Source organism: Sulfurovum xiamenensis (assembly GCF_030347995.1).
GTDB classification, from domain to species: domain Bacteria; phylum Campylobacterota; class Campylobacteria; order Campylobacterales; family Sulfurovaceae; genus Sulfurovum; species Sulfurovum xiamenensis.
Window position 1 is genome coordinate 1 of the sequence record NZ_JAQIBC010000006.1, and the last position, 101,251, is coordinate 101,251.

Annotated in this window: 103 protein-coding genes, 1 other RNA gene and 1 riboswitch; of the genes, 36 read left to right on the plus strand and 68 right to left on the minus strand. The window is 40.1% G+C overall.

Annotated elements, in window-relative coordinates; translation table 11 throughout:
• Window positions 1-243 precede the first annotated feature (243 nt).
• A complete protein-coding gene (locus PF327_RS08430; protein ID WP_289402139.1) occupies window positions 244-2,874 on the plus strand; it encodes a hybrid sensor histidine kinase/response regulator in 2,631 nt (876 codons plus the stop codon).
• Window positions 2,875-2,913: 39 nt separating this feature from the next.
• Here the strand turns inward: PF327_RS08430 and PF327_RS08435 are convergent, their stop codons facing one another.
• The 7 genes from PF327_RS08435 to PF327_RS08465 form a co-directional block, all read right to left on the minus strand.
• The gene (locus tag PF327_RS08435; RefSeq protein WP_289402140.1) at window positions 2,914-3,600 is read right to left on the minus strand and encodes an ABC transporter ATP-binding protein; all 687 of its coding nucleotides are present in this window, start codon (window positions 3,598-3,600) and stop codon (window positions 2,914-2,916) included.
• Window positions 3,600-4,283: a molybdate ABC transporter permease subunit gene (modB, locus tag PF327_RS08440; RefSeq protein WP_008241904.1), complete on the minus strand. Its 684-nt coding sequence runs from the start codon at window positions 4,281-4,283 to the stop codon at window positions 3,600-3,602. Before modB ends, PF327_RS08435 begins: the two co-directional genes overlap by 1 nt.
• On the minus strand, window positions 4,284-5,030 hold the full coding sequence (gene modA, locus PF327_RS08445; RefSeq protein ID WP_289402142.1) for a molybdate ABC transporter substrate-binding protein: 747 nt from the start codon (window positions 5,028-5,030) through the stop codon (window positions 4,284-4,286). It lies immediately after the preceding gene.
• 5 nt (window positions 5,031-5,035) lie between these two features.
• Window positions 5,036-5,815 carry a TOBE domain-containing protein gene (locus tag PF327_RS08450; protein WP_289402144.1) on the minus strand — a complete coding sequence of 260 codons (780 nt, stop codon included), beginning with the start codon at window positions 5,813-5,815 and terminating at the stop codon, window positions 5,036-5,038.
• Between the two features lie 387 nt (window positions 5,816-6,202).
• Entirely contained in the window at window positions 6,203-6,700 is a 498-nt protein-coding gene (locus tag PF327_RS08455) for a redoxin domain-containing protein (RefSeq protein WP_289402145.1), read from the minus strand.
• On the minus strand, window positions 6,697-7,542 hold the full coding sequence (locus PF327_RS08460; RefSeq protein WP_289402146.1) for a fructosamine kinase family protein: 846 nt from the start codon (window positions 7,540-7,542) through the stop codon (window positions 6,697-6,699). The genes PF327_RS08455 and PF327_RS08460 overlap by 4 nt, the downstream gene beginning before the upstream one ends.
• Window positions 7,543-7,761, minus strand: a complete 219-nt coding sequence (locus PF327_RS08465) for a hypothetical protein (RefSeq protein ID WP_223897096.1) — start codon at window positions 7,759-7,761, stop codon at window positions 7,543-7,545.
• A gap of 101 nt (window positions 7,762-7,862) precedes the next feature.
• Between PF327_RS08465 and PF327_RS08470 the strand changes: the two genes are divergently transcribed.
• Window positions 7,863-8,252 (plus strand): cytidine deaminase family protein, encoded by a 390-nt coding sequence (locus PF327_RS08470; RefSeq protein WP_289402147.1) that lies wholly within the window; start codon window positions 7,863-7,865, stop codon window positions 8,250-8,252.
• Window positions 8,253-8,294: 42 nt separating this feature from the next.
• Window positions 8,295-8,648, plus strand: coding sequence for a thioredoxin family protein (locus PF327_RS08475; RefSeq protein ID WP_289402148.1), 354 nt, complete (start codon window positions 8,295-8,297; stop codon window positions 8,646-8,648).
• A 1-nt stretch (window position 8,649) separates the two neighbouring features.
• Here the strand turns inward: PF327_RS08475 and PF327_RS08480 are convergent, their stop codons facing one another.
• A complete protein-coding gene (locus tag PF327_RS08480) occupies window positions 8,650-9,615 on the minus strand; it encodes an AAA family ATPase (RefSeq protein ID WP_289402150.1) in 966 nt (321 codons plus the stop codon).
• 43 nt (window positions 9,616-9,658) lie between these two features.
• On the minus strand, window positions 9,659-11,551 hold the full coding sequence (locus PF327_RS08485; protein WP_353049171.1) for a TRAP transporter large permease subunit: 1,893 nt from the start codon (window positions 11,549-11,551) through the stop codon (window positions 9,659-9,661).
• Between the two features lie 130 nt (window positions 11,552-11,681).
• On the opposite strand from PF327_RS08485, the gene PF327_RS08495 reads away from it, so the two are divergent.
• On the plus strand, window positions 11,682-12,626 hold the full coding sequence (locus PF327_RS08495; protein ID WP_289402151.1) for a CHAD domain-containing protein: 945 nt from the start codon (window positions 11,682-11,684) through the stop codon (window positions 12,624-12,626).
• A 1-nt stretch (window position 12,627) separates the two neighbouring features.
• Here the strand turns inward: PF327_RS08495 and PF327_RS08500 are convergent, their stop codons facing one another.
• Window positions 12,628-13,434: a hypothetical protein gene (locus tag PF327_RS08500; protein ID WP_289402152.1), complete on the minus strand. Its 807-nt coding sequence runs from the start codon at window positions 13,432-13,434 to the stop codon at window positions 12,628-12,630.
• A gap of 63 nt (window positions 13,435-13,497) precedes the next feature.
• Between PF327_RS08500 and PF327_RS08505 the strand changes: the two genes are divergently transcribed.
• Window positions 13,498-13,929, plus strand: a complete 432-nt coding sequence (locus PF327_RS08505; protein WP_008241876.1) for an META domain-containing protein — start codon at window positions 13,498-13,500, stop codon at window positions 13,927-13,929.
• Window positions 13,930-13,933: 4 nt separating this feature from the next.
• Here PF327_RS08505 and PF327_RS08510 read toward each other — a convergent pair whose 3' ends face one another.
• The 7 genes from PF327_RS08510 to PF327_RS08540 form a co-directional block, all read right to left on the minus strand.
• Window positions 13,934-15,388, minus strand: a complete 1,455-nt coding sequence (locus PF327_RS08510; protein ID WP_289402153.1) for a Mur ligase family protein — start codon at window positions 15,386-15,388, stop codon at window positions 13,934-13,936.
• Window positions 15,385-16,116, minus strand: coding sequence for an EstV family lipase (estV, locus tag PF327_RS08515; protein ID WP_289402154.1), 732 nt, complete (start codon window positions 16,114-16,116; stop codon window positions 15,385-15,387). Before estV ends, PF327_RS08510 begins: the two co-directional genes overlap by 4 nt.
• Window positions 16,117-16,201: 85 nt before the next feature.
• A complete protein-coding gene (locus PF327_RS08520; RefSeq protein WP_289402155.1) occupies window positions 16,202-17,179 on the minus strand; it encodes a PA2778 family cysteine peptidase in 978 nt (325 codons plus the stop codon).
• Window positions 17,154-17,543, minus strand: a complete 390-nt coding sequence (locus tag PF327_RS08525) for a PA2779 family protein (protein WP_289402156.1) — start codon at window positions 17,541-17,543, stop codon at window positions 17,154-17,156. Before PF327_RS08525 ends, PF327_RS08520 begins: the two co-directional genes overlap by 26 nt.
• Before the next feature lie 272 nt (window positions 17,544-17,815).
• Window positions 17,816-18,265 (minus strand): hypothetical protein, encoded by a 450-nt coding sequence (locus PF327_RS08530; protein ID WP_008241867.1) that lies wholly within the window; start codon window positions 18,263-18,265, stop codon window positions 17,816-17,818.
• A 381-nt stretch (window positions 18,266-18,646) separates the two neighbouring features.
• Complete coding sequence (locus PF327_RS08535; protein WP_289402157.1) at window positions 18,647-19,906, minus strand: L,D-transpeptidase family protein; 1,260 nt, start codon at window positions 19,904-19,906, stop codon at window positions 18,647-18,649.
• 120 nt (window positions 19,907-20,026) lie between these two features.
• Window positions 20,027-21,172 carry a BaiN/RdsA family NAD(P)/FAD-dependent oxidoreductase gene (locus tag PF327_RS08540; protein ID WP_289402158.1) on the minus strand — a complete coding sequence of 382 codons (1,146 nt, stop codon included), beginning with the start codon at window positions 21,170-21,172 and terminating at the stop codon, window positions 20,027-20,029.
• 96 nt (window positions 21,173-21,268) lie between these two features.
• Here PF327_RS08540 and PF327_RS08545 point away from each other — a divergent pair, with 96 nt between their 5' ends.
• The 3 genes from PF327_RS08545 to PF327_RS08555 all read left to right on the plus strand — a co-directional run bounded on the left by PF327_RS08545 (window position 21,269) and on the right by PF327_RS08555 (window position 22,887).
• Window positions 21,269-21,622, plus strand: coding sequence for a hypothetical protein (locus PF327_RS08545; protein WP_289402159.1), 354 nt, complete (start codon window positions 21,269-21,271; stop codon window positions 21,620-21,622).
• Window positions 21,623-21,830: 208 nt separating this feature from the next.
• On the plus strand, window positions 21,831-22,001 hold the full coding sequence (locus tag PF327_RS08550) for a hypothetical protein (RefSeq protein ID WP_289402160.1): 171 nt from the start codon (window positions 21,831-21,833) through the stop codon (window positions 21,999-22,001).
• Between the two features lie 58 nt (window positions 22,002-22,059).
• Entirely contained in the window at window positions 22,060-22,887 is an 828-nt protein-coding gene (locus PF327_RS08555) for a damage-control phosphatase ARMT1 family protein (protein WP_289402161.1), read from the plus strand.
• An 8-nt stretch (window positions 22,888-22,895) separates the two neighbouring features.
• Here the strand turns inward: PF327_RS08555 and ruvA are convergent, their stop codons facing one another.
• Window positions 22,896-23,453 carry a Holliday junction branch migration protein RuvA gene (gene ruvA / locus PF327_RS08560; RefSeq protein WP_289402162.1) on the minus strand — a complete coding sequence of 186 codons (558 nt, stop codon included), beginning with the start codon at window positions 23,451-23,453 and terminating at the stop codon, window positions 22,896-22,898.
• A 244-nt stretch (window positions 23,454-23,697) separates the two neighbouring features.
• On the opposite strand from ruvA, the gene murJ reads away from it, so the two are divergent.
• On the plus strand, window positions 23,698-25,110 hold the full coding sequence (gene murJ, locus PF327_RS08565; protein WP_289402163.1) for a murein biosynthesis integral membrane protein MurJ: 1,413 nt from the start codon (window positions 23,698-23,700) through the stop codon (window positions 25,108-25,110).
• Window positions 25,111-25,219: 109 nt separating this feature from the next.
• On the opposite strand, the gene PF327_RS08570 is transcribed toward murJ, so the two are convergent.
• Both PF327_RS08570 and PF327_RS08575 read right to left on the minus strand, forming a co-directional pair.
• Window positions 25,220-26,713: a 4Fe-4S binding protein gene (locus PF327_RS08570; protein WP_289402164.1), complete on the minus strand. Its 1,494-nt coding sequence runs from the start codon at window positions 26,711-26,713 to the stop codon at window positions 25,220-25,222.
• 14 nt (window positions 26,714-26,727) lie between these two features.
• Window positions 26,728-28,920 (minus strand): TonB-dependent receptor, encoded by a 2,193-nt coding sequence (locus tag PF327_RS08575; RefSeq protein WP_008241837.1) that lies wholly within the window; start codon window positions 28,918-28,920, stop codon window positions 26,728-26,730.
• A 211-nt stretch (window positions 28,921-29,131) separates the two neighbouring features.
• Between PF327_RS08575 and cysS the strand changes: the two genes are divergently transcribed.
• The 9 genes from cysS to PF327_RS08620 all read left to right on the plus strand — a co-directional run bounded on the left by cysS (window position 29,132) and on the right by PF327_RS08620 (window position 38,698).
• Window positions 29,132-30,541 (plus strand): cysteine--tRNA ligase, encoded by a 1,410-nt coding sequence (gene cysS, locus PF327_RS08580; RefSeq protein ID WP_289402165.1) that lies wholly within the window; start codon window positions 29,132-29,134, stop codon window positions 30,539-30,541.
• Window positions 30,541-32,244 carry an ABC transporter ATP-binding protein gene (locus tag PF327_RS08585; RefSeq protein WP_289402166.1) on the plus strand — a complete coding sequence of 568 codons (1,704 nt, stop codon included), beginning with the start codon at window positions 30,541-30,543 and terminating at the stop codon, window positions 32,242-32,244. The genes cysS and PF327_RS08585 overlap by 1 nt, the downstream gene beginning before the upstream one ends.
• 1 nt (window position 32,245) lies before the next feature.
• Window positions 32,246-32,749 carry a phosphoheptose isomerase family protein gene (locus tag PF327_RS08590; protein ID WP_289402167.1) on the plus strand — a complete coding sequence of 168 codons (504 nt, stop codon included), beginning with the start codon at window positions 32,246-32,248 and terminating at the stop codon, window positions 32,747-32,749.
• A 42-nt stretch (window positions 32,750-32,791) separates the two neighbouring features.
• The gene (locus PF327_RS08595; protein ID WP_289402168.1) at window positions 32,792-33,856 is read left to right on the plus strand and encodes a quinone-dependent dihydroorotate dehydrogenase; all 1,065 of its coding nucleotides are present in this window, start codon (window positions 32,792-32,794) and stop codon (window positions 33,854-33,856) included.
• Between the two features lie 68 nt (window positions 33,857-33,924).
• Window positions 33,925-35,181 (plus strand): M16 family metallopeptidase, encoded by a 1,257-nt coding sequence (locus tag PF327_RS08600; protein ID WP_289402169.1) that lies wholly within the window; start codon window positions 33,925-33,927, stop codon window positions 35,179-35,181.
• A 10-nt stretch (window positions 35,182-35,191) separates the two neighbouring features.
• Window positions 35,192-36,085, plus strand: a complete 894-nt coding sequence (gene dapA / locus PF327_RS08605; RefSeq protein ID WP_289402170.1) for a 4-hydroxy-tetrahydrodipicolinate synthase — start codon at window positions 35,192-35,194, stop codon at window positions 36,083-36,085.
• A 1-nt stretch (window position 36,086) separates the two neighbouring features.
• Window positions 36,087-36,866, plus strand: a complete 780-nt coding sequence (locus PF327_RS08610; RefSeq protein ID WP_289402171.1) for an enoyl-ACP reductase — start codon at window positions 36,087-36,089, stop codon at window positions 36,864-36,866.
• 21 nt (window positions 36,867-36,887) lie between these two features.
• Window positions 36,888-37,448: a CDP-diacylglycerol--glycerol-3-phosphate 3-phosphatidyltransferase gene (gene pgsA, locus PF327_RS08615; RefSeq protein WP_289402172.1), complete on the plus strand. Its 561-nt coding sequence runs from the start codon at window positions 36,888-36,890 to the stop codon at window positions 37,446-37,448.
• An 89-nt stretch (window positions 37,449-37,537) separates the two neighbouring features.
• Window positions 37,538-38,698, plus strand: coding sequence for an OprD family porin (locus PF327_RS08620; RefSeq protein WP_289402173.1), 1,161 nt, complete (start codon window positions 37,538-37,540; stop codon window positions 38,696-38,698).
• A 109-nt stretch (window positions 38,699-38,807) separates the two neighbouring features.
• Here PF327_RS08620 and PF327_RS08625 read toward each other — a convergent pair whose 3' ends face one another.
• A complete protein-coding gene (locus tag PF327_RS08625) occupies window positions 38,808-39,863 on the minus strand; it encodes a plant Invertase/pectin methylesterase inhibitor family protein (protein WP_289402175.1) in 1,056 nt (351 codons plus the stop codon).
• 111 nt (window positions 39,864-39,974) lie between these two features.
• Between PF327_RS08625 and rseP the strand changes: the two genes are divergently transcribed.
• On the plus strand, window positions 39,975-41,027 hold the full coding sequence (gene rseP / locus PF327_RS08630; protein WP_289402176.1) for an RIP metalloprotease RseP: 1,053 nt from the start codon (window positions 39,975-39,977) through the stop codon (window positions 41,025-41,027).
• Window positions 41,028-41,091: 64 nt separating this feature from the next.
• Window positions 41,092-41,775: a YggS family pyridoxal phosphate-dependent enzyme gene (locus PF327_RS08635; protein WP_289402177.1), complete on the plus strand. Its 684-nt coding sequence runs from the start codon at window positions 41,092-41,094 to the stop codon at window positions 41,773-41,775.
• Between the two features lie 37 nt (window positions 41,776-41,812).
• On the opposite strand, the gene PF327_RS08640 is transcribed toward PF327_RS08635, so the two are convergent.
• From PF327_RS08640 to rsmH, 12 genes are all read right to left on the minus strand, one after another.
• A complete protein-coding gene (locus PF327_RS08640; RefSeq protein ID WP_289402178.1) occupies window positions 41,813-42,232 on the minus strand; it encodes a Fur family transcriptional regulator in 420 nt (139 codons plus the stop codon).
• A gap of 85 nt (window positions 42,233-42,317) precedes the next feature.
• A complete protein-coding gene (locus PF327_RS08645) occupies window positions 42,318-42,914 on the minus strand; it encodes a peroxiredoxin (RefSeq protein WP_008241803.1) in 597 nt (198 codons plus the stop codon).
• Window positions 42,915-42,982: 68 nt separating this feature from the next.
• Window positions 42,983-44,803, minus strand: coding sequence for a menaquinone biosynthesis decarboxylase (locus PF327_RS08650; RefSeq protein ID WP_289402179.1), 1,821 nt, complete (start codon window positions 44,801-44,803; stop codon window positions 42,983-42,985).
• Between the two features lie 50 nt (window positions 44,804-44,853).
• Window positions 44,854-45,807, minus strand: coding sequence for a hydroxymethylbilane synthase (gene hemC / locus PF327_RS08655; protein WP_289402180.1), 954 nt, complete (start codon window positions 45,805-45,807; stop codon window positions 44,854-44,856).
• 55 nt (window positions 45,808-45,862) lie between these two features.
• On the minus strand, window positions 45,863-46,696 hold the full coding sequence (locus PF327_RS08660; protein WP_289402181.1) for a DsbA family protein: 834 nt from the start codon (window positions 46,694-46,696) through the stop codon (window positions 45,863-45,865).
• A complete protein-coding gene (locus tag PF327_RS08665; protein ID WP_289402182.1) occupies window positions 46,641-47,063 on the minus strand; it encodes an FxsA family protein in 423 nt (140 codons plus the stop codon). Before PF327_RS08665 ends, PF327_RS08660 begins: the two co-directional genes overlap by 56 nt.
• A 1-nt stretch (window position 47,064) precedes the next feature.
• Window positions 47,065-48,585, minus strand: a complete 1,521-nt coding sequence (gene proS / locus PF327_RS08670; protein ID WP_289402185.1) for a proline--tRNA ligase — start codon at window positions 48,583-48,585, stop codon at window positions 47,065-47,067.
• Window positions 48,582-49,889 (minus strand): glutamyl-tRNA reductase, encoded by a 1,308-nt coding sequence (hemA, locus tag PF327_RS08675; protein WP_289402186.1) that lies wholly within the window; start codon window positions 49,887-49,889, stop codon window positions 48,582-48,584. Before hemA ends, proS begins: the two co-directional genes overlap by 4 nt.
• Entirely contained in the window at window positions 49,889-50,785 is an 897-nt protein-coding gene (locus PF327_RS08680) for a polyprenyl synthetase family protein (RefSeq protein WP_289402187.1), read from the minus strand. The genes hemA and PF327_RS08680 overlap by 1 nt, the downstream gene beginning before the upstream one ends.
• 111 nt (window positions 50,786-50,896) lie before the next feature.
• Window positions 50,897-54,007 (minus strand): efflux RND transporter permease subunit, encoded by a 3,111-nt coding sequence (locus PF327_RS08685; protein ID WP_289402188.1) that lies wholly within the window; start codon window positions 54,005-54,007, stop codon window positions 50,897-50,899.
• Window positions 54,008-54,025: 18 nt separating this feature from the next.
• The gene (locus PF327_RS08690) at window positions 54,026-54,295 is read right to left on the minus strand and encodes a hypothetical protein (RefSeq protein ID WP_008241785.1); all 270 of its coding nucleotides are present in this window, start codon (window positions 54,293-54,295) and stop codon (window positions 54,026-54,028) included.
• Window positions 54,285-55,220 carry a 16S rRNA (cytosine(1402)-N(4))-methyltransferase RsmH gene (gene rsmH / locus PF327_RS08695; protein WP_289402190.1) on the minus strand — a complete coding sequence of 312 codons (936 nt, stop codon included), beginning with the start codon at window positions 55,218-55,220 and terminating at the stop codon, window positions 54,285-54,287. Before rsmH ends, PF327_RS08690 begins: the two co-directional genes overlap by 11 nt.
• Window positions 55,221-55,354: 134 nt before the next feature.
• Here rsmH and PF327_RS08700 point away from each other — a divergent pair, with 134 nt between their 5' ends.
• Window positions 55,355-55,930 (plus strand): class II aldolase and adducin N-terminal domain-containing protein, encoded by a 576-nt coding sequence (locus tag PF327_RS08700; protein WP_008241781.1) that lies wholly within the window; start codon window positions 55,355-55,357, stop codon window positions 55,928-55,930.
• A gap of 153 nt (window positions 55,931-56,083) precedes the next feature.
• On the plus strand, window positions 56,084-57,298 hold the full coding sequence (locus PF327_RS08705; RefSeq protein WP_289402191.1) for a tetratricopeptide repeat protein: 1,215 nt from the start codon (window positions 56,084-56,086) through the stop codon (window positions 57,296-57,298).
• A gap of 2 nt (window positions 57,299-57,300) precedes the next feature.
• Here the strand turns inward: PF327_RS08705 and PF327_RS08710 are convergent, their stop codons facing one another.
• On the minus strand, window positions 57,301-58,608 hold the full coding sequence (locus tag PF327_RS08710; RefSeq protein WP_289402192.1) for an adenosylmethionine--8-amino-7-oxononanoate transaminase: 1,308 nt from the start codon (window positions 58,606-58,608) through the stop codon (window positions 57,301-57,303).
• A gap of 85 nt (window positions 58,609-58,693) precedes the next feature.
• Here PF327_RS08710 and PF327_RS08715 point away from each other — a divergent pair, with 85 nt between their 5' ends.
• The 5 genes from PF327_RS08715 to PF327_RS08735 all read left to right on the plus strand — a co-directional run bounded on the left by PF327_RS08715 (window position 58,694) and on the right by PF327_RS08735 (window position 64,629).
• Window positions 58,694-60,169 carry a peptidylprolyl isomerase gene (locus PF327_RS08715; RefSeq protein ID WP_289402193.1) on the plus strand — a complete coding sequence of 492 codons (1,476 nt, stop codon included), beginning with the start codon at window positions 58,694-58,696 and terminating at the stop codon, window positions 60,167-60,169.
• On the plus strand, window positions 60,166-61,554 hold the full coding sequence (gene ftsA, locus PF327_RS08720; RefSeq protein ID WP_008241773.1) for a cell division protein FtsA: 1,389 nt from the start codon (window positions 60,166-60,168) through the stop codon (window positions 61,552-61,554). The genes PF327_RS08715 and ftsA overlap by 4 nt, the downstream gene beginning before the upstream one ends.
• Before the next feature lie 22 nt (window positions 61,555-61,576).
• On the plus strand, window positions 61,577-62,722 hold the full coding sequence (gene ftsZ / locus PF327_RS08725) for a cell division protein FtsZ (protein ID WP_289402194.1): 1,146 nt from the start codon (window positions 61,577-61,579) through the stop codon (window positions 62,720-62,722).
• Between the two features lie 134 nt (window positions 62,723-62,856).
• Window positions 62,857-63,447 carry a UPF0323 family lipoprotein gene (locus tag PF327_RS08730; RefSeq protein WP_008241768.1) on the plus strand — a complete coding sequence of 197 codons (591 nt, stop codon included), beginning with the start codon at window positions 62,857-62,859 and terminating at the stop codon, window positions 63,445-63,447.
• 3 nt (window positions 63,448-63,450) lie between these two features.
• Window positions 63,451-64,629, plus strand: coding sequence for a glutathionylspermidine synthase family protein (locus tag PF327_RS08735; RefSeq protein ID WP_289402195.1), 1,179 nt, complete (start codon window positions 63,451-63,453; stop codon window positions 64,627-64,629).
• Between the two features lie 96 nt (window positions 64,630-64,725).
• On the opposite strand, the gene PF327_RS08740 is transcribed toward PF327_RS08735, so the two are convergent.
• Genes PF327_RS08740 through PF327_RS08750 form a run of 3 tightly spaced genes read right to left on the minus strand, consistent with a single transcriptional unit; the run spans window position 64,726 to window position 66,297 of the window.
• Window positions 64,726-65,172 carry a DsrE family protein gene (locus tag PF327_RS08740; protein WP_289402196.1) on the minus strand — a complete coding sequence of 149 codons (447 nt, stop codon included), beginning with the start codon at window positions 65,170-65,172 and terminating at the stop codon, window positions 64,726-64,728.
• A 16-nt stretch (window positions 65,173-65,188) separates the two neighbouring features.
• Complete coding sequence (locus PF327_RS08745) at window positions 65,189-65,791, minus strand: YeeE/YedE thiosulfate transporter family protein (protein ID WP_289402197.1); 603 nt, start codon at window positions 65,789-65,791, stop codon at window positions 65,189-65,191.
• Window positions 65,791-66,297 carry a YeeE/YedE thiosulfate transporter family protein gene (locus PF327_RS08750; RefSeq protein ID WP_289402198.1) on the minus strand — a complete coding sequence of 169 codons (507 nt, stop codon included), beginning with the start codon at window positions 66,295-66,297 and terminating at the stop codon, window positions 65,791-65,793. The genes PF327_RS08745 and PF327_RS08750 overlap by 1 nt, the downstream gene beginning before the upstream one ends.
• 150 nt (window positions 66,298-66,447) lie before the next feature.
• Here PF327_RS08750 and PF327_RS08755 point away from each other — a divergent pair, with 150 nt between their 5' ends.
• On the plus strand, window positions 66,448-66,777 hold the full coding sequence (locus PF327_RS08755) for a hypothetical protein (RefSeq protein ID WP_289402199.1): 330 nt from the start codon (window positions 66,448-66,450) through the stop codon (window positions 66,775-66,777).
• Between the two features lie 24 nt (window positions 66,778-66,801).
• Entirely contained in the window at window positions 66,802-66,969 is a 168-nt protein-coding gene (locus tag PF327_RS08760) for a hypothetical protein (RefSeq protein WP_155993613.1), read from the plus strand.
• Between the two features lie 29 nt (window positions 66,970-66,998).
• On the opposite strand, the gene PF327_RS08765 is transcribed toward PF327_RS08760, so the two are convergent.
• Genes PF327_RS08765 through PF327_RS08785 form a run of 5 tightly spaced genes read right to left on the minus strand, consistent with a single transcriptional unit; the run spans window position 66,999 to window position 70,916 of the window.
• Window positions 66,999-67,850: a symmetrical bis(5'-nucleosyl)-tetraphosphatase gene (locus PF327_RS08765; protein WP_289402200.1), complete on the minus strand. Its 852-nt coding sequence runs from the start codon at window positions 67,848-67,850 to the stop codon at window positions 66,999-67,001.
• Entirely contained in the window at window positions 67,850-68,338 is a 489-nt protein-coding gene (locus PF327_RS08770; RefSeq protein ID WP_289402201.1) for a DNA-deoxyinosine glycosylase, read from the minus strand. Before PF327_RS08770 ends, PF327_RS08765 begins: the two co-directional genes overlap by 1 nt.
• A 4-nt stretch (window positions 68,339-68,342) precedes the next feature.
• Complete coding sequence (locus PF327_RS08775; RefSeq protein ID WP_289402202.1) at window positions 68,343-68,822, minus strand: DUF4149 domain-containing protein; 480 nt, start codon at window positions 68,820-68,822, stop codon at window positions 68,343-68,345.
• Window positions 68,819-69,655 carry a peptide chain release factor N(5)-glutamine methyltransferase gene (prmC, locus tag PF327_RS08780; protein ID WP_289402203.1) on the minus strand — a complete coding sequence of 279 codons (837 nt, stop codon included), beginning with the start codon at window positions 69,653-69,655 and terminating at the stop codon, window positions 68,819-68,821. Before prmC ends, PF327_RS08775 begins: the two co-directional genes overlap by 4 nt.
• Window positions 69,645-70,916, minus strand: coding sequence for a M48 family metallopeptidase (locus tag PF327_RS08785; protein WP_289402204.1), 1,272 nt, complete (start codon window positions 70,914-70,916; stop codon window positions 69,645-69,647). The genes prmC and PF327_RS08785 overlap by 11 nt, the downstream gene beginning before the upstream one ends.
• Window positions 70,917-71,012: 96 nt before the next feature.
• Here PF327_RS08785 and abc-f point away from each other — a divergent pair, with 96 nt between their 5' ends.
• Window positions 71,013-72,947, plus strand: a complete 1,935-nt coding sequence (gene abc-f, locus PF327_RS08790; RefSeq protein ID WP_008241741.1) for a ribosomal protection-like ABC-F family protein — start codon at window positions 71,013-71,015, stop codon at window positions 72,945-72,947.
• Here abc-f and PF327_RS08795 read toward each other — a convergent pair whose 3' ends face one another.
• The 5 genes from PF327_RS08795 to PF327_RS08815 form a co-directional block, all read right to left on the minus strand.
• Window positions 72,948-74,054, minus strand: a complete 1,107-nt coding sequence (locus PF327_RS08795; protein WP_289402205.1) for a 3D domain-containing protein — start codon at window positions 74,052-74,054, stop codon at window positions 72,948-72,950.
• A 14-nt stretch (window positions 74,055-74,068) separates the two neighbouring features.
• On the minus strand, window positions 74,069-75,535 hold the full coding sequence (thrC, locus tag PF327_RS08800) for a threonine synthase (protein WP_289402206.1): 1,467 nt from the start codon (window positions 75,533-75,535) through the stop codon (window positions 74,069-74,071).
• 248 nt (window positions 75,536-75,783) lie between these two features.
• Window positions 75,784-75,858, minus strand: a riboswitch (cyclic di-GMP riboswitch).
• A 124-nt stretch (window positions 75,859-75,982) separates the two neighbouring features.
• Complete coding sequence (gene argB, locus PF327_RS08805) at window positions 75,983-76,834, minus strand: acetylglutamate kinase (RefSeq protein ID WP_008241738.1); 852 nt, start codon at window positions 76,832-76,834, stop codon at window positions 75,983-75,985.
• Window positions 76,831-77,742, minus strand: coding sequence for a tetraacyldisaccharide 4'-kinase (locus PF327_RS08810; protein ID WP_289402207.1), 912 nt, complete (start codon window positions 77,740-77,742; stop codon window positions 76,831-76,833). The genes argB and PF327_RS08810 overlap by 4 nt, the downstream gene beginning before the upstream one ends.
• Complete coding sequence (locus PF327_RS08815; RefSeq protein ID WP_037999752.1) at window positions 77,739-78,566, minus strand: ferritin-like domain-containing protein; 828 nt, start codon at window positions 78,564-78,566, stop codon at window positions 77,739-77,741. The genes PF327_RS08810 and PF327_RS08815 overlap by 4 nt, the downstream gene beginning before the upstream one ends.
• Before the next feature lie 14 nt (window positions 78,567-78,580).
• Here PF327_RS08815 and PF327_RS08820 point away from each other — a divergent pair, with 14 nt between their 5' ends.
• Window positions 78,581-79,186: an MBL fold metallo-hydrolase gene (locus PF327_RS08820; RefSeq protein ID WP_289402208.1), complete on the plus strand. Its 606-nt coding sequence runs from the start codon at window positions 78,581-78,583 to the stop codon at window positions 79,184-79,186.
• Between the two features lie 24 nt (window positions 79,187-79,210).
• Here the strand turns inward: PF327_RS08820 and PF327_RS08825 are convergent, their stop codons facing one another.
• From PF327_RS08825 to PF327_RS08855, 7 genes are all read right to left on the minus strand, one after another.
• Window positions 79,211-79,471 carry a hypothetical protein gene (locus PF327_RS08825; protein WP_008241734.1) on the minus strand — a complete coding sequence of 87 codons (261 nt, stop codon included), beginning with the start codon at window positions 79,469-79,471 and terminating at the stop codon, window positions 79,211-79,213.
• Window positions 79,472-79,523: 52 nt separating this feature from the next.
• Complete coding sequence (locus PF327_RS08830; RefSeq protein ID WP_289402209.1) at window positions 79,524-79,907, minus strand: thioesterase, FlK family; 384 nt, start codon at window positions 79,905-79,907, stop codon at window positions 79,524-79,526.
• 287 nt (window positions 79,908-80,194) lie between these two features.
• The gene (locus tag PF327_RS08835; protein WP_008241732.1) at window positions 80,195-80,854 is read right to left on the minus strand and encodes a winged helix-turn-helix domain-containing protein; all 660 of its coding nucleotides are present in this window, start codon (window positions 80,852-80,854) and stop codon (window positions 80,195-80,197) included.
• Between the two features lie 134 nt (window positions 80,855-80,988).
• The gene (gene cmoB / locus PF327_RS08840; RefSeq protein WP_008241731.1) at window positions 80,989-81,894 is read right to left on the minus strand and encodes a tRNA 5-methoxyuridine(34)/uridine 5-oxyacetic acid(34) synthase CmoB; all 906 of its coding nucleotides are present in this window, start codon (window positions 81,892-81,894) and stop codon (window positions 80,989-80,991) included.
• Entirely contained in the window at window positions 81,895-82,425 is a 531-nt protein-coding gene (locus PF327_RS08845) for a peptidylprolyl isomerase (protein ID WP_008241730.1), read from the minus strand.
• Between the two features lie 59 nt (window positions 82,426-82,484).
• Window positions 82,485-84,011, minus strand: a complete 1,527-nt coding sequence (rny, locus tag PF327_RS08850) for a ribonuclease Y (RefSeq protein ID WP_289402210.1) — start codon at window positions 84,009-84,011, stop codon at window positions 82,485-82,487.
• 94 nt (window positions 84,012-84,105) lie between these two features.
• Window positions 84,106-84,669 carry a 5-formyltetrahydrofolate cyclo-ligase gene (locus PF327_RS08855; RefSeq protein ID WP_289402211.1) on the minus strand — a complete coding sequence of 188 codons (564 nt, stop codon included), beginning with the start codon at window positions 84,667-84,669 and terminating at the stop codon, window positions 84,106-84,108.
• A gap of 59 nt (window positions 84,670-84,728) precedes the next feature.
• Between PF327_RS08855 and PF327_RS08860 the strand changes: the two genes are divergently transcribed.
• Window positions 84,729-85,400 (plus strand): TlpA disulfide reductase family protein, encoded by a 672-nt coding sequence (locus tag PF327_RS08860; RefSeq protein WP_289402212.1) that lies wholly within the window; start codon window positions 84,729-84,731, stop codon window positions 85,398-85,400.
• A 3-nt stretch (window positions 85,401-85,403) separates the two neighbouring features.
• Complete coding sequence (gene ftsY / locus PF327_RS08865) at window positions 85,404-86,270, plus strand: signal recognition particle-docking protein FtsY (protein WP_289402213.1); 867 nt, start codon at window positions 85,404-85,406, stop codon at window positions 86,268-86,270.
• Here ftsY and PF327_RS08870 read toward each other — a convergent pair.
• Window positions 86,263-86,967 (minus strand): lysophospholipid acyltransferase family protein, encoded by a 705-nt coding sequence (locus PF327_RS08870; protein ID WP_008241725.1) that lies wholly within the window; start codon window positions 86,965-86,967, stop codon window positions 86,263-86,265. The genes ftsY and PF327_RS08870 overlap by 8 nt on opposite strands.
• 185 nt (window positions 86,968-87,152) lie before the next feature.
• On the opposite strand from PF327_RS08870, the gene radA reads away from it, so the two are divergent.
• The 3 genes from radA to PF327_RS08885 all read left to right on the plus strand — a co-directional run bounded on the left by radA (window position 87,153) and on the right by PF327_RS08885 (window position 89,343).
• Window positions 87,153-88,505 carry a DNA repair protein RadA gene (gene radA / locus PF327_RS08875; protein ID WP_289402214.1) on the plus strand — a complete coding sequence of 451 codons (1,353 nt, stop codon included), beginning with the start codon at window positions 87,153-87,155 and terminating at the stop codon, window positions 88,503-88,505.
• A 16-nt stretch (window positions 88,506-88,521) separates the two neighbouring features.
• Entirely contained in the window at window positions 88,522-88,872 is a 351-nt protein-coding gene (gene acpS, locus PF327_RS08880) for a holo-ACP synthase (RefSeq protein ID WP_008241722.1), read from the plus strand.
• Between the two features lie 96 nt (window positions 88,873-88,968).
• Window positions 88,969-89,343 carry a hypothetical protein gene (locus PF327_RS08885; RefSeq protein WP_008241720.1) on the plus strand — a complete coding sequence of 125 codons (375 nt, stop codon included), beginning with the start codon at window positions 88,969-88,971 and terminating at the stop codon, window positions 89,341-89,343.
• Between the two features lie 8 nt (window positions 89,344-89,351).
• On the opposite strand, the gene PF327_RS08890 is transcribed toward PF327_RS08885, so the two are convergent.
• The 13 genes from PF327_RS08890 to PF327_RS08950 all read right to left on the minus strand — a co-directional run.
• Entirely contained in the window at window positions 89,352-90,338 is a 987-nt protein-coding gene (locus PF327_RS08890) for an SAM-dependent methyltransferase (protein WP_289402215.1), read from the minus strand.
• On the minus strand, window positions 90,328-91,524 hold the full coding sequence (locus tag PF327_RS08895) for a TolC family protein (protein WP_289402216.1): 1,197 nt from the start codon (window positions 91,522-91,524) through the stop codon (window positions 90,328-90,330). The genes PF327_RS08890 and PF327_RS08895 overlap by 11 nt, the downstream gene beginning before the upstream one ends.
• Complete coding sequence (locus PF327_RS08900) at window positions 91,499-92,692, minus strand: aspartate aminotransferase family protein (protein ID WP_289402217.1); 1,194 nt, start codon at window positions 92,690-92,692, stop codon at window positions 91,499-91,501. The genes PF327_RS08895 and PF327_RS08900 overlap by 26 nt, the downstream gene beginning before the upstream one ends.
• Window positions 92,693-92,739: 47 nt before the next feature.
• Window positions 92,740-93,447, minus strand: a complete 708-nt coding sequence (locus tag PF327_RS08905; RefSeq protein WP_289402218.1) for an efflux RND transporter periplasmic adaptor subunit — start codon at window positions 93,445-93,447, stop codon at window positions 92,740-92,742.
• 152 nt (window positions 93,448-93,599) lie between these two features.
• Window positions 93,600-93,943, minus strand: an RNA gene (gene rnpB / locus PF327_RS08910) — RNase P RNA component class A.
• 103 nt (window positions 93,944-94,046) lie between these two features.
• The gene (locus PF327_RS08915; RefSeq protein WP_008241715.1) at window positions 94,047-94,325 is read right to left on the minus strand and encodes a heavy-metal-associated domain-containing protein; all 279 of its coding nucleotides are present in this window, start codon (window positions 94,323-94,325) and stop codon (window positions 94,047-94,049) included.
• 151 nt (window positions 94,326-94,476) lie between these two features.
• Entirely contained in the window at window positions 94,477-95,346 is an 870-nt protein-coding gene (gene sucD, locus PF327_RS08920; protein ID WP_008241714.1) for a succinate--CoA ligase subunit alpha, read from the minus strand.
• 3 nt (window positions 95,347-95,349) lie between these two features.
• The gene (gene sucC / locus PF327_RS08925; RefSeq protein ID WP_008241713.1) at window positions 95,350-96,522 is read right to left on the minus strand and encodes an ADP-forming succinate--CoA ligase subunit beta; all 1,173 of its coding nucleotides are present in this window, start codon (window positions 96,520-96,522) and stop codon (window positions 95,350-95,352) included.
• A 189-nt stretch (window positions 96,523-96,711) separates the two neighbouring features.
• Entirely contained in the window at window positions 96,712-98,109 is a 1,398-nt protein-coding gene (gene fumC, locus PF327_RS08930) for a class II fumarate hydratase (RefSeq protein WP_289402219.1), read from the minus strand.
• Between the two features lie 205 nt (window positions 98,110-98,314).
• Window positions 98,315-98,872: a Fe-S-containing hydro-lyase gene (locus tag PF327_RS08935; RefSeq protein ID WP_289402220.1), complete on the minus strand. Its 558-nt coding sequence runs from the start codon at window positions 98,870-98,872 to the stop codon at window positions 98,315-98,317.
• A 9-nt stretch (window positions 98,873-98,881) separates the two neighbouring features.
• Complete coding sequence (locus tag PF327_RS08940; protein ID WP_008241710.1) at window positions 98,882-99,733, minus strand: fumarate hydratase; 852 nt, start codon at window positions 99,731-99,733, stop codon at window positions 98,882-98,884.
• A gap of 13 nt (window positions 99,734-99,746) precedes the next feature.
• On the minus strand, window positions 99,747-100,700 hold the full coding sequence (mdh, locus tag PF327_RS08945; RefSeq protein WP_008241709.1) for a malate dehydrogenase: 954 nt from the start codon (window positions 100,698-100,700) through the stop codon (window positions 99,747-99,749).
• Between the two features lie 265 nt (window positions 100,701-100,965).
• The coding region (locus PF327_RS08950) for an NADP-dependent isocitrate dehydrogenase (RefSeq protein WP_289402221.1) at window positions 100,966-101,251 on the minus strand (286 nt) is incomplete at its 5' end.

Below are 101,251 nucleotides of genomic sequence, written 5' to 3' on the forward strand. Positions count from 1 at the left end.
AAGCAAGGACAGAAAGTCATGGGTCTTGATGAAAAAGATCGCCAGACTGCACAATAGAATATACCTTTGGACTATTCTACGTAATTCTATACTACACTTTAACGCTTCAATTCTTTTAAAAAATAAAGGGGCTTCCTATGGATTATCGTGTCAAAAACACCATAAAAGATCTATTTCAGTTCTCTTTATTGATACGCATACCACTAACGCTTTATCGTAGCAGAAGCTGCTAAAAGGATTTACATGAAGATATTAAAAAACAAACTGATACTTACTCTGTTCATGCTAGTCATTATAGGGATATCAGCAGTGACATCGTATTATACTTATCTCTCTTATCAAAGATATGTAGCTGCACAAAACAATGCACAGGTTTCTTTATTTATGAAGCATTTTGAGTCTGTCATGAAAAATATTATAGATGAAAGAGTACAAAGTGCTACGTACTTGGTCACACATAATAAAGATGACTTGAGAAAACTCAAAGAGTCAAGAGTTAAGACCGATCAGAATCTCTTGGAATTAGATGCATTTAACAAACAGAATGAGCATTTTACACGTTATCGTACCTATAGTAAACAAGCTACTGAGGCGTTAGAGCTTATTCGTAGAGATGTAGATGATCTGCATGATAACTCTAGCGAAATGTACCATGACAAGGTCTTTATCCCATTATTCACAATCCTGCAAGACGTTACAACGGCTGAACAATCTGAGATAAAGAAAAGCTATCTGATGATGTATCAAAACTATACACTACTTAAAGAGAATACGGTTCAAGAAAATATACTGATCTCCTCTATCTTACTTGGATCCAGAACTATAAGCTACGAAAAGAGAGAACTATGGGAACAGTTTATAGACAAAGATACCTTACCCCAGTTTTATACACTGGCAGACAATGACATAGCATTAAAACTCAGTGAACTGTTTTCGGTTGAAAAGTATAAGAGTATCATGTCTGATGAGCGTGACATGATCTCCTATGAATCGAGATCAGGGAAATACTCTGTCTCTCCTCTTGGTTGGTCAAACCAGATAGATATAAAGATGGATTATTTTAAGAAAGTACAATCCCTACTGCGTGACCAGATCCAAACGATCAATAAAGAAACAATTACACAACAAGGAGAAGTTCTGGCATGGTATGGAGGAGCGACATTACTCCTAGTGCTTGTACTGCTTAAACTTTTCAGTTTATTTTCCAAGATCGAAGATAATACACAGATCTCTGAGGAGACATTAAGAGATATCAAACTGGTATTGAATGAAAACCAACAAAGTGAACTTCAAAGATTGATTCGTAATGGTAAATTTGATCATATCTATCGGTTTTTGCTCAAGACAATTAAAGACGGGAACCAGACCAAAGACCTCTTTCTTGCTAGTATGTCCCATGAGATACGTACCCCTCTCAACGGTATCCTTGGATTTACACAACTGCTCAAAGAGACGGATGTGTCAGAGGAACAAGCTGAGTTTATTTCAGTCATAGAGAAGAGTTCTGAAAACCTTTTGACCATCGTCAATGATATCCTTGACCTTTCCAAGATCAAAGCACAGAAGATAGAACTGGAAGCCATAGAGTTTGATCCTGTAGATGCCTTTGAATCTGCTGTCGAATCTTATGCGGCAAAAGCGGCAGAAAATCATATTGACTTTAATATCTTTTTAGACCCGACACTACCTACGCTACTGATAGGCGATCCTACGAAGATCTCCCAGGTCATCGTGAATCTCGTTAGTAATGCCATCAAATTTACTTCCACGAATGGTGAAGTGAGTGTATCTATCAAGAAGCTTTTTGAAGATGAGAATAAAGTAAACGTCAATTTTGAAGTGTCTGATACAGGTATCGGTCTTACCAAAGAGCAGCAGGGAAAAATATTTGAAGCATTTTCACAGGCAGATGTCAGTACAAGTAGAAAGTACGGAGGGACCGGTCTGGGACTCTCGATATCTGGTAAATTCATAGACCATATGGGAGGAAAATTGAGCATTAGAAGTGTCAAAGATGAAGGCTCTACCTTCTATTTCACCCTGGCACTTCAAAAACCTAAAAGTGCGACAAAAAGAGAAGTGAATGATATGAGTGCCTACACGGTTGGTATTCTGAATTCGCATATCGATACAGAGTATTATATTAACGAAAACCTTGAGACCTATATCGCTTACACCGGAGCCACTATCAAGCGTTATACCGATGATTCACTCTTGGCGTTAAAAGGCACCTCTCAACTCCCTGATATCCTTTTTGTTGATCATAAATTCCGTCAGAGGGATGATGAACTTAAGCCGTTCCTGGACCTTGATACAAAGATCGTTGTGCTGTCAACAGGAGACCAGAAAAAAAATCTAAAGCGATACACATCGCAGATAGATAAGATACTCTATAAGCCTGTGAACTTTACAAAAACACTGCGCATGCTGAATGAGAAAGAGGATAGTTCTGAGACAAAAGAGAATCTTACCTTTAAAAATGTACATGTACTGGTTGCAGAAGATAATAAAATCAACCAAAAGCTGATACTCAATGTACTCGGTCGACTCGGTATAGAGGTCACTATCGCTAATAATGGACAAGAGGCACTTGAACAGCGTATGAAACATGAGTATGATATGATATTCATGGATATCGAAATGCCTGTTATGGGTGGTATGGAAGCAACGGGTCAGATCATCAGCTATGAAAGGAAGAACCATAAATCACATATACCGATCGTTGCATTGACCGCAAACGCACTTGCAGGAGATAGAGAAAAGTATATGAGTGCAGGTATGGACAGCTATCTTTCAAAACCTATAGACCTGGGAGCATTGAATCATCTCTTTGAAACCTATTTTGAGGATAGGATCATCCAGCAAGATGCGTAGTATCTAAAAGTATACGCCCGCAAGTCTACTCTGAATACCTTATACTAAAAGTGTATACGTTACAGTAGACGTTTTGCATAGTATCTCTTCCGGAGTGCCATCAGCTATGATCTTTCCATGGTCAAGAACCAGTATACGATCTGCAAGATGGTAAGAAGCATCGGTATCATGGCTTACCATGATCGTTGTGATACCAAATGTCTTATGTAGCTTCAGTATCTCATCTTGTAATTTAATCCGCATCTTCGGATCAAGGGCAGACAAAGGCTCATCCATCAATAGAAGCTTGGGCTGTTTCATCAACGCACGACAGAGACTGACCCTTTGTTTCTGACCACCACTGATACCTTTTACATTACGGTGTGATAATCTACTCAGTTCTGTCATCTCAAGAAGTCTTTGAGCCAGCGCTTTATCATCATTCACAAAAAGCAAGTTTTCTTCTACATTCATATGATCAAACAGTGCATAGTCCTGAAATATAAACCCTATCTCTCTTTGTTGTGGAGGAAGCTTTTTTTGATCACCTAACCAAACCACATCTTCCACATTGATATCACCTTCTGCATTTTCCAGACCTGCTAAGACTCTAAGAAGCGTTGTTTTACCAGAACCGCTTTCACCCATCAATGCAATGAACTCACCTTTTTGTATCTCTAGAGTGACATCAAGATTCATCTCACCATGAGCACCATGCAGTCTTTTATGTATATCTATCTCTATCATTAAAGTACACCTATTTTACGCTGACTCTGGTTAAAGATATACACTGACAAAAGTACTATAAAACTTATCAAAACCATGAAGGCACTGTATATATGTGCTGTACCATACTCCATCACTTCAACCATCTCATAAATAGCCACTGAAGCAACTTTCGTCTCACCGGGGATGCTTCCCCCAACCATGAGCACTACACCAAACTCACCCACTGTATGTGCAAAAGTAATGATCAGTGCCGTGATAAGTGAAGGTTTGATATTTGGTAATGCAACCCTGAGAACAGTCTGTAACTTACTCTTTCCTGCAAGGTAAGATGCCTCTAGCATATGCTTGTTCAAAGACTCAAACCCACTTTGTAAAGGCTGCACCATAAAAGGAAGTGAGTAAAAACAACTTGCCACAACCAAACCGGTAAAAGAGAAAACCAATTTCACACCAAAAAGGTCTTCAAAAAAAGCTCCCACCGTAGAGTTCGGAGAGAGTACGACTAAAATATAAAACCCCAACACAGAAGGAGGAAGCACGATCGGTAATGCCGTAATGGCTTCTAAAAAAGGTTTTGTCTTTGCAGTGCTTTGAGAGAGGTACCATGCCAAAGGCAGAGAAAGTATAAACAGTATCACTGTGGTCACACCTGCAAGTTTAAATGAAAGGATAAAAGGTGTCAAATCCAGGTTTTCTAACATTTATTCTACCTTATACCCAAAGTTTTGCAATATCTCTTTGCCTTTTGCACTTAAGACAAAATCATAAAAAGCCTTTACTTCAGGATTACTTTCAGCTCTTTTCAAAATGACCATTCCCTGGTCAATAGGAGTGTAAAGGGTCTCATCCACATCACTCCAGTTTACCCCCTCTTTAAAATGTGCCATGCGTGGGCTGAAAAGTGAAGATTTTGCTATAAACCCGATATCTGCTGCAGTAGTTGCATAGGTAACGGTCTGTGAAATGGATTCCCCATAGACAAACTTCTTTTTAACTGCATCATAGAGATGAGCATTTTTCAGAGCTTCTACAGCTGCGACACCATAAGGTGCCGTTTTAGGATTTGCTATGGCTATTTTCTTGATCTTATCATGTGTTAAAAGCATCATACCTTGATCAAACTCCTGCGGATTTACCGACAAGTAAGCCAATGCACCCTGTGCATATACAATCGTTTTTGTAACAGCTATACCCTCTTTATAAAGTACTTCTGGGTATTTCATATTTGCCGACATAAATAGTTCATAAGGTGCACCATTTTTTATCTGGGCCGTAAGTTTTCCAGAGCTCCCGAGGATCACTTCTATGTTTGTCTTTGGATATAACACATTAAAAGCTTTTTTGAGTGATTCTATGGCATAACTAACATTGGCAGCAACAGCGATCTTGATTTCACCTGCTCTTAACAGAGCGAAACTTAGCATCATAACTAATATAATTTTCTTCATAAACATTATTTCCCTATCATAATATCATTGGCTTTGATCATAACGATCACAGAACTTCCTTCGATAATTTCCATCTTTTCTACAACAGATGTAGGCATGACAGATACAATGGTGTCATGATTCCCTATATCCACCACTGTTTTAGTATTCTCTACATCTCTATCTATCTTTCTGACGATACCTTCAAGACTATTCTCGTTACTTTTGTCCTCTGCCTTCTTAGATAAGATCACCGTACTGGATTTAAAGATCGCTATCACCGTTTGATGTTCCTCGATATGCAAATCTTCGACTGCTTCTTTGGTGATCACAGAAAGCAGTTCTTTCCCGCTTTTTAGTTTTAAAAGTATTTTTGCATTGACATTTTGAGAATCTACGGAAACGACCTCTGCTTGTATCTGATTACGTGCAGAAATTTGCATAGCTAATCTTCCAATGGTCTTAAATGCACCACTCTGGATATCTGTCAGTTCTGATAGCTTTTCCAAAAAACGTCTGTGCTCTTCTTTGAGAACTCCATAGTTTTTTAAGAGTTGTTGACCATACGCTGTGATCGTCGTACCGCCACCATCTCTGCCTCCTGTCTCTCTGTATACGATCGGTTCAGGTGAAAGTGCATTCATGCTATCTACTGCTTCCCAGGCACTTTTGTAACTCATAGGTACAGCTTTTGCCGCTTTAGAAATGGATCCATGTTCTTCAATGGCATGAAGCAGTTCTATACGTTTCTCAAGCAAAAAAGGTTTACCTAACATTTCTAATGTAAGTTTTGATGAAAGTTCCATCTCTTTCCTTATATACTCATATATACAACGAGGATTATAGCGTTATATACTTAAATATATAAAGAGGACCAACTCTATATATTAAGAATGTATCCTTGATAATGGATGTAGATATTCGGTGTCACATAGTGAAGGAGAGAGGCACCCACTCCGATGCTTTTAAAGATCGAAGTGAGTGGATACTTTAGTATATCTTTTCGTTTGATTTGTCTTTGCTATCTCCATAGAGTCCACCTGCGACAGCACCTATAGCAGCAGCTGTCGCAACGGATCTTCCGGAACCACCGACCAATGCAGTTACACCTGCAGCACCTATCAGCGCACCTTTTTGCGCTTCAGGACCTGGCTGTGCACATCCAGTTATGAATCTTTATACGTTAACATTTATTATTGTATCCATTCCATCCGTGCTAATAATCCTGCAGTTGTCATATACCCTACTTCTGTAAACCTCAACTTACCTTTAGCATCATAAATGAATGTCGTAGGAAATACTTCTATTTTAAACGCCTTTGACCAAACACCCTCTGTATCATTGAGCACTTTGAAACTCAATCCATTCTCTTGCATATAGGCTTGTACATTTGCATTACTCCCTGAATTGATAGCAATCGTTAATACTTCATACTCTTTTGATACGACTTCTATATTGGAGGCTTCAAGTTTACAAACAGGACAGGAGATAGCCCAAAAGTGGATAAGTAACGGTTTCCCATTTTCAGTACTAAAAGTACTGCCGTCTATAAGCCTTTCTTTTATCTGTGGCAACTGGTTTGATCCCAGATCAGGAGCACGAATATAACTGATGAGTTGACTCACTATAACCAATAGTACCAAGGCTATAGTGATCTCTTTGATGGTAGATCTTATCTTCTCTTTATTCATATCTTTAACCTTTTGAGTGTACGTTCAAGCACTCCTATATAGCTTCCACCGTATAGTGCAACATGTACCAAAAGCGGGTATAGCTGATAGATCAGTACTTTGCTTTCATAAAAATCGTCACTTAAAGGGTGTATCTCCTGATAGGTATTGAAGAACAACTCTCCAAACGTACCAAAGAGCCGTATGAAAGCCAGTTCCATCTCTTTGTCCCCATAGTAGATGGCAGGATCAATGAGACAAGCCCCCTCTCTCTCAAAAAGCACATTCCCGCTCCAGACATCACCATGCAGCAGCGAAGGGTAAATAGTACGCATATCTATCCGCTTGTAGAGATCTCGACACAGTACCTCTAATCGATCAACCATCTCTTTTGGTATTTTCCCTTTATCATAGCAGTGACGTGCCATCGGCATAATACGCATCTGTCCCAGGAAAAGTGTCCAATTGTATTGGGTTTGCTCATTCTTTTGGAAGAAAGGACCGATGGTCGTATCGTAATAATAGCCATACATACGGCTTTCATTGGTTTTTGAGTGCAATCTGCCTAAAAGCTTAGCCGCTTCTATCTCTTGTGTAGTTCTGTCTTGATCCATGGTTTGAATATGTTCAAGTACCAAAAAAGACCCTTTAGAGAGGATCACATTTGGCACACGTATCTTAGCTTCATACAGATCCTTAAGCATATGTGCTTCGATGGCCAGTTTTTCTTTCTCTTCAGAAGTCTTTACCACGTATCTTTGATCTTCGACTCTAGCCATGTAGATATCACCTATCTGACCTTGTTGAAGCAACAATAAACGCTTGACATCCTGGCCTAATGCTTCACTGAGTTCTTCTTGCACCTAAATGTCCAGATCATCCCAAAATTCATCAAAGTCCAGGTTCGTCATCGCATTCTCATCGAAAAGATTTTTCTCCATGAGCTTCTGCTGCTGAGATTCGAAGTACTCTTCCAGTGCCTCTTCGAGCATTGTGTTGATGTCTTTTCCCAGTATCTCTGAAAAACTTTTGAGGTTTTCCACCGTGGTGTGTTTGAGTTCTATTTTTATATCTTTTTCCATAGTTGTATTTTACTGTAAGAACTCTGTTTTCTTCTTTTTACAAGGAGTACGAATATTTTGCTATACTGACAAGAGTAGAACTATAGATACAAAGGGATAGTGTGAGCGCAAAAAAATTGATAGAAGAAGCACACAAAATACTTGGAGAATATACGCTAAGCAGTGACCATTATTCTGCAGGATCTGTTGCTGCTGCACTTTTAACAAGTCAGGGAAATGTCTACACGGGGATCAATATCGATATCGCCTGTGGTATTGGATTTTGTGCAGAACATTCTGCCATTGCAGAGATGTTGAAAAACAGAGAGACACAGATAGAAATGATCGTTGCGGTCAGTGCTGACTCCATCAGACCGCCATGCGGACGATGCAGAGAACTCTTATATCAGGTCGATGCGAAGAACATCCATACCAAAGTTTATCTCTCTGAAGAGCACTATATGAGCCTGGATGAACTCTTGCCTCACCGTTGGAAACCAAGAGCAGGATAAGATAGTGGTTATGGTACCAAGAAAGCATAAGTAGAACAACATATGGAACTTACAGATACAAATTATGAAAAGATCATAAAGAACAATAAAATACCGGTCTTGATAGACTTCTACTCACCGACCTGCGGGCCTTGTCAAATGCTCACTCAACTCATAGATGAGAGACTGGAAAAGTATGGAGAAGAGAATGGGGTGAAGGTGGTGAAGTGTAATGTATCAAACAATCCCAAACTCGCATCTGCATTCAAAATACGTTCTGTACCCTTTACCATTGTAGTACTCAAAGATGAAAAACTCAAATACCCCGAAATAGGACTCAAGCACGAAACATACTATTTTGAACTCATAGACAAACTCTCAGGCAAAGGATCATTCTTCAGTAGGCTCTTTACCTAAACTATTTTGGAAGCGGTACTTGTTCCAAAATAATATCGATGATCCCCTCTGCGGTTCTTTTATTCTGGAGGGCATGTTCACTGATGACCAAGCGGTGATGAAATACATCGTGAATGACGGATTGTACATCTTGCACTGTCATTTCATCTCTGCCATGCATCCATGCATTGGCCTGTGCACATTGTGTCAGTGCCAGGGTTGCACGCGGGCTTACCCCGACATCGATCATCACATCAAGCTGTTTACTATATCTGAGCGGATAGCGTGTCGCAAATACAAGATCTACCATATAATGCCCAAGGGCATTACTGAACTTCACTTTTGCCACCTCACGGCGCGCAGCAAAGATCATCTCCTGAGAGATCTTTGCCTGAGGTGCAGGTTCACTGAACCTCTCCTCTTGTATCATTTTGATCATTTCAAACTCTGCATCCATCTTCGCATAATCGATCTTCACATGCATGAAAAAACGGTCTTTCTGTGCCTCTGACAAAGGGAAAGTCCCCTCTTGTTCCAAAGGGTTCTGTGTAGCCATCACGATAAAGAGTTCAGGAAGTTTATAGGTTTTACCTGCCACAGTCACCTGACGTTCTTCCATCGCTTCAAGCATGGCCGATTGTATTTTGGCCGGGGCACGGTTGATCTCATCTGCCAGGATAATATTTCCGAAGATCGGGCCCGGGTGAAAATGGAATGTCTGTTTACCCTTCTCTTCCTGTAACAATTGAGACCCTATGACATCTGAAGGCAGAAGATCAGGCGTGAACTGTATACGTGAAAATTTACCTTCTATCGCATCTGCCATCGCACGTACAGCTCTGGTCTTAGCCAGTCCTGGCAACCCTTCTACAAGTATATTACCATCAGCAAGCAAGCCCATGATTAACCTCGAAACGATATGCTCCTGTCCTAAAACAGCTGCATTCATTCTATCTTCTAATATTGTAATGGCTTCTCTTGCCGTCATATTTATCCTTCTCTCTCATTCTTCATCATCTCATACCCCTTCTCTACTTTCCAAATAGATAGATCAGATCGGGATAAAAGATGATAATCAACAGTGCTAAAAGCTGTAATCCTATAAATGGTATGACACCCTTGTATATAGCTCCTGTACTTACTTTATCACCTGCAGCACCCTTGAGGTAAAAAAGTGCAAAACCAAATGGAGGCGTCAAAAATGATGCCTGCAGGTTCATCGCTATAAGTATGGCAAACCATACAGGATCTATACCCAAAGATGCCACGATAGGCACCAAAATAGGCACAACCACAAAAGCGATCTCAATGAAATCGATAAAGAAGCCCAGTAGAAAAATAACCAGCATGGCTATAAGAATGAACATCCATTGGTCATCCATGTCTCCCAATCCCCCTTCAGATGAAAAGAATGCCATCGCCATATCTCCGCCACCCAGCTCGTTGAATACCAATGAAAAGGCTGTTGCCCCGATGAGTATCATAAAGATCATTGCCGTGAGCTTGACTGTCTCTATCGCTGCATAACGCAGCGTTTCATAAGAGAAGTTTCTTTTACCCCACGCCAATATTATCGCACCCAAAACACCTATGGCCGCTGATTCTGAAGGTGATGCAATACCCGCAAAAATGGAACCTAGCACTACACCTATAAGCAATAAAGGAGGAATGATCTCTTTCAATGCTTCTTGAAACACTTCACCATATGCTTCCTCTGAGACAATAGCAGGTGCAATCTCTTTATTCAAGTATGAGATAAAAAGAATGTAGATGATATATAGACCGATCAGTAAAACCCCTGGTACTACAGCCGCACGGAACAGGTCGCCCACAGAGAGATGCATTTGATCGCCCAAAATGATGAGAATGATAGAAGGAGGAATAAGCTGTCCCAGTGTACCACTCGCAGCAATAGAACCAGAAGCCAATGCTGGTGAATAATGATGTTGCAGCATCAAAGGAAGCGCGATCAAACTCATCATCACCACGGATGCACCGACGATGCCAGTACTTGCAGCAAGTATAGCTCCCACCAACACTACAGAGATCGCCAGACCGCCCCTGATCGACCCAAAGAGTTTACCCATAGAGAGCAGCAGACCCTCTGCCATCTTGGATTTTTCCAGTATCAACCCCATAAAGATGAAGAGGGGAACAGCCATCAGTGTAGCATTACTCATGATACCATAGGTTCGGTAAGGCAGCATCTCAAGTACGCTCAAGCCTACTTCATTGGAGATAGTGGCAAAAAGTAGTGCCACTCCGGCAAATACAAAAGCGACTTGAAAACCAGCCATCAACAGAAACAGTGTCAAAGCGAACATCAGAAGTATAGGATCGAACCAATAGGCCATATCATAGTGGTCTGCCGTATAGACAAGTCCGCCAAGAGCCATGACGATGCCTAAAACACGTAGCAATGTTTTTTTACTCTCCAGTCTGCCAAAAGCTTTCAGCACTTCGCTCAGTGCCTGTAGCATAAGCAATACGAAGGAGAGGACCAATACTCCTTTGATCAGGTAACGATGCGTCAATCCGCCCGGATCACTTGATATCTCATGTTGCAGATAACTCTGCATCAGCATATCGATGGCATCAGACAAAAAAACCAGAGAAAAAGGAATCACCAAAAGCAGCATCGAGAGTATCTGTACAATACCCCTGCCCTCTTTGCTGTAACGTTCAAAAAAGATATCTACCCTTACATGTTTGTCATGTTTGAGCGCATACGTCAATCCCAGTAGGAATATCACATCAAATAGATGCCATTCCACTTCCTGAAGTGCGATCGAACCTTCTGAAAAAAGGTAACGCATCACTGCATCGTACGCTACCAACAAAGAGAGCAGTACCACTAGAAATGCCGCTATAGATCCTGCATATTTAGAGATACGATCCAGATAGAAGGAAGATTGTAGGTACATTAAGGTGTCCCTTTGTCATATTTTTTTTAAATTTTATCTTTTTTGTGATGAGGGGTTGCTTGAGTGAATTATCCATCATAGGAGAAGATTACATGCTATAATAAGAAATGTTCAAATATCAGGAAAGCAAATGAGAGAGAAAGAAAAAAAGCATCTGCTTGATGATTCTATCTTTAAAGCACTTGAGACAAAAAGTATGGAAGAACTTGATGCCTATTTTATTCCCAATCTATCACCCATTGATGCACTTCGTGTCATTCTATATAAATTTCTTCTCTCTATACTCTTTTATAAAGAACGTATCATTGCATATGATGAGGAAGAGGACCTGCATCAACTCAGGGTCAATATCAGAAAATCCAGGGCTTTTTTAAAAGAATTCAGCTTTCTCTTTCCCGAAGACCAATTTACATACTTCTATCAACACCTGAGCGATCTTGCCACACAGACGAACCGGAAACGTGACCTGGATGTCATCAAAGAACGTTTAAAAGAGGTAGATACAGATCATGATGTGATTCAAAAAGACATTCAAGCACAACAAGAACACGAACAACATTTGATAGAAGAGATGTTAAAAGGAAAGATATTTGAAGATTTTATACATACGTACCAACTTGTTCTGCAAAGTGAAACTCTTCATACGCCTGAAAATGTAATGGGGACCATAGAGGAAACAGCCAGAGAAGTAATAAAAGATCTACACCGGAAGATCATACAAAGGATCAATGCTTTAGAAAAGCACTTTAGTGATAAAAAACTCCATAAGATCAGGATATCACTGAAAAAACTCCGTTATCTCCTTGAAGAGTTCCAACATATCTTTGGGGAAAAAAAGATCGAAAAGATGATCGAAAAAGGTAAAAAACTGCAAACAATACTTGGAGATTTCAATGATATGGTGAATCAGAACACACTGCTACACGATTATTTTAACACGAAGAAAAAAAGTATATCGCAGTGCCGGGAACTAGAAAAGAGACTTCTAGGTAAAACATCCAAGAAGCAAAAGAAATTACTGCATAAAGCTCAAAAAAAGCTGCATAAGTTTAAAAAACATGCTATCGAACTCTAAGCTATTTCCAGTAAGTATCCAGTCTAACATTCCACCCTTTTCTCCAACGCTCTTCGCCACGTTCAGGGGGAGAATTTTTGATACGTCTGCTTAACATCGATTTGGCAGATTCGGCAAATGCTTTCAATCTGTTCGGTTCTTCAGGATCCATATGTTCAAGCACCTGGAGAAGTCCCCATCCCTGACCTTTGTAACGTTCACTTTTGAGTGTCCCTTCACCTTTAAAGTTTGTATAGTCCAAAAGGACATACAGACCTCTTTCGTTGACTGAGCCATCTTTGTTGTGCATCACTTCATAAAACCGTTCTTTGATATATTCCTGCTTTTCAGGGTTCTCAATCGCTTCTAGCATTTGAGGCAAGGCTTCACTTAAACGATGCGCCATAAACGCTGACTGTTCTGGCATGGTGGTTTTAAGAAATGTAAACAACTCTACATACTTTTTACTCTGTGTCCTCTTTGCCTCGTAAAATGCTTCTTTGGTATCCCACGGCAGGGGTGTTTTGGAGTTAAGCCACTCTGGCATCACGACACCCCTCTCTTCCATAAAGGCTAGTACCATCGGGAACACCTCTCTGAAACGTTCTGTATGCCCTTTAGAAAACCAGATAAAGTGTCCTATCCCTACAGAGGCAAAAGCTTCACCCTCATTCCAATGTACCAGATACTTGTCAAGCCCTGCACCTTCATTTTGCCATACTTTCTGTGCAATGTAATTGGCTTGTTTCTCTGTGAGCTTGAGATCTGCGGCAAAAAGTGTCGAGGACAATAGCGATAATGATAAAATAAAATATAAAATTCTTCTCATACATACTCCGTTAATCATTTCAATGTAAAATTCCATTATACTATATAATATGGGGAGTTATCAATGCTTACTAGTAAAACACTTATTACTACACTATTGGTATCATTATGTACCAGTTATCTCACAGCTCAAACGAAGAGTGTTGATCTTGATGAGATAGATGGAAACTGGCACTTACGCACGATGGATGGTAAAGAAGTACGAAAGGCAAGAGCCATTTTGGATTTTGATGCAAAGCACATGAGATTGAGCGGATTTGATGGATGTAACCCTATCTCAGGTGAATTAAAAAAAAGTGCTGACACACGTATCTTTTCAAAACTTTCTACAACACCCAGTGAATGCAGACAGTCTATACACCGCTACGTGCGTAAACGATTACATAAAACCGTGAAAGAAGGTTTTACGGTTACCAAAGCCAAGCAAAATGGTGTTGAGGGCATCCTCATAAAGAGTGCAAGCCATGAGCTATTTTTAAAATGGATGAGCTCCTAAGCGCTTAGACGAAGCTCGGTGCATCATTCGCAAAGAGTATCAGGTCTCCTGGACGTGTTTGTTCTACAAGCATCGCTTCCATCTCGCTTTTACTAACAAGTTTTACTAATTTGTCAGGATCTACATACTCTTTAAATATCGCATAGTTCAAATCTCCTGTCACCACGACGACATCAAACACTTCATTGGCTCTTTGTGCCACTTGAACATTCAGATCATCATCCACTTCAACAAGTCCTGGAGTGATCACTACTTTACGTCCTTCGTAGGTAGTTGCCAGATCAAAAGAGGCTATCATACCATCGATATTTCCGTTGAAACTGTCATCAAGGATCACTTTTCCGCCGGCATCGATACGCTGTAGTCTATGATCAACCGCTTTGAGTGTAGAAAGGCCTTCTTGTATCTGCTCATCACTGAGGCCCAGTTCTTTGGCTACAAGTACTGCTGCTGCTAAATTCATCGCGTTAAATGCCCCAAGGATACTTGCAGAGTACTTTACCCCATTCAGTGTAAAACTTGTACTGTCCAGTGTTGCCTGGACATCTTCTACGATATACTCAGGAGCAGCTTCTTTGGTTCGTATGTCCAAATTCTCTTTCGTACCGAAAGTATGTACATTTGACTCGGGTTTGACTCTGGCACTTTCATGTACCCACGCCTCTTTGAGCCTCTCTGTTTTGAGTATCTCCATCTTTGTGTTACGGATGTTTTCCATCGTTTTAAAGTACTCTATATGCGCAGGGCCTATCTTACCCACTACCACATAATGAGGGTTTACAAAAGTACTGATCTCGCCTATATCACCTTCACCTCTTGCACCCATCTCAACCACATAGACTTCTGTGTCGTTAGGAAGGTCATCATTGATATCTTTCATGATACCGCCAAGTGTATTTACAGAACGCGGTGTGGCATAGGTTTTGTACTTGGCTTTGAGTAAATGCTCTATATAGTTTTTGATGCTTGTCTTCCCGTAACTGGCAGTAATACCTACCACAATGAGATCTTCCATCGCTTCTATCTTCTTTTGTGCTTTTACTTTAAATCCGTTAAAAAGCATCTTTTCGATGAGCATGGAAACAAAATAGGCTAAAAAGAGTGGTAAAACTACGGCAAAATGTTTAAATACTACAGCGATGAAAAGTGCAAAAAGAATCAGCGTCGCGTAAAAACGCTTCACTCTTCCAGTAAATACCAAAGGTTTATCCAATCCTCTATACCACTGGAACAGTAGTGCCAGATAGGCAATAACCACAACAAAACCATAATTTACCATACCATCCACAAAAGCATAGAGTGCGAACGGTACAAGGAAATAGACAAAGTGCCACCAGGTTTTCGTATGGTGGAACAGTACACGGTTCAGCTTATAGCTGTACCACTGCAGGTTGGTAATAAAATAGTAGCCTATCGCTACAATAAAAAGTGCATAAAAAATAGAGTTCAGTAGTATCATGTTGTGATCTCCTTACAGTGTTCAGTGATCGCTTTAGCGATAAAATCTTTGTGTGTCAAGAAAAAATAATGGTCTCCATCCAGCGGATAAAACACACTGTTCTTTATGAGTCCTGCGATCTTCTCACCTGAATAAAGCGGTGTTGCCGTATCTTCTTTCCCCCAAAAACAGAGCGCTTTGCTTTGACTCTTTGCAAACTCTGCTTCAAAATCTTCATCCACGACATTTTTAAAGGTCTCATACATCTCATGGCTCATACCCTGTGCATCAGGGGCCACAAAAAGTTCACGTATCTTCTTCATACCCAAAGGCTTGAGAAGTTTAAAGGTAGCGATCTTTACTTTTACAGACCAAGGCTTCACCGTCACAATACCTGCTGAGGAGAGAAGGACCAAACATGGGGTCTTCAAGAGTGTAGCAACTTTCCCGCCAAAAGAGTGCCCCATGGCTATGGTAGCTCTGACGCCTAACGCATCTAAAAAAAGTTGTACGATATGTGCATAGTCAGCGGTAGTCAATATCATTTCATTGCTACTCTTGCCAAAACCCGGCATGTCCAAGTAGATATGTTTGTAGTCAGGTAATGTAGTAGCAAAGGCCTGTTTCATGATCTCTTTATTGCTTCCCCATCCGTGAAGTACAAGAAGTACCTTATCCTGTGCAGGGTTCACTAATTCATAGGCGAGTTTAAAAGTCTGTTCCTTGTAGCGTATCTCTTTAGATGCCATGTTTCACCGTTCTTAAAAAATTGATTTATTCTAACATAAAGCTACTATTCATTGGCTTCAGATAGAGTATAGTATCACTTTTAATTTACGGAACACACCCTTCAGTGATCTCTTTTCGTGTGGATTTTAGAATAGCTTGCATCTGAGCATCATCCGTCTCAGCCTTTCTGATCATGCTCATAGCCTCTTCAGGTCTGCCCATTGTGCATAAAAGGTCGGCCAAATTGTTCAGTGCCATAGTGTGTGTCGGTTCAAGAGACAAGAGCTTACGGTAGCCTTGTTCCGCTTTAGTGAACTGATGTGTATGATAATAGGCATTGGCCAGTGCAAAATAGGTATCAATATTTTTTGGCCAACGCAGCAACGCGGACCTGTAAGCGATGATGGCCTCATCCCTCATACCTGTTTTTTCAAGATCATAAGCAGCACGCAAGAACTCTTTTGGCGAAGCTGATACCGGCAGTTTTCCAGGCGGCAGAAGTACAACGCCCCAGTTACCGCCCCGTTTCCAGAGTTCCGTAAATGTAGAGATGGGCATTGCTTCATTCGGACTATCCGAATAATGCATCAAAACGGTTTTATTCTTTTTATCATATCCAGTTACAGGTGCATAATGCCAGAGCGGATACCATGAGTAACCACGGTTCACCAATACAATAACAGGATGTTCTTGCTCCAGTTCTCTAAGAAGTGCATCAAACGTCGGTTCCAAAGGATAGACGAGAAGACCATTGGCCCGTGCGGTGGATACAAGTTCTACCTGAAGTGTACCGCCTTTTTCGGGAATGAATGTCCGTTTATCCAGTTCATTCCGAGATAAACGGGGAACATAAGATGTTGTGGTCTGCCAATAAGAGGAGACCATCTCAATGGCTGTAGCACCGCAAAGATCAGAACGCGGAGACACAAAAGGAACTTTTATAGTTGAAGAAGTATGGTACTTACCCAAAGGTGAAGGCTCTTTGGGTGTACAACCGCTGAGTAATATCCAGGCGGAGCATACAAACAGTAAGGAGAGATAGCTGTTTGATCTCACATTAACGGACAGAACGGGTAAAGTCAAATACTTTTGTAAACCCTAGAATATCCGTGATCACCAAAAGCACAAAAACAAAAACCACTGCACCGATCAATGAACCCACTGCACTGCTTCCAGCCGGCATTGTGTCGATCTTATGAGCGATCTGTGATGCCTCTTCATCCGTCATTGATGCAACTCTCTTTTGGATCATTTTCGGATCAACATCCATCTGTTCCAATATTTTGGCTACATCGTTACGTGCAGTAAACTGCATGACCTTCTCTTTTGGAGACAGTGTTACCGGGTGCTCAAAAAGTGCTTCTGTGGAAGCCATCTGTGCCCATGATGTTTGAGTCAGCAGTAAGATGCTTAAGATAACAGACAAGAAAAGTTTTGAAATACGCATAATAATCCTCTTTAGTATGAATTTTGATATTTTGTAGATTCTAATTTTATTCATGTTAAATGCACCTTAATATTTTCATACTGAAAAGGATAGATAAGTGTCAGTTCTTTATAGTGTATCTCTTTGAAATACCATGTTTCATTATACATTTTGAATTGAATGATTTTAATCTAAAGCGGGGGGGAGTATCTTTAGAAGTCTTATTATTAAACCTGTACTTATTAAAGAGATAGACTATAGATACCTATAGTCTGTACTCTGTAGCGCACTTTCTACTGTGCACCGTTCTCAACAGAATCAATCTCTTCAATAAACTGCTCGATATAGAAAGTAACAAGATTTGATATATCTTCTGGTGTCTTATTTAAATAGTGCTGTTTAAGAGGTAGTTTTTGTTTCATTACATGTGTCCCACCAGCCGCATATTTCATCTCTATATAAGGATCTCCAGAAACATCACACGTCTCTGATGTTGTTGCTACTTCAGGTATACAATATTCAAGCTCAATGTCTGGATTGGCCATTGCATTATGCACGAGTTCTATAACTTTTTCCAGTTTCTTGTTATTTTCTTGTTTTTCTATTTCAGTTTTTTCTGGATTATTCACAAGTGACAGAAGGTTTTCTAGTTTCTCTTTCACTTCTTTTATCAGTACAGTTTCATCCGGATCATTCAGAAGTGCTACAATGTCTTCCAGTTTATCTTTATATACTTTTTCCATTACTACTTCTCCTAGAATTATATAGCTCACCATTGTCAATGATCAGCATACAGTATTACTATGATCAAGATACGAATCTAGAGTCATATCTCATCACACCTCTAGCCCATTTCTAGATTGTATCACAAAAACTTAAATTATTAAAATAAAAAATACAAATAAAGTATGATAAATTTTAATCCATCAAAATGTTCTTCATTCCGTTCATCTATGATCTATGTTTTCTTCTATTTTTATATGGGATGGAAGTTTTGTATTGTCAAGCAGTCGTACTTCCTCTGTCAAAATATGTTACGTTGAAAGAGGTAAAGTATAAAAAAGAGAAAAGAGATGAAATGGGATATCAGCTAAAATCAGCCATATCTTCTCATCATCTTATTTTTAGAAGTTAAGTCTTTGTGTCTTGTCAAAACCATAAATATCGTTAAATACCAACAGCTCTCCACATTCATCCACATATGTCGTCAAATAAGCTGTATGTACAGGTAATTTCTTACTAAGTCCCATATGGTGCGTTTCCAAAGAGTCATACCACTCTTTTACCTCTTCATTACTCTTGTTGGTATAATTTTTTGAGATATGTTCCAACATCGCTATAGGTTTCTCGAGTCTTACACATCCATGACTGTAGGTACGTACTTTACGCTTAAAGAGGCTTTTTGCCTGTGTATCATGCATATAGACAGAATGCTTGTTCGGAAAGATGAACTTGACACGTCCCAAACCGTTTTTCTTTGAAGGGACTTCTATAAACTTATAGGTCATCTCTTTTTTATCTTCTTCCTCGATCAGATAGGCTTCCCAATCTACAGAATCCTGACTTATTTCCGGTGTATTCAGATCATAAGATTTACGTATGACCATATTGTGGTTTACCAAATAGTTTGGATCTTTTAAAAGTTTTGGGATCACTTCGTTTCTGGCGATACTGTCTGGGACACCCCACTGAGGATTAAGCGTTACATAAGAGAGATCTGCAGAAAAGACAGGTGTTTGCATTTTTCTTTGACCTACTACAACCGCCATTGACACAGCTGTACCGTTGGCATCGATCACACGAACTGTATATTCAGGGATATTGACCAAAGCATAATTGTCTCCAAGACCTGGCTTCATCAGTTTCAATCTTTCTATATTGAGACGAATTTTACGAAGTGTCTTTTTTGAAGTGTTTTTGTCACCCCCTAAAAGCTTATATCTTTTTTGAAGATCAAAAAATTGCGCATACTCAGGTACATAAGGTTTTAATATCTCTTCTATGCTCTGTCCAGCTTTAAGCTTTCTCATGATGTCCGATGCTTTGACTTCCTGCAAATATGTTTCATAGTAGGTTGCGATCTCCTGCTCTACCCTTTTCTCCTGAGATGCATTGAAACTTTCCAAGTCTATACAACCATTGGCAAGATTCTTAGCATACGATACAAGTAACTTTGACATGAGTTTGGAGTTTTCACTCTCTTTCACTTTCTCATAGAGTGCTTGCTGATTACATATGGAAGCATATTTATCGGTTTCCAATATCGTTAAAAACTCTTCTTTTTGAGAAGGCTTCCACCCCTCTGCATCAGGTGTTTCCACACCACATCCACTCAATACAAGCGCTGATACTCCCGAAAGTATCAACATCAACATTTTTTTCATTCTAAATCCCCTAACATTTAAATTCAAAAAATAATATGCAATAATCGTGTTAAATTTGTGTTAATCCTATTATCACTCTAAAACTTCTCTTATGGATTCCTTGCTTCACAACATTGTCGTTTACGAAAATGTTCTTGATAAATGTTTGGCACAACTATAAGCACTTGAAAATGCCCACTGAAAATTGTACCCTCCAAGTCTGCCTGTTACATCCAGGACTTCACCTATGAAGTAAAGCCCCTCCTCTTTTTTACTCATCATGGTACTACTGTCTACTTCAGATGTCTCCACACCGCCCTTCGTAACCTCCGCTTTTGCATAACCAAAAGTTCCTGCAGGCGCAAAACTGTAATGACTCAACGTCTGAAGTGTTTCCTGTTCTTCTTTTGTACATTGATGGAAAGGTTTGTCTTCGAGCTGGAATTGTAGCAAAAAGGCCTTGGTAACACGCTTTGGCATAGGCAAAAGTGAAGAGATCTGTTTTTTACTTCCCTGTACATATTTCCAGGAAAAGTGAGGTAAAAAATCGATCTCGATCTTCCCTTTCTCCCAGTACAAAGAGGCATCCAGAACAGCAGGACCGCTCACCCCCTTGTGTGCAAAAAGTAAAGCACCTTCACACACATGATCTCCTACGAGTATCTTCACATCTGTCGAAACGCCTGACAGTTCTTTAAAAAAGAACTGCTCTTTTTGTACAGTAAATCCTACCAAAGCAGGTGCTGTTTTTACAACAGTATGTCCGAATGATTCTGCTATCTTGTACCCTATACTGCTCGCACCGATCTTAGGGTAACTCAATCCGCCCGAAGCGACGACTACAGCTTTGGCGGTATGTGTTCTTTTGTTTGTCTTGACATAGAAGATCTCATCACGCTTTGTGACTTCCAAAACCTGTTCAGAGGTACAGAGTGTCTGTTTTTTACTCTCTTTTAGAAAAATGTCCAGCAACTCTTTCGCTGAGTCTTTACAAAAGTACTGTGTCTCTTTTCTCAGTACAGGGTTTAGATTTTGTCTCTCAAGCCATCGTAAAAGTGCTTTTTCATTAAATTTTTTTAAGGGTTCTTGTACAAAGTTTGTATCACCAAGAAAATACTCTGTTCCCATACGACTATTGGTAATATTACATTTACCTCCCCCGGAAACGAGTATCTTTGCACCAGGCTTTGGGTTAGACTCTATGATAGTAGCCGTATTTTTAGGCAGTAGAGATGCAAGCATCAGTGCACTTGCGCCTCCCCCTATAATGATAATATGATGATCCATGGAGCGTATTATATCCTATTCGTACCATATATATACTCACGACTACACAGACAGTACACAGACAGATATTACAATACGCATAAAAAAGGTCTTTTTATGAAAAAAATCATTGTTCTACCACTTCTCATTGCTTCTATTGCATCTCTCTCTTTTGCTGCAGAAAAGTATGATACAAAGGCATTCCGAACTGTACAAAAACTCTGTACCTCCTGTCATGGTACACCATTTTATATGGCAAAACAGATAGATGAAGATGATTGGGATTTCTATTTTGAGACACCTGGTAAACTTGAAAAAATACATAAAGAGAAACCAGAAGCACTCGCCAATCTAAAAAATTCACTTTTCCAGAAGCGTAAAAAACGTCTTTTGAAATTCTTTATCGACAACTCCAAATTTTCCGGTGCTGTCAATGGCTGTGATGCAAACTTCTGTGGTACGGTTCACTAACTGATATTCATTCATATTTTTGTACTTCAGTATCAAAATATGGATGGGGCATCTTCGGACAGCATTTAACACTTTAATAAGCAATCCTTTACCCTATGCTAAAGCGCTCTACTGTTTTATATCATCCATATACCAAAACATATTTGTGATAAAAAGAAGATACTTAAAGCTTGAAATCTTATAATTAATAACACAACAAAGGCTACATATGAAAACAATTGAAGAACTAGAAAAAGAGCTAGAAGCTGCTCATAGAACCATCAATGAATTAACTGAAAAAGATGAAGAAAAATGTAAAGTTAGAATTATACATATTGTAGCTTGGCTATTAGGTGGATTTCTAAGTTACCTTGCATTCATTTATATTCTTTCCAACTAGATGATCTATAGTAAGCATTTTTATACATATTTCTAACACTGCTTAAAGGTGATGTGACATGAATATCAAACCTGATTGCCTATCCTGTTTGTTTGATCAAGCTCTCAGAGTGACCAAACTTTTGAAGCTTGATGATGCCACCAGTAAAGAAGTGTTCGACAAAACTGCACAGGTTTTAATCGAGCATACTATGTCAAGTACCCCTCCACAGATCGCAAAGGATATATATCAGGCTATCTCTGATGTCACAGGAGAAAAAGATCCTGTAGCCCTTGCAAAAGAACAGGCTACAAAAGAAGCATTAAAAATAGATACCTCTCGCATACACACGATTCCCGATGTACTTAAAATGGCTGTCATAGGGAATGTGATTGATTTTGGATCACAGAAACAGTTTGATCTGAACCAAATGATCCTATATCATTTACATAGAACATTTGCTATCGATCATACTTTAGAATTCATGGAAGAGTTACAGCATGCCAAAGAGATGGTGCTCATCGGCGATAATGTCGGAGAACATATTTTTGATAAGCTACTGATAGAGAGTATTAAAAAGATTTATGACATTACTGTACATTACTTTGTTAGAGGCACTCCCATCATCAATGATGTCACGATTAAAGAGGGACAACTGCTCAAAGATTGTGCCCACATTGTCGATACAGGTGTAAAAACACCAGGTTTTGATCTTGAAGAAGCCAACAGTGCTTCAAAAGAGATCTTTGATCGTGCAGATATAGTATTGGCAAAAGGTATGGGTAACTTTGAAAGTCTCTATCATGTGGCCAACCGTCCCATCTATTATCTTTTTGTCGTCAAATGTTCTGTCGTCGCAGAAGAAATAGGTCACAATATCAAAGATTTGATCTTTAAAAAATCATAAAGATATGTTTATAATCTCTGTAACTTTTTCAATCCCTCTTTGACCAGGGTACTTGTATCCCCTGTAGCTCCTAAAAGTGCTTTTTGAATCGCATCTTTTTTAAATCCTAGACTCTCAAGGGCCATCGTTGCTTCACCCATGGCACCTGAGTTGGCACTCTCTTCATTTCCATCAACAATGAAATCAGCCAGCTCGACCAAGATGCGGCTTGCAGCCTTAGGTCCTATACCGGGCACCCGTTTGAGCATACTGACATCTTTAGAGGCTACGACTTTGGCAAAGGTTTCAGGGGTGAAGGTAGAACAGATCGCAAGTCCTACTTTGGGTCCTACACCGTTTATTTTCAGTACGGTGTCAAACATTTTCTTTTCATTCGTATCCATAAAGCCAAAAAGAAGATTGGCATCCTCTCGTATGACCTGTGTGACAAAAAGTTTGACTTTCTTCTCTTGTATACTGTTTGAAGTGTTGATAGAAACCAACACTTCATAGATCAATCCGTTTACATTTAGGTGTACAAAAGTGGGATCTTTTCGTTCTATGGTACCTTCTATGCCTACTATCATATCTGCCCTTTTTGATTTAATTGTCAAAGTATATCAAGAGTTTTATTGCAGGGGAGAAAAAATGTCAAATTGACATGTTTTTATTGACCTATATCTCAAGAGCTTATGTAAGCAGCCAGCTTCGCATACTTAGTGTTCCATGTCTTCATAAACATAAGGTTTCACTGCAAATGTATTTTGATACATATTTTTATTCAAATCTACATTACGCTAAAATACCTGCAACTTAATATTAAAGAGACTTATGCAACTTAAATCCATCTTCACCAACAGCTTCGGTATCCTGGTTTCACGTATCACTGGACTAGGACGTGATGTTCTGATGGCTTCAGCTCTCGGTGCTTCCATGTGGAGTGATATGTTTTTTGTCGCCTTTAAACTTCCCAACCTTTTTCGCCGTATCTTTGCTGAAGGGGCATTCACACAAGCGTTTATGCCCTCTTTTGTAGCGAGCAGGCACAAAGGGGTCTTTGCCACTGCTATATTTTTACGCTTTCTACTCTTTTTAATGGCCTTTTCTCTACTCATTACGTTCTTTCCCGAACCTATCACTAAACTCTTGGCATTGGGATGGGAGAAAGAACTGATAGCAAAAACCGCACCTTTGACCGCCATCAATTTTTGGTATTTAGACCTCATCTTCATCGTTACATTTTTAGCCACTATGCTCCAATACAAAGACCATTTTGCCACCACAGCCATGTCAACAGCCCTGCTCAATATCTCGATGATTTCAGCACTCTACATCTATATGAAAGAAGATCCAAAAACAGTTGCGTATGCACTCAGTTTTGCCGTACTCATCGGCGGAGGACTTCAGATACTGGCGCACCTTGTCACACTCCATAAGCTTAGCTTGCATAAAATCCTTATAGGTGGGTGGAAATACAGAAAAAACAAAGATGTTGATGATGAGAAAAAGCATTTTCAATCTCTCTTTTTACCTGGTATTCTAGGGAACTCCACACCCCAGATCTCTGCTTTCATAGATACACTTTTGGCAACATTCCTCATGACTGGCTCTGTCTCCTACCTCTTTTATGCCAACCGTGTCTTCCAGCTTCCGCTTGCCATCATTGCCATCGCCACAGCAACGGTACTTTTTCCTTCTGTCTCTAAAGCACTTAAAAATAACAATGAAACAGAAGCATATAAAAACCTCAACCAGGCCTTTTGGTTACTTGCATTTTTATTGGGTGGAGCGATGGTCGGTGGTATACTGCTTGCAGAACCCATAGTATGGCTGCTTTTTGAGAGAGGGAAATTTACCAATGTACAAACACTCGAAACGGTCAATGTACTTCAAATGTACATGGTAGGTCTGCTTCCTTTCGGACTGGCAAAACTTTTTTCTCTCTTTCTATATGCATCACATAGACACCGTAAGGCAGCCAAAATTGCTGTCTACTCTCTGATCACTTCTGTAACATTTTCACTGATCCTCATGTATCCTCTTGGAGCTTCAGGACTAGCATTGGCCGGAAGTATAGGAGGATGGGTACTTTTTATATTTACAGTCAGAGAGGTTGGGACAGAGAGGTTTTGGAAGATCGTTAGATCAAAAAGGTCTCTTTATTGGCTTTTAGCTGTGCTACTATTCTCTATCCTATTATATGAAGTCAATCTTTTACTACTTGATATGATACGAGAATTATAATACTCTTTTTGCATACTTTGACAGGATGATTTGCTCTGAATGAGTAGAATAATAAAAGTTTTTGTGAACACCTTAGGTATGATGTCCAACGGACATCATACTAATGGCATTACTTCATAGATGCGCCACATTTACCAGATTGACACTTCATTACAGGTGTTTTTGATTTTGCAGGTGTTGTTGCACCATGATTCCCATGACTTCCATGATGACTACTTTTTGCCGCACCATATGTTTTAAACACATAAGCACTATATAGATTTGTTGACAGATAGAGCGTGATAAGAGAAGAAGCAAACACAAACGCTATGATCTTCTTCATCTTTGTTGCTTTAAAAGACTTCATTCTTTTTGCAAGGATCAGATAACCCCATAGTACAGCGATATAAGGAATCACATCAAAGATATGTAACCAGGCATCTCTTCTTGAAGCCAGGTTTTCAACCGGACCGGCTTCCAAACCAAATCCATAAATGAAACCATTGGCTATCTCTGCATAATTATGTGTAAAAAAACTATGTATCAAGTGTGCCAATCCGCCAATAATGAACAGTGGAGCAAATGCATAACCTAAAGTATAGAACGTCTTTTCAAAAGATGCTTTCAAAACCTTGGATGCAACAAACATACCGATATATACGACACTGATTGACAATATGGTCGCATAGATAAATGCAAATAGACCGATGGCATCCAATGTACCAAAATCTATATACTGTTGAGAAAATACTGCAGTTTTTGACCAGATAAATTCATCTGCAATAGCTGAACGATTAAGTCCATGGTGAAAACTCATCGTAAGTGAAATAGCAGCGGTAATAAGTATCAATGACCATACTTCTGCCTTGTTGAATTTAAATTTTTCAAACAATGTTCTTGAAGGTTTAATGAACCTGAATGCCACAGCATCACAGGCACTACTACAATCCATACAAAGTGTACAGTCATCCATAGAATTTTTATTGTCAAATGAGAATGGGTTTAAGTTGTAAGGACAAGCCACTGCACAATCCAAAGTTTTACAGCTGCTGCAATCCTCTTTATACGTACCCAACTCCGTAAATGATACTTTTGCATAGGCTTTTGTCAAAGTACCGATGGGACAGATATATTTACAATAGCTCATATCTTTATAGAGATAATACATCACAAAAGCAACCAATGTAATACCAGTGAAAAGCCAAGCTGTAGCAAGTGGTACTTTCCAAAATCCAGGTGCGAGATAATAGACACCCCACCATCCAAAAAAGAGAATGAAAATACCAATAAATCTATTTTTCAAAAAATTTGGCATATCTTTTTTAAGACCGAACTTCGTGATATATTTCCCTAAGAATCCATGAGGACAGATACCACAAAAAATTCTACCAAAGGTGGTAAGCGTCACCACTATAAAAAGGGACCAGAAGAGTCCCCAAAAGAGATGCCTAGTAAAGATGTTTTCCTTACCAGGATCAGCAAAACCCATATAGACACCATAGATAAAGAGTGCAAGAACTGCTAGCTTCAACACCATCAAGAATGCTTGATTTTTAAACAAGAATCCTAATACGGGCATGCCGTATATATCATTTCTATCTCTATTTTCTTTGAACTCTACCATCTATCTCTTCTCCTTTAAAACTTCATACTTAAACCAGCATTAATAACCCTTCCTGGGTTTACTGTAATTGATAGATCTTCATGATCAAATACACCATCTTCGTTTCTGTCACTACTTGATCTTGCTGAATTGTAATACTGTTTATCGAACACATTATCTACTCTTACAAACATATTCAGATCATACTTGTTTATGGTGGCTTTATAGTCAACACCTAAATTTAGGGTCGCATGTCCCTCAATCTCAAGTGCGTTTAAATCATCGGCATAGTAATGGGATCTTGCATTCACTTCTGCCGTAAGTTTTAAGTCATCTGTCGCTTGATAGTTGGTTATTACATTCAATTGATGTTTAGAAGTTCTTGGAATAGTGTTTCCAGTGACGTCATAATAATAAACAGGTGCTGGAGCATTCCATGTATCTGCTCCAAGTGTCATACCATAATTATCGTAATCAGTATAGGTAGCATCTAAATAGGTATAGGCCAAATTAAAATAGAGATCTTTTCTGAGATTACCGTTTACTGCAAGTTCTAAACCTCTATGTCTTGCACCACCGATATTATCCCACATATCATCAGTATCTGTATCTCCATAATTACCTGAGGTTTTCATAATAAAATCTTTTCTATCAAGTTGGAAAATGGAAATATCATAGTTTATGCCGTTTCGACTAGTTCTATAACCTATCTCATAATTAAATGATTGTTCTGGATCCAAATCAGGGTTGTTGATCGTACTACCCCATGCACTTACGTCTCCTGCATAGAGTTGTTCTACAGTTGGGGCTCTGAATCCTGTAGAAAAATTGGTATAGATGGTAGAATCTTTATCTAGTTGATAATTTGCTCCGATTCTGTATGACCAAACTTTAAAATCTTCTTTAAAATTATTATCTTTATAATCATGATAATCCAATTTGATCCAATCATACCTAAGATTCGTAGTCACACTGAAATTCTCACTGACAGCTCGCTTATACTCACCATATATTGCATAAACATTTTCATCTGTACTGTCATCACTTTTAAAGTCACCAGGTTGAAAATATCCTTGATCAACACCACCAAATGGTCCATATGTTACAAGTGCCTGAGCCGCTCTGTATGTTGATTTATTTTTATATTCATTTGCTCTTAGATCCAAGCCTAAAAGTGTTGCATATGATTCAGTTGATGTTCTATATTCACTTTTGATACCTCTTTGTATCTGTGAATAATCATTGTTATAAACATAGTCATTATCATCATAATAGTCTTGTGCTGTATTGTTGTCATCTTTCGTTTGAGGAGATGATATATACTTAGTATCGTCTGTATAGATATACCCATTTAGCATAAAATTTGAATTATCCTCAAAATCTTTAGAATAGGTTGCAAAGAACTTTGAAAGCTGCACATCATATTGTCTTGTATAGTCTCTACTTTCCTGAACTCCAGTATATATGGATTTTGGGTTTGTCCTTGCTTCTGTTTCACCTCCGACAGTACCATGAGAATCTTTTTGTCTATCAGATAGTTCTGCACCGAATGTGATATCTGATGTATCATCCAAATAATATTCAAACTTACCGTTAAGATACCTACTCTTATAATCAGAATCCTCATGATATCCATCAGCTTTTCTTTCACTGGCTTGAATATGAAAACTTAAATCATCGTTTGAATATCCAGTTCTTGCCAATAACTTTTGAAACCCAAAACTTCCTTTTTCAACAGATGCAAAATTATTATTATATTTTGCACCTCTTTTTGTTGTAATAATCACGGCACCAGATAATGCATCATCACCGAACAAATATGAAGCCCCACCTTTGAGCACCTTAATACTTTCTATATTGTCAAGGTCAATATTTACTCTCCCAGTTCTTTCAAATACAGGTACACCATCAATGACAACTGCAACTCCGGGTTTTTCCCCCATATACATTTGGTTTTCTACACCTCTTAAATGAATCTTTAAAGAGTCTCCTGTAGTAACCTCAGTAGTGATACCGGGAATAGATTGTAGAACTTGTTGAATATTTACAGCATGTTCTGCATCCACTTCTTCCCCACTTATTTCTGAAATATTTGAAACTTCTGTTTTCTTTGACTCAAATCTGTCAGCTATCGTTGATGATTCAACAGTGATCATTTCTAGATCTTCTGCTGCATGTATACTTGAAGCAATCGCTAAAGCTACTATCATCGAATATTTTATTTTCATGTCTTCCCTTTTAAATTGAATAATAAAACTCTATGATGGTTGTGTTAATTTTGTGTTAATCATTTTCTTCAAACTAAAATCTTGTATAAATTCATTCTTTTTTTCGTCTATGTGTTTCATAAAGCTTCAGACAAAACCTGTACGTAATCTCTTCTAATCAACTTTTAGCTATAATCACAGCACTACATCTATTAAAGGTCCAGCAATTACTATGCACATCTATGACAGCGTACAAAAAACAAAACTTCCTTTTGAACCCATCCGTAAAGGGGAAGCAAGCATTTATGTTTGCGGGCCTACTGTCTATGATGATGCACATTTGGGCCATGCACGCAGCAGCCTCTCTTTTGACCTCCTTTCCCGTACGCTCAAAGCCCTTGGATACAAAGTCACACTGGGGAAGAACTTTACCGACATTGATGACAAGATCATCAAAAAAGTGGAAGAAACGGGTAAAAGCATGGAAGCGCTCACCTCATTTTACATCGACCGCTACCTTGAAGAGATGGCAGCACTTGGTATACAGCGTCCCGATATCGAGCCAAAGGCCACAGAATCCCTGCATGCGATAGAAGCCATGATACAGACACTGATCGATAAAGATATCGCCTATGTCATCTCCACAGGTGATGTCTACTTTGATACAAGTAAGGATCCACATTATGGAGAGATATCACACCAGGTAGGTGAAGATGAGGACAACCAGAGCCGCGTGGCGCACACTTCGGAAAAAAGAAATCCCAAGGACTTCGCACTCTGGAAAGCGTGTAAAGGAAATGAAGATATCTGTTTTGACACACCTTTCTCTTCAGGACGTCCGGGATGGCACATAGAGTGTTCTGCGATGATAGAAAAGCACTTTTCGCATGACCATGGCACACAGGATTACAGTATAGACATCCATGCAGGCGGTGCCGACCTGCTCTTCCCTCACCATGAAAACGAAGCAGCACAGAGCCGCTGTGCCACAGGACATGAACTGGCAAAGTACTGGATGCATAACGGTTTTGTTCAAATAAACGGTGAAAAGATGAGTAAATCTCTGGGAAACAGCTTCTTTCTCAAAGATGCTCTCAAGGTCTATGATGGAGAGATCCTTCGTTACTACCTCAACTCGGTACACTACAGGAATGATTTTAATTTTAACGAAGAAGATCTACTGACCGCTAAAAAAAGACTCGACAAGCTCTACAGACTGAAAAAACGTGTTAGTCCGGGGAAAGCTTCTGCAGTCAATAAAACTTTCAAAAAAGCACTGCTTGATGCGATGAGCGATGACCTCAACATCTCCATAGCCCTTGCGGTCATAGATGAAATGGTAGCTGCAACGAATGATGCCCTGGATAACAACCCAAAAGACAAAGCCCTTAAAAAAGAAACTCTAGCAAATATCGAATTCATTGATACACTGCTTGGTTTCGGAGGAAAAGAGCCTTTCTCTTATTTCCAAATTGGCGTGGATGCAGCCCTTAAAACACAGATAGAAACACTACTCTCTGAGCGCAGTGAAGCAAAAAAAGAGAAAAATTTTGAACGCTCAGATGCCATTCGAGATGAACTGACAGCACTTGGTATATCTATCATGGATACTCCTGATGGCACACTTTGGGAAAAAGCGTAATGAAAGACCTTCTCAGACAGTATCTCCCCTATCTTACAGGTTACAAAAGACAATTTTTCTTTGCCATCCTGGGGATGATCGCTGTTGCGGTCGGTACGGCGGGAACAGCACAACTCATCAAGCCCGTACTGGATGATGTCTTCATCAATAAAGACAAAGAGATGCTTTTTCTGATGCCTTTTTTCCTCGTAGGTGTCTTTGCACTCAAAGGATTAGGAAGATATATACAAACCTACTATACCTCTTACATCGGCCAGGATGTTGTACGAAAACTGCGTGACCAGCTTGTTTCCCATCTCACCTACCTGGATATGGAGTTTTTCAGAAAGACACATTCCGGAGAGATACTCTCACGTGTAACCAATGATATCGCACGTATTCAAATGGTGGTTGCCAATATCATTCCTGATCTAATTAGAGAAACCTTGACCATTCTTGCATTAACAGGGTATGTCATTTATCAAAACCCCAAACTTGCCTTTTATTTTTTGGTGATCATGCCACTGGCAGTATTCCCCCTCTCTAGACTTGCTAAAAAAATGCGTAAATACTCCAAACTCTCTCAAGAGAGTACCGCTGATATGACAACAAGACTGAATGAAATCTTCTCCAACATTGAAGTGATCAAGTCCAACTCAAGTCAAATCTATGAAGAGCAACGTTTCAAAAAAGACAATCAAAGTGTCTTTAGATTTCTTATGAAACAAGTGAAGACCAATGCCTTGACATCGCCACTAATGGAAACACTGGGATCCGTGGCTATAGGTATTGTCATTTATATTGGAGGGAAAGAGGTGATAGATGGGCATATGACCGTAGGTTCCTTTTTTGCTTTTGCGACCGCCCTCTTCATGCTTTATGATCCTGTAAAACGCCTATCCTCTCTTTACAACAAAGCACAAGATGCCATCACTGCCAATAGACGTATGCAGGAACTGCTTGATACCAAACCTGAGATCATATCGGGTGAGAACGAACTTTTAGAGTCTATTGACACGATCACATTAGAAAATGTTTCACTCCAATACGATGATATTCCGGCATTAAAACATATCACACTTAAAGCCCAAAAAGGTGAATCCATTGCATTGGTAGGTGACAGTGGAGCCGGTAAAAGTTCATTGGTCAATCTACTAGTACGTTTCTATGACCCTACTTCAGGAAAGATCTTTATCAACGGTAAAGAGAACAAGGATTTTACACTCACTTCGTTACATAAAAAGATAGCCTACGTGACACAACGTATCTACATCTTTAACGACTCTATCGCAGCCAATGTGGCTTACGGTGAAGCAATAGATGAAGCACGTGTGATCAAAGCATTGAAGAAAGCACATGCTATGGAGTTCATCGATCTGTTGGATGACGGGATACACACACTTTTATCTGAAAGTGGTGACAACCTCTCCGGAGGGCAAAGACAGCGTATCGCTCTGGCTCGTGCACTCTATAAGAACCCGGATATTCTCATACTGGATGAAGCGACCTCTGCACTAGATAACAAAAGTGAAGCCCTGATACAACAAGCATTGCATGAGCTCAAACCAGAAATGATCACTTTCACTGTCGCACACAGATTAAGCACCATAGAAGATGCCGATACCATCCTGGTCTTCCAAAAAGGAGAGATCATCTGCAGGGGTTCACATCAAACCTTGTTACAAGAGTGTCCAACCTATCAAAAATTATCAGGGAGTTTATAATATGTTACGATTCACCCTCCTCTTTACTTTTTTATGTACGTTGCTTTTTGCACAGCAGGAGAGTGAACAATTTCCTTTCATAGGGGCAACCCTGGCCACACACTCCATAGATATGAAATCTCTAGACCAGACATCCAGCCAGCATGAAACGCTTCTGGGATTTCGCTATGGTAAGCAATCCCTGGATTGGCGTACCGTATTTACACTCTCTGGTAATAATGATCTTCAAACCTTTGCAATAGAAATAGATAAAATACTCCTTGATGAACTCTTTGGCACACCAAAAGTAAGACCTTATTTGGGTGCCACTGTCGGATATCTTCACTATGAGAAGGACACTTCTTCGGACGATGACGGGATTTACTATGGAGGCAATTTCGGATTCCTGATCTATGCCACGGCAACGATGGATGTAGATCTTTCCTATCATTACTATAAAGTATCAGCTCTCGATCCACTCGATACTATGCAGGGTGTAAGCCTCTCTTTACATTACTTTTTTTGATTATTTTGCTATAATAAGCACACTATAACTATGGAGTCTTCTTTGTCACTTTTTTCTTACCAAAATCTCAAAAAAATCCTTTTTAAACTTGATCCTGAGACAGCACACACTGTTGCCGGACTTGGACTTAGAGCTATTGCTCACTGTCCTGTACTACTGCGTTATGTGAAAAACAAGAACTTTGTTACACATCCTATCCTCCAACAGGATATCTTTGGACGTACCTTTCAAAATCCTGTAGGACTGGGGGCAGGATTTGACAAAAACGGTCAGTACATTACCGCCATGCCGACCATGGGGTTTGGATTTACAGAGATAGGTACCGTGACACCTAAACCGCAAGATGGTAATGCAAAACCGAGACTCTTTAGACTTCTTGAAGACAACTCCATACAAAATGCTATGGGATTTAACAACAAAGGCAGCCACTATATGTTGCAACGTCTTAAAGAACTCTACTTCTTTGACTACCCTATGGGCATCAACATTGGGAAAAACAAACTGACTCCCGAAGATGAAGCACTCAATGACTATGAAACACTCTTTAAAGCATTTAAAAATTATGGTGACTACATTGTGATCAACATTTCATCTCCAAACACACCGGGTCTGAGAGACCTGCAAAATGAGGCATTTATCAAGGCTATCTTTAAAATGGCAAAAGAGATCACCACGCAGCCTGTGCTGCTTAAAATCGCACCGGATATGGAACCCGAAGATGCCATTGCTCTTTGTAAAACAGCTGTAGAAGCAGGTGCTGCAGGTATCATTGCTACCAATACAACGATCGATTACTCTTTGACACCGCATGCCAAAGACTTCGGCGGTATCTCAGGGGCACTGCTGACAGAAAAATCATACCAGCTCTTCAAAGCCATAGGTAAAGAGCTGTATGGTAAGACCCTACTTATCTCTGTAGGGGGTATAGACTCTGCAGAAGAAGCCTACAGACGTATCAAAGCCGGTGCCTCTTTGGTACAGGTTTACAGTATGCTTGTCTACAGGGGTCCGGCACTGATCAAAGAGATCAATGAAGGTTTAATTAAACTCTTACAAAAAGATGGTTATAAACATATCAGCGAAGCCATCGGAGCAGATTACAAATGAGCCTAAAAAGCCTCAAGCACTTTACATATACATTTATCATCGGATGTATGATCACAACAGGAGTATCAATGGCCAATTCATTGCCAGAACATTTTACAAAAACATTGGATAACGGCATGCAGATCGTTGTCATCCCTATGGATAACGATTCGGGTGTAATCACTACAGATATCTACTACAAAGTAGGAAGCAGAAATGAAGTCATGGGTAAAAGCGGTATGGCCCATATGCTTGAGCATCTCTCTTTCAAATCTACAGATAAACTCAAAGAGGGCGAATTTGACACGATCGTCAAAAGTCGCGGCGGTGTAAATAACGCTGCCACCGGTTTTGACAAAACACACTATTATATTAAAACAGCCAGCAAGAACCTGGCACTCAGTCTTGACCTCTTCTCTGAGCTGATGCATAACCTAAAACTCACAGATGAAGAGTTCCAAAAAGAGCGTGATGTCGTTGCTGAAGAGAGACGTCTTAGAACCGATAACAACCCTATGGGCTATCTTTACTTCAGGGTCTTCAATACACACTTTACCTACCACCCTTACCATTGGCTCCCGATCGGTTTTATGGAAGACATTCTCTCATGGAAGATAGAAGATATAAGAGACTTCTATCAACGTTATTATCAACCAAGTAATGCCATTTTGGTCGTGGCGGGAGACATCACACCTGAAGAGGTCTTTAAAGAATCAGAAAAATATTTTGGACACATACAAAATAAACATGAGATCCCAAAGGTCACTGCTGTTGAACCTAAAATAGATGGTGCAAAGAGAGCTGTACTTCATAAAGAAAGTAATCAGGTCGATACCCTTGCGATCACCTATTCCATTCCCAACTATGAAGATGATGACCAGGTAGTACTTTCTGCGATCAGCCATATACTCAGTGCCGGGAAAAGTTCACGTTTCGAAAAAACACTGGTGAATGAAAAGCAACTGGCAAACCAGGTGTATGGCTACAATATGGAACTTGCAGACCCTGGTGTTTTTCTCATCATGGCGATGTGTTCACCTCAAGCATCTTTGGATACTTTGGAAAAAGAGATCCTCGTTGAACTTGAAAAGATCAAAAACGGTGATGTCACGCAAGCCGAACTTGATAAGGTCAAGATCAACACAAAAGCAGAATTTATCTACTCTTTAGAGAGTTCAAGTTCCGTTGCAGGGCTCTATGGAGATTACTATGTCAAGGGAAATATCCAGCCTTTACTTGAATATGAAGAGAAATTAGATAAAATTACGCTCAAAGATATTAGCGATGCCGCTAAAAAGTATTTTGATCACAATTTTTCAACAACTGTGATCTTGAAAAAAAACTAGGATAGTAGAGATGAGTAACTATATTACAGGTGCGACCACTGCACTGATCACTCCATTTAAAAATGGTACATTGGATGAAGCAACCTATGCAACACTGATCACAAGACAAATAGCCCATGGGATCGATGCGGTATGTCCTGTAGGAACGACAGGTGAGAGTGCGACGCTAAGTCATGATGAACACAAAAGATGTATTGAGATAGCTGTTGAAGTCTGTAAAGGCACAGAGACAAAAGTCCTTGCTGGAGCAGGAAGCAATGCGACGCATGAAGCCATTGACATCGCCAAACATGCTGAAGCATGTGGTGTAGATGCAATCTTCTCTGTGAGTCCTTATTACAATAAACCAAGTCAGGAAGGACTTTACCAACACTATAAAGCGATCGCTTCAGCAGTCAAAGTACCTTTTATGCTCTATAATGTACCTGGACGTACAGGTGTAGATATCTTACCCGATACAGTGAAAAGACTCTATGATGATGTAGAGAACATTATGGGTATCAAAGAAGCAACAGGGTCTATAGAAAGAACAGTAGAACTTTTGGCAAAAGTACCTGACCTCTATGTATTCTCTGGTGATGATGTTATCGATTTTCCTATTTTAGCCAGTGGAGGAAAGGGGATCACTTCTGTCACTTCGAACCTTTTACCAGATATGAAAGCAGAGCTTGCTCATGCAGCCCTAAAGGGTGACTTTGTAAAATCTAAAACCATTAATGATAAACTTTTTGAGATCAACAAAGTGCTTTTCTGTGAAAGCAATCCTATTCCGATCAAAGCCGCGATGTATATCGCAGGACTCATCGATACACTCGAATATAGATTACCTCTTGTACCTCCAAGCAGTAAAAATATGAAAAAGATCGAAGAAGTCATGAAAAAATACAATATAGTAGGAGCATAATATGTCAGAAATGAAAGGTAAAACACTTGTCATCACAGGAGCAACCAAGGGTATCGGTAAAGCCGTAGCTGAAAAATTTGCTCAAAATGGTGTAAATATCGCATTTACATATAACTCTAACAAAGAAGCTGCCGATGAGATCGCTGCAGACCTAGAGAGTAAATATGGTGTGAAGGCAAGAGCATACCCACTGAACATATTGGAACTTGATGAATTCAAACCGCTGTTTGAAGCGATCGATAAAGACTTTGACAGAGTGGATTTCTTTGTCTCTAATGCTATGATCTACGGCCGTCCGGTCGTAGGTGGTTATGGTAAATTCATGAAACTCAGACCTAGTAAAGGATTAACGAACATCTATACTGCAACCGTAGGTGCATTTGTACGCGGTTCACAAGAAGCTGCAGTACGTATGGAAAAAGTAGGTGGCGGTGCCATCGTAACATTGAGTTCAACCGGTAACCTTATCTACATCGAAAACTATGCAGGTCATGGTACCAACAAAGCAGCGGTCGAAGCTATGAGCCGTTATGCTGCTGTTGAACTGGGAGAAATGGGGATCAGAGTCAATGCTGTATCCGGTGGACCTATCGATACAGATGCACTAAAAGCATTTACAAACTATGAAGAGGTCAAAGCCGAAACCATTAAACGATCAGCCGTAAACAGAATGGGAAGCCCTGAAGACCTTGCCGGTTCTGTCTATTTTCTTTGTACGGATGAAGCATCATGGATCACAGGCCAAACACTTGTAGTCGATGGTGGAACGACTTTTAGATAAATCTTTATAAAAGAAGAGATAATGCCAAGTTCACAAATTTTTAACATTCCAAATATCTTAGCATTTATCCGTCTTCTTCTTGCTCCAGTGATGTTCCTTTTTCTGGTCAACCAGGATGCATCACTCTTTCAAGGTATACACCCTTCTTGGCTCAACTACTTTGCAGCCTTTATTTTCGTGGTAGCCTCTGCTACAGACTTTTTTGATGGTTATATTGCACGTACTTTCAACCAGATCACCACTATGGGTAAGATACTTGACCCTTTGGCAGACAAGATGCTGACTCTGGCAGGCTTTTTAGGACTCATGATGCTTGGCACTGCTTCTCCATGGGCCATCTTTCTTATACTCACACGAGAACTCTTCATTACAGGACTTAGGGTATCAGCCGTCAGCCAGGGTCTTGACATCGCTGCATCATGGATGGGAAAAGTCAAAACCGTCGCACAGATGGTCGCTATAGGTTTCTTACTGATGCAGTGGCCAGGTGCTACCTTGCTTCTGTGGATAGCCGTTATTCTTACCCTCTACTCTGGCTATGAATATGTCAGAGACTTCTTCAAACATACTTCTACCCATTAAATTGATTAAAAATTAATCACATTCCCGTTTATTTTCTGTTAACGTCCATGTTACACTTACTTATCCAAATTAAAAAACAAGGAAAAAACATGAAATGGACAAAATTAAGTTTAGTAGCAGCCTTAGCTGTTAGTTCGGCAGTTGCAGGTGGAGACATTGCTCCAGTAGAACCGGTTGTTGAGGCACCAGTCGTTAAAGCTGCATCAGCTACAACTGTTGCTGGTAAATTAACAGGATACTATATTACTGATGATAGTGAGGACATTGGTGTTTATGATGAGGATATGTTCGGAGACCATGCACAATTAGCTTTTGGTGCGACACTGGATGTATCTCACTCATTTACTGATTGGTTGACAGCAAACTTCTCAGCTGTTGGATACATTAACACAATGAACGAAGATACATATGGATACTTCGAAAGTGGTGATAAAAGAGGTGCTTTCTTCCAAATCGCTAACTTAACAGCAACCTATGAAGATACTACATTGGTAGCAGGTCGCCAATTACTAGGGACACCAATGCTACAAGGATATGATTGGTTACTTGCACCGGGTGCATTTGAAGCATATACTGTAATGAACAGTTCTATTGAAAATGTAACTCTCGTTGGATCATATGTAACTAAACACAGAGCTAACAATAGTGGTGAATTTGGTGATTCTCTTGATGGCGACAACTGGACAATTGGTGCAGCCTATGATGACAAAACGATCAGCGGTAGCGTTTGGTACTATGATATAGAAGCAGGTCAGTATTCACAAGTATATGTAGATCTTGGTTATGACTTTGGTTCATTCAAAGTTGAAGGTCAATACGTAGATACAAGCTATGATACTGCTGGAGTTGAAGATGCAACAGCATTTGGTATTATGGCATCTACTTCAGTAGCAGGGTTTGACTTGAGCGCAGCATACAACCGCTTAACTGATAACGGTACAGGATATGTTGGATGGAACGGTCTTTATACTAACCAATGGAACCTTACTGTTGCTGACCAATGGGCAGGTGAAGATTTAGATGCATTTAAAGTGGCTGCTGCAACAACGATCATGGATATCGCTGCAGAAGTTTCGTATGCAGACTATGACAATGGAAGTGAATTTGACCTTATTCTTGGTTATGATTTCACAGATGCGATTGATGCAGGTATTGTCTACACTAATACAGAAGGAAATTATGACCCAACTTTAGTTGCCGATTCAACTGATGTAAATCAATTTGAACTGTACGTAAACTACAAGTTCTAATCCAACATTGTAATCTCCTAAAAACCCGTTTGAATACACCACTCTCTTCGGAGAGTGTTCGGGCTTTATCCCAAATGATCTTCTCACAAATAACAGTACATACCTATCACTAAAACCTTTTAATAAATGTATATAGTTTGTCTTTTGCATTTTGTAAAGCAAGTATACTTTCATCAGTAATTTTTTCATCTACCACTATAGGAACATTTAATACACCACTTATAGATTCAATAAGCCCTTTTGTATCCTCTATCTCTACCAATGACTTCTCATGATACATTGCACCTTTTTCTTTCTCCCCTTCAAAATAAAGAATACGTTGCAGTTTTCCTTTTTGTTCGTTCAAAAGAATCTGATAGGCTTTCAAGGTACCTATGATATCTTGTACATGTGTATCTATCGTCTCCATCTTCTCTTTACAATCATCTTTTTGCACAGCATAAAGTTCTGCTTCAACAAATTGTTTGACAGCCAAATGAAGATTGCTTCTAGCTTTCAAACTCATCCGTATTTTATAGATAAAAATCATGGGCAATAATACTATCAATCCCAATACACCTGTACCAATGGCAACATCTTCCTGCACCCCGATAATAGTACTAAACCATGCTAAGACACTTTCTATCTGATTTTCTGGAGGTACTTTCCTGACATCAAGTATCATCTCTAACTTTTCAGTGGCTATATAAACCATTCCTACAGCCGTAGTTATTCCTCCGAGTAATGCATAAAAAAGTCCTGTGATCCTGCCACTTGAAATATCTTTAAGTCTAAAAGGCTTCCATTCTTCTTGAGTACTAAATACAACTACGGGCTTTTCTTCTTCCTCACATAGGTCCTGATACTTTAATTGCTTTAGCAAAGACACACTCGCGTCAAAACCACCTTGCTGCAGTGCTGATCTAGCCTCCTCATATGCTTTCAGATTAGATTCATACATACGTCTACAAGCATCTATACGTTTGGATGTATTATCCACTATATTTTTTGCTTTCTTGATAAGACTTTTTGCCTTACTGTACTTTGTTGTTTTTCCCGAGAAGGGACTAGGCTCAATAGGTGCTTCTACAGACTCTTTTTCTACTATCATTCCCTCCCTGACTTCTAAGGCTTCATCTTCATCGTTTGGTATCATATTTTCTTCTACATTTTTCTGTTCGCTCATCTTTTTATCCTTCTCATTTATTTTAACAAAAATTTTTCATTATAGTTTTAATCTATATCAACTTTTTACAACACTTGGATATAATTCATAATATTTGAACAGAGGAATTTTATGGGCATTATAATTGCACTTTTGGTCTTGTCGGTACTGATCTTTTTTCATGAACTTGGGCACTTTACAGCCGCACGTTTTTTTGGTGTACAGGTGGATGTCTTTAGCATAGGTTTTGGTAAAAAACTCTACTCCAAGATGATAGGGAAAACGGAGTGGAGTCTCTCAGCCATACCTCTAGGCGGATATGTCAAAATGAAAGGACAGGATGACACTGATCCTACTGCGGTCTCTTATGATGAAGATTCGTACAATGTAAAAAAACCATGGCAGCGTATCATCATATTATTGGCTGGACCTTTTGCCAATTTCCTGCTGGCTTTTCTACTTTACTTTGCAATAGCGAACATTGGTGTCCCAAAACTCTTACCATATGTCGGTGAAATAGGAAAAGATACGCCTGCATTCAAGGCGGGGTTAACCAAGGATGACAAGATCATTCAGGTCAATGCTCACAATATCCAGTACTGGGAAGAGATCGGGGAGAACATTAACGGTGATAAAGGTGACATTACCCTCATCGTAGAACGTAAAGAACAGCTCATTACACTGCAACTCATACCAAAGGTCATAGAGGACAAAAACATCTTTGGAGAAAAGATCACCAGACGTATCATCGGAATCAGTCCATCGGGACAACAAACGACGGTCTACTTCGGATTGATAGATGGATTGGTGTATGCATGGGATGAAACAAAAAAAGCTTCTTTGCTCATCGTAGAGAGTGTAGAAAAACTGATCACCGGAGTGGTCGGTACAGATAAACTCGGAGGTATCATCACTATCGTGGATGTCACTGCCCAAGCGAGTAATGCAGGTATACTGGCTCTTTTCTTCTTTACCGCGCTCATTTCGGTCAATCTTGGAGTACTGAACCTGCTTCCTATACCTGCACTGGACGGTGGGCATATTATGTTTAACCTCTACGAGATGTTAACGGGTAGAACTGCCAGTGAGCAAGTGATGTATATCATCACATTGGTAGGTTGGGCTATACTCATCTCTCTTATGATGTTAGGATTGTATAATGATATCAATAGACTTTGGGGATAAAAACCAAAACGGTCTAAGTGGTAGCATAGCCGTGCAGGCAATTCATTAGAAAAGGATAAGAAATATGATACTGGATAAAGAGCATTTAAGAGCAAATCTGGATGAAGTGATATGGAACATAGAACAAGCACGTATCGCAGTAAGTGAACACCACATTGTAAAACTTGTCACCGTGGCCAAATACACTGAACTGGAGAATATTGCTACACTCTATGAACTGGGACAGAGGGCCTTTGGTGAAAATCAGGTACAACAGCTCAAAGAGCGTATGCATGCTCTCGAGGAGCTTCCGCTTGAGTGGCATATGATAGGTTCGCTCCAAAAAAACAAGATCAATAATCTCATAGATCTACGTCCTACCCTTATGCAATCACTTGACAGTATAGAATTGGCAACAGAACTGAACAAAAAGCTCTTGGCAAAAGAGACAAAAATGCACTGTCTACTTCAGATCAATGCAGCCAATGAAACAACGAAATCCGGTGTAACTCCTGAAAGAGCTGTGGATATCTACCAAACGATCAAAGAGACCTGTCCTCAGATCAATCTCAAAGGCGTGATGACCATCGGTGCACACAGTGATGATACAAAACTGATACAACAAAGTTTTGAAAGCACATACAGTATCTATGAGAAACTAAAAAAAGAGGGGGCGACTGTCTGCTCTATGGGTATGAGTGGTGATTATGAATTGGCTATAAAATGTGGGTCAAATTTGGTAAGGATCGGTTCAGCATTATTTAAATAAGCTGTGACAGGTTGGAGTCTATCAAACCTGTAACCCCTTAGGCAACAGCTTCTCTACAGTGACTGCACACGCCGTAAAGATTGATCTGTTGTTTACTTATGGTAAAGTTCTCTTGCTTTGTGATAGAAGTAAAGAGTTCATCTGCAACCGTGTGTTGCGGTTTGTCTTCCACCTCTCCGCATTCTGTACAGACAAGATGTATATGATCTTCCTTTAAAAGTTCATATTTTGACTTTTTACCTGTGATAGGCACTTCTACAAGTACACCCTTCTCTACCATTAAAATAATATTTTTATAAACTGTTGCAAGTGAAAGAGATGGATGTGTTTTAATGACTTCTGCATAGATAGTATCAATAGAGATATGGCCATATGCTTCTATCTTTTCCAATATATTCATACGTTGAAATGTAGCTTTTAATCCGCTGCTTTTAAGTAGCATTGCATAATCTGTCATAATTTTCCTTTCAATGCATATATCAATGTACCGCTATACACTGATATATACATTCCCATCTTTAATGATGGGAACATATACACGATTATAGGTCGTTTTCGTGTTTTGCAAGATATTCAGCAACACCTGCAGTGTCTGCTTTCATACCTTCGTCACCTTTTTGCCAACCAGCAGGACAAACTTCACCATGCTCATTAGTAAAGAGCATTGTATCTACCATTCTGATCATTTCATCGATGTTTCTTCCAAGTGGAAGGTCATTGATGACGGCATGTCTAACAGTACCATCAGCATCAATAAGGAAAGAACCTCTAAGTGCTACTGCATCATCAAGAAGTACATCATAATCTCTAGCAATTTGCTTATTAAGGTCTGCTACTAGTGGCATATCAACTCTACCGATACCACCTTCAGCTACTGGAGTTTCTCTCCAAGCGAAGTGTGAGAATTGTGAATCTATAGAACATCCGATTACATTGATACCTCTTTCTCTGAACTCTTTAGCTCTGTGAGAAAATGCAATGATCTCTGATGGACATACAAAAGTAAAGTCTAATGGGTAGAAGAAAAGTACTGCACCTTTTTCACCTAGGTTTTCCATAAGATTGAAGTTGTCTACGATTGAACCGTCTGCAAGTACGGCTGTTGCTGTAAAGTCTGGAGCTTTTTTTGTTACTAACATGTTTTTCCTTATTGATAATTTTTATTAACAAGGAAATATTATCACAATATCTTTAAAAGGAAATTAAATTAAAAAGGAAGCAATCCAAATTTTTTAATAAACGCCTCATCTATATCAATAAGCCCTTTTTCCTGAAGCCTATCAAGTACCTCCTTTGTACAGAAAGTATCTCCGGGCCATTCTCTTTCATAGCCGTCTACTTCACTTTTATTCGTTCCATCGATCGCTATGAATGGTTTAAGTATGATATCACGACCTGCGTCTATATTGTTCACTACACGCCAGATGAGCATATAGGCATCATCCAGATCATTATTTGCATGGTCCACGATCACAAGCAGTTTGATATGCTTCTCAAATCCCTTGAGTTTGTGAATCAGCTCAAGTTGAGACTCTTGCTTATCCACACTGATCACACAGATCGGTGTTTTGGTCTCTGTCATGTATTGTTTCAGCCCTACTACACTGCTGCTGATCTCTTGTATCTTCTCAAGTAGCACTTCATCTGAAAGTAAGGTTTCTACACCGTTTTCTACTTCATCTCCTGTTGCATCCACACCCAGTTTACCACCGACGAACTGTTCAGAGGAGGAATGGTCAAGATGGTCCACGATACCTTGTGTAATGAGTACTTTACACTTATCGAGTCGATTGAGTATATGTACTGCCAGTGCTTTACTCTCTTCAAGTTCAGGTGCATCTTCTCCTACAAAAATAGCATGTTTTACAAAACTCATCTGGCCCACACCCCAGAAAGCATGCATGATTTGTTGTGCATGCCCTTTATAAAGTGTTTTTATCTTTGCCAGTATGAGGTTGTGAAACACGCCGTTTTCAGGCATGTTATAATCTATAAGATCCGGTGCCATAGGTTTAAGCATCGGTAAAAAAATGCGTTCAGTAGCCCATCCCATATACTTATCTTCCAACGGCGGTTTTCCTACCACTGTTGCCTGAAATACCGGATGTTTTTTCATCGTGATAGTCTCTACATCCATCACAGGGAAAGGCTCTTTCAGTGTATAATAACCTGTATGGTCACCAAAAGGTCCTTCAATCTCCATCACTTCAGGATCCACGAAACCTTCTATGACCACATCCACATCACGAGGGATATAAATATCATTAGTGATCGACTTCACCAATTGCGCATTTTTATTACGTACAAAACCATAGAGCAACAATTCAAACATACCATGAGGCATGGGTGCCTGTCCGCACCAGATATAAAGAGGGTCACCGCCTATAGCGACGGTTACAGGCATTTTTTTACCGGCCTTTTGATACTGGTCAAAGAAGTGAGAGGCATCTTTGTGTATCTGCCAGTGCATCCCCAGTCTCTTTTTATCATACTGCTGCAGTCTGTACATCCCGAGGTTTTGCATCTCGCCGTCAAGACTTTTTGTATAGACCTGTCCCATCGTAATAAAGGGTCCACCGTCCTCTTCCCAAGTCTTCAGTATAGGTAACCTGTCCAGATCCACCTCCTCTTTAGGAATGATGATCTCTTGACACTCTCCTTTGAACTTTAAACGTTTAGGAAATACATTTTTAAGTGAAAAGAGTTTAGGCAGCATTGCCAGCTTTGCTTTCAATCCTTTGGGTGGTTTGAGCTTAAGCAGTTCATCGATCCCCTCTGCAACAGTATCAGGATGTTTGCCGAAGATCTTTTCAGTCAGATCTTTGTTGGCAAAGATATTCATCAGTACAGGCATCTCATACGTTATGCCTTTGGCCTTGTTCACAGGATTGGTAAAAAGGATAGGACGAGAGTTATCTGTTTTTACCTCGACATAGGCAACATGAGGGATTTCAAGCTCCACATCAAGCGGTTCGTCTATGATCTTTAAGTTTCCGTTATCTTTAAGCCATTGTACTACGTCTTGCATTTAGTATTCTCTTTTTTTCTAAAACATTCGATCTATTAAGTATGTCCTACTTATAGTCTTTCTGGCATTTCATCTTTAAATGCTATTGCTTCTGCTTTTTCTAGTACCTCCAAAGCACCATCAGCGATCATCTCTTCAGCCAACTCTTGGCCTAACGTATCGCACGTACTTACCTTTGAGGTCAATGCTTTATGCATAATGTTTGTACCGTCTGGATATCCAAGCATCGCTTTAACGGTAATATCATCACCTGTAATGATAGCATTCACAGCTACGGGGGCAGAGCACCCTGCTCCTATTTTTGAGACAAAATCACGTTCTAGCTTTGTACAGAGATAAGAGTTCTCATCATTCAATGTCATGGCAATTTCACGGACCCTGTCATTATCACTCACGATTTCGATGCCCAGTGCAGCCTGCCCCATTGGCGGTATAAAGAAATCCAGCTTTTCAACAAAAGGAATATCCTTCAACAGATCAAGCCTATGCAGTCCTATATAGGCAAGTATGATTGCATCATACTGCCCCTCTTTAAGCTTTCTGAGTCTTGTATTCACATTTCCTCTAAGTTCTTTGACCACTAGATCCGGACGTTTTTCAAGCAGCTGCATACGTCTTCTTAGACTTGTGGTTCCTACCACTGCACCCTGAGGAAGTTCATCCAGACTTTGATACGTATGCGAGAGCAGAACATCACTCTGATCTTGACGTTCTGTAATGGCACACAGTTCCAACCCTTCTGGAATATAGGTAGGGACATCTTTGAGCGAGTGCACTGCAAGATGCGCATTCCCTTCAATCATCTCATCTTCCAGCTCTTTGGTAAAGTGCCCTTTCCCTCCTATAAGTGCAAGAGGTTTGTCCAATATCTTGTCCCCTTTAGAGGTGATCTTATTCAGTTCTACTGTGATCTCAGGAAAAGATGTTTCGATTCTCTCTTTAACGTGATATGCCTGCCAAAGGGCAAGATCACTTGCTCTTGTCGCGATAATTAATTTTTCCACTGTTACCCTTGTCTATTTCTGCATAAGGTAAAGCCTCATGCATATTCCCACTCTATTACTTTATGAGTTTTTTATACCCATCACGCATTTTGTCCCACTCACCATCTATATAGATCGTAGGTGTACCTGTGACCATCAGTTTACTAGAAGCCATTTCATCTGCCTGCATAGCTGCTTTCACCTCTTTTGCATCTACCTGTGCTGCTGTTACACTATAACCGGTATGGCTTTTCACTGCAGCAAGTATCTTCGACATGTCTGTCTCTCTTGGGTCGATCTTCAATGAATAGATCTTTTCAACCACATCTGTTTTACCTTCATGTTGTGCCACATGCATCACACGTGTCAGTACATCTGAAACAGGATGTATACGAAGTAACGGCAGGTGATAATAATAGACTGCAATCTTTGCAGGGTTCTCTTTAGATACTTTGAAGATAGCCGGTACTACTTCTTGACAGAATGGACATTGCGGATCAGAGAAGATCAGTATCTTATGCTCTGCATCTTTCTTACCAAACAGCAAATGCGCATCATCATAATAGCTCTGAGGGACACTAGGTTTGATCTCATCTCTATAGTCATTTCCGGTTTTTAGATTCACTAAATGTCCTGTAACAAGTCCATCTTTTACAAACATCATTTCGGGTGCATGGATCTCTTTTTTCTGATACTCCAGATCCATGGTCGTCAAAAGAATCGTCCATCCCGGTAATCTTTCATCCGTTTTAGACTCAAGCACGGTGACACCTTTGACTTTTACCTGCGGGTTTTTAACCACAGATCTCTTCACATATTTAACTAATTGTTTATTATCAGGCTGTGCATTTGCACTAAGAGTCACGCTTGCTAGAACTGTGCTCATCAATAATTTCGACATCAATGACATTATCATCTCCTTGTTTTGTAAAGTGTGTTGTTCCTTCGGGAGTTATTTTAGCAATAAATTGTAAATAAAGTGAGTAAAAAAATGCAATGACACCCAAAAGGTCACTAAATACTCCCGGAATAATGAGTAGTATCGCAGCAATAAAATAAGACATACTTGCATTTTGAAATCTTCTAAGGTCAAGTTTTCCCTGTCTCATTGACTGCATATTGCCCATCATCGTTTGTGATGACTTCTGTAAAAGCATCATGCCCAGAGCAAAACTCAGTACGATCCATACCACTGACCAAAAGAAACCTATGGTCTCCCCTGTCTTGAGCGAAAGGTAAAGTTCGATAAGAGCAAAAGGGATGATCAAAAATATCATATTAAAATCTTTCAGCCAGAAGTTCAGCGATGGTATCTACAGATACTTCTTCTTTCAACATACCGTCTCTGGTCATAAACTCTACGATACCCTCTGCCAGTTTCTTCCCTATGACCACTGCATGAGGTACACCGATAAGCTCATAGTCTTTTATTTTAGCACCAAATCTGTCTTTTCTGTCATCAAGCAGCACATCCACACCTTTGGCCAGCATCGCTTCATAGAGTTGTTCACCTAAAGTGACCTGTGTATCATCTTTGATGTTGGAGACGATGATCTGAAGATCGAACGGTGCAGACTCTTTTGTCCAGATACACCCCTTATCATCATGGTTCTGTTCGATGATGGCTGCAAGCAAACGGCTCACACCGATACCATAGGTTCCCATGACCATAGGCTGGGACTTCCCGTTCTCATCCAGGAAGTTTGCCGCTAATGGTTCAGAGTACCGTGTGCCCAATTGGAAAATGTGTCCGGCTTCTATACCCTTGGTATAACGCAATGAACCACCGCAAGAGGCACAAGTATCACCCTCTTGAACCGCCGAGATATCTGCGTAGGTTTTCTCTGTTGCACTAAGATCATCCATCCCTTCCAATGCACTGTCTACAACCAGTGTCTCTATCCCTGCTTCTTCTTCATATTCTACAAGGTCATTGGCATTGACCGCATTACATGCTTTCACATCCTGAAGTTCGACGGATGCAGGTAAAGCAAAATGCACGACTTTACTGACACCTTCATCATACAATGCTTTCATCGCAATCACTTTGATCTCTGTAGTAGCATCATAGGCTTTCGGTCTGGCTACAGCAGCCTCTATGTTAGCACCATAATCACAGCTATCACATACCACGATCGTATCTTCACCAGAGTCAGCCAATACCATAAACTCTTTACTTCCAGATCCTCCGATCGCCCCGGAGTCTGCATCTACGACCCTGAACTCCAGTCCAAGGCGTGTGAATATCTTTTTGTACGTCTCTTCCATCAAGGCAAACTCTCTTTGCATATCTTCTGTAGAAGTGTGGAAGCTATAGGCATCTTTCATTAAAAACTCACGTCCGCGCATCAGACCGAAGCGTGGTCTGATCTCATCACGGAACTTGAGGTTGATCTGATAGACATTTAAAGGGAGTTGTTTATAACTTTTCACTGTTTGTCTCACCAGGTTCACCATCATCTCTTCATGGGTCGGTCCTAAAATAAAGTCATTCTCCTTACGGTCTTTGAAACGTAGGAGCTCCTTACCGTACTTCTCTAAACGGCCACTCTCTTCCCATAATGCAGCAGGTGTAACAAAAGAGAGGCTCACTTCCTGGCAACCTGCTTTATCTAATTCCTCTTTCACTACTGCATGTACTTTATCAAGTATCTTTTTGCCTAAAGGCAGAAAATTATAAAGTCCGCTTCCCCCTACCGATTGTATGAATCCACCTCGGATAAGATAGATATGACTTGCCAATGTTGCATCATTGGGTGTCTCTTTAGTTGTAGGGATTAATAATCTTGAAAATCTCACGCGTTGTATCCTTTTGTATGATGGTCATTTTTATACTGTTTCAGGTCAATATTTTCTGTGTCTATATTGAACATTTTTTTGATCGATTCTATGCAGTTCGCATTTTTCTTCTCAGTAGAAGAGTGTCTCAGGTTCTGTGTCGGTGCATGTAAAAAACGTTTGAACATCTGCTCTGCCATTTTGCGCATATTTGCTTCGGCGTCTGCAGGTACAAAACCTTTTTTAAGGGCCCTTTTCATTTCAGCGTCTATGGCTTCATTGACCTGTTCTCTCATCTCTTTGATCACCGGTTCAATAGAGAGGGCTCTAAGCCATGCATAAAACTCTTCTTTATATCTCTCAACGATCTCTGCTGCTCTTACTGCCTGTTCTTCACGCAGTGCATGATTGTCTTGAGAGATGGTACGAAGGTCATCGATACGGAAAAGTTGTAATTTCTCCAACGTCATATCTTCGATATCTCTAGGGATTGCCATATCAAACCAGAGTCTTGGCAAAGCTTCATTCTCTATAAGGTCCTGGGTAATGATCGGTTCCCTGGCAGATGTAGCTGTAAAAAGCAGACGATAACGGTTCAGGTACTTTGGAAGTTTCTCCATTGTCGCTGCTTTTACATTTTCACCCAAGGTCTCTGCCAGCGCTTCGACCTTCTCTTGGTCTCTTCCCAGCATCACCACATCACAACCTGCTCTAAGCAGATGTTTTGTGGCCAAGACACCCATTTCACCTGCACCGACTACCACAGCTGTTGTCCCTGCCATACTGTCACCCAAAAGTTTATGTGCCTGTGCCACGGCAACAGAAGCGATCGAAATAGGATTTTGAGAGATATTCGTTACATTGCGTACTTCTGCTGCACACTTCACCGCATAAGAGATAATACGATTGAGTTTGCGTCCGGCCGTACCATTTTGATGAGAGAGCATAAATGCCTCTTTCACCTGTCCAGTGATCTGAGATTCACCTATGACCAGAGAATCCAGTGAAGAGACCACTGAAAAAATATGCTGTACCGCCTCTTCATCATCGTAACGTACCCCTGCGGATTTGATCTCATAAAAGTTCAGTTCGCTTTTTTGACTCATCAGTCCCAGGATCGTGTGATAACTGGAAAAATTGTCACGTGTTGCCAATACGATCTCAACACGGTTACATGTAGAAACGATAAATGCTTCATGAATAAACTCAAATTCGACCAGCTGATTGAGCATTTCAATTTTTTCTTCATCGTTGGCAAATGCCAACTTTTCTCTCATACCCTGATCACAGTTTTTATGGGAAAAACTCATCACTTGGTAATACATTAAAAATCCCTTTCTATCATCTGCATAGCGATATTTGAGAGTGCATCTTCACCTTTTTCATTCATCAAAGTGATCGCCTCTTCTATCAATAGCTTCGCTTCCTGATAACTTTTTTGTATCACGTGGTGTTCCTGCATTTTCGTTTTGATCCAAAGTTGTTCTTCTGCAGAGAGTTTTTTTGCATGTAGTGATTTCAGTTTCTCTTTTTCCTCACTCTCCAACACTTCATACAGATAGATATACGGCAGTGTGGTCTTACCCTCTTCAAAGTCATGTAACGCAGGTTTACCTAAAGTAGCACTGTCGGAGGTAATATCAAGCAGGTCGTCTATCATTTGAAAGGCGATACCCAGGTTTCTACCGTATCTCATATAGGCCTCTTTGGACTTACCGGCCAACAAAGCTGCAGCTCCGGCACTTGCTTCCATAAGAGAAGCCGTTTTTTGGTAGATCATTTCAATATAGAGATTTTTGTCCAGATTAAATGTTTTGGAAAGTGAAACATCTTTGAGCTCTCCAAGACTGAGCTGGACAACGGCATTGGAGATCATCTTTGCCACATCCGTACTAATGTTATTTAACTCTAAAAAACCTTTTGAGTAGAGAACATCACCCAGCATGATGGCTGTTTTATTGCCATAGAGTGCATTGAGAGAAGGTTTGGAACGTCTAGTATAGGCATCATCTATAACATCATCATGTAAAAGACTTGCCGCATGTATCATCTCAACAATAGCAGCAGTTTTCACAACAGAGATACTACCTCCTGCTATTTTCAAAATGAGCTTTGCACGCAGTCTTTTTCCATGAGGTAAATGGGCATAAAGTCCACTTACCTCTTTATCATTCAGGTCAGCTATAAATTGTTCTATTTTTCTCTCAACAGCACTTAGCACGTATACCGGTCCTTATTTACCATGGCTCTCAATGATGCTACCCATGGATGTATCCTAATTTATATAAAAGTCAATAATTATAGCCAAATAATGTTAATCTTTTTTAACTACCTATTTTACCCGATAGATCACTGCATACATCAAAGGCACATAGTAAAGGTTCAACACCGTTGCCCAGGCAATACCAAAACCTAGTGAGATAGCCATAGGCTGAAGTATCAGCGCCTGTCCTGAAGCAAAGAACATCAAAGAGGATAAGCCCAGTACCGTGGTCACAGAAGTCAATAGAATAGGGCGAAGCCTCATCCCTGCTTTTTCTTGTATCTGGGTAAAATTTTTACTTCCTTTGATGAAGTCAAGCATGATCAGTCCATCATTGACCACGACACCTGCAAGACCTATGACACCCATCATACCAGGCATCGTCATATTGATACCCATAAGTTTTGTTCCGACCAAGGCACCAAAAAGAGAAAGCGGAATCGTTGTCAGTATGATCAATGGCAAGACCAAAGAGTTAAACATCCAAACCAAAGTGATAAAGATCAGAAACAAAGCGATCATCAATGCCTGTCCAAGCTCTTTTTTTAACTTTGCATTCTCTTTTTCTTCCCCTTTGATAATAATTTTGACCCCTTCTTTTTGTATCTCATCCAAAAGTGGTTTTAACTGTTGCATGACCTCAACAGGCGTAATGATCTTCTTTTCCACTCTTGCATAGAGGGAACGTACTTTTTCACCATCCTCTTTAAAAATTTTGACAAAGCTTTTTTGATAGGTAAAATCGCAGATATTTGCTAGTCGTACCACTTGCTGTCCATCCGGGGTTGTCAGTTTAAAGTTTCTTATCGCTGATGCATCCTCCTTATAAACATCTTCTATCTTTACTCTGACCAAGCCCTCTTTGTTGAACATTTTTGCATACTCTGCCTTGAGAAAAGCACCCTTCAATACAGAGATCACATACCCCTCACTAAAACCTAACTGTTGTCCGTATTCATTGACACGCAGCTTGAGTTCACGTTCTCCTTCATTGGCATTGTCAGCGATATCTTCCACCCCGTTGATACTCTCAAGCTTCGCTTCTACTTTTTTCATGGCAGTTAACATTTTGTTTCTATCAGGATGTTCAAAACCGATCTCTATATCATTACTCACAATACCTGCCTGTTGTACATAGACATTGAACTCTTCATAGAGTTTTTCCTCATGGAGTTCTTGTGCTTTAAATTTGGGAACAATACGTTCTTGTATCTCCTTGGCGATCTCTTGAGAGAGTCTTTCTCTGATCATATCACTGCCGTCATACTCCAAAGAAAATATAGGATTGATATATTTGTCAAAAAAGTTTTCAGGTGCTTTTTCATGTAGATTGATAAAGATCTGGAAAAGGTTCTCACCTAACTCAAAACTTTGATCTTTGTTAAACTTAAACCCTATCACGGAAGTGACTGAATCCATCTCTTTTTCATCCAGTATCTCAAGCAGTGCTTCTTCTATCTGTGTGACATAGACTTCTGTGTCTTGCAGATCGTTGTTGATATTTACTTTTCCGTTCAAGTAGACCTGCTGTGCATCAAACTCTGGAAAAAGCTGAAACTTGGTGATCTTTGCCATACCCATAGTTCCCAAAACAATAAAGATCAATATAAGGGAAAGAGACCACTTCTTATATTCTAACAGTTTCTCCAAAAACCCTTGATACCATTTCACCCAGCTTTTCCAAAAACTACTGTCATGTTTCTCTTTTTTAAAAGTACCCATTGCAAAGAATTCTTTGGAATGCAGTGGCAAAAAGTAAAATGCCTCAAACAAAGAAGAGATGAGCAGTACAGAAATCATGACAGGAAGCACCTGCATGAACATCCCCATTTTACCACTCATGATCAGTAAAGGCAGAAAGGCAAAGACCGTGGTCAATGTTGCCGTAAGTACTGCTGGAAACATCTCAATTGCCCCTTCTATGGCAGCATCTCTAGGGCTCTTTCCCATCTCCATATGCCTATAGATATTCTCCGCCACAACAATGGCTTCATCTACCAACATCCCAAGTGCGATAAGAGCTCCAAGCAGCGTCAGCATATTCAAACTGTAACCTATCATATCCATAATAATAAGTGTAATGAAAAAACTGGCCGGTATCCCGATGCCCACTACCCAAGCGATACGTATGTTGACAGACAAAAAGAGGGCCATAAAGACCAGGATGAGTCCAAACAAAATATTGGAAGAGACAAGATTCAAACGGTTCTTGATCCAAATAGAGGTATCCGTATAGGCTTCAAATCTAACATCCTCATACTTTTCATTGAATTCTACAAGTATTTTACGTATCTCTTTACTCAAGGCAATGGCATTCCCCTCTTTACTTTTATTGATATTTAAAGAGATATTCTGTTTACCGTTATAGTGAGATATCTGTGTAGGATCACCTAATCCATAATAGACTTCGGCCACATCTTTCAGACGAAAACTTTTTCCGCCTACGCTCAGGAGTGTTTCTCCCAACGCCTTTGCACTTTTTTCACCGTTGATCGTAGAGATATAAAGATGGTCACCCTGACCGTCGAGTGTTCCTGCAGGGAAAATACTTGATATACTTGAAATAGCTTGATAGACTCCGGATTTATCCAGACCATACGCATCCAGCTTTTTTTGATCCAAGGTAATGATCACTTCTTCATCTGTATCTCCCCGTATCTCTATACTGCTAAGGTCATGGATCAGTGCAAGTTTACTTTTCAATGCATCTGCTGCATCAATGAGGGCTTTTTTCTCCACATTACCTGAAACTGCTACAAGCAGAAGCGGATATTCATGGACCACGATACGTGCAATAGGTTCGTCCATATCGGCAGGAAGATCACGTCTTGTTTTTGAGATGATATCTTTCACATCCGAAAGGACCAACTGGGTATCACTGCCGGGTTTAATATCGGCATTGATACTGAAACTGCCATTTTGTATACTGGTGTAAAGGGTATCTATTTCTGGAAGACTTTTGAGTTCATCCTCTATGCTTGTGACAACCATTTTGTCCAACACATCAGCACTTGTACCGACATATCCCCCCTGGACCGATATCTGATCAAGGGTAGAAGGAGGGAATATCTCTTTTGCAATGTTCTGATAGGCAAAAACAGAGAGCACCAACATGAAAGCCATCAAAATATGGTTGATAATGGGCTTATCTACTGCGAAACGGATAAAACTACGTATCATACTGTTTGCTTCTCATCGTCAATTGTCCTGTATGACAAAAATGGTATCTGTGACCCTGTTCTTAAACTTCAATGCCTCTACACTCTGTTGAAGCATCACATTTTCTGCTTTAAGTACTGAAACTTCACGTGTCATTTTGTTCACAACCTTACTCTCATAATAGATCTGATTACTCAAGTAGATCTTAATGCTTGTCAAGATCAGTACAATGGCTATTGACATCAATATGACCGTTGCCATACCAAAAGTAATACCGTTCGGCTTCAGTTTTTTCTTTTTACTTGCCATTATCACTGTCTTTTTTAAATCTGAAACTTCTCAGCTTTGCAGACCTGCTTCGAGGATTCACTTTGAGTTCCTCTTTGCTTGCTGTCACAGGCTTGGAAGAGAAGGCTTTACCCAAAGCATGGTTTTTACCGCAGGTACAGCGCATTGCCTGAGGATCACAGATACAATTTTGCGCCCATTTCTTAAAACGGTTTTTCACCAGACGGTCTTCCAAAGAATGAAAAGAGATGAGAGAAACCACTTCCCCCTTCACATGCTTGTGTTCCAAAGCATCCAGTAACCCTTCTATTTCACCCAATTCATTGTTAACTTCTATACGAATAGCCTGAAACATCAACGTTGCGGGGTGTATCTTTCCTCCTGCAGGGATCACGGTTTTTGCGATCTCACTTAACTCCTTAGCTGAGTTGATAGGTGCCTGTGCCCTTGCTTCCACCACCGCAGATGCCAATTTCTTAAAGGATCGTATTTCACCATACATATCAAAGATATATTCGAGTTTTTCTTGAGGGTACTCATTCACCACTTCATACGCTGAAAGTGGTGAAGATGCATCCATCCGCATATCCAGTGTTTCCGAGGTAAAAGAAAAACCTCTCTCTTGTTTATCCAGTTGTAAAGAGGAGACACCGAAATCTGCCAATACCGCTACTATCGGACTCTCTTGTAATGTAGGAAAAACTGTTGCAAACGTACCCTTGTAAAGTGTACTGCGTGCTTCATAAGGTTCTAGACGTTTTTTAGAAAAAGCCAAAGCTTCATCATCTCTATCTATCCCTATGTGTTTCAAGTTTTCATATTTGGCCAGTATTTCAGAACTATGCCCTGCATACCCAAGCGTACAGTCAACAAAATAACCTTCACCCACCCCCTTAAAACTTTCCAAAACTTCATCTAAAAGTACAGGTATGTGAGGGGTTTCCATCTGTTTCCTTCATTCTATAATCGTTTGATTTGAACCTTCTCATATAAAACCCATGATGAGCACCCAGGTTATTCAGAGGGTTCAACTATTTTAATGATATAATACCGAAATATTCCTAACTAAAGGTTACCCAAATGGTAGATAAGCATCTCATCGAAGACATTAAACATGTATCACTCTCCCTGTTTAACAAAAACTTCTTTGGTGTCTATCATGGCTCCATCTCAGCAAGAGTGAGCAGCAGTGGATTTATCATCAACTCTAAAGATACGATCCTAGATGAATTCACCGAAGATTCACTTGTGAAACTTGATTGTAAAAAGAGAGATTATCGTTGGAGTATGGCAAATCCTGATGTACATATCCATGAACATATCTATGAGACCATCCCCAATGCAAAATATGTCTGTTATACAATGCCTCCTTATGCGACAGCCTACTCGCTCAAACATGGGAAAGTCTCTCCACAAGACTACTTTGGCCAAAAGGTACTGGGCGAAGTCATCGTCTATGATCCCAAAAATATAGATGATTGGATGGAACGTGCACCCTACGAGATCCCACGGTTTTTCCAAAAACATGATACACACCTACTCCTTATCAAAGGGTTTGGACTTATTTCCTACGATAGGGACATCACAGAAATGGCAAAAAAGATTTCCATTTTAGAAAACTCTTGCAGATTGTTGGCTTTATCAGCAAACCTGTAAAGTATTCCCTCCCCTTTCTACTTCTCTATAGTGTGGCTATCTTCACGCTTCAAAGAGAGTAACTGCAAATAACTACCTTTTAAATGTCAACACTTCTGTAAAGCATACTTTTGTTATACTCTTCCAAATACTATCAAACATAGGATACCTGCTATGAATCAGACACAGAAAAGATTAAGCATCATTAACCATGCCATTTCCATCACTGATGTTGAGACCATACAGCTTCAGGTCTTAAAGTTGGCACTGCTTAAAACAGATGTGAAAATCCAGGAGATCGTTACAGCCATTCAGGCAGAGAATTATGCAAAAGCGCAAGGGCTTATTAACCAATATATTGAAACACCTACTGAGGACATCATTCAAAGAGCATCACAAAAAGCACAAGCCGCTATGGCAGCAGAAGAACAAGCCATTATAGATGAGTTCGATCTTTTTATCACATCAAACAGAAATGAAAAACCTCAAGAGATCGACATCAATGATTTTCTTCTTGATGAATACTCTGAAGAGACAAAAGTGGAAACAAAAAAAGTAGACCATAGTGATTTTGATGCCCTTCTCAATATCGACGTTGATCATGTATTGACTGACAACATTGAATTAGATGTGACACAAACTTCAACAAATACTTTCTTTGAATCACCCAAAGAGACAAATCATACAGATAAAGACACTTTTTTTGATAGTGAAGAGAGTGAAAAAGAAGAAACGATCATAAAAGAGTCAATGCCCCAAGAAGAAGAAGAAGAGAGTGAGACATTCATACAAAAAGATCTCCCCTCTAAAGATGAACCCCTCAAAGAGTTAAAACCTGCGATACATACAGAAGAAGAGACACGTTCACTCCACTATAAAGCCATTCCTTACATTGCCCAGAAACTGAACAGTATGAAAAAGCAATATCCGCTTAAAGATAGAACCTATGAAAAGTTTGATTCTGTAGAAAATCTCTTAAGAAAGATCTCACAAGAAGGTTATACTGAGGATGAGATAGAAGAAACGCTCACCACTATCAAAAAGTTGAGTGAAGAGAGTAAAGAGACTGAAGCTGCACAACTCCTGCTTGTCTGTGCTGCAACAGAATCAAAGTTTGCACAATTCATGTTGGCCCGGGAACTCTTTAAGGGCATTTTACTCACAAAAGACATAGCTGAAGCCTTTTCACTGATGCATAGTTTAGCCCTTGAAGACTACCCTGAGGCACTCTGTGATATGGCACAGTTTTATGAACACGGTATAGAAACGAACCAAGACAAAAAAAAGGCTGAACAATTCTACAAAGAAGCCATGGATTTTGGTATTAAACGTGCCCAAAAACATTATCAACGTTTACAAAAAGAAAACGGTGGTTTCTTTAAAAGGTAGACTTATTTAGCTACCTTTTTTATCCCTTCATAGGCGACCTCTATCATCTTGTCTATCTCTTTATAAGAGATGACATACGGAGGCATGAAATAGATAATATGTCCCAATGGTCTGAGTAAGACCCCTTGTGTTAAAGCATATTCGTAGATCTTTACTCCTATACGTTCAGTGCTTTCGTACCCCTTTAACTCTATAGCAGTGACCATACCCTGCTGTCGTATCTCTTTGACATTAAGTAAAACAGAAAACTTCTCCAACTGTTCTATGATATATCTGCTTTTCTTCTCATTCTCACCGATGATATCATTCTGTTCAAATATCTCCAAAGTTGCCAGTGCAGCGGCACATGCCAAAGGATTCCCTGTATAGCTATGTGAATGTAAAAAAGCTTTATACTCATTATAGTCACAATAAAAAGCCTGATAAACATCATTGGTCGTCATGACTACAGAAAGCGCCAGATACCCCCCTGTCAAAGCTTTAGAGAGGGTCATAAAATCAGGAGATATCTCTGCATGGTCACATGCAAACATCTTTCCTGTACGTCCAAACCCTGTCATGATCTCATCGGCGATGAGATGCACGTCATACTGTTGTGTCAATACCCTTGCACCTGAAAGATAGGCAGGATGGTACATATGCATCCCTCCTGCACCCTGTATAAGAGGTTCCACGATAAAGGCTGCTATCTCATCCGCCTTCTCTTTTAAGACTTCTTCTAATCCCTGCAATGCTTCTTTGGCAGCTTCGATACTTTGGTCTTTGGGTACAGGTACTTGCATATTGGCAATGAGCAGAGGTTCATAAGTATCTTTATAAAGTTCGACATCCCCTACACTCAATGCACCGATGGTCTCTCCATGATATGAATTTGTCAATGAAAGAAAAAGTGCTTTACGCTTTCCTCTGTTGAGATGATAATGATAACTCATTTTTAAAGCAGCTTCCACAGCAGAAGAACCATTGTCTACATAAAAAACCTTCTCCAGACCTTTAGGCGTCATGTTGACAAGTTTATGTGCAAGCTCTATAGCCGGTTCATGCGTAAAGCCTGCCAAAAGCACATGTTCGAGTGTGTCAAGCTGTGCTTTAATTCTGTTGTTGATCGTTTCATTGGCGTGACCAAAAATATTGACCCACCAGGAACTGACTGCATCGATATAGGCATTACCGTCAAAATCATAAAGATAGACACCTTTCCCTGACTTAACAGGCACAAGCGGTAAGGTTTCATGATCTTTCATTTGAGTACATGGATGCCATATGACTTCCAGGTCCCGTTGCATCATTTTTGTATTTTGATTAGACATATTCTTTTCACACTCCGATTCATTAGCGATAAGCTTAGTTTAGATAGAATATTGTACAAATTTTTCGATTGAAGGTAGATGAAGTATGATTAGTTGGATGCAGAAACACAATAAATATCTGGTATGGACGATCTGGATAGCAACCATCGCATTTATTGGTGCAGGTTTTGTAGGTTGGGGAAGTTACAGTTTTGGTTCAAAGGCAGGAAATGTTGCCAAAGTCGGTGATATAGAGATCAAACAAACAAAACTCAACATGGTATACAGCAATCTATACAATCAATACAATCAAGCCATGCAAGGACAACTGGATGATAAAACTGCCCAGGAGATGGGACTGATCAAACAGGCATTTGCCAGATTGGCAACTCAGGCGAAGATCTTGAACTTTGCAAAAGACCTGGGTATTGTTGTTTCAGATGCAGAAGTAGCACAGAAACTGCAAGAGATCAGAGCATTCCAAAAAGATGGTGTTTTTGTCAAAGAGATCTATGAGGGTTACCTGAAAAGTCAAAGACTTAGAGCCAATGCCTTTGAAGAGACACTTAGAGAAGAACTTATCTTGGAAAAGACATTTTCACTCCTTGCAGTAGGTCCTTTGCCATTGGAGGAAGAAGCTGTCTCTGCGGCTATGAATGTTAGTGACAAACTGGCATACAAAGTATTAACCAATGATGATCTCAACTTCGTCACTGATGAATCAAAAGTAAAAGCCTACTGGGAGATGCAAAAAGAGAATTTTTTGACTCCGCAAATGTATGAACTTTCTATCGTCTGGACACAAAGTAAAGATACTGCTGTCACAGAAGATGAGTTAAAAGCACACTATGACAAAAACAGCTTCAACTATACAGATGAAACAGGGAAACAACTCCCTTTCGAAGAAGCTAAAGTACTGGTGACAAAAGATCTCAAGATCAAGAAAACTAAAAAAACAGCACAAAAAGCATATATTGCATTTAAAAAAGGTACCATTGACAACAGTGAAAAGATTACGCTCTCAATGGGTGATGCTAAGCTGACAGAAGAGGTATGGAGTGAATTGAAAGAGAAATCTGTAGGTGATATCCTGAAACCTAAAGTCGTTGCAGATGCCTATGCCACTGTAAAAATAGAGAACATTGTCCTACCAAGGGTAAAAACCTATGAAGAGGCCAAAGAGGAAGTGACGGGGCTTTATGAAAAACAGGCTAAAAAAGAAGCGCTTTTAGCCTTGGCAGAGTCAGCACTGAAAAATGTTGATCAGAACGATATGATCATCTCGGATTTTGTCAAATTGGATGAAAATGTCAACCTAAATCCGTTAAATACACAAGAAAGTTTACAATTTTTACAAAAACTCTTTACATCATCAAAAGAAAAGGGTATCATAAGCGTATTCGATAAGGTTATAGTTTATAATATCTTAGAGCAAAAACTGCTTCCGATGGATGACAACCAGACAGCTTTTGTAAAAGAAACCACAGATAAACTGAAACAAAGTATATTTGAATCGAATCTGATTAAGATGTTAGATGAACAATATCCTACAGAAGTCTATATGGGAGGGCTGACAAATTGAGTGACACAATTTTAGCTATTGATATCGGTTCCACTAAAATATGTGCTATCATTGCTGAAATTCAAGACTCCGAAGTCACCATACAAGGACATGGTATCTCTAAATCCCAAGGGGTTAAGAAAGGTGCGATCACCAATATAGAACTCGCTTCTAAATCCATAAAAAAAGCCATTAATGATGCAAAACGTATTGCAGGAAGCAACATCACTTCTGCAACGGTTTCCATCTCCAATGCCTATGCTAAGAGTCTTAACTCTACGGGTATTGTCAACATCCCACATAAAGACATCTCCATTAAAGAGATCAATCGTGTGATGCAGACAGCACTCTACAATGCTAACGTACCTACTGAGTATGATGTCATCCATGTATTGCCTTACAACTTCAGAGTCGATGACCAAGACTTCATCGAAGATCCGTTCGGTATGAATGCGAGTCGCATGGAAGTAGATGTTAACATCATCATGACACAAAAATCAAATCTTTCCAATCTTAAAAAAGCCGTTCGCTCTGCCGGGGTTGAGATAGATGGTATTGTTTTAAGTGGTTACGCTTCTGCGATAGCTACCATGGATGAGGATGAAAAAGAGTTGGGTGTGGCTGTGATCGATATGGGTGGTCAAACAAGTAATCTTGTCATCCATACGGGTAACTCTATCAGATACAATGATTTCTTAGGTGTAGGTTCAAACCATATTACCAATGACCTTTCCATGGCACTTCATACTCCGCTGCAAATAGCAGAAAATGTCAAAGTACGTCACGGGAGTCTTATTGAGAGTTCCAATGAGGTCATAGAACTCCCGATCATCGGTGATGAAGAGAGTCGTAATGGTGTCTCGTTGGAGGTGGTTCACTCTGTGATTTTCTCACGTGTAGAAGAAGCACTGATGATCCTGTCCAAGTCATTGGAAAAATCTGCATTAAAAGAGCAGATAGGTGCAGGTATTATCTTGACCGGTGGTATGACAAAACTTAAAGGTATGAGAGAATTGGCACAAGCTATCTTTACTGGTATGCCGGTAAGAGTGGGTTATCCAGATAATGTCAATGGTCTTTTTGATGAACTCAAGGATCCAGCATTTTCAACGGTAGTGGGTTTACTGCTCTATAAAGCAGGCGGCCATACGCAATATGAGATCAATTTCCAACAAGAATTGCTCCATTCAAAAGCAATGTTTGAAGATAACCTTAATGATATCAGGATAGGTCATACATCAAATACCGAAGAGGCACAGACAACCAGAGGTCATAAAGAAGAGAACGAACACAAAAAAGAGGATCAGGAAGGATCAGATATATCATTTGATGATCTGCCGGATCTAGGTCATGAAAATAAAAATCCATTTAAAAAACTGGCGAGTTGGGCAAGACAGCTTTTTTAAAAATTAAATAAAGGGGGAAAACATGGAAGAGTTTGAAATAGACATAGTGGAAACAAAATGTCATACAAATGGAGCGAAAATCAAAGCTATCGGCGTTGGTGGAGGCGGTGGTAACATGATCAATCACATGATCAGTGAAGGGATAAACTCGATCGATCTGATCGTTGCCAATACAGATGCACAGGCACTGGACAGTTCTTTGGCACCATACAAAATGCAATTGGGTATCAATGCCACAAGAGGACTGGGTGCAGGGATGCTTCCGGAGAAAGGTAGAGAAGCTGCACTTGAAAGCTTTGAAGATATCAAAAAGACGCTTGAGGGTTCTGATATCGTCTTTATCTCTGCTGGTCTTGGCGGAGGTACAGGTACAGGTGCTGCACCGATCATTGCACAGGCTGCAAAAGAAGTAGGTGCACTGACTGTTTCTATTGTAACCAGCCCTTTTAAATTTGAAGGTAGAAAAAGAACAAAGCTTGCAAAAGAAGGTTTGGAAGAGCTTAAAAGAGAGAGTGATTCGATCATTGTCGTACCGAATGAAAAACTTCTTTCCATCGTTGAGAAGAACCTTGGTATCAAAGAGAGCTTTAGAATGGTAGATGATATTCTTGCTCAAGCCGTAGGTGGTATCTCTAAAGTGATTCTTTCGCATGGGGAAAATGATATCAACCTTGACTTTGCCGATGTTAAAACGGTGATGAGTCATAGAGGTCTTGCTCTTATGGGTGCAGGATACAGTACAGGAACGAATGCAGCCTATGATGCAGCAAAAGCTGCGATCGAGTCTCCGCTGCTTGATAATATCTCTATCGATGGTGCGATGGGTGTACTCGTACACTTTGACATCCACCCTGATTATCCTATCATGGAGATCGGTGAAGCGATGAGTATTGTTGAAGAGAGTGCAGATGAAGATGCATCTGTGATCTTTGGTACCACAACCAATGAGAACATGGCTGTTGATGAAGTGAAGATCACTATCGTTGCTACAGGATTTGAAGATAAAAATGCTGTACCTGAACCAACAGTCACAAAACAAAAAACTTTATTAAGTGCCAACACTTGTGATATCAATACGGTAAGAAGTAAAATGGTTGTAGGTGGATACAACGGTGACAATGAAGACATCTTAGATGTACCTACATTTCTTAGAAAGCAGATGGACTAAATAGACCTACCCTCTTTTATGCTTTAAAGCAGAGAAACTCTTCCTTCTCTGTTTTAACCTTTCCTAACATTTTTCCCTCCTTTCTATTAATCATATTTTGATATGATTCTCCAAAACATAATTATGGATACACTATGAAACATTTAAGAAAACTTTCAACCATAGCAACTGCTACTGGTCTTGGTACGCTTTTAGCGACTGGTGTAACAGGTTGCTTTAGCAATAACCAGCAACAGCAGGAGGAAGCTAAAGCACAAAATGCATTCGTCATTATAGAAGAGACTGCACCGGGAAAATACAAGATCAAAGATGAGTTTCCCGCGGAAGAGACACGTATCGTACTGAAACAACTAGATGGAACCGAACGTGTATTGACCAAACCAGAAATGGATGCACTTGTAGCAGAAGAGTCAGCCAAGATCGACAATGGAACCTCCAACCTGACCAAAGAGCAAAATCCTCAAATGTCCCAGCAAGGTGGTATGGGTCTGGGAGAAATACTTCTTTCAAGTATGGCTGGAGCAGTCATCGGTTCATGGATAGGTTCCAAACTTTTTGGTAACCAAAACTACCAAAACAACAGAAAAGCAGGATACAAATCTCCCTCTACCTATACAAGAAGTCAAAAGAGTTTTGACGCAGCTAAAAACAGAAGTGCTAAGAGAAGCGGTTTTTTCGGTAGTAAAAGTACTTCAAGCCGTACCGGCGGTTTCTTTGGTGGATAAATGATGTTAAAGTTACAAAAAACCACACCATTGGACACAGACTATTTAGAATCACTCGGTTTTGTATGGCATACAGACCGTGATGACTCGAGTTATATCTCTAATGAACTGGTCATCATCTCTGAAGAGGAAGCTGAAGCGTATTATGAAGCAACCAACACACTTTATGACATGGTTGTAGAAGCAGCCGAACACGTCATAGAAAATAATCTCTTTCATGAGATTGGTATACCTTTTAATCTTGTTGAAGTGATCAAGGCATCATGGGAAAATGATGTACATTGGCATTTGTACGGACGTTTTGATCTAGCCGGTGGTGTGGACGGGAAACCCATAAAACTTTTAGAATTCAATGCAGATACACCGACTGCCCTGTTTGAAACTGCTATTGTACAGTGGGCCATGCTCAAAAAAAACGCTCTTGAAGAAGAACATCAGTTCAATGCACTCTATGAAGCACTTATAGAGAATTTTAAACGTCTGGTGACTTTGGAAGAAGATGTTTCTACCTTTGAAGAACGTTATGACGGGTGGAACTTTCTCTTTACCTCAGTCAAAGGAAATTCAGAAGAAGAGAATACCGTTCGACTCCTGCAGCATATCGCCACTGAAGCAGGTTTTAACACAGAGTTTGCCTACATCGATGAGATAGAGTTCTCCCCGGATGAGGGTATCTTTTATGAAGATAAGAACTATGAACTCTGGTTTAAGCTTATCCCTTGGGAAGACATTGCACTGGAAGAGTCAGATCTGGCGATGCTTCTGACCAATATCATCAAAAGCCAGAAAGCGATTATCTTCAACCCGGCCTATACCCTGCTTTTTCAAAGTAAAGGGCTGCTTAAGATCCTCTGGGACCTCTATCCGAACCACCCTCTGCTACTTGAGAGTTCTTTTGAACCGTTAGAAGGGAAAAAACAGGTGAAAAAACCTGTCTTTGGAAGAGAGGGAGGCAGTGTCACTATCTTGGATGAAAACGGACAGGAGTCTGAGAGTATTGAAGGAGACTACGACAGTCACAAAATGGTCTACCAGGCCTATACCGAACTGGCGTCAGATATTGAGGGACAATCTTATCAGGCAGGTGTATTTTATGCGTACGAAGCCTGTGGACTTGGTTTTAGAAAAGGTGGAAAGATCCTGGATAATATGTCTAAATTCGTAGGGCATATCGTCCAGTAATAAGCGTGTACACAATGTACACCGCTAGAAACAATATATCTTTTTTTAAAACCTTATAACATTCTATTTTATAAGGTTTTAAAGTGATGTATAGATTTACTTAAATGTCATCAGTGCATAGCCCTTATTTTGTAAACCGATCGTATCTATAAAACTATTTTTAGATATTTGAATAAACGGCAAAACCTCTTTCTCGTCAATCGCATTTGCATTCAATGACATGGCACAGACGATGATCTTCACCTTTTTCTTTTGAGCCAATCGTGTAATGGTCTCCTGTGCCATTTTTATATAAGGCATATCCTCATCAGGTACTATTTCATCATACACATTTGAGACCATGGGAACACATCCTCCATGCAGTGTAATGGCAAAGTCAGCCTTGTCGCCATTTTGTTCGATCATACCCATGGTTCTTTCTATTAAATTCATACGTGACATCACAAAGCGGGCATTATCTGAACTACAGTCAAAAACGGACTTGTACTCTTGTGCCTGCATCAAACTCACTAAACCTACGATTAAAAATATATACTTTTTCATGATCACACTTCTCCTATTATTTATTTTTTTCATTTATATCAGCGGGGTCTTCGTACTCTATGGTCGGTAGCAAAAATGCAATGGTCAGTAAAATGCCACTTAGCGTGAATACAATAAGCAGACTATGTTCTGTAAAAAAATCCGGTACTCTGATCTTACCCAGGTCAGGCCCTAAGATTTGCTGTATATAGGGATACCCGATCGTAAAAACATACCCACCGAACATCCCGCCGATCACACCTACCAATGCATCAAGACGCCCTTCAGAAACTGAAACAAGAAATGCTGATGGACATTTACCTAAAATAACCAAACCTATCCCAAAGAGGATTCCACCGATGATAAGACCACCTAGCATCGTCGGTTTAATATTATACGTTGCATAACCTGATTCGACAAGAAAGTAAAACCCTACACTTGATAGTGCTACTGTGGTCATAGCCATTCTAGGGACAAGCGTATCCTCAAATATCATAAAACCGGCCATCTTTTCAAATTTGTCGAGACGTGAATATAAGATAATAGCCCCAAAAGCAAACCCAATAAGCAGCACCTTTACAATAGATCCATGTTCTTGACCTGATACCACATCGAACATTTTAATGATATCATCAATCATCACTTTTTCCTTTTTTTATAAAAAAATCTACCGGTGATCATCCCAGTACCTAATGCGACTACAGCAAATATTATACCACTAACAGCCAGTTGACTACCGCCAGATAAGATATGTCCTGCATTACAACCTCCAGCCAATCTCGCTCCAAATATCAAAAGAAATCCGGCAATAAAGCTCCAAACCATACGAGAAGGAATCGAAGTGTTTTTTCTTTCTTTCCAAAGTGTAGGAATATAACTTAGATGAAATGTTTTGGTAACAACTGTAGACATAAAAAGTCCTCCAAAAAATACACCGATGAGCATGACGGCTTCCCATGCACCGGATTTCTCTATGATCGCAGCATATTCATACTGCTCTGTATCTAGATCAAAGATCAAATTGGCAAAATATGACATGCCGGTTGATGCACCAATGGGACGATTAGCACCCCAGGTAGAGAAAGTGTAATAAAATAGTAAAGCCATTAAAAGACCACCAAGCCACCAAGGTATTGAACGAGGCATCATTTATCCTTTATTTAGATCTATATAATGTCAAGTCTTACTTAACGTTTTATTATAAGCAGAGATTGCTTATATAGAAATTAAAAACGTTAAGCTTAACTTAACGTTTTTAATATATACTTTTATTAAAACCAATCAAGGAGAAAATATATGAAAAAAGTAATCGGAGCTGTAGCACTTTCGCTGTTCATATCGATGTCTATACCAACAAATTCTATGGCAGGTGTAAAAAAAGGACAACGACTCTATAAGAAACACTTCTATAAAAAGTGTAAATTTTCAGGTGTGATGTTTGCTAGAAACCATTTACAGGCAGAGTGGGAAGAGATCTATGAAACTGGTAAGTTTCCGCAGGAAGCAAAAAATATCTGTCCAAACCTTGTAATAGAAACGATCAAAGAAGAGTGGTGGAAAGAGATTTATGCCTATGCAGTGAAATATGCAAAAGATGGTGTACCACCTAATGGATGTAATGATTAAAAATGAATCACAAAGGAGTGACGTATGGAGCTTTGGAAAATCATTATATTCTGTCTCGTAGTACTGATTATAGTCGTAGGTGGGTATGTATTTATGTTCTTTCACATTATGCGAAGAGATCCAAAAGAATTGGAATATAGAAAACACATCGGTCAAGATAATAGACTGATACCGCCTAGAGATAAAAAATGATCATGTCATCTTTGCATTGACAACAACACTTAAACACTCGTAGGTTGTTCTTCTTCATCCTTATCTGCTTTACTACACTCTACAGAAACTATCTCCACGTCTTCACTGTCAATACGTGCAGCCGTGAGTTTTCCTCCCCATACACATCCGGTATCCAGAGCCAATACATGCTCATCTTCATAAAATCCCAAAGCCGACCAGTGCCCCATAATAATACGCAGATGGATATCTTTACGATAATCACATTCAAACCAGGGTTTTAACTCTTGTTCTCTCAGTTCGTCTGTAGGCGGACCTTTTTGGTCAAAATCAAGTCTATGGTCACCATAGCAAAACCGCATACGTGTGAAGGCACTGACAATATAACGGTCGATATCTATAAGGCTCGCCTTCCTGTTAAAACGGTTACTTCCTTGTCTTAACATTTGTTCCAACCAAACAGAAACATGGTCACTTTGTAGTTTCTCTTCCACACGCTTTGCATATCTCATGGCCATACCCAGATCAAATTCAGGAGAGATACCCGCATGGGCCATACAGTACCCAAGCTGATAATCCACATGCAACAACTTTTGTCCTCTAAGCCAATCTATGAGCTTTTTGGCTTCAGATGACTCAAGTATAGGATCAATGGTTGGATTGGATTTTTTGATACCATAATAAGCTGCTATAAGGGTGATATCATGATTACCAAGAACGATCTCAACATTTTCTTTGATACTGTAAAGATATTTCAGTGTTTCCAGTGAACCTTCACCTCTGTTGACCAGGTCACCAGCGATCCAGAGTTTATCCTGTGTGACATCAAACGATATCTTTTCCAGTAATGCTTTCAAGGAGTTGTAGCACCCCTGTATATCACCTATAGCCCATACTGCCATTAACTGTACCCCAACTGTTTTTTATATTCGGCTACTTTCTGCTCAAAGCTCATCTTTGCATAGGCAGCAGAAGGTGAAGGGAGATAGACTGTCTCTATATCCAGGTGTGAAAAGTGTGTTTTAAACAATGCCTCTGCTTTTCTCCCGGTAAAAGCCAATCTGGTAATACTCGGATGCGCTTCCAAAAATGCAGCCAGGTCATTAACCTCTTCATTTTCCAAAGAACTGTCAAGAGAGTTCTCTCTGCTGCATCCTTTGACCATATCCCAAAGTCCTAATTTAGACTCTTTAAGCAACCAGAGTCTCTGATCACGAGTGTTTGCAGGGTAGGATGTCACACTTTCAAGGATCTTCCAGAATTGATTGCGTGGATGTGCATAGTAAAAATTATTTTCAAAAGACTGGATACTGGGGAAAGAACCCAGAATGAGTGTTTGGGTATCTTTAAATACGATAGGCTTGAAAGGGTGTGCTAAAATTTCACTCATACTGCTACTTGCACGCCTTACGCATATTCTGTGCGATCAGTACAATCAGAGCCAACGAAAAGATCTTGAAATTGATCTCGCTTCCTTTGTGCGTATTGAGAAAGGCTACTGAATTCGTTGCCTCCACACCTTGTTCTTGCATCGCAATAATATCAGGTATATAGTACTGGGAAAAAAGAAGCCCTGTAGCCAAGACTAAAAATGTGGCAACCTGTGTCAGTGTATCTCTCTCAAACTTCTTGAACTTATACCCTTCATAGAGTACCACTGACACCAACAGTACATTTACCAGATAAGAGAGCCTCAAAAAGTTCTCTGTCATAATCTGTCCCTCTTGAAACTGTGTGAGCACTTCACTACCCAGCCATTGTTCTGTGTGAAACGTGACAGGTGCTACGACAATACCGGCAAAAAGTCCTGCGCCAAGAGCCGCACTCAAAAATATAAGGTAGGTCATGGTTATCATCCGAAAATATCTGTTCATACTGACTCACTTTTTTTGAATTTAATTACAAATCCCCGGTCAAACTGTGCCAGGTCCTTATAAAATTTTATATATTCTACACCGATTTCATTGACAAACGCTTGTATCGGCTCCTTTTGATCGTACCCCATTTCACAAGCAAGATAGGGTATACCTCGATGCTTCACATCCAAAATGATCTCTTTGAGCAATTCATCCCCTATCCTTCCTCCAAACAGTGCTTCTTTGGGTTCATAGTCAATGACATTGGACTCAAGTAAAAAATCTTCTGCGATATAAGGAGGATTTGAAACCACCAATTCCAGATCTTCATGTACCTCATCTATAAGGTGGGACTTGCGAAGTTCTATCTGTTCACCCACTCCGAATCTTTCAATGTTCTTCTTTGCCACTTTGAGTGGTGTCTCACAAATATCTGTTGCAATGATCCGAAGCTGAGGGAATTTACGGGCCAACACAATGGAGATCGCACCCGACCCTACACCGATTTCAGCGATACGGGTGATCTTCTCTTTTTCGATGATCTCTGCGACCAGGTCTATAAGTATCTCCGTTTCCGGACGGGGTATCAGTACCCCCTCTTCTACTTCCAAATGAATGTCATAAAAACTGGCTGAACCGACGATATATTCGTAAGGCTCATGTGCAGCTCTTCTTTGAATAAGCGTTTGAAATTGATCCACATCGGGGAGAGTGTCATTTTCATGTATCATCAAATAGGTACGGTCCTGTCCAAGATGATAGGCCAAAAGCAGTTCTGCCTCAAAAGCAGGACGTTCACACACCTCTTTAAGTGCTTCCTTGCCCCAAAGGAGTCCCTCTTTAATCGTCATTTCTGTCCATATGTGCGAAAATACCCTCTTTCGGCAGTGTAGTTGCTTCACCTGCGATCGTATTGGAGGCGTCAAACCCTAACTCTTTGAGTCTCTCAAGCACCGGCGGATGCGTATAGTAAAAGAAGATCACCAATGGGTGTGATTTGGGAAATGCTTTGTTCTCTGTCACAAGTTTCATCAGTGCAGATACCAGGTTCTCTTTGCCGCCCATTTGCGAACCATATTCATCTGCAGCATACTCATTATGGCGGCTAACATAGGACATAAACGGCGTAAAGACAAAACTCACAAGCGGTAACAACAACATCAACATCGCGATTTGGACACCTGCCTCAGGAATCACACCCATCTGTGTAAAGAGTGCATCCGGTAAATGGCCAAAGAGATAAAATGCGATAAAAAGAAGTACACCCATCAACCCTATATTTTTCCAGATATCCCCATGAGAGAAATGACCCAATTCATGCCCCAGTACGGCAAGGAGTTCTTTAGTGTTAAGCTTTTCCAACAATGTATCGAAAAGAACCACACGTTTACTCTTACCCAATCCACCGAAAAATGCATTCAAACGACTGTCACGTTTAGAAGCATCCATCACAAAGATACCGTCACTTTTAAGTCCGGCCTGACCCATCATTGCCGTAATTTTTTCTTTGAGTTCCCCCTCCTCGAGCGGAGAGAACTTATTAAACAGGGCCATGAAGGTGGGAGCCAAAAGATTTGCCAGCACTGCTACGGTGAACATGGCTGCAAATCCCCAAATCCACCATGTGGCATAATTCTCTATGATCCAGGATAAAAGTGCAAAAACCGCACCGCCCAGAATGAAAAACAACAGGCTTGTTTTGATCATATCTATCATATACATTTTCGCCGTCATTTTATTAAATCCAAACGCTTCATCTATTTTGAACTTTTGGTAGAGTTCAAAAGGAAGTCCTATGACATAATTGACTATAACAAAACCGAACAGGAACACAACGGCCTGCATGATGTTACCTTCTACTTGAACCAGTGTTGAGAGCCAGGCAAAACCTCCAAATACCCACCAGATAAATACCAGATAATCTACAAAATCACTCACAAGAGAAAGTTTTCCGTTCGCCACTGCATAGTTTCCTGCTGTGAGGTATTTGTCTGCCGGCATCAGTACAGGCGTTTTTCTTTTTTCTTCATTGATATACCCTATCTGCATAGCAGAGATATAGAGTTTCATAAAGGTGTAGAGAGAGTAAAAGATAATAATGGTTTCCAGCATAGATTTCCTTGGTATATAATGGTGAAATATACCAAATCAAGCCTTAAAAGCCACTCTATTTGCTATAATTGCAACAATCTATCATAAGGAACCATTTTGGCACTCATCGACCTCTTTGACATCAAAAAACAATATGACATCAAGCTGCTTCTCAATGGGGTTGATTTCCACCTGGATGAGGGAGAACGTGTCACTATCGTGGGTCAAAACGGCTGTGGAAAATCTACACTGATGAAGATAATCATGGGAGAAGAAGAACCTACTGACGGGAAAAGGGTAGTGAACAGTTCGATACAGGTAGAGATGCTCGCACAACAGCCCCACTTCGATCCAGCTCTTTCAGTTAGAGAAGCGATATTCAATGAACTGACTGAACTCAAAGAAGCCAAAGAAGCATATGATACACTGAGTCTCAAAGTGGCGGAAGATTTTGAAAATGAAGAGCTGCTCACACAACTGGAAAAAGTCTCCTCTTTTCTGGACCATCACAATGCCTGGAACCTTGATGACAAGATCGAACGTGTCATGCAGGAGTTTCAGCTCAAAGCCTATGAGGATCGCCCCGTAGTCTCGCTTTCCGGAGGTGAACAGCGTCGTGTAGCCCTGGCATCTCTCATACTTAAAAAACCCGATGTACTACTTCTTGATGAACCGACCAACCACCTTGATGTCTATATGGTCGAATTCTTGGAGGAGATGCTTCTTAAGGGAAATTTCACCCTACTCTTTATCTCACACGACAGGCATTTCATCGATACTGTAGCCACACGTGTGGTAGAAGTGGATAACCAGCAACTTGTCAGTTATACGGGCGGTTATATGAGTTACCTCGAACAAAAAGAGGCACGTATGCATGCTTTGAAAAAGGGGCATGAGAACCTTCTTAGACTGCTGAAACAGGAAGAAGCCTGGCTTAGAAAAGGGGTAAGGGCTAGAGAAAAGCGTAATCAGGGACGTAAAAAACGTGTCTTTGAGCTTCGTGATGAAGCGAAGAAAAACCCTACACTCATTCGAAAGATGATGGTAGAACTTGAACGTGAGAAAAAACATTTCAACCGTGATGAAGGGGTATCGAGAAAAAAAATGCTTTTTGAACTTGAAAATATCTCATACTCGGTTCCGGGGAAAAAACTCATAGAGAACTTTACGACACGTATCCTTCAGAAAGATAAAATAGCCATTGTCGGTATCAATGGTGCGGGAAAATCTACACTATTGAAACTGATGCTTGGACGGATCAAACCCCAAAGCGGACTCATCAAGCAGGGAGACTTTTCCATAGGTTATTTTGACCAACACAGAGAGATGCTTGACAATGAAAAAACACTGATCGAGACTTTTTGCCCTGACGGGGGAGACCACATAGAAGTACAGGGTGTCAATCTTCATGTCTACGGCTACCTTAAATCGTTTCTTTTTCCCAAAGAGTTCCTGGCTAAAAAAGTCGGCATGCTCTCTGGCGGAGAGAAAAACCGTGTGGCATTGGCATTGCTCTTGACTAAAAAAGTGGATTGTCTCATCCTGGATGAACCTACCAATGACCTGGACATCCAGACCATTAATATCCTAGAAGAGAAACTTATCAACTTTCCAGGTGCCATACTCTTTGTCTCACATGACCGTTACTTCATAGACAAAATCGCTTCTAAACTCTTTATCTTTAAAGGAAATGGTGTGGTTGAAGAGTCTTATCAGACCTATACGGAGTACCTGGAGATAGAAAAAGAGATGAAAGAGCTTGATACGCTCGAACAAGAGGTCAAGACCTCTGAAAAAAAAGAGGTACCGGTCACTGTCAAAAAACAGACAAAACTGAGTTATAAAGAGCAAAGGGATTATGATACCCTGCCTGATGAGATCGAAGCTCTGGAACAGCAGATAGCTGCGCTTAATGCATGTTTACAGGATCCGGAGTGTTATCAGGAAAAAGGTTTGACTGCACTGAGTGAGGAACTGAGTAAACTTGAGAAGGTGTATGAAGAAAAAAGTGACAGATATCTGGAAGTTTTGGAAATTTTTGAGTCTCTTTAATTACCAGTATACCATGACACTGCGTCTTCCCCAACGTAGCGCTCTCCTTTTATCAAGCCCCATATAGATGTCGATACGCTTTTGGTAGCGTTTATTCATTTTGTCGCGTACCGTATAGTAACCAGGTAAACCACCGATACGGACTTTTGTCCCATTACGCATGCCATATTTTTTTATCATATCTCTGGAAACTGCAATGATCTTCATACCCGGACGCAGACGATTATTCCATGCTGCCAGGAAAGGTGTCTCATCTGTTTGTCCCACATGCGACGTATACGCAGTGGCGGTGACACGAAGCCTTTTCTCTGTTTTTAGATGTGCCAGTATATGAGGAAGTGGAAGTCTGATCATTCTACCTGTACGTATGATCGCATTGCTTTTGATCTTATTAAATTGCATCAAATCTTCAGGTTCAAGATCAAACTTTTTGGCAATGGAAATGATCGTATCTCCCTCCCTGATGAAGTAATTGCCAGAAGAGACTGCATCAATCCTCTTTTGTTCAAAGGGGAGTTTTAGTTTCTGTCCGATACGCAGAGGAGATTGGATCCGAATACCGTTCATTTTTGCGATCTCTTGTGTTGTTAAGCCAAATTTCTTTGCGATCTTACTCAGTGCATCGCCACTTACAACCCTGTACTTACCGTAAATAATTTGAGGTTTCTCAGGCACTTCAGCTATGATTGTTTCTACAAGTTCTCTTTCTATACGGGGAGGGGCTTCACAAGTCTCTATCTCTTCTATCTTATCATCAAGTATGACTTGGGCGATGGGTTCTTCTGTTTCTGTATACTTTGTAAATGCTTTTTCACTTCCCTTAAAACGTACAGACTCTTGGACTTTTACATGCCGTTCTATCATATCCTCTACGGAAACCACTTTGAGAAAACGCTTTTTTTCAGGAACAGGTAACGTTTTTGCCCTGATCAATTTTTTCCTATTCACATCATAAATGATCTCTTTAGCTTTAAGAAATTTCGCCCCGTAAGGGTTACACGTGGTCATACCAGCGGTGACAACCCTGCAGTCTATCATCGACTTTGCAGCGGCTGTTTCCAGACATAGATAGGATAGTAAAAAAAATCTCAAGTGATTTCTGGACATTACGTTATGCTAAACTATAAAAAGTTTAACATCTCTCCTTTAATGGACTCTTTTTCAACGATGACCGAATGGATCACAGGTTTCTCGAACAGCCCGTTTATCATAGGCGGTACAGATACACCTGCATGTTCACTCACCCATTTCAGTGCTTCTACATCATCTTTGACCTCATGTCCCAGTGATTTTGAAACAGACGGACTGAACTTGGTCCATTCTGCAGTCGAGTAGACCACCGTTTTGAGATCTTTTTCTCTTAATGTTTTATAGGCTCTCATACATGTGGCTGTATGCGGGTCCATAATGTACCCTTTTTTTGCATATTCGCCTACCACAGCTTCACACTCTTCATCATCTGAGAAAGAGGCATCAAAATCTTCACGCAACAGTGCGAGTTCATCTGTGCTCAACTGGTACTTGCCGTCTTTGGCCAATCCTTCCATCAATTCTTTGGTACGTGCTGCACCGAATTTATCAAACATAATACGTTCAACATTAGAACTTTTCAAAATATCCATAGCCGGTGATTCTGTCTGTATGAGTGTACGTGTTGTAAGATCATACGACCCCTTGGTGATCCAATCTGTCAGAATATTATTGATATTGGATGAGATAAGGATCTTTTCTATCGGTAAACCTGCTTTTTTTGCATAATAGGCACCTAAAGCATTCCCGAAGTTACCACTAGGAACAACCAGATAGATCTTCTCACCCATTTGGATGCTCTGCTTACGTACCAACTCCAGGTAGGAGTGGATATGGTAAATGATCTGGAAGATAATACGCCCGAAGTTTACAGAGTTTGCTGCTGAAAGTTTGATATTTCTCTCTTCCAATTCAGCCTTAAAGTCATCAGAGGCAAGCAGATCTTTGAGAGTATTCTGCGTATCGTCGAAATTACCTTTCACACCGATCACTTTCAGATTTGAAGCATCTTCTGTAACCATTTGCAGTCTTTGAACATCGGATGTACCCCCATCCGGGTAAAGACATGCTACCTGCACACCTTCCTGATCTTTAAAGGTTTCGAGTGTGGCAGGACCGGTATCTCCGCTTGTCGCTGCCATGATAAGATAGTGTTCACCCCTTTTTTGCGCCAATTTACTTAACACATACCCAAAAGGTTGTAAAGCCATATCTTTAAAGGCTCTTGTAGGACCATGGTAGAGCTCAGAGACAAAGCAGTCATCTTCGATCTGGGAAAGCGGTACAGGATTTGAAGGATCATCAAATGCATCATATCTTTTTAACGCTTCTACCAGTACTTCTTTTTCAATATCTATACCAAATTGTTCCAAAAAATCCAATGCCAATGTTTTATAATGGCTGGAGAGATGCCCCTCTAGGTATTCTCTATCTAACGTTGGGAGTTCTTTGGGTACATATAACCCACCAAAACTAGCACTTGGGCTGAGTATTGCTTCTGAAAATGGTACAGATGAAGGTTTCTGTCCGTCATTTCCGCGTGTCTCAATAAATTGCATCTATATTATCCTATGTTTATATGAATGATAATTATAGCTAAATAAGCTAAGGATTATAAGAAATTAGGGGGAATAAAATCTGAAGTAAACTCAAGTATCTAGTATCTATTTGCCCTACAATAATAGGAGAAGAATGATTTAGGGAAAAGAATGTCAACTAATAAAATCATAGAGACAAACAAACACTAAAATACTCAGGTAATAGAAGAAATGAAACTTTCTAATAGATAGAATGAGTTTATATCTCTATTGGTAGTCTGGCGATCTACGTGAGACCCATAACTTTCCGTACCCACCTCGCGATGAACTTGGCTTTTTCAATACAGTATAACCGTATGAAAGAATTATAACACACTTACCTAAGAGAAAGAACTTAAATTCTAAAAAAAATTTAAAAATTTATAATTTTTTATTGTTTTTCTCATTTAACCTATACAATTTATTGCTCTAGAGTTCGATACAGGTCCCTACACCAGAACTGGTCAAAATTTCCAGAAGCAATGAGTGCTCTACGCGACCATCGATGATGTGTGCTTTTTTGACACCACCACGCAATGCTTCTATACAGGCATCCACTTTAGGTACCATACCCCCTTGTATCGTTCCGTCTTCTTTGAGGGCTTCGGTTTTTTCTATACTCAGATTGGTGATCAGCTGCATCTCTTTATCTAACACACCAGGCGTGTCCGTCAAGAACAGTACTTTTCTTGCTTTCAAGGCTACGGCTATTTTGCTTGCTGCAAGGTCCGCATTGATATTGAATCCAGGATGTCCCATCGTACTGCTTCCCGCGATAGGAGCGATCACAGGTATCGCACCGTCCTCAATGATATTATTGACGATCTCAGGATTGACATGTTCGATCATACCCGTATAACCGAACTTTTCAAAATCTTTAGGGATCCCCTTTAAAAAACCGCCATCTTTTCCAGAGATCCCGATCGCTTTAGACCCATGATTATCAAGCAGGGATACGATCTCTTTGTTGATCTCTCCGCTCAATACCATCTCAGCGATACGCATCACCTCTTTAGTCGTTACACGCTGTCCATCGATAAATGTGGTATCTACCCCTAAATTGGCAAGAAGATCTGTGATACTTTTACCTCCACCATGTACGATAATAGGTTTCATTCCTACAAGGTGCAAAAGTACAATATCCTGTGCAAACTGTTCTTTTAATGCATCACTCGTTTGGGCAGAACCACCATACTTGATCACTATTTTTTCATTGGAAAACTTTTTGATAAACGGTAAAGCCTCAAGCAGCGTTTTTACAACATTGATATTATTTTTCATTCTGGATATCCCTTTATATATTCATCTACCTGAGTAAAGATAGTCTCTTGAATCTGTAATTTTAACTTCATTTCAGAGATAGGTAACTTAAAATCCTGCATTTTTACCGCATCTTTTTGCGTTACAAGAAGACTCTGTGCTGCATAGTCAGATAGGAGCATTTTCAGTTTTTCTTCCTCAAAATAGGCATGGTCTTCCAAATAGACTTTATGGACCACTCCCTCAGGCAGATAGGCATCAAGTCTATGTGGATGTGAGATGGCCGTTACCAATATCATTCTAGGTTGAAGATTTTCAAACACCACTTTTCGATGAAATGTCTTTCCCTCTTTTGCCACGATATCTGCGTACATTTTATTAAACCAGAATTCTCTAAATGCCCCTGCAGGGAAAGGGAGATAGTTTTTGATCTGTTCGGGTTCAAGTACAATATCAAATTTTTTTATCCCGACACGGTTAAATCCATCATCCAAAATGATACACTTTGCACCTCTTTCTTTGGCAAGCTCTATGGCTAAGGCCCTATCTTCACTGACGATCACACTTGTATGAGGCAATGACTGTGCCATTAACATAGGTTCATCTCCACTCTGTGTCACATCAACAAGTATCCTACCCTTAGAGCTGACCTCGACCAGCCCTTTACTTTTACGGCCATACCCGCGGGAGATGATCACTGCATCTTCAAGGCGTGTAGCAAGTGCTATAGTAAAAGGTGTTTTCCCGCTCCCCCCAACGATAAGATTCCCTATAGAGATAATGGGGATGCCGAAGTCTTTTGGGGAAATGACCACTCTGCGCAGAGACATGATGGTTCCATAGATGAGTGAGAGAGGAAACAGAAGGAGAATCAAAGGGTAATGATACCACTTTGGTACAAAGAACATCGTTTCAAAAAATGCTCTCATGAACACTCCTTCGCACCCAGTTTTTTGATCTCAGCACAGGAGAACCCTGCCTCTTTTCTTGCTTCTACATTGACATAGGGACGGTGTTTTGAAAGCAACTGATAACGTTCAAGTATCTCAAAATAGACCGCTTCTTCACTTCCCTCTTCTTTTCCTGCTGCTTTACAGAGGTATTTAAACCATTTATCACCCTTGTGTACATGCTCTATCTCTTCATCATAAATGATCTGCAGTGCCTCTATCAGTTTTTTTACCTGAGGGTTTTTACGCTTGTTGTCCAGTTTTTTCATTATCTGGGGACTGACATCCAGACCTGATGCTTCATAATAACGCGGGATGACCGCCATACGCTCCAAGATATTCCCTGCAGTATGCTCAGCCGCATCAAAAAGCCCGCAATGTACAGGAAAATCCCCATAGGTATATCCCAGTTCTGTTAACAGACTCTGCAGCATTTTAAAGTGCCGTATCTCGTCATTGGCCACTTCCAGCCAATCAACTTGGTAATCGCTAGGCATATTGGGGTAACGATACACCGCATCTAGTGCCAGATCGATCGCAGAATACTCTATATGTGCAATGGCATGAACCAATGTGGCCAAGCCCTCTCTACTTTCAAAGTCTTTTCTCGCAGGCAATTCTCGCGGATCTACAATGTGACATTTGGAGGCATAGGAAGGTTTTGAAAATAATTGAGGCGTAAAATCATCATCACACCTTATTTCATTTTTGGTACAATATGCCAAACATTGAGCGGTCAACTCCTCTTTTATAAGAATATCATCACTCATAATGGCACGTTCTAAAAGACTAAATATATTCATAGGAGAATTATATCATGCAAATCAAAATACAACCTATGGGAGCTTACCAAACCAACTGTTACATCGCTACAGTGGATGGAAAAGATTTTATCATAGACCCCGGTATGGGTGCCACCCGATGGGTCATTGACAATGTCACCAATCCCGTTGCGATACTGAACACCCATGGACACTTTGATCATGTATGGTCAAATGCGGAGGTTCAAGAGAAACTGAGGCTGCCTATCTATTGTCCCAAAGGTGATGCATTTATGCTTACAGATGATCCTCTTGGGCAAGGTACGCCTCCGAGTGAACCGGACCATATCATCGTAGGTGATGAAGAACTGACCATTGAGGGGATCAAGATCAAATACCGTCACTTTCCGGGACATACACCTGGCTGCTCCATTATAGAGATCGATGATGTATGGTTCAGTGGGGACTTTCTTTTTGAACAGAGTATCGGAAGATGGGATTTCCCTTCATCAAGCGGAGAAGAGATGGTAAAGAGTTTAGAAAAAGCGCTCACCATAGACGGCGATTATACGATCTATCCCGGCCATGGCATGAGCACGACCCTGAAAGCAGAACAAAGGGTCATACCTTTTTGGATAGAGCAGGTGAAGAGGACGCTTTGATCCTCTACTCTGATTTATTGAAGATTAACCGCATTTTCCTGTACTGCATTTTCCTGCTTCACACTTCATAGAAGGTCCTAGATCACTTTTTTCTGCCGTTTCCGGTTTTCCTGTTGCACACTTTCCGGTGCCACATTTTCCTGCTTCACACTTCATAAAAGGTTTGAGATCACTTTTTGTTTCCGGTTCATAGCTTTCAAATGCACCTTCACTGTAAAGAATATATGTAAAGATCGCACCCAATATTGCCAGAGCCAGAAACACATAGAGAAAGAATTTTTTCATTGTCATTTACCTTGATTTGTATTTAAAAAGTGAAGTATAGCATAAGCTTCTGTTAGCCTAGTACATGCGAAGGCAGTACGAACGTTGTAAAGCTACCCTCAAAGACTAATTTTCCATTGACAAATGCCTCTACTCCTACCTCAGATTTCTTACCTTTGGTATTGACAACCGAAGCTTTACACAATACTGTATCACCGACCTTCACAGGCGCTATAAATTTCGAACTTGAAGCACCCAGTACCACATACGGATCGTTCACTGAGGACATAGCTGCATAATCTGCCGCACCAAATATAAAACCGCCATGGACCAATCCCTCTTCATCTGCTGCCATCTGTTGTGTGGTATGTAAAAGTACTTCTGCATAATTTTCTTGAAGTTTGGTCACTTTTCCGCAAAGTGACGTATTAATATTTAGATGGGTATTTAATTGCATAGTCTATCCTCAACATTTTTGAAGATTATATCTAAAAATTGTCTATTAATCACACGAAGTGTGCCATGTCACTGTGAACGACTTTGAAAGCGAAGCGATACGAGAACAGTGACGCTTTTTTGGTTTCGTTTTTTCTAAAAAAAAGAAAGGGGAAACAATTCCACAGTTAAAATAGGAGGAAATATTTCTTAAATACGAAAATTTAAGTATACATTCCCACTCTCACGAGTGGGAACAAGAGGAAAGATATATTCCCATCAGGATGATGGAAACAAGAAAAGAACTAATTAATAAGAGAATTTATACCCGCGTCTACGTACTGTATGAATCACCTGAAATCCAAGTATACTCTTCAATCGTTTTCTGATCTGATTGATCGCCACTTCTACAGTGTTGTCACTGACATACTCAGGCTCTTCCCAGAGTGCATTAATGATCTCATCTTTTGAGAAAACACGTTGTTTACGAAGTGCAAGGTATGCCAAAATATCAAATGTCTTGCCATTAAGAGAAACGATCTTCTCATCATATTCGATCTTTTTGTTCGCAATGTCGATCACAAGCTTATCGATGTTCACCTGTGTACCGAACAAGTGTCTCATATTTGCCAATACTCTTGCAGCAATAAGATCAGGATATTCACCGTGCTGATAGATCACATCATCTACACCCAACGAAAAGAAAGCAGATTGTGCTTTGACATTATTTGTCAAGATCATGATCTTCGTTTCGCTCTTTTTCTTTTTAACTTCATTCACATAACGCTCAAGTGAAAACTTTACACCTTCATCCACAATCACAACCAGTTCATAATGTCTAAAGTCTGTAAAGTTGGTCGCATCATACATATCTTTTGCATTGTCAACAATACAAATAAAGTATTTATCTAACTCTTTTTCAAGTTCCTTAACGTATTCATCATTGAAACCTACGGTTAATATTCTCATTCTTTTCCAATCCAGTAAGAAAGTCTTAAAAACTTAAATTTTGTCGACTTTTTGCTTTTATTAGCGTATTTATAGCTAAATCAACCTTATTTAAAAATAAAAGTAACTTTAAGAATAGGGATTTTTAAGCTGTTTTAAAGTGATTTCATTGCCTTTATATAGACTCTTTTAGGAGCAGGGTACCCCTCAACGGTCTTTGTTTGATCATCAGGGTCGAGGAAATCTTCCAGGCTTTGTGTCTCTATCCACTCTGTTTTTCTCTGTTCAGTCGGTTCTGTTTTCATGATCTCCAATACTTCAACAGTTTCAAACCCAGCCCTGAAGCACCAGTTCTTTAAAGCATTGACCGTAGGAACGAAATAGATATTTGGTATCTTTGAATAACGGTCTCTAGGCGTCAGACACATCTCGCCTTCACCATCTATCATAAAGGTATCTAGAATGAGTTCACCGCCTTTATTAAGGCCTTTAAAAAGTGACTTCAGCATAGCAATAGGGTCAGACCTATGATAGAGCACCCCCAAACAGAAGAGTGTATCAAACTTATGTTCATAGAACTCTACATGCTCTACACCCAATAGTTCATAGACAATGTCAGACTTGATAAAATGGTTGATGAACTGAAACTGGGAATAATAGATAGCAGAAGGATCAAAGCCTATCAGTTTTTTAGGTTCCTGGGACAACATACGAAACAGGTAATATCCATTGTTGCATCCTATGTCACCCACAACCTTGTCTTTCAGGTTAAAATGCGGTTCTAGCAGATTGTATTTTATTTGGCTTTGCCATTCAGAGTCTATGAAAAGATCATTGATCTGAAACGGCCCTTTTCGCCAGGGCTTCATCAGAAGTGCCGTCTCTTTTATCTGCTGGGCATCCTGTCGACTAAGGTCCTTGATCTGAACCTCAACCCTATCTCCAAGCGTTACCTCAACATTCTCATACGTTTTAAGTGATCTGATAGCATCCTGAAAAGGTGCGATATTTTTCCACGTAAGCCATTTCTTACGCTCATCTCGTAAACTGTTTAAATCCATCTATTTTTTGATATATGCTTTTTGAATAACCTGATCGAACATTGGTCTGTCCCCTCTACCCGTCGAAACATTTTCCATCTTACGTACTGCATCTTCACCTGAAATCACTTCACCGAATATCGTATGTTTACCGTTTAACCAAGGGGTTGGCGCAAGTGTAATGAAAAACTGACTTCCGTTTGTTTTAGGTCCGCGGTTCGCCATAGCCAACAACATCGGTCTATCAAATACAACATTGGGTGCGAATTCATCTGCAAAATCTTTTTTCCAGATAGACTCACCGCCTCTTCCTGTACCTGTAGGGTCACCACCCTGAATCATGAAACCTTTAATGATCCTATGAAAAATAAGTCCATTATAGTAACCGTTTTTGACATGCGTAGTAAAGTTTTCAACGGCAAGCGGTGCCACTTCAGGATACATTTTTAATTCTATTTTCCCTACATTGGTTTCAAGTACTACAATCGTATCTTTTGCATAGGCTTGAACAGCCAAACCTATAAAGAGCAAAGCGACCAATAATTTTTTCATCTATCTTCCTTTTCATAATGTATCTATTTAATATGTGCTTATTATAACGCGTTTAACGTTTATTTCGCATAATTGACAGCACGGGTTTCACGGATCACATTCACTTTTATTTCACCGGGGTACTGTACTTTTTCCTCTATCTCTTTGGCAATTTCCTTACTTAAGAGTACGGTTTCATTGTCATTCATCTTTTGGGCATTGACAAATACACGTATCTCCCTGCCTGCATTAATGGCATAGGCTTGCGTGACATACTCCTTACTCAGTGCAATATCTTCAACCTCTTTCACACGTTTTGTAAAGCTTTCAAGCACCTCTCTTCTTGCTCCGGGTCTTGCTGCAGAGAGTTTATCTGCAGCACATACCGCAGCACTCTCCACAGAGTCAGGTTCCTCATATCCATGATGGGCATAGATGGCATTGATCACCGTAGGGTGTTCTCCATGCTTACGACAAAGCTCTACACCGATATCTACATGTGAACCACCCATATCCTGTGTCAAAGCCTTGCCGATATCATGCAAAAGACCGGCACGAAGCGCAAGTTTTTCATCTCCACCCATTTCGGCAGCCATGACACGCGCAAGTTTGGCTACCTCCAAAGTATGTGCCAGTGCATTCTGTCCATAGCTGGCTCTGTATTTCATACGGCCCAAAAGTTTCACCAGTTCTTCATGCATAGGAAAGAGCCCTAGTTCTATAAGGATATTTTCACCCTCTTCATATGTTTTTTGTTCGAACTCCTCTTCCACTTTGGCATGGACTTCCTCTATACGACCCGGATGGATACGTCCATCTTCTACCAGTATCTCTATCACCCTGGTTGCAATAGCCCTTCGATAGAGATTAAAACTGCTTACAAGGATCACACCCGGTGTTTCATCTATCACGATATCCACACCCAAGAGCATCTCCAGTGTCTTGATGTTCCTACCCTCTTTACCGATGATACGTCCTTTGTGCTCATCACTTGGCAAATTGACAAGGTTGATCAGACGCTCTCCTGCAAAATCACCTGCATAACGCGTCGTGGCCTGTGCCAAAATATAATTGGCTTTTCGCTCACCCTCTTCTTTTGCTATCTGCTCATACTTGCGTACAATATTGGCAACATCTGCACGGCTCTGCTCTTCCACCTTCTCTAAAATATATGCTTTGGCTTCCTCTTTGGTCAAAGATGCGATATGTTGCATTTTATCTACGGTATTGGCAATCTCTTCTTGTTTTCTTTGCTCAAGTTTATCTAACTGCTTCTCTTTCTCCAATACCCTCTTTTCCAAGAGTTTTAAACTTTCTTCTTTAGACGTCAACTCTTTGGTTTTCAATATTAAGGTGCGGTTACGTTCATCTACCTTTGCCACACGTTTTTGAAACTCACGCTCTTGTTCCAACTCATTCTCTTTGATCTTTACATGTGCAGATTTGAGTAAAAGTTCCGTCTCTTTTGCTATCGCATTGGCCTTGGCTTTGGCTTCTGACTCTATATATGAGAATTTGTTCTGTGTGCTCTTTTTTAACCACAGGTAACACACACCTGTGCCTATAGCTGCACCAGCTATACCAGAAACCCCTATTATCCCTAACATTACTTATCCTTTGCTCATTACATATCCCCTAACATACGAACCAGGTTCCTACGCTATGCGATCATCCAAGCTTTGCTTTTTTAGCAAAACCTATTTAAGCGGTGATAATCATGTCTGCTTTTACATCATAATCGTCTGTTATGATCTCTTTGCTGTAACACAATTCACGCGCTACAAAAACTGTTTTGTTGATATATCTATTCTGTTTTTCATAAAATCTATCATACATACCTTTGCCAAATCCAACACGTCTCAGTGTTAGATCGACTCCCACAATAGGTACGATAGCAATATCTATATTTTTTATTCTGTATTGTTTTGAATCGTTGGGTTCTTTTATCCCAAACTTCTTTTTCTTTAGTGGAAGTCTATATTTTACCAACCTAAAACTTGCACCTTCCATAAACGGTACATAGAGCAGTTTCTTCTCCATGCGTAATCTCCGTATGAGAGGATAGATATTCACCTCTGTTCCCAAAGGGATATAAAGCATCACCGTATTAGCTTTATTCTCCACAATATATTGATAGAGTGCCTGTACTATTGTCTTATCTTTTTTATAACTGCCACATCCTGAAACCCTCTTTAACCGTTCCAGGCTCTCACATCTAAATTGCTTTTTTTTACCCTCTTTTGTCATACTCATCCATCTATTCATCTTATTATTTATTGCTCTTTGGCTATAATCGCCAGACTAATTATACCAAAAGGGTCTGTGTGCATAAAAAAACAGCTGCGCTTCTTTCATTATTACTATTACTACTCATTCTTTTGATCGTCTTTATCGTAAGAGAAGAGAAACAACCTAAATCCACCCCTCTTCCCACTGAAAACACAACTGAAGTGATTGCAAAAAAGGATAAAACGCTACAAAAAGGTGTGCTTCCTCAAGTGAAATCATCGGTACCGAAAATACCCTCAAAGGTCTTTACACTCATCAACACGAAAGTGCAAAGTCATAAAGTGGCTATCTCCGATCAACAAGTCGTTTTTCAGGATGCCAAACAACCGATTGTCATGGTCAATCTTTTTGCTACATGGTGTCCGCCTTGTATCGGAGAAATACCCTATTTGAATGATCTTCAGAAAAAATACAAAGAAGAGCTTTTTGTTGTAGGTATACTTACCCATGACACGATCACACAAGATGCATTGGGGAGCTTTATGGCAAAAAACCAGATCAATTATTTTATCTCCAACGGTACAGAAAACGATACCTTTGCAGATCATCTGGCAACGACACTCGACCTGCCTAAGAACTTTCCGATCCCCCTTACAGTCATATATGTCAAAGGGGAGTACTTCACACACTATGAAGGTGCCGTTCCCGTCGAGATGATAGAATACGATATACAACAAGCAAAAAAACAATTAGAAGCAAGGGAATAGAACATGTTTAATTTATTAAAAAAAGTATTGGGTAAAACCAGTGATGCCATCAAAGATGTTGCACCAACAAAACGAAAAGTGATCCCCAAAGATGAATTTGAAGATATTTTGCTTGAAGCAGATGTACATTATGAACTTGTAGAAAAAATTTTAACCGGATTACCTGACAAGATAAATCGAATCCAGGCATTCAACTCACTTATCTCTGTTTTTCAGTATAAAGCAGACTTCAAAGAGAGTGATGCCAAACCTTTTGTAGAGATGATCATAGGTGTCAATGGTGCAGGAAAGACAACGACCATTTCCAAACTGGCATATCGCTACAAACAAGCAGGTAAAAAGGTGATGCTGGGGGCTGGAGATACTTTCCGTGCCGCAGCAATAGAACAGCTTACAAGATGGGCAGACAAATTAGAGATCCCTATCATTGCGACACAACAGGGGCATGATCCCTCTGCTGTAGTCTTTGATGCGATCGAGTCTGCAAAAGCCAAAGGTTTTGATAATATCATCATTGACACCGCAGGGAGACTCCACACACAAACGAACCTGAGTGAAGAACTCAAAAAAATGATCCGTGTCGCAGGAAAAGCGCTTGATGGTGCTCCACACCGTAAAATGCTTATTCTGGATGGTACACAAGGCAGTTCTTCTATCAACCAGGCAAAAGCATTCAATGATATGATCGGGGTTGATGGTATCATCATTACTAAACTTGACGGTACCGCCAAAGGTGGTTCTGTATTCAGTATCGCTGATGAATTAAAATTGCCTATCTTTTATATAGGTACGGGAGAACAGCCTCAAGACCTTATTCAATTCAAGGCGAATGAGTATATCAATACGATACTCGACGAGATCTTTATTTAGAGGTCTCAGCCTCGTCATCAAGAGAAAACATTTCACGATACCTGATCTCAAGGCTTGTTTTCTCTTTGTAATCGATGACATCACCAATGACAATGGTCACCTCTTGTGCCAGTTTACTGTCATTTAATGCATTTTTCAATGCCTTGTCCGCATCCGTTTTAATATACACAGGCAAAATAGGCAGACGGTTTTTCAAAGCGATGAGGCGTGACCCCTCTTTGAATGTTGTCACTGCTTTGTCTGTTTTATTTCGTGTCCCTTCAGGAAAAATAAAAATGGATTCTCCACGTTTGACCGCCTCTTTTGTCTCAGCAAAAAAACCGCTCATCTGGCTCTTTTCTCTATCAAGGAGTATGGAACCCGCATTCCGGACAAAAAGTCCAAAGAAAAAAGAGTTATAGAGCTCTTTTTTGGAGATCCATGGACCAAATATTGTTGTATGCTTCAGTGCTACTTCTATGAGAGGCGGATCAATGATACTTCTATGGTTCACCACAAGGAGATATTGGCCCTCTTGTGGCAGTTTTTCCGGATTTTCAACCTTCACTGAAATATGTAAAGCATCAAGCTGTGCCTCAGAATAGGCAAGCCTTAATCTTTTGATCTCCATAGGGTCCTTGACTTTACTTAATCTATACCCAAAACTGTTTGTCAGATAAAGACCGTAGAAAAGCTGTTTAATAGTATTAAATGTCACTGGTTTTCCTTCATATATGCCGGAATTATAACCAAAAGAGTTAAAAAGTATACATGATATACCACCCTGTCCATCTACACATCATTGACATTCGGAGAGCTTTAAAAGATGTCAATATGACATATTTTCTCATTTTTACATCATATCATCCTATAATACCATCACAATAGAACAGAAGGCAAATCATGGCAAAGAAAAAAACACTATTTGAATGTCAGGCATGTGGATTTCAATCTCCAAGATGGATGGGAAAATGTACATCATGTGATCAATGGGAAACAATGATCGAACTAAGTGCTGACCAGATCAAATTTTTGAAAGAGACTTCAAGTTCCAGTGCTTCAGGTTCAGCTATCCCCAAAGCAAAACCGATTACACAGATAGAAGAAGACAATATTATCCGTTTTACCTCAGGAAGCGGAGAGCTGGATCTGGTACTGGGCGGAGGTATTGTCCCGGGTTCACTTACCCTCATAGGAGGCAGTCCGGGGGTAGGAAAATCGACCCTTCTACTCAAGATCGCAGGAAACCTGGCAAGAGCATCAAAAAAGGTCCTCTACGTCTCTGGAGAAGAGTCTGCCGGACAGATAAAACTGCGTGCCAATAGACTGGATGCAAACCATGAAAACCTTTTTCTGCTCCCTGAGATCAATCTTGGTTCTGTCCTCTCAGAGATCGGTAATCACGCCTATGAACTGATTGTCATCGACTCCATACAAACCCTCTACTCTGATGAAAACCCCTCTGCTCCTGGTTCGGTCACACAGGTACGTATGATCACTTTTGAACTGATGCGTATCGCGAAGTCTTTACAGATACCTATCTTTATCATCGGGCATATTACCAAAGATGGTTCCATAGCGGGTCCTAGGGTCCTAGAACATATGGTAGACACGGTGCTCTATTTCGAAGGAGATACAAACTCCGACCTTCGTCTACTGCGCGGGTTTAAAAACCGTTTCGGGGCGACCAATGAAGTGGGTATTTTTGAAATGAACAAAGAGGGATTAAACGATGCAAAAAGTATGGCAGGTAAATTTTTCAACAAGGACCATCTCCAGTCAGGTTCTGCACTCACTGTTATCATGGAGGGAAGCCGTCCTATCATCGTAGAGGTACAGGCACTGGTTTCAGAATCCTATGGACATCCTAAAAGAAGTTCGACCGGTTTTGATAACAATCGTCTGGGTATGCTTTTGGCACTCCTTGAAAAGAAACTGGATCTGCCTTTGGGTACCTATGATGTCTTTATCAATGTCTCAGGAGGGATCAAAATACATGAACCCTCTGCCGATCTTGCGATCATCGCAGCTATATTAAGCAGCTATAGAGACAGGAAACTGAGTGCAGAGACACTTTTTCTGGGTGAAGTCAGTCTGACTGGTGAGATACGTGAAGTCTCAGGACTCGCTCAACGTCTCAAAGAGATCGCAACGCAAGGATTTACAAAAGCGGTCATACCCAATAAGCCACTTGAAAAAACTAACGTTAAATGTTTTATAGCCGATGAAGTCTCTAAAGTTGTTGAGTGGATGTAATAGATATAATATAGGTATGAAAATAGGAACAGATATCGTAGAGATCAAGCGAATAGAAAAAGCATTAACACAGTTTGGTGATAAATTTAAACAACGTTTTTTGAATCCCCAAGAGATCGAATTCGTACAAAAGACAGCCTCTATCGCTGGATTTTGGGCAGCGAAAGAGGCTATTGCAAAAGCGTTGGGTTGCGGCATTGGCAGTGAACTCACATTCCATGATATCATCATCACCAAAAATTCCCGTGGTGCTCCTACATTTATACTCAGTAAAGAAGCACAAAAAATACACCAGATCAAAACATCTTCGCTCTCCATCAGCCATGATGGAGGGTTTGCTATCGCCGTTGCAGTCATTAGCCAATGACCACCCTCTTACTCTTCTAGATTTTAAAAAGTATTATTGTAATTATCGGTGGATTATATTACAATAAGCATATGATTATTGCCTAAAGGAGTAGATATGAAATATAGCATCATCACTATCGCTATTCTGATGCTCTTGGGAGGATGTGACCAACCTACTGTGGAAAATAAAGTCAAAAATACCCCTCATGTTGTAAAACAAACGTACCTTCCTCCCCCTCCAAAGAAAAAGATAAAACTCAAAGAAGTGGATGATACCAATTTTGATACAGCCTACATGTATCCCAAGGATAAAAAGAAAAACGAAAAAATAGAGATAGCTGAGCAAATGGCCAGTACCACTTCAAATACCATGGACAAAGAAGAGTGTATTGCGATGATCACGCAAGAAAAGTTCGAAAAATATGCTGCGATGTTCGGCAGTGAAGCTGCTTCCATCAAACGATGTAAAATGCTCAAAGCGACACGATAGCAGAAACGCTACTTTCTGAAATGTATCAATTTAAACCTGTCTCCCATCATCGTGGGAGATATCAGTGTTTTGATCTTATCTGCTTCACTCATATACCTTGCCTGCGTTGTCTGTTTGGCAAAGCTTTCAAGAATATCAATGATCCCAAAGCGTATTAAAGCACGCGCCTGTGTCTCATAAGCAACTTCTTCAAAACCTGCTGCTGTAAATGCTTCACTGACATGTCCAAAGTTCACATCATACGTAATATCATCTTTTTTATAAGATTCAGACAGGACCAGTGCTTCATCAAACAGAGGAAAGGTTTCATGTGCCCTGTAGACACGTATGGAGAAGTCATTACGTACATACTTCTCACCATAATCAAAAGAGACAAAATCACATCTCTCTATACCTTCTGCCATCTCCTTTGCAAACGCCTCATAGCCTATGGCGATCTCACCCTGTTTTAAATGATGTTTTTTAGCCCAGTTCAACATCTCTTCAGGCGCTTCTACCCACTCTATCTGATCTTCTTTGACCAGGGCTATCTTGTAATTTTTTAAAAGTTCGCAAGGGAAAGCATCAAAAATTTCATTGGCGACAACAAATGCATAGGCTGCTTCAACTTCTGCAATGTCATTAAAATGTGTGATCTGTATATCAGTACCAAAACGCTCCTCTATATAAGCCAATTGCGCCTTTCGCACTTCAGGCTGGCGTTCTACGATACCAAACTTCAGTGTTTGTACCAAAGTCGGGTCACACGTATAAAGCCACTGTATCATGTCACAGATCAAATATCCCTGGTGTGCACCTATCTCTATCAGCCATCCGTTCCTGTCTGCCTTACCCTCTTTCAAAAGAGTATAGAAATAATTGGCAATACTGGCACCAAAAAATCTGCTGGTACTCACAGCTGTATAGAAATCTCCGGATTTACCTATCGCTTTAAAATTTTTATAGTAACCCTCTTCGCCATACAGCCATGCATTCATATAGTCGCTAAATTGCATTCTCTATCCGTACATAAAGTTTTAATAACTGCAGTTGTTTATCTATATGATATATTTTTTGATCTATCTTTCTTATCTCTAGAGAGTTATGCATAACCTCCGCATCAAAAGAGGTCTTCTCACCTGCCTCTGCAAGATTTTTCGTTAAACGATAGAGGCTGTTGTAGACCTTTTCATCTTTTTGGGCCAAGAGGATCTTTTTATCCAGAATACTTAAACTGTTATGGATCCAATCATACTCTTCGTCCACCGTCTCTTTTCGGTCAAGCAATTCTGTTGCAGCCCTTAGCTTTTCAACTTTACTGGCCTCAATGTCAGAAAAAGAGTTGATATCCAATGGCATGGAAACTGTAAAACCGTAGGTATAATACTTTTCTTCAAGACCGGGTCTCGCGAACAGTGGGTTAAGATCTGCATCCGTATACTGCCCTTGTAAAGAGACTTCAGGAAGGTACTTTGCCCATGTCACTTTTTGGTTATAGTCTGACTGAGCAGCACGCAGCCTGTCCCTTTTAAGTTCCAGGTTTGATTCACTGTAGTCTGTTTTACTCATCAGTTTTAATGCAGGGAGACGTAACTTCTCCGGATCTTTATCACTTAAGAGGGCAAACTTCTGTTTGAGCTCCATCAGTGTCAGGTCCATTTCAAGCAGTGCCGTTTCATCCTGACTTTTTTTCAAAATTGCCTGGTCCAAAAAACTACTGTCAAGTAGACCGGCATCATAACTGTCACGTTTTTGACGTATATCGATCGCATCATTTTTGATCTGATACTTCATTTTTTCTTGTTCAAGTTTGGTTTTTTTCAAATTAAAAAGTATGGAGATAGCATCACCGATCATCGTACGTTTTTGAAGCTCTATATCTGCTCTCGTTGCATCACGGAGTGCCTGTGAGTACTTGATACCATAATAGATCCCCCCTGATTTAAATATAGGCTGATCTACAATAACAGAATACCCTCCGGTTATCACCGTTATATCGGTAAACTGTGTCGTAAAATTCTTACTGTACTGTACTCTGACTGGGTTCAACCAACTCTTTGAAAGTATATCACTCTCAAGTTCATTGCTCTCCAACTGATAATCAAAGATCAGCTCTTTATTATCAGAGAGGATGTCACCCAATTCATCAGCATGTATCAATGATAATGCTAGTAAACTACAAAGAAGAAATAGCTTTTTCAAAACGTTTGAACCCTTCATCGATCTCATTTTTACTGATGGTGATACTTGGTAGAAAACGTACTGTATTACGTCCTGCTTTAAGGACAATGAGACCTTCAGCCATACAATTCTTTATCACACCTGCCTGAACTTCAGCACTTTGAGCACGAAGCCCCCGCATCAATCCCAATCCTACCTCTTTTTCAAACAAATGTGTATACTTCTCAGCCATCTTATTCAGTTTCTGGGAAAAGTATACCAGTGTTTCATCTATCGTACCATCGTCATACAATGGATACAAGATATCCAGCACTGCAAGACCCGCAGCAGTACTGAGGTAATTACCTCCAAACGTACTTCCATGATCTCCAGCCACCAGAACATCTTTATGTTTGGTCATCACCGCACCGATAGGCACACCGCCGCCAAGTCCTTTGGCAAGGGTAATGATATCCGGTTCGATCTCGTAAAGATTGGAAGCAAGGAACTCGCCGGTACGATAGACACCTGTTTGCACCTCATCCACTATAAGCAGTACACCTTTTTCTTTAAGGTGTTTAGCAAGCTGTTGGATCTCTTCTTTCTCAAAAGGCTGCACCCCGCCCTCACCTTGAACCAATTCTATCAATACCGCTACGGTCTCATCGTCAATGGCTTTATAGACGTCTTCGATACTCTTTTCATAGCTGAATCCTTCCGGATAAGGTGAAAAGTTCGGTGTATGAAAACTCTCCTGACCCGTAGCCTTGACTGTGGTGATCGTACGCCCATGAAATGAGTGTTCAAGTGTGATCACTTTGTAACGCTTGTTTTCAAATTTGGTCTCACCATACTTACGAGCGATTTTGATCGCCCCTTCGTTCGCTTCTGCACCAGAGTTAGCAAAGAATACTCCCATATCATATCCACTGAGCTCTACCATTCTCTGTGCCAACTTTGCCTGAGGCTCTATCACTTGAAGGTTTGAGATATGAATGATATTTTTTGCCTGATTACAGATAGCTTCAACCAGTTTAGGATGGTTATGTCCTACGGAGTTTACAGCGATACCAGAAGCAAAGTCTATATAATCTTTACCATTCTCATCATAGAGTGTAGATCCTACACCTTTGACGAAGTTCGTATAGTCACGTGCATAGGTTTGAAGCACATATTGTTTATCTTGTTGTTCTAAATTCATTTTTTCCATCTTTATTAGTCTTTACAGTATTATAGCAAAGTGTTGTTTTGTAATAATTATTTTATCTCTACTTTCAACAGCTCTGAAAATGATCCCTCAGGTGCGGGGATGTATATCTCTGCACGATAAGAAGAGATAAACTTCTCATCTGCTACGCTCCATACTTTATCCACTTTATAGACTGTCTTCTCACCATTAAGATAGACTGTTTTTTGCTCTATCTTATCCAACTCTTCTGGTTCTAAAAAAAGTACCAGCTTTGCTCTGCTCGCATCCACTACCTTTGCCAAAGGTGAACCTGGAGTGACATAGTCTCCTTTGCGTACCATGATTTCATACAGATACATATTTTTGAGTACAATAGATTTTTTTTCAATACTGTCTTCAAGCTGAGCGATCTTATACTGCATATCCAAATACTGTGTTTTTGCAGCGGCAAAACTATAAAATGCATCATCTTTTTGGGCAGCAGATGTTGTTTTCAACTTATCTATACGATGAAAATATGACTCTTTTCGTTTTAAAGTTTCATGAAGAATGAGAAGATTTTCCTTCGATGTTTTCAAGTTCACTTTATCCAAATAATCATCCAGATAGATCACACGTTTTTGATCCACCACGCTCCCTTCTGCTTCGAGATCTACATCCATCACCAAGGCACTGACTGCAGACTTCAATGTCACAGATTCATAGGGTTCTACTTTTGCATAGTGTACCTTTGCAAAGATCACTAATGGGGTCAGTAATAATAAAAAAGCTTTCATTCACCATCTCTTTTTTCACTGATTATATCAAAATAGTGTTAAGTGCTGAATATGAAATACAAAGAAGCATCTCCAGGAAGACCCTTTCCTTACCAATAGACTCTGAAAACAACGGTTTTTTATATTTTTGGAGATCATGAAGTTCGAATCATAAGATAAGGTGAACGATAAGCCGGGTTCTGTCGTGGGTAGTTATTTATCTAGACGTATTGTTACCAATACGTTCAAGCAAAGTATGAGTGCTGATCTAACAGCTTGTGAGACTTATACCATATACTTCTTGCTGCGAACAGGGTTTACCTAGCTACCTATGTTACCATAAGCACTGGTGGGCTCTTACCCCACCCTTTCACTATCACCACCGAAGTGGCTACCTACTTTCTGTTGCACTTGCCCTCAGATCACTCTGGCCATCCGTTAGATGGAGTTCTGTCTCACTTGCAGCCCGGACTTTCCTCTCGTGGTTTATACCACCAGCAACTACCTATTCACCTTAATACAATTATACCATATAATAGAGATGAAAAATAGATTTAGAGGATTTTTTTAAATGAACTATCCATAAAAATGTATAGATATAAAATAAACACTGCTCCAGTCTAACTGTTCATTTTACCTATAGCACAAGAAACGAAACTTTTTGCTTTTGCCGAAGTACTGTCCATAAAACTCATCTCTTCTGAAGCCAAAGGATAACCAAGTGCTTTGAGTGCTTGAGATAACTTATCTACATCTTTGTCTTCTATATCTAACGTAATTTTACGTGGAATTACGTTTAAATCAACTTCTATCTCCCCGAACTCTTTGGCAAGTTTACTCTTGAGTGTAGACGCACATCCCCCACATTTGACATTAAAGACCTCAAATGATTGCTGCATAAATAACTCCTGACGTTTTAAGTGAGTAGTATTATAGTCAAAAAAACTAAATGTGAAATATAATATTATGTTATTAGAATAAGTGGAAATAAAATGAGTTTAAGAAAGGAATATGTGGAGTGGGCATACTTGCCCACTCAAATCGTATCAATTAAGAAAGAACTTCTTTCACTGCTTTACCGATCTCAGCTGGAGAAACAACCACTTTCACACCTGCTGCCTGAAGTGCATCCATTTTCTCTTTTGCTGTACCTGCAGAACCAGAGATAATTGCACCTGCGTGTCCCATTCTTTTACCTGCTGGTGCAGTTTGACCTGCAATGAAAGCAACCACAGGTTTAGTAATGTTTTCTTTGATATACGCTGCTGCTTGTATCTCAAGATCTCCACCAATTTCACCGATCATTACGATCGCTTCAGTTTCAGGATCTTCCTGGAACATTTTTAGAAGTTGCTTGTAGCTAAGACCGATGATTGGGTCACCACCGATACCAACAGCTGTTGAGATACCATACCCTTCATTACATACCTGGTTTGCACCTTCATAGGTCAATGTACCAGATTTAGAGATCAGTCCGATATTACCTTTTTTGAAGATCATACCAGGCATGATTCCGATCTTACACTCTTCAGCTGTAATGATACCAGGACAGTTTGGACCGATCGTTTTCATATTGTTCTTCACAGCATGTGCTTTAGCCATTTGCATATCTCTAACCGGTGCACCTTCTGTAATGATCACGGCAAGTTCAATACCCGCATCAGCTGCTTCCATCACTGCATCTGCTACAAATGCCGGTGGAACAAAGATCATAGAAACAGTTGCCCCAGTAGTCTCTACAGCATCTCTCACTGTATTAAATACAGGCTTTCCAAGATGTGTTTGTCCACCCTTGTTCGGTGTAACACCACCTACGATATTTGTACCATAGTCTATACACTGCTCAGCATGGAAAGAACCCTCTTTACCTGTAAAACCTTGAACGATTACTTTTGTATCTTTATTTACTAAAATTGACATCTATTACTCTCCCTTTGCCGCTGCTACTGCTTTTGCTGCACCATCTGCTAAATCTGTTGCTGCAATAACGTTTGGAATATTTGCATTTTTAAGAATCTCTGCTGCTTCAGGTGCATTTGTACCATCAAGACGCACTACAACAGGTACATGTACATCTACAAGTTTTGTTGCCTCAAGAATACCGTTTGCAATTCTATCACATCTTACGATACCACCAAAGATATTTACAAAAATAGCTTTAACATTTGGATTTTTAAGAATGATCTCAAACCCTTTTGCCACTGTTTCTGCATTTGCTGAACCACCAACATCAAGGAAGTTCGCAGGTGTTCCACCCATATAGTTGATCGTATCCATAGTACCCATTGCAAGACCTGCACCATTTACCATACAACCGATCTCACCATCAAGTGCGATATAAGAAAGACCATACTGACTTGCTTCTCTTTCATCAGGATCCTCTTCAGAGATATCTCTCATATCTTCGATATCCGGGTGACGTCCGAGTGCAGAGTCATCGAATCCCATTTTTCCATCAAGTGCCAAGAAGTCACCAGATTCAGTTTTGATCAATGGGTTGATCTCGATCATCTCTGCATCATTTTCCATATAAAGTTTATAGAGTTTAGAAGCAAAATCCATCATCTTCTTTTGTTCATTTTTATCTGTGATACCAAGACCGAATACAAGTTCTCTACCATGATAAGGTTGGAAACCGATCGCAGGATCTACTTTGATTTTGATGATCTTTTCAGGAGTTTCGTGTGCTACAGTTTCAATATCCATACCACCTTCAGTTGAAGCCATGATGATCGGCATTTCAGCAGCTCTGTCAAGTACAACAGAAAGATAAAGCTCATCTGCAATCGCTGCACCCTCTTCAATATAGACTTTTTGAACCAATTTACCTTCTGGTCCTGTTTGGTGTGTAACCAGAGTCATACCTAGGATCTCTTTAGCAAGTTCTCTTACTTCCTCTTCAGACCTAGCAAGTTTAACACCACCTCCTAGTCCTCTTCCACCAGCGTGGATCTGTGCTTTTACTACCCAAATATTACCACCCAGCTCTTGTGCATTCGCTACTGCTTGATCAGGTGTATTGGCAATAATACCTCTAGGTGTTGGAACACCATACTTTTGGAATATTTGTTTCGCTTGATACTCATGAATATTCACGTGTACTCCTTTTAATAAAATTGCATTACTATACGATGAAAGAGAATAAGGTTTGATTAATTTGCCTATAAAAGATAGTGATTTTAAAAAACTGTTATGTATTTACACATTTAAGTTGGTAATATTGTGTTAGATTTTATAGTGTAGAAGCTATATTGTCCCTTTTGGTAACAAAAGGGCGATAAAAAATTATGCTTTGGGTGAAATCATCTCTTCGGGCTTCACATTTTTATCAAACTCTTCTGCAGACATCAACCCAAGTGCTACAGCTTCTTCTTTCAGTGTTGTACCATTTGCATGTGCCTGCTTTGCGATTTTTGCTGCATTTTCATACCCGATATGAGGATTCAATGCCGTCACTAACATCAATGAATCATTTAAAAATTTGTCGATATTTTCTCTGATCGGCTTGATGCCTACTGCACAATTGCTGTCAAAACTTCTTAGGGTATCAGAGAGAAGTCTAATAGATTGCAAGACATTATAGGCAATGACGGGCTTGAATACATTGAGTTCAAAGTTCCCTTGAGATGCAGCGATCCCTACTGCCGTGTCATTACCCATCACTTGCACTGCAACCATTGTCATTGCTTCTGCCTGTGTAGGATTGACTTTGCCAGGCATGATAGAAGATCCCGGTTCATTCGCTGGTATTTCGATCTCACCTAAACCACATCTGGGACCTGATGCCAACCATCGTATATCATTGGCTATTTTCATTAAGTTTGCAGCCAGTGCTTTCAGTGCACCACTGAGCACGACTTCAGCATCATGGCCGGTAAGGGCATGAAACTTATTCGGCTGAGAAACAAATCCATAATTTTTTGCCATAAACTGGTTCAACTGTACCACGACCCTTTGTGAAAACTCTGGGTGTGCATTCAGACCCGTCCCTACAGCCGTACCACCGATTGCCACCTCTTTACAGTAGACAAGTGCATCATTGATCTGCTTGAGATTTGTCTCTAACATCGCTACATACCCGGATAGTTCTTGTCCCAGCGTAAGCGGTGTTGCATCTTGAAGGTGTGTTCTCCCTATCTTTACCACATCAAAAAAAGCTTTCGATTTTTCTTCCAGTGTACGTTTCAGTTGGGTAATTGCAGGGAGCAGGGTATCTGTTACCGCTACTACTTCGGCAATACGCATCGCCGTGGGATAGGTATCATTTGAACTCTGCCCTTTGTTTACATCATCATTGGGATGTACCAGATTTTCTTTCGTAAAATCTCCACCCAGGATCTCTGTTGCTTTATTGGCAATGACTTCATTCATGTTCATGTTCGACTGTGTACCTGAACCTGTTTGCCATACTACCAACGGAAAGTTATCATCTAGTTCGCCTGATAGCACCATATCACATGCTTCTGCTATCGCTTTTGTTTTTTCATCACTGAGACGTCCTAAAGAGTGATTGACCAAAGCACAGGCTTTTTTGAGATTGGCAAAGCCATAAACGACTTCAATCGGCATTTTTTCATTGCCGATCTCAAAATTATGTAATGATCTTTGTGTCTGTGCACCCCAGTATTTGTCAGCAGGAACCTGCATCTCTCCCATTGTGTCCTTTTCTATTCTATAATCCATCAGTGATCCTTTCCCATCATCATTATTGACTATGGTACTATGTTTCGGTTAATGAAATATTGATAAGAAGCAAAAATGAAAAAAAGTGAATAGTAATATGGTAGAAAATAGGTGACACTCTCTATAGTTTGATACAGTATCACGTAATTGAAGGTTTTTTTCATTCTATACAATGCAGGGGTTAGCCCCACATATGTACAGGACTTTAATCCTTGACCTCGTACTGTGCACGGCCCATCTGATAAATATCATTACCTTTGGTATCATTGACAACCGTGACAGGAAAATCTTCGACTGTGATCTTTCTCACAGCCTCTGGACCAAGTTCAGGATACGCAATGACTTCTGCTGAACGGATCTGTTTACCGAGTAATGCACCAGCACCACCTGTAGCACCAAAATAGATACCGTCATATTCAACACAGGCATCTTTAACCGCTTGATTTCTTTTACCTTTTCCTATCATCCCTTTTGAACCATGTTTTAACATCGTCGGGGAATAGGTGTCCATTCTGTAAGAAGTCGTTGGACCTGCACTACCGATCGGGTCACCTGGTTTAGGAGGTGTTGGTCCAACAAAATAGATCACAGAACCTTCTAAATCGAACGGAAGTTCTTCACCTGCTTCGATCAGTTCTACCAGTCTCTTATGTGCAGCATCTCTTGCCGTATAAATAGTACCGTTCAATAAAACAGTATCTCCAGCAACAAGTTTTTTTGTATCTTCAGAAGTCAGTGGTGTTGTTAACGTATACGTAGCCATTCCTTCCCCTTATATCGTGATGTGTGTATGTCTCGATGAGTGACACTGAACATTGACAGAGACAGGAAGTGATGCAATGTGACAAGGGTTGGATTCTATATGCACAGCCAACGCCGTCTTTGTTCCACCCATACCCATGGCACCGATACCAAGATTATTGATCTCAGTCAAAATTCGTTCTTCAAGTTCAGCCATTTCCGGGTCTTCGTGTGTTGTCTCAAGATCTCTAAACAGTGCATGTTTAGATGAAATCACTGCTCTTTCAAAGGTTCCACCGATCCCGACACCTACAGTGATAGGAGGACACGGGTTTCCACCTGCATCAGAGATCACCTCTTTTACAAACTCGACTACACCATCTTTCCCCGCTGCAGGAGGTAGAACTTTTGCACGAGAAACATTCTCTGAACCACCACCTTTTGCAGCGTATTCAATGTCGATCTTATCTCCCGAAACGATATCAAAATGGATAATAGCCGGAAGGTTATATCCTACCGTATCTTTCAGATTTAAACGGCTGAACGGCTCACATGTTGAGGCTCTTAAGTACCCCTCTGTGTAACCCTCTTCTGTTCCTTTATTAATGGCATCTCTCAGAAGACCACCCTTAATACGTACATCCTCACCAACCTTTACAAAGAAGACTGCTAAACCTGTATCTTGACAAAGTGGTCTCTTCTCATCTTTCGCGATGTTGGCATTTTCAAGTATTTGGCGTATCACCTCTTTACTTACCGGTGACTTTTCAGCCTCCATAGCAGCTTTGAGTGCATCATACGTATCTTGTGGCAGGTCCGTACCACAATGCATGATCATATCTTTTACCGCTTTTACAACAACATCAAATTCAATTTCTCTCATCTATCATTAGCCTTTAGTCAAAAAATTTCTTCTCTTTAAGTACATCGATCATACTTTTCACAGAGCCAACACTTTTTGCAAATCTCTCTTTTTGATCATCATTCAATGTCATTTCAAAAAGTTTTTCAACGCCATTTGCACCAAGGGCAACAGGCACACCTGAGACAACATCAGAGTATCCGTAGTGACCATCAAGATAGACTGCACAAGGGTGGATCTGTTTCGTATCTTTTAAGATCGCTTCAACCATGATCGCTGTAGATTTAGCCGGTGCATAGTATGCTGATCCTGTTTTAAGATAACCTACGATCTCTGCCCCACCATGCTTGGTTCTTTCTACTACTTCACAAATTTCTTTTTCAGATAAAATATCCGTTAACGGTACACCAGCAACCGTAGAGAATTTAGGTAGGGGAACCATATCATCACCATGTCCACCCATCACTGAAGCACGTATCTGCCCTGCCCCGTAACCAATTTTTTCATAAATGAAGTGCGCCATTCTAGCAGAGTCCAAAATACCTGCCATTCCAACCACTCTTTCTTTTGGGAAACCTGATTCTTTCAGTGCAACATAGGTCATAACATCAAGAGGATTTGAAACCATAATGATGATTGAATCAGGTGCATATTTTTTTACATCTGCAACTACCTCTTTTGTGATCTCTGCATTGATCATAAGCAGATCATCTCTACTCATACCTGGCAGCCTTGGACTTCCGGCAGTGATCACAACGACATCTGATCCTGCAATTTCAGAAGCATCCTCAGCTACAGATACAATGGTATGTGATCTTGCTGCATTCGCTGCTTGTGACATATCCAATGCTTTACCTTTAGCGATCTCAATATTTCTATCTCTTAATACAAGATGGTGACATACACCGTTCATTGCACAAATAAATGCAACTGTCGCTCCAACATTTCCTGCACCGATAACTGTTACTTTTTTACCTTTTTTTACCATTACAATCCTTTTGAGTGAGAACTATAGGGGACCCCAGAGCAAAACATAACTCATAACTTTTGTTATCAATTATGCCTTGCGATAAAAGAGGTTTACATCAACCCTACGTTTAGTGACACATCTGTGTCGAAAGTATCTTTTTACACTAGATAATTAAGAAGTGTTCAGAACATAGTTCTGATGAATGCGTAGAATACCGCAATTTTATTTTATTTTGGTTACAGGCATTGTACAAAAAAAGTACAATGCTTGTATAGATAACTACTTAGATAGCGTCAATAATCGCATTTAGTGTAGCAGATGGTCTCATCGCTTTCGCAGCCAACTCATCATTCGGGTGGAAATATCCACCAACATCTTGAGGCTTACCTTCAACTTCTAAAAGTTCAGCAATGATCACTTCTTCTTTTTCGTTAAGTGCATTTGCAACAGAAGTAAACTTCGCTTCCAATTCTGCATCACCTGAGTTAGCCAATGCATTTGCCCAGTACTGTGCCAAGTAGAAGTGAGAAGCTTTGTTATCCGGCTGACCTACTTTTCTTCCTGGTGCT

Bases quoted from the DNA above. Each gene is read 5' to 3' on its own strand.
- PF327_RS08430 (WP_289402139.1), top strand. From the start codon at position 244: ATGAAGATATTAAAAAACAAACTGATACTTACTCTGTTCATGCTAGTC.
- PF327_RS08760 (WP_155993613.1), top strand. From the start codon at position 66,802: ATGGAGCTTTGGAAAATCATTATATTCTGTCTCGTAGTACTGATTATA.
- PF327_RS08450 (WP_289402144.1), bottom strand. From the start codon at position 5,815: ATGGAACTTTCATCAAAACTTACATTAGAAATGTTAGGTAAACCTTTT.
- PF327_RS08660 (WP_289402181.1), bottom strand. From the start codon at position 46,696: ATGTCATTGATGTCGAAATTATTGATGAGCACAGTTCTAGCAAGCGTG.
- ftsZ (WP_289402194.1), top strand. From the start codon at position 61,577: ATGGAAGAGTTTGAAATAGACATAGTGGAAACAAAATGTCATACAAAT.
- PF327_RS08685 (WP_289402188.1), bottom strand. From the start codon at position 54,007: ATGATACGTAGTTTTATCCGTTTCGCAGTAGATAAGCCCATTATCAAC.
- PF327_RS08710 (WP_289402192.1), bottom strand. From the start codon at position 58,608: ATGTCTAATCAAAATACAAAAATGATGCAACGGGACCTGGAAGTCATA.
- PF327_RS08750 (WP_289402198.1), bottom strand. From the start codon at position 66,297: ATGCCTCGTTCAATACCTTGGTGGCTTGGTGGTCTTTTAATGGCTTTA.
- PF327_RS08940 (WP_008241710.1), bottom strand. From the start codon at position 99,733: ATGAGAGAAATTGAATTTGATGTTGTTGTAAAAGCGGTAAAAGATATG.
- PF327_RS08855 (WP_289402211.1), bottom strand. From the start codon at position 84,669: ATGAATAGATGGATGAGTATGACAAAAGAGGGTAAAAAAAAGCAATTT.
- acpS (WP_008241722.1), top strand. From the start codon at position 88,522: ATGAAAATAGGAACAGATATCGTAGAGATCAAGCGAATAGAAAAAGCA.
- radA (WP_289402214.1), top strand. From the start codon at position 87,153: ATGGCAAAGAAAAAAACACTATTTGAATGTCAGGCATGTGGATTTCAA.
- PF327_RS08475 (WP_289402148.1), top strand. From the start codon at position 8,295: ATGGAACTTACAGATACAAATTATGAAAAGATCATAAAGAACAATAAA.
- PF327_RS08770 (WP_289402201.1), bottom strand. From the start codon at position 68,338: ATGAGTGAAATTTTAGCACACCCTTTCAAGCCTATCGTATTTAAAGAT.
- PF327_RS08705 (WP_289402191.1), top strand. From the start codon at position 56,084: ATGAATCAGACACAGAAAAGATTAAGCATCATTAACCATGCCATTTCC.
- PF327_RS08795 (WP_289402205.1), bottom strand. From the start codon at position 74,054: ATGTCCAGAAATCACTTGAGATTTTTTTTACTATCCTATCTATGTCTG.
- PF327_RS08915 (WP_008241715.1), bottom strand. From the start codon at position 94,325: ATGCAGCAATCATTTGAGGTCTTTAATGTCAAATGTGGGGGATGTGCG.
- thrC (WP_289402206.1), bottom strand. From the start codon at position 75,535: ATGCAATTTATTGAGACACGCGGAAATGACGGACAGAAACCTTCATCT.
- dapA (WP_289402170.1), top strand. From the start codon at position 35,192: ATGAGTAACTATATTACAGGTGCGACCACTGCACTGATCACTCCATTT.
- PF327_RS08700 (WP_008241781.1), top strand. From the start codon at position 55,355: ATGGTAGATAAGCATCTCATCGAAGACATTAAACATGTATCACTCTCC.
- PF327_RS08435 (WP_289402140.1), bottom strand. From the start codon at position 3,600: ATGATAGAGATAGATATACATAAAAGACTGCATGGTGCTCATGGTGAG.
- PF327_RS08755 (WP_289402199.1), top strand. From the start codon at position 66,448: ATGAAAAAAGTAATCGGAGCTGTAGCACTTTCGCTGTTCATATCGATG.
- PF327_RS08455 (WP_289402145.1), bottom strand. From the start codon at position 6,700: ATGAATAAAGAGAAGATAAGATCTACCATCAAAGAGATCACTATAGCC.
- PF327_RS08835 (WP_008241732.1), bottom strand. From the start codon at position 80,854: ATGAGAATATTAACCGTAGGTTTCAATGATGAATACGTTAAGGAACTT.
- cmoB (WP_008241731.1), bottom strand. From the start codon at position 81,894: ATGGATTTAAACAGTTTACGAGATGAGCGTAAGAAATGGCTTACGTGG.
- rseP (WP_289402176.1), top strand. From the start codon at position 39,975: ATGGGCATTATAATTGCACTTTTGGTCTTGTCGGTACTGATCTTTTTT.
- PF327_RS08935 (WP_289402220.1), bottom strand. From the start codon at position 98,872: ATGGCTACGTATACGTTAACAACACCACTGACTTCTGAAGATACAAAA.
- PF327_RS08765 (WP_289402200.1), bottom strand. From the start codon at position 67,850: ATGGCAGTATGGGCTATAGGTGATATACAGGGGTGCTACAACTCCTTG.
- PF327_RS08485 (WP_353049171.1), bottom strand. From the start codon at position 11,551: ATGTACCTACAATCTTCCTTCTATCTGGATCGTATCTCTAAATATGCA.
- PF327_RS08825 (WP_008241734.1), bottom strand. From the start codon at position 79,471: ATGAAAAAATTCTTTCTCTATGTGTTTCTGGCTCTGGCAATATTGGGT.
- fumC (WP_289402219.1), bottom strand. From the start codon at position 98,109: ATGGATTATAGAATAGAAAAGGACACAATGGGAGAGATGCAGGTTCCT.
- PF327_RS08730 (WP_008241768.1), top strand. From the start codon at position 62,857: ATGAAACATTTAAGAAAACTTTCAACCATAGCAACTGCTACTGGTCTT.
- PF327_RS08640 (WP_289402178.1), bottom strand. From the start codon at position 42,232: ATGACAGATTATGCAATGCTACTTAAAAGCAGCGGATTAAAAGCTACA.
- PF327_RS08545 (WP_289402159.1), top strand. From the start codon at position 21,269: ATGAAAAAAATCATTGTTCTACCACTTCTCATTGCTTCTATTGCATCT.
- hemA (WP_289402186.1), bottom strand. From the start codon at position 49,889: ATGTATTACCAAGTGATGAGTTTTTCCCATAAAAACTGTGATCAGGGT.
- ftsY (WP_289402213.1), top strand. From the start codon at position 85,404: ATGTTTAATTTATTAAAAAAAGTATTGGGTAAAACCAGTGATGCCATC.
- murJ (WP_289402163.1), top strand. From the start codon at position 23,698: ATGCAACTTAAATCCATCTTCACCAACAGCTTCGGTATCCTGGTTTCA.
- estV (WP_289402154.1), bottom strand. From the start codon at position 16,116: ATGGCATCTAAAGAGATACGCTACAAGGAACAGACTTTTAAACTCGCC.
- cysS (WP_289402165.1), top strand. From the start codon at position 29,132: ATGCACATCTATGACAGCGTACAAAAAACAAAACTTCCTTTTGAACCC.
- PF327_RS08500 (WP_289402152.1), bottom strand. From the start codon at position 13,434: ATGAGAAGAATTTTATATTTTATTTTATCATTATCGCTATTGTCCTCG.
- PF327_RS08550 (WP_289402160.1), top strand. From the start codon at position 21,831: ATGAAAACAATTGAAGAACTAGAAAAAGAGCTAGAAGCTGCTCATAGA.
- PF327_RS08740 (WP_289402196.1), bottom strand. From the start codon at position 65,172: ATGAAAAAGTATATATTTTTAATCGTAGGTTTAGTGAGTTTGATGCAG.
- argB (WP_008241738.1), bottom strand. From the start codon at position 76,834: ATGAAAAATAATATCAATGTTGTAAAAACGCTGCTTGAGGCTTTACCG.
- sucD (WP_008241714.1), bottom strand. From the start codon at position 95,346: ATGTCAATTTTAGTAAATAAAGATACAAAAGTAATCGTTCAAGGTTTT.
- PF327_RS08815 (WP_037999752.1), bottom strand. From the start codon at position 78,566: ATGAATATATTTAGTCTTTTAGAACGTGCCATTATGAGTGATGATATT.
- PF327_RS08465 (WP_223897096.1), bottom strand. From the start codon at position 7,761: ATGGAAAAAGATATAAAAATAGAACTCAAACACACCACGGTGGAAAAC.
- PF327_RS08570 (WP_289402164.1), bottom strand. From the start codon at position 26,713: ATGGTAGAGTTCAAAGAAAATAGAGATAGAAATGATATATACGGCATG.
- PF327_RS08555 (WP_289402161.1), top strand. From the start codon at position 22,060: ATGAATATCAAACCTGATTGCCTATCCTGTTTGTTTGATCAAGCTCTC.
- pgsA (WP_289402172.1), top strand. From the start codon at position 36,888: ATGCCAAGTTCACAAATTTTTAACATTCCAAATATCTTAGCATTTATC.
- PF327_RS08665 (WP_289402182.1), bottom strand. From the start codon at position 47,063: ATGATATTTTTGATCATCCCTTTTGCTCTTATCGAACTTTACCTTTCG.
- PF327_RS08890 (WP_289402215.1), bottom strand. From the start codon at position 90,338: ATGCAATTTAGCGACTATATGAATGCATGGCTGTATGGCGAAGAGGGT.
- PF327_RS08620 (WP_289402173.1), top strand. From the start codon at position 37,538: ATGAAATGGACAAAATTAAGTTTAGTAGCAGCCTTAGCTGTTAGTTCG.
- PF327_RS08505 (WP_008241876.1), top strand. From the start codon at position 13,498: ATGCTTACTAGTAAAACACTTATTACTACACTATTGGTATCATTATGT.
- mdh (WP_008241709.1), bottom strand. From the start codon at position 100,700: ATGGTAAAAAAAGGTAAAAAAGTAACAGTTATCGGTGCAGGAAATGTT.
- PF327_RS08540 (WP_289402158.1), bottom strand. From the start codon at position 21,172: ATGGATCATCATATTATCATTATAGGGGGAGGCGCAAGTGCACTGATG.
- PF327_RS08535 (WP_289402157.1), bottom strand. From the start codon at position 19,906: ATGAAAAAAATGTTGATGTTGATACTTTCGGGAGTATCAGCGCTTGTA.
- PF327_RS08785 (WP_289402204.1), bottom strand. From the start codon at position 70,916: ATGCTGGAAACCATTATTATCTTTTACTCTCTCTACACCTTTATGAAA.
- modB (WP_008241904.1), bottom strand. From the start codon at position 4,283: ATGTTAGAAAACCTGGATTTGACACCTTTTATCCTTTCATTTAAACTT.
- rny (WP_289402210.1), bottom strand. From the start codon at position 84,011: ATGTTAGGGATAATAGGGGTTTCTGGTATAGCTGGTGCAGCTATAGGC.
- PF327_RS08480 (WP_289402150.1), bottom strand. From the start codon at position 9,615: ATGACGGCAAGAGAAGCCATTACAATATTAGAAGATAGAATGAATGCA.
- PF327_RS08845 (WP_008241730.1), bottom strand. From the start codon at position 82,425: ATGAAAAAATTATTGGTCGCTTTGCTCTTTATAGGTTTGGCTGTTCAA.
- PF327_RS08650 (WP_289402179.1), bottom strand. From the start codon at position 44,803: ATGCAAGACGTAGTACAATGGCTTAAAGATAACGGAAACTTAAAGATC.
- ruvA (WP_289402162.1), bottom strand. From the start codon at position 23,453: ATGATAGTAGGCATAGAAGGTACCATAGAACGAAAAGATCCCACTTTT.
- PF327_RS08525 (WP_289402156.1), bottom strand. From the start codon at position 17,543: ATGCGTATTTCAAAACTTTTCTTGTCTGTTATCTTAAGCATCTTACTG.
- PF327_RS08690 (WP_008241785.1), bottom strand. From the start codon at position 54,295: ATGGCAAGTAAAAAGAAAAAACTGAAGCCGAACGGTATTACTTTTGGT.
- PF327_RS08885 (WP_008241720.1), top strand. From the start codon at position 88,969: ATGAAATATAGCATCATCACTATCGCTATTCTGATGCTCTTGGGAGGA.
- PF327_RS08495 (WP_289402151.1), top strand. From the start codon at position 11,682: ATGAGAGAGAAAGAAAAAAAGCATCTGCTTGATGATTCTATCTTTAAA.
- rsmH (WP_289402190.1), bottom strand. From the start codon at position 55,220: ATGGAAACCCCTCACATACCTGTACTTTTAGATGAAGTTTTGGAAAGT.
- PF327_RS08900 (WP_289402217.1), bottom strand. From the start codon at position 92,692: ATGGAAAAAATGAATTTAGAACAACAAGATAAACAATATGTGCTTCAA.
- PF327_RS08590 (WP_289402167.1), top strand. From the start codon at position 32,246: ATGTTACGATTCACCCTCCTCTTTACTTTTTTATGTACGTTGCTTTTT.
- PF327_RS08820 (WP_289402208.1), top strand. From the start codon at position 78,581: ATGCAAATCAAAATACAACCTATGGGAGCTTACCAAACCAACTGTTAC.
- PF327_RS08715 (WP_289402193.1), top strand. From the start codon at position 58,694: ATGATTAGTTGGATGCAGAAACACAATAAATATCTGGTATGGACGATC.
- PF327_RS08530 (WP_008241867.1), bottom strand. From the start codon at position 18,265: ATGGAAAAAGTATATAAAGATAAACTGGAAGACATTGTAGCACTTCTG.
- PF327_RS08745 (WP_289402197.1), bottom strand. From the start codon at position 65,791: ATGATTGATGATATCATTAAAATGTTCGATGTGGTATCAGGTCAAGAA.
- PF327_RS08635 (WP_289402177.1), top strand. From the start codon at position 41,092: ATGATACTGGATAAAGAGCATTTAAGAGCAAATCTGGATGAAGTGATA.
- PF327_RS08810 (WP_289402207.1), bottom strand. From the start codon at position 77,742: ATGAGAGCATTTTTTGAAACGATGTTCTTTGTACCAAAGTGGTATCAT.
- PF327_RS08510 (WP_289402153.1), bottom strand. From the start codon at position 15,388: ATGATACTACTGAACTCTATTTTTTATGCACTTTTTATTGTAGCGATA.
- PF327_RS08735 (WP_289402195.1), top strand. From the start codon at position 63,451: ATGTTAAAGTTACAAAAAACCACACCATTGGACACAGACTATTTAGAA.
- PF327_RS08600 (WP_289402169.1), top strand. From the start codon at position 33,925: ATGGCCAATTCATTGCCAGAACATTTTACAAAAACATTGGATAACGGC.
- PF327_RS08575 (WP_008241837.1), bottom strand. From the start codon at position 28,920: ATGAAAATAAAATATTCGATGATAGTAGCTTTAGCGATTGCTTCAAGT.
- PF327_RS08625 (WP_289402175.1), bottom strand. From the start codon at position 39,863: ATGAGCGAACAGAAAAATGTAGAAGAAAATATGATACCAAACGATGAA.
- PF327_RS08905 (WP_289402218.1), bottom strand. From the start codon at position 93,447: ATGAAAGCTTTTTTATTATTACTGACCCCATTAGTGATCTTTGCAAAG.
- PF327_RS08585 (WP_289402166.1), top strand. From the start codon at position 30,541: ATGAAAGACCTTCTCAGACAGTATCTCCCCTATCTTACAGGTTACAAA.
- prmC (WP_289402203.1), bottom strand. From the start codon at position 69,655: ATGACGATTAAAGAGGGACTCCTTTGGGGCAAGGAAGCACTTAAAGAG.
- PF327_RS08830 (WP_289402209.1), bottom strand. From the start codon at position 79,907: ATGCAATTAAATACCCATCTAAATATTAATACGTCACTTTGCGGAAAA.
- PF327_RS08610 (WP_289402171.1), top strand. From the start codon at position 36,087: ATGTCAGAAATGAAAGGTAAAACACTTGTCATCACAGGAGCAACCAAG.
- modA (WP_289402142.1), bottom strand. From the start codon at position 5,030: ATGAAGAAAATTATATTAGTTATGATGCTAAGTTTCGCTCTGTTAAGA.
- PF327_RS08645 (WP_008241803.1), bottom strand. From the start codon at position 42,914: ATGTTAGTAACAAAAAAAGCTCCAGACTTTACAGCAACAGCCGTACTT.
- PF327_RS08775 (WP_289402202.1), bottom strand. From the start codon at position 68,822: ATGAACAGATATTTTCGGATGATAACCATGACCTACCTTATATTTTTG.